This is a genomic window from Paenibacillus thiaminolyticus, from assembly GCF_003591545.1.
GTDB classification, from domain to species: Bacteria; Bacillota; Bacilli; order Paenibacillales; family Paenibacillaceae; genus Paenibacillus_B; species Paenibacillus_B thiaminolyticus_A.
On record NZ_QYZD01000005.1, the window covers coordinates 1 to 115343 of the forward strand.

91 protein-coding genes and 1 pseudogene (1 of these 92 running past the window's edge) are annotated in these 115343 nt (G+C 49.3%); 7 read left to right on the forward strand and 85 right to left on the reverse strand.

What is annotated here, in order from left to right; translation table 11 throughout:
- Window positions 1–424: 424 nt before the first annotated feature.
- The 33 genes and pseudogenes from DQX05_RS07850 to rfbA all read right to left on the reverse strand — a co-directional run bounded on the left by DQX05_RS07850 (window position 425) and on the right by rfbA (window position 39246).
- Window positions 425–1022 (reverse strand): annotated as a pseudogene (locus DQX05_RS07850) (ABC transporter ATP-binding protein).
- A gap of 133 nt (window positions 1023–1155) precedes the next feature.
- Window positions 1156–1335 carry an ABC transporter permease family protein gene (locus tag DQX05_RS07855; RefSeq protein WP_119792429.1) on the reverse strand — a complete coding sequence of 60 codons (180 nt, stop codon included), beginning with the start codon at window positions 1333–1335 and terminating at the stop codon, window positions 1156–1158.
- Window positions 1332–1502: a hypothetical protein gene (locus DQX05_RS30620; RefSeq protein ID WP_182914668.1), complete on the reverse strand. Its 171-nt coding sequence runs from the start codon at window positions 1500–1502 to the stop codon at window positions 1332–1334. The genes DQX05_RS07855 and DQX05_RS30620 overlap by 4 nt, the downstream gene beginning before the upstream one ends.
- 414 nt (window positions 1503–1916) lie before the next feature.
- Complete coding sequence (locus DQX05_RS07860; RefSeq protein ID WP_220483165.1) at window positions 1917–4007, reverse strand: alpha-amylase family glycosyl hydrolase; 2091 nt, start codon at window positions 4005–4007, stop codon at window positions 1917–1919.
- The gene (locus DQX05_RS31385) at window positions 3946–4182 is read right to left on the reverse strand and encodes a hypothetical protein (RefSeq protein ID WP_220483166.1); all 237 of its coding nucleotides are present in this window, start codon (window positions 4180–4182) and stop codon (window positions 3946–3948) included. The genes DQX05_RS07860 and DQX05_RS31385 overlap by 62 nt, the downstream gene beginning before the upstream one ends.
- Window positions 4183–4544: 362 nt before the next feature.
- Window positions 4545–6557 (reverse strand): NAD-dependent DNA ligase LigA, encoded by a 2013-nt coding sequence (ligA, locus tag DQX05_RS07865; protein WP_119792431.1) that lies wholly within the window; start codon window positions 6555–6557, stop codon window positions 4545–4547.
- A 102-nt stretch (window positions 6558–6659) separates the two neighbouring features.
- Complete coding sequence (gene pcrA, locus DQX05_RS07870) at window positions 6660–9026, reverse strand: DNA helicase PcrA (RefSeq protein WP_119792433.1); 2367 nt, start codon at window positions 9024–9026, stop codon at window positions 6660–6662.
- A gap of 155 nt (window positions 9027–9181) precedes the next feature.
- Window positions 9182–9886, reverse strand: coding sequence for a heptaprenylglyceryl phosphate synthase (pcrB, locus tag DQX05_RS07875; protein ID WP_259391856.1), 705 nt, complete (start codon window positions 9884–9886; stop codon window positions 9182–9184).
- A gap of 131 nt (window positions 9887–10017) precedes the next feature.
- Window positions 10018–11124 (reverse strand): RNA-guided endonuclease TnpB family protein, encoded by a 1107-nt coding sequence (locus DQX05_RS07880; RefSeq protein ID WP_119792437.1) that lies wholly within the window; start codon window positions 11122–11124, stop codon window positions 10018–10020.
- A 427-nt stretch (window positions 11125–11551) separates the two neighbouring features.
- Entirely contained in the window at window positions 11552–11683 is a 132-nt protein-coding gene (locus tag DQX05_RS31865; RefSeq protein ID WP_259391857.1) for a hypothetical protein, read from the reverse strand.
- A 138-nt stretch (window positions 11684–11821) separates the two neighbouring features.
- Window positions 11822–15166: a DEAD/DEAH box helicase gene (locus tag DQX05_RS07885; protein WP_119792439.1), complete on the reverse strand. Its 3345-nt coding sequence runs from the start codon at window positions 15164–15166 to the stop codon at window positions 11822–11824.
- An 86-nt stretch (window positions 15167–15252) separates the two neighbouring features.
- A complete protein-coding gene (locus DQX05_RS07890; RefSeq protein WP_119792440.1) occupies window positions 15253–15933 on the reverse strand; it encodes a UPF0158 family protein in 681 nt (226 codons plus the stop codon).
- 160 nt (window positions 15934–16093) lie between these two features.
- Window positions 16094–17500: an undecaprenyl-phosphate glucose phosphotransferase gene (locus DQX05_RS07895; RefSeq protein WP_119792442.1), complete on the reverse strand. Its 1407-nt coding sequence runs from the start codon at window positions 17498–17500 to the stop codon at window positions 16094–16096.
- A gap of 57 nt (window positions 17501–17557) precedes the next feature.
- Window positions 17558–18481, reverse strand: coding sequence for a glycosyltransferase family 2 protein (locus tag DQX05_RS07900; RefSeq protein WP_182914669.1), 924 nt, complete (start codon window positions 18479–18481; stop codon window positions 17558–17560).
- Window positions 18478–19422 (reverse strand): glycosyltransferase family 2 protein, encoded by a 945-nt coding sequence (locus tag DQX05_RS07905; RefSeq protein WP_119792444.1) that lies wholly within the window; start codon window positions 19420–19422, stop codon window positions 18478–18480. Before DQX05_RS07905 ends, DQX05_RS07900 begins: the two co-directional genes overlap by 4 nt.
- A 24-nt stretch (window positions 19423–19446) precedes the next feature.
- Window positions 19447–20280 carry a dTDP-4-dehydrorhamnose reductase gene (gene rfbD / locus DQX05_RS07910; protein ID WP_119792446.1) on the reverse strand — a complete coding sequence of 278 codons (834 nt, stop codon included), beginning with the start codon at window positions 20278–20280 and terminating at the stop codon, window positions 19447–19449.
- On the reverse strand, window positions 20277–21299 hold the full coding sequence (gene rfbB, locus DQX05_RS07915) for a dTDP-glucose 4,6-dehydratase (RefSeq protein ID WP_119792448.1): 1023 nt from the start codon (window positions 21297–21299) through the stop codon (window positions 20277–20279). The genes rfbD and rfbB overlap by 4 nt, the downstream gene beginning before the upstream one ends.
- Before the next feature lie 24 nt (window positions 21300–21323).
- Window positions 21324–22151 (reverse strand): glycosyltransferase family 2 protein, encoded by an 828-nt coding sequence (locus tag DQX05_RS07920; RefSeq protein ID WP_259391858.1) that lies wholly within the window; start codon window positions 22149–22151, stop codon window positions 21324–21326.
- Between the two features lie 14 nt (window positions 22152–22165).
- Window positions 22166–22975 (reverse strand): sugar phosphate isomerase/epimerase family protein, encoded by an 810-nt coding sequence (locus DQX05_RS07925; RefSeq protein WP_119792451.1) that lies wholly within the window; start codon window positions 22973–22975, stop codon window positions 22166–22168.
- Entirely contained in the window at window positions 22972–23748 is a 777-nt protein-coding gene (locus DQX05_RS07930) for an NAD-dependent epimerase/dehydratase family protein (RefSeq protein WP_119792453.1), read from the reverse strand. The genes DQX05_RS07925 and DQX05_RS07930 overlap by 4 nt, the downstream gene beginning before the upstream one ends.
- A gap of 20 nt (window positions 23749–23768) precedes the next feature.
- Window positions 23769–24740, reverse strand: coding sequence for a glycosyltransferase (locus tag DQX05_RS07935; protein WP_182914670.1), 972 nt, complete (start codon window positions 24738–24740; stop codon window positions 23769–23771).
- Window positions 24737–25849, reverse strand: a complete 1113-nt coding sequence (locus DQX05_RS07940) for an FAD-dependent oxidoreductase (protein WP_119792785.1) — start codon at window positions 25847–25849, stop codon at window positions 24737–24739. Before DQX05_RS07940 ends, DQX05_RS07935 begins: the two co-directional genes overlap by 4 nt.
- 16 nt (window positions 25850–25865) lie before the next feature.
- Complete coding sequence (locus DQX05_RS07945; protein WP_119792457.1) at window positions 25866–26213, reverse strand: DMT family transporter; 348 nt, start codon at window positions 26211–26213, stop codon at window positions 25866–25868.
- Between the two features lie 171 nt (window positions 26214–26384).
- Complete coding sequence (rfbC, locus tag DQX05_RS07950; protein ID WP_119792459.1) at window positions 26385–26948, reverse strand: dTDP-4-dehydrorhamnose 3,5-epimerase; 564 nt, start codon at window positions 26946–26948, stop codon at window positions 26385–26387.
- 123 nt (window positions 26949–27071) lie between these two features.
- A complete protein-coding gene (gene galE / locus DQX05_RS07955; RefSeq protein ID WP_119792461.1) occupies window positions 27072–28088 on the reverse strand; it encodes a UDP-glucose 4-epimerase GalE in 1017 nt (338 codons plus the stop codon).
- A gap of 24 nt (window positions 28089–28112) precedes the next feature.
- Window positions 28113–30185, reverse strand: a complete 2073-nt coding sequence (locus DQX05_RS07960; RefSeq protein ID WP_119792463.1) for a DUF6020 family protein — start codon at window positions 30183–30185, stop codon at window positions 28113–28115.
- The gene (locus tag DQX05_RS07965; RefSeq protein ID WP_119792465.1) at window positions 30178–31122 is read right to left on the reverse strand and encodes an NAD-dependent epimerase/dehydratase family protein; all 945 of its coding nucleotides are present in this window, start codon (window positions 31120–31122) and stop codon (window positions 30178–30180) included. Before DQX05_RS07965 ends, DQX05_RS07960 begins: the two co-directional genes overlap by 8 nt.
- A gap of 40 nt (window positions 31123–31162) precedes the next feature.
- Window positions 31163–33361, reverse strand: coding sequence for a glycosyltransferase (locus DQX05_RS07970; protein WP_119792467.1), 2199 nt, complete (start codon window positions 33359–33361; stop codon window positions 31163–31165).
- Window positions 33362–33366: 5 nt separating this feature from the next.
- Entirely contained in the window at window positions 33367–35100 is a 1734-nt protein-coding gene (locus tag DQX05_RS07975; RefSeq protein ID WP_119792469.1) for a glycosyltransferase family 4 protein, read from the reverse strand.
- Between the two features lie 3 nt (window positions 35101–35103).
- Window positions 35104–36216, reverse strand: a complete 1113-nt coding sequence (locus tag DQX05_RS30625) for a class I SAM-dependent methyltransferase (protein ID WP_182914671.1) — start codon at window positions 36214–36216, stop codon at window positions 35104–35106.
- Window positions 36217–36230: 14 nt separating this feature from the next.
- Window positions 36231–37553: an ABC transporter ATP-binding protein gene (locus DQX05_RS07985; protein WP_119792471.1), complete on the reverse strand. Its 1323-nt coding sequence runs from the start codon at window positions 37551–37553 to the stop codon at window positions 36231–36233.
- Window positions 37554–37573: 20 nt separating this feature from the next.
- The gene (locus tag DQX05_RS07990) at window positions 37574–38362 is read right to left on the reverse strand and encodes an ABC transporter permease (RefSeq protein WP_119792473.1); all 789 of its coding nucleotides are present in this window, start codon (window positions 38360–38362) and stop codon (window positions 37574–37576) included.
- Window positions 38359–39246, reverse strand: coding sequence for a glucose-1-phosphate thymidylyltransferase RfbA (gene rfbA, locus DQX05_RS07995; RefSeq protein ID WP_119792475.1), 888 nt, complete (start codon window positions 39244–39246; stop codon window positions 38359–38361). Before rfbA ends, DQX05_RS07990 begins: the two co-directional genes overlap by 4 nt.
- 249 nt (window positions 39247–39495) lie before the next feature.
- Between rfbA and DQX05_RS08000 the strand changes: the two genes are divergently transcribed.
- Window positions 39496–41961, forward strand: a complete 2466-nt coding sequence (locus DQX05_RS08000; protein ID WP_119792477.1) for an O-antigen ligase family protein — start codon at window positions 39496–39498, stop codon at window positions 41959–41961.
- Window positions 41962–42020: 59 nt separating this feature from the next.
- Here DQX05_RS08000 and galU read toward each other — a convergent pair whose 3' ends face one another.
- The 5 genes from galU to DQX05_RS08025 all read right to left on the reverse strand — a co-directional run bounded on the left by galU (window position 42021) and on the right by DQX05_RS08025 (window position 50215).
- Window positions 42021–42917, reverse strand: coding sequence for a UTP--glucose-1-phosphate uridylyltransferase GalU (galU, locus tag DQX05_RS08005; protein WP_119792479.1), 897 nt, complete (start codon window positions 42915–42917; stop codon window positions 42021–42023).
- A gap of 179 nt (window positions 42918–43096) precedes the next feature.
- Window positions 43097–45616 carry a U32 family peptidase gene (locus tag DQX05_RS08010; protein WP_119792787.1) on the reverse strand — a complete coding sequence of 840 codons (2520 nt, stop codon included), beginning with the start codon at window positions 45614–45616 and terminating at the stop codon, window positions 43097–43099.
- A 979-nt stretch (window positions 45617–46595) separates the two neighbouring features.
- A complete protein-coding gene (locus DQX05_RS08015; RefSeq protein ID WP_119792481.1) occupies window positions 46596–48650 on the reverse strand; it encodes a stalk domain-containing protein in 2055 nt (684 codons plus the stop codon).
- Window positions 48651–48730: 80 nt separating this feature from the next.
- Window positions 48731–49846: a S1C family serine protease gene (locus tag DQX05_RS08020; protein WP_119792483.1), complete on the reverse strand. Its 1116-nt coding sequence runs from the start codon at window positions 49844–49846 to the stop codon at window positions 48731–48733.
- 165 nt (window positions 49847–50011) lie between these two features.
- Window positions 50012–50215 carry a DUF2759 family protein gene (locus DQX05_RS08025; RefSeq protein WP_119792485.1) on the reverse strand — a complete coding sequence of 68 codons (204 nt, stop codon included), beginning with the start codon at window positions 50213–50215 and terminating at the stop codon, window positions 50012–50014.
- A gap of 332 nt (window positions 50216–50547) precedes the next feature.
- Between DQX05_RS08025 and DQX05_RS08030 the strand changes: the two genes are divergently transcribed.
- Window positions 50548–52176: a nitrite/sulfite reductase gene (locus DQX05_RS08030; RefSeq protein WP_119792486.1), complete on the forward strand. Its 1629-nt coding sequence runs from the start codon at window positions 50548–50550 to the stop codon at window positions 52174–52176.
- Window positions 52177–52397: 221 nt separating this feature from the next.
- Here the strand turns inward: DQX05_RS08030 and DQX05_RS33400 are convergent, their stop codons facing one another.
- From DQX05_RS33400 to uvrB, 12 genes are all read right to left on the reverse strand, one after another.
- A complete protein-coding gene (locus DQX05_RS33400; RefSeq protein WP_472924363.1) occupies window positions 52398–52451 on the reverse strand; it encodes a hypothetical protein in 54 nt (17 codons plus the stop codon).
- 73 nt (window positions 52452–52524) lie between these two features.
- Entirely contained in the window at window positions 52525–53337 is an 813-nt protein-coding gene (locus DQX05_RS08035; RefSeq protein ID WP_259391859.1) for an HAD family hydrolase, read from the reverse strand.
- A gap of 128 nt (window positions 53338–53465) precedes the next feature.
- Window positions 53466–54695 (reverse strand): thiamine pyridinylase, encoded by a 1230-nt coding sequence (bcmE, locus tag DQX05_RS08040; protein ID WP_119792488.1) that lies wholly within the window; start codon window positions 54693–54695, stop codon window positions 53466–53468.
- Between the two features lie 58 nt (window positions 54696–54753).
- On the reverse strand, window positions 54754–55995 hold the full coding sequence (locus DQX05_RS08045) for an HAD-IIA family hydrolase (protein ID WP_119792490.1): 1242 nt from the start codon (window positions 55993–55995) through the stop codon (window positions 54754–54756).
- Window positions 55996–56012: 17 nt separating this feature from the next.
- Window positions 56013–56774 (reverse strand): class I SAM-dependent methyltransferase, encoded by a 762-nt coding sequence (locus tag DQX05_RS08050; protein ID WP_119792491.1) that lies wholly within the window; start codon window positions 56772–56774, stop codon window positions 56013–56015.
- An 11-nt stretch (window positions 56775–56785) separates the two neighbouring features.
- Window positions 56786–57802 (reverse strand): thymidylate synthase, encoded by a 1017-nt coding sequence (locus tag DQX05_RS08055; protein WP_119792493.1) that lies wholly within the window; start codon window positions 57800–57802, stop codon window positions 56786–56788.
- Between the two features lie 18 nt (window positions 57803–57820).
- Entirely contained in the window at window positions 57821–58288 is a 468-nt protein-coding gene (locus tag DQX05_RS08060; RefSeq protein WP_119792495.1) for a nucleoside 2-deoxyribosyltransferase, read from the reverse strand.
- 64 nt (window positions 58289–58352) lie between these two features.
- Entirely contained in the window at window positions 58353–59045 is a 693-nt protein-coding gene (gene thiE / locus DQX05_RS08065; protein WP_119792496.1) for a thiamine phosphate synthase, read from the reverse strand.
- The gene (gene thiD, locus DQX05_RS08070) at window positions 59042–59854 is read right to left on the reverse strand and encodes a bifunctional hydroxymethylpyrimidine kinase/phosphomethylpyrimidine kinase (RefSeq protein ID WP_119792498.1); all 813 of its coding nucleotides are present in this window, start codon (window positions 59852–59854) and stop codon (window positions 59042–59044) included. The genes thiE and thiD overlap by 4 nt, the downstream gene beginning before the upstream one ends.
- The gene (gene thiM / locus DQX05_RS08075) at window positions 59851–60693 is read right to left on the reverse strand and encodes a hydroxyethylthiazole kinase (RefSeq protein WP_119792500.1); all 843 of its coding nucleotides are present in this window, start codon (window positions 60691–60693) and stop codon (window positions 59851–59853) included. Before thiM ends, thiD begins: the two co-directional genes overlap by 4 nt.
- 1528 nt (window positions 60694–62221) lie before the next feature.
- Window positions 62222–65098 carry an excinuclease ABC subunit UvrA gene (gene uvrA / locus DQX05_RS08080; RefSeq protein WP_119792502.1) on the reverse strand — a complete coding sequence of 959 codons (2877 nt, stop codon included), beginning with the start codon at window positions 65096–65098 and terminating at the stop codon, window positions 62222–62224.
- 52 nt (window positions 65099–65150) lie between these two features.
- Complete coding sequence (gene uvrB / locus DQX05_RS08085; RefSeq protein ID WP_119792504.1) at window positions 65151–67148, reverse strand: excinuclease ABC subunit UvrB; 1998 nt, start codon at window positions 67146–67148, stop codon at window positions 65151–65153.
- 461 nt (window positions 67149–67609) lie between these two features.
- Between uvrB and DQX05_RS08090 the strand changes: the two genes are divergently transcribed.
- From DQX05_RS08090 to DQX05_RS08100, 3 genes are all read left to right on the forward strand, one after another.
- Complete coding sequence (locus DQX05_RS08090; protein ID WP_119792505.1) at window positions 67610–68422, forward strand: flagellar motor protein; 813 nt, start codon at window positions 67610–67612, stop codon at window positions 68420–68422.
- Window positions 68406–69221, forward strand: a complete 816-nt coding sequence (locus DQX05_RS08095; RefSeq protein ID WP_119792507.1) for a flagellar motor protein MotB — start codon at window positions 68406–68408, stop codon at window positions 69219–69221. Before DQX05_RS08090 ends, DQX05_RS08095 begins: the two co-directional genes overlap by 17 nt.
- A gap of 1294 nt (window positions 69222–70515) precedes the next feature.
- Entirely contained in the window at window positions 70516–70842 is a 327-nt protein-coding gene (locus DQX05_RS08100; protein ID WP_119792509.1) for a hypothetical protein, read from the forward strand.
- A gap of 148 nt (window positions 70843–70990) precedes the next feature.
- Here DQX05_RS08100 and DQX05_RS08105 read toward each other — a convergent pair whose 3' ends face one another.
- The 5 genes from DQX05_RS08105 to ftsE all read right to left on the reverse strand — a co-directional run bounded on the left by DQX05_RS08105 (window position 70991) and on the right by ftsE (window position 77019).
- Window positions 70991–72427 carry a PDZ domain-containing protein gene (locus DQX05_RS08105; RefSeq protein ID WP_259391860.1) on the reverse strand — a complete coding sequence of 479 codons (1437 nt, stop codon included), beginning with the start codon at window positions 72425–72427 and terminating at the stop codon, window positions 70991–70993.
- A gap of 192 nt (window positions 72428–72619) precedes the next feature.
- Window positions 72620–74059: a S41 family peptidase gene (locus DQX05_RS08110; protein ID WP_119792511.1), complete on the reverse strand. Its 1440-nt coding sequence runs from the start codon at window positions 74057–74059 to the stop codon at window positions 72620–72622.
- A 72-nt stretch (window positions 74060–74131) separates the two neighbouring features.
- Entirely contained in the window at window positions 74132–75367 is a 1236-nt protein-coding gene (locus tag DQX05_RS08115) for a murein hydrolase activator EnvC family protein (RefSeq protein ID WP_182914672.1), read from the reverse strand.
- A 64-nt stretch (window positions 75368–75431) separates the two neighbouring features.
- Window positions 75432–76343 (reverse strand): permease-like cell division protein FtsX, encoded by a 912-nt coding sequence (gene ftsX, locus DQX05_RS08120; RefSeq protein WP_119792513.1) that lies wholly within the window; start codon window positions 76341–76343, stop codon window positions 75432–75434.
- Window positions 76333–77019 carry a cell division ATP-binding protein FtsE gene (gene ftsE, locus DQX05_RS08125; protein WP_119792515.1) on the reverse strand — a complete coding sequence of 229 codons (687 nt, stop codon included), beginning with the start codon at window positions 77017–77019 and terminating at the stop codon, window positions 76333–76335. Before ftsE ends, ftsX begins: the two co-directional genes overlap by 11 nt.
- A gap of 278 nt (window positions 77020–77297) precedes the next feature.
- Here ftsE and DQX05_RS08130 point away from each other — a divergent pair, with 278 nt between their 5' ends.
- Together DQX05_RS08130 and DQX05_RS08135 are read left to right on the forward strand one after the other, a co-directional pair.
- Complete coding sequence (locus tag DQX05_RS08130; protein ID WP_182914673.1) at window positions 77298–78323, forward strand: alpha/beta hydrolase; 1026 nt, start codon at window positions 77298–77300, stop codon at window positions 78321–78323.
- A gap of 104 nt (window positions 78324–78427) precedes the next feature.
- Window positions 78428–79864, forward strand: coding sequence for a VanW family protein (locus DQX05_RS08135; RefSeq protein WP_119792516.1), 1437 nt, complete (start codon window positions 78428–78430; stop codon window positions 79862–79864).
- Window positions 79865–80198: 334 nt separating this feature from the next.
- Here DQX05_RS08135 and DQX05_RS08140 read toward each other — a convergent pair whose 3' ends face one another.
- The 30 genes from DQX05_RS08140 to DQX05_RS08290 form a co-directional block, all read right to left on the reverse strand.
- On the reverse strand, window positions 80199–81374 hold the full coding sequence (locus tag DQX05_RS08140; protein ID WP_119792518.1) for a KamA family radical SAM protein: 1176 nt from the start codon (window positions 81372–81374) through the stop codon (window positions 80199–80201).
- 1087 nt (window positions 81375–82461) lie between these two features.
- Window positions 82462–83874, reverse strand: coding sequence for an argininosuccinate lyase (argH, locus tag DQX05_RS08150; RefSeq protein ID WP_119792522.1), 1413 nt, complete (start codon window positions 83872–83874; stop codon window positions 82462–82464).
- A gap of 99 nt (window positions 83875–83973) precedes the next feature.
- Window positions 83974–85230 (reverse strand): argininosuccinate synthase, encoded by a 1257-nt coding sequence (locus DQX05_RS08155; protein ID WP_119792524.1) that lies wholly within the window; start codon window positions 85228–85230, stop codon window positions 83974–83976.
- A 57-nt stretch (window positions 85231–85287) separates the two neighbouring features.
- The gene (gene argF / locus DQX05_RS08160) at window positions 85288–86238 is read right to left on the reverse strand and encodes an ornithine carbamoyltransferase (RefSeq protein ID WP_119792526.1); all 951 of its coding nucleotides are present in this window, start codon (window positions 86236–86238) and stop codon (window positions 85288–85290) included.
- Between the two features lie 122 nt (window positions 86239–86360).
- Window positions 86361–87563, reverse strand: coding sequence for an acetylornithine transaminase (locus DQX05_RS08165; RefSeq protein ID WP_119792527.1), 1203 nt, complete (start codon window positions 87561–87563; stop codon window positions 86361–86363).
- Window positions 87560–88417, reverse strand: a complete 858-nt coding sequence (argB, locus tag DQX05_RS08170; protein WP_119792529.1) for an acetylglutamate kinase — start codon at window positions 88415–88417, stop codon at window positions 87560–87562. Before argB ends, DQX05_RS08165 begins: the two co-directional genes overlap by 4 nt.
- Window positions 88418–88522: 105 nt before the next feature.
- Window positions 88523–89776, reverse strand: coding sequence for a bifunctional glutamate N-acetyltransferase/amino-acid acetyltransferase ArgJ (argJ, locus tag DQX05_RS08175; protein ID WP_119792531.1), 1254 nt, complete (start codon window positions 89774–89776; stop codon window positions 88523–88525).
- Window positions 89777–89815: 39 nt separating this feature from the next.
- On the reverse strand, window positions 89816–90877 hold the full coding sequence (argC, locus tag DQX05_RS08180; protein WP_119792533.1) for an N-acetyl-gamma-glutamyl-phosphate reductase: 1062 nt from the start codon (window positions 90875–90877) through the stop codon (window positions 89816–89818).
- Window positions 90878–91116: 239 nt separating this feature from the next.
- The gene (locus DQX05_RS08185; protein WP_087440198.1) at window positions 91117–92331 is read right to left on the reverse strand and encodes a cation:proton antiporter; all 1215 of its coding nucleotides are present in this window, start codon (window positions 92329–92331) and stop codon (window positions 91117–91119) included.
- 64 nt (window positions 92332–92395) lie between these two features.
- Complete coding sequence (locus tag DQX05_RS08190; RefSeq protein ID WP_119792535.1) at window positions 92396–92848, reverse strand: cation:proton antiporter regulatory subunit; 453 nt, start codon at window positions 92846–92848, stop codon at window positions 92396–92398.
- Window positions 92805–93314, reverse strand: coding sequence for a hypothetical protein (locus DQX05_RS08195; protein ID WP_119792536.1), 510 nt, complete (start codon window positions 93312–93314; stop codon window positions 92805–92807). The genes DQX05_RS08190 and DQX05_RS08195 overlap by 44 nt, the downstream gene beginning before the upstream one ends.
- A 300-nt stretch (window positions 93315–93614) precedes the next feature.
- Window positions 93615–94547 carry a YitT family protein gene (locus DQX05_RS08200; RefSeq protein ID WP_119792538.1) on the reverse strand — a complete coding sequence of 311 codons (933 nt, stop codon included), beginning with the start codon at window positions 94545–94547 and terminating at the stop codon, window positions 93615–93617.
- 202 nt (window positions 94548–94749) lie between these two features.
- A protein-coding gene (prfB, locus tag DQX05_RS08205; RefSeq protein WP_119792540.1) for a peptide chain release factor 2 occupies window positions 94750–95866 on the reverse strand; the annotation gives its coding sequence in 2 pieces (ribosomal slippage) (window positions 94750–95793 and window positions 95795–95866; 1116 coding nt in all).
- A gap of 194 nt (window positions 95867–96060) precedes the next feature.
- On the reverse strand, window positions 96061–98571 hold the full coding sequence (secA, locus tag DQX05_RS08210; RefSeq protein WP_119792542.1) for a preprotein translocase subunit SecA: 2511 nt from the start codon (window positions 98569–98571) through the stop codon (window positions 96061–96063).
- 382 nt (window positions 98572–98953) lie between these two features.
- Complete coding sequence (gene hpf, locus DQX05_RS08215; RefSeq protein WP_119792544.1) at window positions 98954–99496, reverse strand: ribosome hibernation-promoting factor, HPF/YfiA family; 543 nt, start codon at window positions 99494–99496, stop codon at window positions 98954–98956.
- 120 nt (window positions 99497–99616) lie between these two features.
- The gene (locus tag DQX05_RS08220; protein WP_119792546.1) at window positions 99617–100711 is read right to left on the reverse strand and encodes a GerAB/ArcD/ProY family transporter; all 1095 of its coding nucleotides are present in this window, start codon (window positions 100709–100711) and stop codon (window positions 99617–99619) included.
- 41 nt (window positions 100712–100752) lie between these two features.
- Window positions 100753–101946, reverse strand: coding sequence for a Ger(x)C family spore germination protein (locus tag DQX05_RS08225; protein WP_259391861.1), 1194 nt, complete (start codon window positions 101944–101946; stop codon window positions 100753–100755).
- Window positions 101947–101961: 15 nt separating this feature from the next.
- The gene (locus tag DQX05_RS08230; RefSeq protein ID WP_119792550.1) at window positions 101962–103473 is read right to left on the reverse strand and encodes a spore germination protein; all 1512 of its coding nucleotides are present in this window, start codon (window positions 103471–103473) and stop codon (window positions 101962–101964) included.
- Window positions 103474–103713: 240 nt separating this feature from the next.
- The gene (locus DQX05_RS08235) at window positions 103714–104652 is read right to left on the reverse strand and encodes a DUF2920 family protein (RefSeq protein WP_119792552.1); all 939 of its coding nucleotides are present in this window, start codon (window positions 104650–104652) and stop codon (window positions 103714–103716) included.
- Between the two features lie 107 nt (window positions 104653–104759).
- Window positions 104760–104957 carry a cold shock domain-containing protein gene (locus DQX05_RS08240; RefSeq protein ID WP_119792794.1) on the reverse strand — a complete coding sequence of 66 codons (198 nt, stop codon included), beginning with the start codon at window positions 104955–104957 and terminating at the stop codon, window positions 104760–104762.
- An 80-nt stretch (window positions 104958–105037) separates the two neighbouring features.
- Window positions 105038–106063, reverse strand: coding sequence for a hypothetical protein (locus DQX05_RS08245; RefSeq protein ID WP_119792554.1), 1026 nt, complete (start codon window positions 106061–106063; stop codon window positions 105038–105040).
- A complete protein-coding gene (locus DQX05_RS08250) occupies window positions 106060–107115 on the reverse strand; it encodes an N-acetylneuraminate synthase family protein (RefSeq protein ID WP_119792556.1) in 1056 nt (351 codons plus the stop codon). Before DQX05_RS08250 ends, DQX05_RS08245 begins: the two co-directional genes overlap by 4 nt.
- A gap of 10 nt (window positions 107116–107125) precedes the next feature.
- The gene (locus DQX05_RS08255; RefSeq protein WP_119792558.1) at window positions 107126–107803 is read right to left on the reverse strand and encodes a class I SAM-dependent methyltransferase; all 678 of its coding nucleotides are present in this window, start codon (window positions 107801–107803) and stop codon (window positions 107126–107128) included.
- A 4-nt stretch (window positions 107804–107807) separates the two neighbouring features.
- Window positions 107808–108980: an ATP-grasp domain-containing protein gene (locus DQX05_RS08260; RefSeq protein ID WP_182914675.1), complete on the reverse strand. Its 1173-nt coding sequence runs from the start codon at window positions 108978–108980 to the stop codon at window positions 107808–107810.
- 65 nt (window positions 108981–109045) lie between these two features.
- Window positions 109046–110236 carry a UDP-4-amino-4,6-dideoxy-N-acetyl-beta-L-altrosamine transaminase gene (pseC, locus tag DQX05_RS08265; protein ID WP_119792796.1) on the reverse strand — a complete coding sequence of 397 codons (1191 nt, stop codon included), beginning with the start codon at window positions 110234–110236 and terminating at the stop codon, window positions 109046–109048.
- A 25-nt stretch (window positions 110237–110261) separates the two neighbouring features.
- Window positions 110262–111209 carry a dTDP-glucose 4,6-dehydratase gene (locus DQX05_RS08270; RefSeq protein WP_119792562.1) on the reverse strand — a complete coding sequence of 316 codons (948 nt, stop codon included), beginning with the start codon at window positions 111207–111209 and terminating at the stop codon, window positions 110262–110264.
- 19 nt (window positions 111210–111228) lie between these two features.
- Window positions 111229–111954 carry a cytidylyltransferase domain-containing protein gene (locus DQX05_RS08275; protein ID WP_119792564.1) on the reverse strand — a complete coding sequence of 242 codons (726 nt, stop codon included), beginning with the start codon at window positions 111952–111954 and terminating at the stop codon, window positions 111229–111231.
- A gap of 17 nt (window positions 111955–111971) precedes the next feature.
- Window positions 111972–113021, reverse strand: coding sequence for a UDP-N-acetylglucosamine 4,6-dehydratase family protein (locus DQX05_RS08280; RefSeq protein ID WP_119792566.1), 1050 nt, complete (start codon window positions 113019–113021; stop codon window positions 111972–111974).
- Window positions 113022–113786: 765 nt separating this feature from the next.
- The gene (locus DQX05_RS33060; protein WP_119792568.1) at window positions 113787–113963 is read right to left on the reverse strand and encodes a glycosyltransferase family 2 protein; all 177 of its coding nucleotides are present in this window, start codon (window positions 113961–113963) and stop codon (window positions 113787–113789) included.
- 9 nt (window positions 113964–113972) lie between these two features.
- Window positions 113973–115343, reverse strand: the 3' portion of a protein-coding gene (locus DQX05_RS08290) for a motility associated factor glycosyltransferase family protein (protein ID WP_119792569.1). It continues 501 nt past the right edge of the window; the window shows 1371 of its 1872 coding nt (coding positions 502–1872); its start codon lies off the right edge, out of view — the gene reads right to left on this strand; the stop codon is at window positions 113973–113975.

A 115343-nucleotide genomic window follows, 5' to 3' on the forward strand; every position in this document is an offset into this window, starting at 1 on the left:
GGATCAAACTCTCCATAAAAGTTAAGTTTGACTTGCTCATTCTATTGCTGACGAGAACTCGAAGTTCTCATACGCTTCGTCATTTGTTCAGTTTTCAAGGAACTCACTTGCATTTTGTGACCGACGTTTTAAAAGCGTCAGTGCTTATTTATATTATCAAATCGACATTGTCTTGTCAACATCTTTTTTTCATCGAGATGTTTCATCAAGCTTCGCGTCGAATCGACAAGAAATAATGTACCACATCGGAAACGCCCTTTGCAACATGTATTATTTTCCAAATAAACACCGGAGGAACAAACGTATCTCCCTTTCCTCCCGCTACATGCTCATTTGTTAAGTTGGGGTCGATATCCCGCAGCATTAAGCGCTGGTCTGCTTCGCTTCAGACAACATGCCATCCTTAATGTAATGATGGATTGCATTAATCAAGCACACGCTCGTTGTGCGTGACCATGATAGCCGCTATGCGCCGGGAACGAACCTCAGAGGCAAAGTATCTCCACGACGGCTCTTCCGCGTCGAATCAAGACTGGCCGTCGGCTCGTCGGCCAGAATAACGCCGGGATCATCCATTAAAGCGCGGGCGATCGCGCCCGCCGGCGCTCCCCGCCGGAGAACTTGTCCGGATAATGATGAAGCCGATGCTCCAGCCCCACCTCGCTCAGAGCTGAACTGCCTTTTGTTCCGCTTCCCTTTTCCCCTGTCCATGATTGCCTATCAGCATCCAGCTCCGTCAAATACGGCACCAGTTTCGAGGATTGAAACACGAATCCGACATGCTCAAGGCGAACGTGATTCAGAAGACTGGCCGATATAGTGGCGATGTCGGAGCCGCTGATAAGGATGCGGACGCTCGTCGGAGTCAGCAACACTCCCGCGATCGACAAAAAGGTGCTCTTCCCTGAGCCGGACGGGCCGACGCCGGCGACAAATTCCCCTTCATTAACTTGCAGGGACACATTTTTCAAAGCCATTGCCGCCGTATCTCCTTCGCCATACTGTTTATTGATATTTTCCATGGCGTCGCCCTGCGCGATTCGCCGCAAGGATAACAAGGCTCCGAGTATCGACACAAGCACGCACAGCCCCGAGTACGTGGCCAGAACCCCGCCGTCGAGCTCGAACGGCATGCTGGCCGTACCAACATGTTTATCATCGCACCATATGCTTCATATCTATGTAGACGACAGGCGTATGACTGAATGTCTCCCCTTCCGCAAAGCCGACGACCTTCATGGTGGCCTTCGTATCTGTGATGGTCAATGAATCACCGAGCTTCACGCCATCTTCTTGCAGCGACCGGTCAAGCACTACTTCATGCGCATCGTTCACCGCCGGGGAGGCTCCTTCCATGATCGGGGCATCAGCATTCCCTTCGTATCGATGGCGAACAGCTGCAACATCGACTTCCGCTCCGATCCGTCCCGGGTCAGCGTCAGCATCGTCTGCGCCAGCGTCGTCGCTTCACGCACGCCGTCCTGCTCAGCGACTTGTGCCAATCGTTCTCCCGGCCAGGAAGGCCGTTCGCCAGACCGGATACGTTTAATGTTAGGGAGGCAATCCTGACCATAATGAACCCGATTAGCAAAAACCGGGCTCGGGCATGCTTCACTTCCCGCATCGCTATGTCGTTCCTCCTTCTTTTTCCACGGGCTGCCGGAAACGCCGCCTGTTCAAGCCCACCTGTCCCTCCCGCTTGTGTCAGGATAGAAAATGAACTCATCATAACAGAACGTTACAAAAAGGAAAGTGGACTAGATGCAGCCCAAAAAGCCTTGATATGTCCGGAGTGCTCCGAACGCACCAAGGCTGATGGATAGAGATTACGTCATGGAAACACACTACGATATATATGCCGCTGCCGGAAACCAAGGATTGAAGCCGCCCCAGCAATCATGGTTGCCAACCCGAGTCTAAGGCTGCCAGTTGTACACCGGAGTGTCGCTTGTTCCCGTCGGGTTCGATGTGGCGGTAAATGAACGGTTCACCCCGCCCTCCCAAGTGACATGCCCTGCCGCATCCTTGATGATAAATTTGAACTGGAAGGTCGCCCCGGCCGGTACGCTAACCGGCAAGAACCACTCCGGATAATTCGGATTCATGAAGGAATCGAGCGCTTTGTCCGGATCCCAGCCCCCTAGTTCAGCAATATCGCCGACGACATAGACATTCTGTCCCGGCTGCTCCGTCTTATTAACATGGAAAATGACCTGCACCTGATCCCCGCCTAGCACCTGATACCGGAACGGGTTGCTCGTCTTCCCGCCCTTCGTGACGGTAATCGCATAGTCGCCGGCCTGCACATTCGGGACAACGGCGGCGATCCGGTTATCCTGTGCGGATACGACCGCAGCCTGCTGAGAACCGAACGCGACCGCTGCCGCACCGTCCAAGCCGGTTCCATAAATATAGACGGTGTTGCCTGGCCGGCCCATCGTCGAGATGACGTCGCCGATATGCGGTTCCGTTGGATCGGCTGGCGGATTATGCGACCAGACGCTGACCTCGCCGCCAGCGAGCGTAAAGGCCGGAATCTGGAGTGCTCCGTTCTGATTGACGACGGACATTGTCCGACCATACAGCAAGCCGTCCAAGGCATCGGCATAGGTCCCGGCCGGAAGGGTCGTCGTCAAGGCCGGGACGGATACGGAACGATCCGGTTGCCGGTTCAAGGCGACAATGACCTGTTTGTCGAAGAACTGGCGTTTGTAGACGAGCGCATCGTCATTGCTGTACAAAATATCGGTCGTCCCGTATGCCAAGGCGTCATTGGACTGCCGGAGGGCCGACAGCTTGCCGATAAGGCGGTAGGCTACGGTCTGATCACTGAACGCCGGGGCCGCGGTCTGCAAGAACAAGCGGCCTGCATCCGCCCCGCCATGGCCCGGATTCACATATTGCTCCGTGCCATAATAGAGGTTCGGGATTCCGCGCGAGGTAAGCAGCACGGCCAGCGAAGCATGATAGGGCTTGTCATTCCGCTGGATATAGCGAAAGCGCGACACGTCATGATTGTCGATAAACGTGACGGCCTGATTCTCCACCGTATAGTCCGCGCTCGTCTTCATCAGCATTTGTCCGAAATCGGTCATGCTTCGGCTGAAATCGCCAAACGCTTGCCGATTCGCATTGTAATATTCGAAGTCCAAATTGTTGACGCCTGTCCGATCCGGGAACGTCCGGTATTCATCATATTTCGGATCAGGCCTGCCGATGAAAAATTCCCCGAAGTGGGTCACTGGACCGCCCGGGGCAGAATCGATCGCATCCTTGAATCCCTTCACAAACGCCGGGTTCATATGCAGCGTGGCATCATGGCGGAAGCCGTCAATGCCCTTCGCCTTCCAGAACTTGCCCGCCTTCTCCAAATGCTCGATGACGACGCCGTTCTCCTGGGAAAAGTCGGCGAGCGAGGCCAATTCCTTATGCCGGTACCCGAATTTGGATGTGTCGCTGTCCGGCCGGTTCCCTTCATGATGGAAAAAGCCGTTCGTATCGTTGAGGATGTCGGCGATTTGGTTCTCCACCTTGCCGTCACCGTTGTAATCGATTGGGTTGCCGTCCGGGTCGAACACATACTGGCCGGAGCTGTCGCGATCCGGTTCATACAGCACGCCGTCGCCGTCCGGCCGCGGACCAGAATGGTTGGTCACGAAATCGATAACCACCTTGATCCCGTTGTCATGGAGCGAATCGACCAGCGCCGTAAAGTCCTGCATTTTCCCGAAATGAGGGTTGGTAGCGAAGTAATTGCGCGCATGATAGCCATGATAGGACGCGTACATGCCGGCGATCAGGTTCTCCCGGTTCTCGTACGGGGCGGAGATCCATACGGCCGTAATGCCCATATTTTTGAGGTACGGGATTTTCTCCTGAATGCCTTTCCAATCGCCGCCTTGATATTTGTTCAGATCGTTTCCGTCGCCGCGTCCATCCCCGTTATCATCGTTGAACAGCTCCGGAGGCGTCCCCGGGGGAATATTGTTCGCGGGAATCTCCGTCATAGAAGCGATCCGTCAAGATCTGATAAATGACATCCTTCGATGTCACCGGGCCTAATGATTGTCCCGACGCCGCGGCGTCTGCGGGCTCGGGGTAGGCCGCCGTATAGCCAACGATCAGGGCTAGCGCCAAGAACATAGAGAATAGCTTCTTCATGAACCGATTCATTGTCATCACTATGTACACCTCTTCACCTGTAATGGACATCTGGCTTGCTCTCAGCGCGGTTCTTCCCTGTCTATCATGATTAAAAAGGTGAAGTTCCGCCTGGAGCGATTTCATGCGTGGTGCATCCGTTTCTTTTGTTTAAGCCGTGAAGTCGATTATGCCGTTCTAGGGTGATATGCCGCCTTAGCTGGCTGGTGCTGGAATGACCACCTCCGCTTCTGCATTGCCGTTGCATCCAGGAACAATCTTGATTCAATGGTTCCTTATCTCATGATTACATAAATCTGTTATTCGTGTAAATGCGTCTTTTCATATTAAAAAGCCCCTCTTCCTGAATGGAAAAGGGGCTTGCCGTATAGCTTGTGTCGTCGTTATTCCGCAGGCATTGCCTCTTGCAGGAGACGGACCAGCTCATTCTCGTCGGTAATGACGGGGATGCCCAACTGCTCGGCCTTGGCGAGCTTGCTGCCGGCCTTCTCGCCGGCGACGACGAGATCCGTCTTCTTGGACACGCTCCCGGTTACTTTGGCGCCGCACACTTCCAGCTTCGCCGTCGCTTCTTCCCGCGTCATGAGATGCAGCGTTCCGGTCAAGACGACTGTCTTGCCGTAGAAGAAGGAATCCGTACTGACCGGCCTCGGCTTCTCGATCGGCTGCGGGCGCACACCGAATTCAAGCAGGCGCTTCACGCTCGTCTTGTTCACTTCATCCTCGAAGAACGAGACGATGCTGTCCGCGACGATGTCTCCGACATCCGGAACGGAGATGAGCTCCTCCTGCGTGGCATTCATGACGCCCTCCAGCGTGCCGAAATGCTCCGCAAGCGCTCGGGTTGTCGTCTTCCCCGTATTCGGAATGCCGAGGGCGAACAGAAACGCAGACAGGTCGCGCGTCTTGCTCGCTTCGATCGCCTGGAGCAAATTATTGGCCTTTTTCTCTCCGAACCGGTTCAGGCCGACGAGTTGATCGAACGTCAACGTGTACAGATCCGACGGATCATGAACGTCCAGCTCATTGTAAATCTGCTCGGCCGTCATGATGCTGAACGTCTCGATGTCCATCGCATCCCGGGACGCGAAGTGGACGATCCGCCCGACAATCTGCGGCCTGCAGTTCAGCTTGTTGTTGCAGAACAGATGGGCCCCGCGCATCTCCAGCTCCGATCCGCAGGACGGGCAATGCGTTGGGTACACGATCTCTTCCCCATCCTGCTCCTCCGTCACTTTGCCGAGAATCTCGGGGATGACGTCGTTGGAACGGCGGATAAAGACGCGCGAGCCAAGGGCATACTTCAAATTTTTGCGCTCGATGTCCCCAACGTTGTTCAAGGTGCAGTTCTGGACGGTCACTCCGGCCAGCTCCACTGGCTCGACGCGCGCGACCGGAGTGATCTTCCCCGTGCGGCCGACTTCCCAGTTGACCTCTTCAAGCACGGTTGTTGTCTCCTCCGCCTCGAATTTGAAGGCGATGGCCCAGCGCGGGAACTTGTCGGTGTAGCCCAAAGCCTCCCGGGTACGCATATCGGTAATCTTGACGACCGCCCCGTCGATAAGGTAATCAAGCGTCAGGCGCCGTTCCTGGATTTGCTCCAGCTCGGCATGCACCGCTTCAATCGAATCGAAGTAGGAGATATACGGATTAACCTTGAAATGATTGTCCTTCAAGAACGCCATCATCTCCTGATGGGTCTGGAAGGCCAGTTGATCCGCGTAACCGATATTATAGAAGAACGCGTTCAGCTTCCGCTGCGCTGTGACTTGCGGATTCAGGTTGCGAAGCGCGCCGGCCGCGGCGTTGCGCGCATTTTTGAGCGGCTCGGCGGCGGTCTTGTTGTACGCCTCTAGCACGGACAGGTTCATAATCCCCTCGCCCTGTACCTCTATCGTCCCTTCCTTGTAAGGAATGGTCAACGGAATGGAACGGATTGTCTTGACTTGCGGCAGAATCGACTCGCCGACGGTGCCGTTGCCCCGCGTCGCCGCCTGGACCAGCTTGCCATCCGTATACGTCAGGTTGAGCGTCAGCCCGTCGTACTTCAACTCGACGACATAAGCGGGATCCGGCAGCGGCTCCCGATCCGGATTCTTGGTGTTGTAATCCTGAATCAGGCGCAGCACGCGTTGATGCCAGGTGTGGAGATCATCGGCCGACTGGGCCTTGTCCAGACTCCATAGCCGTGCCAGATGGCGATGCGGCGCGAAGCCCTTCAGCAGCTCCCCGCCCACGCGCTGGGTTGGCGAATCGGGAAGGATGGTGCCTGCTTCTTTTTCCAGTGCGGCCAATTCGTCATACAGGGCATCATATTCCTTGTCGCTGATCACCGGATTGTCGAGCGTATAGTAATGGTAATTGTACCGGTTCAATTCCGCCACGAGTTGTTCCATTCGAGATTGTGCGTTCGTCACGGAGGTACTCCTTTCTATCTCCTAATCGTTATGAGGTTGTTATAAAAGCAAGTTCTAACCGGGCAAGCGCCCGGTGTCTCGTTATACCTTGGTCACCGGGGCGAATGCGGCCAACAGGCGCTTGACGCCGACCGGAGCCGGGAAAGCGATCTGCAGCTCCATGTCCGTGCCTGTTCCTTTGACGGATACGATGACGCCGGTGCCCCACTTCGCGTGCGCGACCTTGTCTCCGGCCTGATAAGAGGACGAATCGCCATTCTGCTTCGCCTTGTCGAGCGCAGAGGTCACCGTCACTCCGCCCTGCTTGGACGAAGCCGCTGTTGTGCGCTGACCGCTCGCATCGCCTGTACGGCTGCCGAAGCCGCCTGTGGATGCGCCACTGGCAGGGCCGCTATAGCCGAGTCCGCGCCCGCCGTAGGAAGCCGCGGAATTGCTGCGGCCATAGCGCTCGTAGCGCTCGTAGCGCGCGCCTGACGGCGACACATCCTCCTTCAGCTCGTCCGGAATCTCCCGCAGGAACCGGGACGGCGGATTCGCATTCGTCCGTCCGAAGAGCGTGCGCGAACGGGCACAGGTCAAGTAGAGCTGCTCCTCGGCCCGCGTAATGCCGACATACGCCAGACGCCGCTCCTCTTCAAGCTCCTCGTTGTCGCTGAAGGCCCGGCTGTGCGGGAAGACGCCTTCCTCCATCCCGATGATGAATACGTACGGGAACTCCAACCCCTTGGCGCTGTGCATCGTCATGAGAATGACTGCATCGTCCTGCTCCTCCGGCTCGTCGTTCATCGAGTCGATATCCGCGATCAGCGCCAGGTCGGTCAAGAAGGAGACGAGCGACTTGTCTTCATTCCGCTGCTCGAACTCCTGGGTGACCGACAAGAACTCGTCGATGTTCTCGAGACGGGCTTTCGATTCCAATGTATTTTCCCGCTGCAGCTCAAGTCGGTATTGGGACAGCTCCAGCATCTTCTCGGTCAGTTCCGTCACCGACAAATAATCCACCATCCGGTTAAGGCTGTCGATCATGGCGTAGAACTCGCGCAGCGCGCCCTTCGTCTTCGCCGAGATGTCGAGCCCGTCCATATTGTCGAGCACCTTCATCATCGACGTCCCCCGCTCGGCCGCCGCTTCCGCCAGCTTGGCCATCGTCGTCGCGCCGATGCCCCGCTTCGGCACGTTAATAACGCGCTCCAAGCTGATATCGTCATCCGGATTCGAGATAAGGCGCAGGTAGCCTAGAATGTCTTTGATCTCTTTGCGGTCGTAGAACTTGATGCCGCCGACGATCTGATACGGAATATCGGATTTGATCAGAATTTCCTCAATTACCCGAGACTGCGCGTTCGTCCGGTATAAAATGGCATGTTTGCTGTAGGATTTCCCGTTCGCTTTATTCTTATTGATCTCGCCAGTGACGAAGTAGCCTTCGTCATGCTCCGAATCAGCCTGGTAGACCTTGATCGGCTGCCCTTCCCCTTGATCGGTCCACAGCTTTTTCGGTTTACGGCCGGTATTCTGGTTGATGACATTGTTCGCGGCATTCAAAATATTCGCCGTCGAACGGTAATTCTGCTCGAGGAAGATGACCGTCGCTTCCGGATAGTCCTCCTCGAAGTTCAAAATATTCGTAATGTCGGCGCCGCGCCAACGGTAAATCGACTGGTCGCTGTCCCCCACGACGCAAATATTATGATGCTTGTCCGCCAGCATGCGGCACAGCATGTATTGCGCCCGGTTCGTATCCTGGTACTCGTCGACATGAATATATTTGAATTTGTTCTGATAAAAATCGAGCACCTCAGGCTCTGCCTTGAACAGCTCGATCGTCGTCATGATGAGATCGTCGAAGTCAAGCGCGTTGTTGCTCTTGAGCCGCTGCTGGTATTTCGTATAAACCTTCGCCACCACGCCCTGGAAGTAGTCGCCGATGTTCTGCTCGAACCGCTTCGGCGAGAGCAGCTCGTTCTTCGCGCTGCTGATGGCGGCCTGGATAGCGCGGGGATCGAATTTTTTGGTATCGAGGTTCAAGTCCTTCATGCAGCCCCGGATGACCGAGAGCTGGTCAGTCGAGTCCAGGATGGTGAAGTTCGACGTGAAACCGATGCGCTCGATATCCCGGCGCAGAATGCGCACGCACATGGAGTGGAACGTCGATACCCAGATGTCGCGGCCCTCTGAGCCGACGAGCTTCGCGACCCGCTCCTGCATCTCGCGGGCCGCCTTGTTCGTGAACGTAATCGCGAGAATGGCCCAAGGCGGAGCTTTGCGCTGCGAGATGAGATAAGCGATGCGGTGCGTCAGCACCCGCGTCTTGCCGGATCCGGCGCCGGCCATAACGAGCAGCGGGCCGTCCATCGATTCGACGGCACGGCGCTGCTCCGGATTCAGTCTCGCTATCGATTCATGGAGATCTACTCCGGGGTGGGACGATTCTAGAAATTCAAACATGAGGAAGTGCTCCTTTCATCCTTACTGTCTAACCGCCTGCTAGGATTGCTTAGCGTTGGCGGCCGGATGCCGGTGCCCCTAAGCACCGGCTGTATATGCTGTCTATCATTACATGATGTCATTAGTAATGTGGGTTGGAAGGAAGGACGCTCGCCTTATGGTGTAAGCCGGACGGCCTCGACCGTCCGCAGCGCGGCTTCCATGTCTTCGTACACAATGTTGCCGACCACGACCGTATCCGCCGCTTCCGCAGCCTCACGGGCCTCCTCCTCCGTACGAATGCCGCCCCCGTAGAACAGTTGGGCGTGGCTTAGGCTTTTTCGCACATGATGAACCAATTCCATATCGCCATACATCCCGCTGTATTCCACATAGACAACCGGCAGCCGCATCAACTTGTCCGCCACCTGCGCATATGCCCCCGCTTCCGCCGCCGTTAGCCCAGTCTCCGCTTCCGTCAGCTTGGCCGCGGTCGCCTCGGGGTTCAATATAATGTAGCCTTCCGGGATGAGCAGCTCCCACGGAATCATATAGCCGTACTGCTGAATCGCACGCTGATGCTGGCCGATCATCCAGTCCGGATTCGGCGTGTTCAGCACCATTGGGATCAAATACGCATCGAATCCGGGCACGACGGAATCCAGATTCGACACCTCCAGCGCGGCCGGCAGCTCATAGCGCCGAATGCGCGACATCAGCTCCACCGTATTCTCGAACGTCACGCCGCTCGATCCGCCTACCACGATCGCGTCCGTTCCGGACAGGCAGATTCGGTCCAGATCGTCGTCGCTGATATCTTTGTCGGGGTCTAATTTGAACACGTGTCGCCACGCTTCGATTGCAATCACAGGGGTATGCACGATGTTGTCCTCCAAGCTTCGAGTGAACTACCCTCCACCTACGCTACGCTTGGAGGTGGGGGCTTCTAAGGTAGTCGTACCTGCTGGTACGAATTGACTTAGCTATTGAGCCTGTTCCATGCTCTATACGATTATGCTAACATTCGCAGTCCTTCGTTTTTGATGTTGATCGAAGCATTCCAGTCTCGATCGGCAACAAAGCCGCATGGACAGCAGAATGTACGTTCTGAAAGGGAAAGCGACTCCTTCACTTGACCGCAACGGGAACAAGTCTTGGAGGATGGAAACCACCGATCGATTTGGATCAGCTTCTTTCCTTGCTCATCCAGCTTGTACCGGAGGAATGCCGTGAACATGCCCCAGGCATTGTCAGCAACACTTTTGCCGAAATGGAGGGTTTGGGACATTCCCTTCATGTTGAGGTCTTCGATCACCACGCAATCATACCGTTTCGCCAATTGGTGCGATTTCTTGTGCAGAAAGTCTTTTCGCTGGTTGGCAATCCTTTCGTGCAGCTTCGCCACCTTCAAACGTTGCTTCTGCCAACGAGAGGAACCTTTTTTCCTGCGTGACAAAATGCGTTGTTCTTTGGCTACCTTTTCTAAGGTTTGATGATAGAAACGAGGGTAATTGGCTGTCTTACCTTCTTCGCTATCGACAAATAAGCCCTTCATCGAAAAATCCAAGCCTACGACTGTTTGCACTTCTTTTGGGGCAGGTTGATGCTCATATTCCGTGAGAATGGAAATGTCGTATTTTCCTGTTTTGGTTCGGGACACGGTACACGATTTGATGATATGATGCGATGGAATTACTCGATGCTGCTTTATTTTCACGAGCTTGAGTTTGGGTAATTGGATATAGCCATCCAAGAGCTTGATGTTTCCGTTCACTACATTGGTTGTATAGGACTGTCTTGCCTTACGGCTTTTGAATTTCGGAAACTCAGTGCGACCGGCGAAAAAGTTTTGGTATGCCTTTTGCAAGTTAAGCTGAGCATTGGCCAAGGCAAGGCTGTCTACTTCTTTGAGCCAAGGGAACTCATTTTTGTACTTTGCAGGAGTAGGAAGTTTTTGTTTCTTCAACGCTGCTTTGTTATCCTTGTATAGCTCATACGTTTCTTTGCGTTCAGCCAGCATTTGGTTGTAGACAAAACGAACACACCCGAAGGTTTTCGCAAGAAGCTGCTCTTGTTCTTTGGTTGGATACAGACGGAACTTGTATGCTTTGTTTGCCACATCCTTTCACCTCACTATCATTCCCTGAATTTCGACAAGAATATTAAATGATTATTGTTATCTAAATCATATTACATCAGCCTTTTTATCCAAGACTGATTATATCAAAGAGTTGAGGAAAGAAACTATTTTAGGCTTCGCCTACCGAAATCATCCCCACTTTCATCAAGCTTCGCAAGATTTTGAAGTGAGAGACTTCTTTCGGGAAATGTTAAACTGCTCTTCCTAGTGTATCAAATTCAGTCTACGAATGCAGTCAGGAGGTGTCAATGAGTAGAGATGCGGCTAAGTAGAATGTATGTTCTTATTTTACTATTGTAATCAAAATGAGGGGGGAAGTCACGGGTAAGTTGGCGGGGGCTGAGGGTGCGTGTCTGGGCACCCAGCGAGGCGGGACTTTGGAGACTGGATGTGTATGTTATGAGAATTAGCCGAACCATGCTTCGTATACGATACTAATGATGATAATCCATAGCGCCACGCCCAGCAGCAGTGCAATCACCCAACCGCGGCCGGTTGCCAGATCGTCGGCATCGTTGCTCTTGTCCCGATGGTTCATTTCGCCCACTCCTCCATATATTACGTATATCCTCATTGTGGACGGAACTTGCTGGGGGATATACGTAAAATACAAAAACTCGCCCCCTACAGGATCGGTCCGGCAGGAGACGAGGTGGATGCTGTTCCTTATTGTTAGTCACGTGACGCTCAGCAACTCGCGAATATCCTCTTCCGTCAAGGCGGACGAGGCGCTTCCTTCCGCGTCGATCACTTCGTCAATAAGATCGCGCTTGCGCTGCTGCAGCTCTAATATTTTCTCTTCAATCGTTCCTTCGGCCACCAGACGGATCACTTGAACGACTCGCTTCTGCCCCATGCGGTGTGCTCGTCCGATCGCTTGTTCCTCCACGGCGGGGTTCCACCACAGGTCATATAGGATGACCGTGTCCGCCCCCGTCAAGTTCAAACCGGAACCTCCCGCCTTCAGCGAGATCAGGAACAGCTCCGCTTCTCCCGCATTATAACGGTGGCACATATCCACGCGCTCTTGGGCCGGTGTCCGTCCATCCAGGTAGAAGAGAGTCCTTCCGGCGAACTCCAGCTGTTCCCGAATCAATTGAAGCATACTGGAATACTGGGAAAAGATCAGCACTCTCCGGCCGGACGCGGTTAATTCCTCAACTTGCTCCAGCAGATGCTGCAGCTTGCCCGAAGGACCGCTGTACCCTTCCACGAACAAAGCAGGATGACAGCACAGTTGGCGCAAGCGGGTAATGCCGGCTAATATTTTCATCCGGCTCTTCTGGAAGCCTTCCGCCTTCAGATCTTGGGCCGTCGTGTGCTGCAGCTTGGCCAGATAAGCAGCGTACAGCTTCTTCTGCTCCCTCGCCAGCTCCGGGTACTGCACCGATTCGATCTTGTCAGGCAATTCGGTCAAGACATCCTTCTTCAACCGGCGTAAAATAAACGGACGAACGATACGAGCGATCCGCTCCGCAGGCAGATCACGGAACGCCTTATGATTCGTAAACAGGCCGGGAAAGACCGCGTTGAAAATCGACCATAGCTCGTCCAGCGAATTCTCGATCGGCGTGCCTGTAAGCGCGAAGCGCCGTGAAGCGTTAATCTCGGATACCGCCTGCGCCGTCTGGGACGAAGCATTCTTAATCGCTTGCGCCTCGTCGAGAATCAGGGTGTGGAACGGCTGCTCCGCATAGAACTCGATATCCCTTCGGAGCAGCGGATAGGAGGTCACAATGACATCCGCCTCCTCCATCTCCGCCCATAGCGCGGCACGTTCTTTCTTCTGCCCTGCAACCACGAGTACGCGCAGCTGAGGAGCGAACCGGGCGCATTCCTGCGCCCAATTGTAGGTTAACGAAGAGGGCGACACGATGAGAACGGGCAGCTTCTCTTCTGCCTGTTCCTGTTCCCGTTCCGACAGGATATAAGCGATGCTTTGCACCGTTTTGCCAAGGCCCATATCGTCGGCCAGGATACCGCCGAACCGATAGGATGCGAGCATTTTGAGCCAGTGGAAGCCTTGTGCCTGATAATCTCGCAGCTGGGCCTGAAGCCCGTCCGGCACCTCATAATCAAGTTCATCCAAGTCATTGAACCGCTTCACGAATTGACGCAAATCACGGCCAAATCGAATGTTTCCGGATACGGCCGCACGCTCCGGCAGCTGTAGCGCTCGTACAGCGGGAAGCTGGATGCGGTTGCCGCGAAGGTCGGCCGCGCCCATGCCAAGGCTTTCCATCATTTCAGCGAAGCCTTGATACTCCTCCTCTTCCAGCGACAGGAAGGAGCCGTCGCGCAGCCGGAAATATTTCTTCTTCTCGACGATGCTCCGCATAATGTGCAGCAGCTCGCGCTCCTCGATTCGTTCCAGTTCGAAGGATATCTCCAACCAGTTCATATCCGCTGCCAGATCGGCGCGCACCTTCGGCTGACGCTTGCGATGGCGAACGATATTCTGCAGCGTCTGCGACAGATAGATCTCGGCTCCCTCTTCCTTTTCCAGTTCAGGCAGCAAATGATACAGCACTTCATACTGCTCATCCTCCGTCTCGGACAGCCACCGCTGCCCGTTAGGCCGGAGCCCAGCCGCCTCAAGCCGCTGCAGGACCTTCCCTTCGCGGGCAGCGTCACGAATCAGAATACAGTCTTGCTCCGCCGGGGCATCCTGTCGTTCCTCAAGCGGCTGAATCTCAATATCCCCGTACCGGAATAGTGCCCGGGCGGTCAAGATGCCGTCGGCATAATCCACATACAGTTGAATCTGCAGTTCCGGTTCCCGGATCCGTTCACGAAGCGGCTTGGCAATGTTCACCTGGCCCAGTTCGCGCAGCGGGGGCAGCACATGCTGTACGAAGCCGTTCAACTGATCCTCCGACATGTCCAGCTTGCCGTTTGACTGAATCACAGACATATGAGTCAACAGATCGTTAAGCTTGTGGATCTCTTGCGGATCAAGCGGGTACAACATGCCGTTCATCATCGCGCAACGATAAGACGGCAATACCGTTACATTCGCCAGCTCCCCTACGTCTAACTGATAGTTCGCCCCCTTCTTCCGGGTAATATGGAACTGGAGAGGAAGCTTGCCCTCCCCAAGTTCCATCCGGGTTCCCGATTCCCCCAATCCTTCCAGTCTCGCATCGATATCCGGCAGCAGCCGCAGCATGTCCGCCCATTGCCTCGGATCAACGAACATGTCTTTCCTATCCGTCACAGGCAAATACCCTGCCAGATCGGAATAATACTCCCGGTAGGCTTCATCATTATGCTTCATCTGAATAAGCAGATCCAGCATCGCCCGATCGTGCTCTCCGATCTCGTGCCGCATCGGATCATACGTGAACAGCGCCGTGAACGAATGAGGCTTGGCCAGTTCTACACTTTGCAGGAAGGATTTCACCTTCTGAACGACATACAGCCGCTTCACGCCGGTCCGCAATTCGATCATCACACTGGGATTTTTGAAAAATCGGTTGGTCACGACGCGGAATGTGTATTCGAACTTTAACCTCTCTAGGCCCTGTCCCATACTGGAGCTGTCGAGCGAACTCTCCCCCATGCCGATAGCCTGATTCATCTTGTAATGAGCAATGAGATCGCCAGCTGGCCGATACTTCACCGCTTCTTGCTCCGCCATCGTCAGCATCGGATCCCGGTTGTCCGCAGGGCGATGTGTGTTGAGCCAAGCCGGTCCTGTACTGCGGCTTCCTGCAACGTCCAGAGCTTCTCTACCGCTCTCCTGATCATGCATCGCGATAAGCACTGCCGCAATATGCTTGCAATCATTATCATAGGAATAGAAGGCGGGACAATCGCAATAGGTGCTGATCTCCCCGTCAGGCCATATCTCTACCTCAACCGAGTAGCTGCTGCTTCCCTTCACGCGCGCAGTATAGCTACATCCATCTGCAGACTTCTTCAAGCGTGACACCTTGCCCAGGCGGTAATAATCTTCCCCACGCTTATAGGAAGTAGAGCCGCAGAATGATTTCACATCTGTCAACGTAAATGCCGGCATTGCCATCTTCCCCCCATTCTCTCTTGCCTCGATCCTATCCGCCTCAACTCGCCCATCATCATAACATGCTCCAATCTCAATCTATGTCAACGAACGACAACTGCCCTCACTCCGATGGATTCAAGCCATTCCTGCACCCGTTCACGGCCGGCTGCTTCCACGAAAGCATAGTACCGTCCCAGCTCAGACTCATCCGTGGCCAGCGCATATTTGAACTTGCGCAATACCTTATGCTCTGCACTCAGGGCTTGCTCCAGCTTCGTCCGAAGCTTCCCGCTCGGTACCGTCAAGGTGAATTGGCACATCTGGTTATACCTTTCGTCCAAGTCGAGATGCGGAACACGGTAATAAATCTCATTGAACCCTTCAGCAATTTCTAGCCTAAGCTCCTCGTCTTCCTCCCGGGGATCATCATCCGATAACATCGCGATTTCGCCTGTCTCCACATTCAGGAAATATGACATCTCGTCCATTTGTATGTCGTGAGTCGCCACAAGTTCATCCCACTGCCGCTGCGTCACTCGCATCTCAATGATAGGTATCGGCCCTGCCTCTTCGTTACTAATTATATTATTCCGCTTGCGCGTCTCCTCAAGCTCCGCCTCATGTTCTTCCCATGTGATGCCGTAAGGCGCCCCGCCGGCGGTGTATCCGACGATGAGGTAAAAGTTCTCATCTTGATCAAGTTGCAACGGCTCGCATTCGGCCCATTTAATGCCGCGCTTTTTCCTGGATTTGTGTTTGCTGCGTGATTTCTTCCGTGACATATCTATTCTTTCTCCTCTATGCTGCATGACCACATTCATTGATCTCCAAATCATTACCCGAGCCAAAAAAAGGTCCTTCTATCCTCAGATAAAAAGACCTTTTCTACCAAGTTTACTATGTTTGCATACCTACATCATCACCCATATTTTGGAATGTGATTCAGTATGCATTTTTATTAACGAATCCGTTCCAAATCGTCTTCCAGATGATTTTAATATCGAATAATAAAGACCAGTTCTCGATGTAGAAGATATCATAACGGATGCGTTCCTCGATCGACGTGTCGCCGCGCAGGCCGTTGCTCTGCGCCCAGCCGGTAATGCCGGGACGGACATGATGCTTGACCATGTACCTCGGAATCTCTTCCTTGAATTGTTCCACGAAGAAGGGCCGTTCCGGACGCGGGCCGACGACACTCATATGGCCCAGCAGCACATTGAAAAATTGCGGCAGCTCATCGAGACTCGTCTTGCGCAGGAAACTCCCGAACTTCGTCTTCCGCGGATCATTTTCCGTCGTCCATACCATATCCGATACGGCATCCGTACTCACCTTCATCGAGCGGAACTTGTACATATGGAAGGTGCGGCGGTTCAGACCGACCCGCTCCTGCTTGAACAGAATCGGCCCCGGCGAAGTCAGCTTAATGACCAAGGCGATAAGCAGCATGACCGGCGAAGTAATGAGAATCGCGACAAGCGAGAACGCGATATCGAAGCCGCGCTTGAACACCCGGTTGCGAAGCACATCTAGCGGAATATCGCGAACGTTGATCATTGGCATACCCGCAAAGTTGTCGAAGTATGGCCGGGATGGCAGATAATCGAAGAAGTCCGGTATGATGAGCGTCCGCACCCCCGCCTTTTCACAAGCCGCGATGATGTCAGGGAACTTATGATGCGCGTCCAGCGGAAGCGCGATGATGACTTCGTCGACCAGTTTGTCATTGAGAAGCTGATCCAGGTCGTTGAGGGTGCCGAGGATGGGCTTATAGCGCTTTTTCTCCAGAGCATCCCACTCTGCCTGATCATCTAAGAAACCGATAACCTCATACCCCATATCCGGGTGATTTCGCAAATTTTCATAAAACCGCTTGCCTAAAGAGCCCGCTCCCAAAATAACGATAAACTGCTTGTTGTATCCCTTCTGCCGCAAGGAACGCAGCATCACCTTGACCGTGTACCGATAAATAACAGTTCCCATTGTGGCCGCCGTAATAAAGATGGCCAGAAATTCGCGTGATATGTGGACCTGCTTAAAAAAGAACAACAGGCCAAGCAATATAAATAAACTGATAGCATGCGTTTGGATAATGCGGAGAAGCTGATCAGCGAACCGCTTTTTCCGATGAAAATGATACAAGGAAGACATCGCGCCGACTAGAATCACAATCACCGCATAGATCCCGCCCCAAGCGACATATGTAGAATAGGGAAGAGCGCTGTCGTTTTCCAGCCATCCGCTTATAAACTTTATCCACCATGCCATCCCAAATGCTAACGCGATAATTAGGACGTCGAAAATCATGTACAACTTCGACAGAAAATTTTGATTTTTGCGGAGCATATGCAACCCTCTTTTTTCCTAGACCTAGCCCCATTATACTAGGATTCGGCAATAAGGTTAAGACGATATATCCTTTTTGTTGGAATAGGCTGGCTTGGTCGGCCGTAGAGACGCTCTTACACGAGCCAATACATTCATGAGCATCGCGAGACCCAGCTTTGTTCCTATCCCGGCATACATGAGCGCAGTCACCCAGAACGAATATTTTTTCTTAAAATGCTTATTGTAGAGTACGTAAATCGCCCTATGAAATTCATACGTAATCTTATACGGTTTATTCCGGCTGCTGGCTCGTTTGTAATGAATGATTTGGGTCTTAGGGTAGTAATAGTTCACCCACCCTGCCTGCTTGATCCGGTAGCACCAGTCGACATCTTCCCCATACATAAAAAACTGCTCGTCCAACATGCCGACCTGATCGATCGCTTCGCGTCTAACCATCATAAAAGCCCCAATCAAACAATCGATCGGATAGGCCTCATCGGGATCCAAATCTTCGCGATGATACGCATTGATTCTCGGACTCTTCGGGAACAGCTTCGACAAGCGGGACACATAGAAGAACGTGGCCGCCGGCGTAGGGAACCCCCTGCGGCATGCCTTATCAAGAGATCCGTCTGGCAGCACGACTTTACATCCCGACGCCCCGACTTCAGGATGTTCATCCATGAACCGAATCATCACATCGAGCGTAACCGGCTGGATCACCGTATCGGAATTAAGAAGCAGAACATAGCGGCCTTTAGCGATTCGAATGCCTTGATTATTAGCCTTTGAGAAACCAAGGTTGTGTTCGTTCGCAATAAGCTTGACTTGCGGGCATTGCTGCCGGAAGACTTGTACGGAGTCATCACGTGAAGCGTTGTCGATTAGGATGACTTCATACTGAAAGTCCGTTACCGATTGGTAGACGGATTCTATGCAGTTCAGCGTAAGCTGTTTGGTGTTGTAATTGACAATGATGATGGATAAATCAATCATTTTAGAATATCCCCTCTAATCATCATAAGACGAAAAACGAGATTGTCCAACTTCGATTGTCGGTAGAGCGGCGTTGTCAAAGCATAATGGGTTCGCCGTACCAGGGTCCGGCCTGATAGGAGGAAGTGCTGCAAGCCCTCTCTCAACTCTATTGGTAATAAATCTCCCCAGCAACGTTCAAACTCTTTCGCTTGAGTCCAATAGATTTTGGCCTCACAATGTTTCTGATAGTTTTTCCATTTCTTTTTAAACGTTTCTATAAGACCATTTTGCCCACCAACTACGTTTCTTTGATGCTGACGATAGTAGATGCTTGGTTTCTCATCATAAATGACTTTACCAAATGCAGACACAACCAAGTAGGCCCACCAATCGTGCATAATGATATGCCCCGAGTGAGGCACATGACGCTGCATCATTTCTAGGGCCGGGCGATTTATCATCATCGTAGCCCCAACCGCTATGTTCTCTATCAATGCATTAAAAAAAGATGGTCCTTTCCGTGGAGCTGGAGGCCAATAGTTAAGCGGCTGCAACATCTCGTTTACCATTTGTGTTGAGGTTATATGCATCATAGGCATATCGCCCGTATTCCCGCCTAACGCATGTATACCCCTCTCTAATTTATCCGGTATCCATACATCATCCTGATCACAGAAGCATACATAGTCCGTGTCCTGATGAACATGATAGGTAAGAAGCTCAAAAAAACTAGCAATGACTCCTACGTTTTTTTCATAAAACGCTTCTATTTTATAAGGGTAATGAGATACATATTCGCGACTGATTGCTGTTGTCCTATCAGATGAACCGTCATCACGTATGGTAATGAAGAAATGGGAGTGAGTCTGCTGCAAGAGACTATCAAGCTGCTCCGCCAAATACTTCTCCCCATTATAAGTAGAAACAAGAATCTGAACTTTGCCCCGCTGCTCTCCCATACTCATTCACTTCCAATTTCAATGTCAATGTAAGTAATCACGCAAGGCTTCTCGCCAGTGTCGAATCGGCGTGAAGCCATTCACTCGAATGGCCATCGGCTCCATAACTGAGTAACGAGGCCGGGGAGCCGGACGCGGGAATTGCTCTGTCGTACATGGGTCAACCCTGACAGTCATCTTGGCTTCTTCAAAAATAGCTTTGGCAAATTCATACCAGGTGCATATTCCCGTATTCGATGCGTGATAGATGCCATACTTTTCAGTCGCAATCAGTTCTTCCAAAAAGAACGACAAATCACACGTGTATGTCGGCGATCCCCATTGATCATTGACGACTTGTAAGGAATCGCGTTCTGCACCAAGCTTTAACATCGTTTTGACAAAATTACTGCCCGAAGCTCCATACACCCAAGACGTTCTTACAATAAACCAACGGGAACTTAAAGACTGAACCAATTGTTCCCCCGCTCGCTTCGATTTTCCGTACACGGTTAATGGATTGGTATTGTCATATTCATAATAGGGGCTTGAGCTATTGCCGTCAAATACGTAATCTGTGCTGATGTAACAGATTTTGGCTTTCACATGCTCTGCTGCTGCAGCAATATTTCTTGTGCCGATGGCGTTCACCAGATAGGCGTTATCTTGATCCGTTTCTGCATGATCGACCGCGGTATAAGCCGCACAATGAATGATAGCCTCTGGCCGCACTTCATTAATAATATCTTTGCATTGTTTCTCGTCCGTAATATCTAGTTGCGATCTACCCATACCAATTGTATGATGCCCTTTTTCAGCAAAAAGGCGGACTACGTCCGCCCCTAACTGCCCATTAGCGCCTGTTATGAGTACTTTCATACATACTCCCCCAGCCGTTTCCCGTATTGTTTTTCATAATATGTTTGGTATGCTCCTGACTGTATTCTTTCCCACCATGTTCGATTATTTAAATACCAGTCAATTGTTTCTTTAATTCCTGTCTCAAAGGTATGCTTGGGCTTCCAGCCGAGTTCAGTCGTTATTTTCGTCGCATCAATTCCATAACGGCGATCATGCCCTAAGCGGTCTTCCACATACTTGATTAATGAGTCCGGTTTTCCAAGCTGTTCGAGGATTGTTCGAACAATGTGAATGTTCGTCCGTTCATTGTTCCCGCCTATATTATATACTTCACCATCGCGGCCTTTATGAATAACCAAGTCAATGGCGCTGCAATGATCCTCGACGTATAACCAGTCACGAATGTTAAGTCCATCCCCATAAATCGGGAGCTCTTTATCATTCAAAGCATTCGCAATCATTAATGGGATAAGCTTCTCCGGGAATTGATAGGGTCCATAGTTATTCGAACAGCGTGTAATATTTACAGGAAGACCGAACGTTTCATGATACGCCCGTACCAGCAAATCTCCTCCAGCCTTACTAGCCGAATATGGGCTATTAGGTGTCAGGGGAGTCGTTTCAGAAAACAACCCCGTTTCCCCAAGGGAACCGTAAACTTCATCCGTCGATACTTGCACGAATTTTGTGACAGCGTGCTTTTTGGTAGCATCAAGAAGCACTTGTGTTCCTAATACGTTCGTCTTTACAAATATTTTAGGGTCAAGAATACTCCGATCGACGTGGGATTCTGCAGCAAAGTTGACAACTACGTCTACACCTTCGCTAAATAGCTTCTCCATCGCATGAGAATCTGCAATATCTGCTTTAACAAAGCTATAATTTGGGTTTTCTTGAATTTCGCTCAAGTTCTCAAGATTACCAGCGTAAGTTAACGCATCTACGTTAACTATTTTATAGTTAGGGTATTTGTTCAGCATGTATAAGACAAAGTTACTGCCGATGAATCCTGCTCCACCTGTTACGAGTAATTTCATAGAAATCCCTCCCCCTTAATCTAGCTAAACATCGCTCTTATAGTCGATCTTGCCACTATTAATCACGGTACTCTTAACGTTATACTTCCCTCTCATTAAATTGAATAAAATCTTAAGCAGAAGTATATTCCCTCTTAATGGGCCTATCTTTGTTGGTATCTTTCCAATAGGATATGTTCTAGTTACTGGAATTTCCTTAACCTTATATCCTAATTTAGGTGCTTGGACAGATAAATAAGCAAGCAATTCGTACGTATCAAAAATTGCTCGAAAAGGTTGCACATTTTCGGAACGCAAAAATGTAGCCGAGTGTCCTCTAAATCCATTTGTTGTATCTGAATATTTAAATCCCGATAATAGAGAAATGAAAGGGGCATGAATAAATTTAATCGCGAGTTTTCTTGATAGCGGCGTATTGATTTCTTTCCCCCCCGGAACATACCTAGAGCCTTGTATAAAATCATAACCTTGCTCTAATTTTTCTATAAATAATGGAATCGACTCTACACTATCCTTATTATTACCATCAATTGTTATTATACCTTCATATTGTTCTTGTAAAGCGTATGCAAAGCCCATTCGAAGCTGAGCACTTAACTTACCCTTGTCTTGTTTGACAAGCAATGCTCTAATACCTATTTGATTAAGAAATGATGGCTCTAAAGAATTATCGGTACTCCCTCCATCAAGAATTATAATGTCCACTTTTTCTACAAAAGGGGACATTCTTTCTAACTGTTTTTTGATTTTCTCACCTTCGTTTATGACAGGCACGCATATACAGTATTTATGAGTTTTTTCTGAAAATTCAGTGATACTGTAGTTAGGAATTTCCCAATCCTTTTCGATCACGTATACAATCTCCTTTAGTATATCTCTGATACGAATTGCAAAGCCCTTTTGACACTCTCAGCATTCGATTGTTTTAGGCCATTTTTCATCTCAATTGATACCCAATTATTATACCCCAAAGACTTCAATATCCTAGAGTAAAGATGGTGCTGTACTTGAGAGGAACCTATTAACTCTAAGTAAGGTTCACTAACATGAAAATGAGCCAAGTAGGGAAAGCTCTTTTCCAATGCGTTTGATATGTCTTCTTCAGCCAAAAACATGCCCGCAGCATCCAAATGCAACCGAAACCCTTTGCTTCCAACTTCTTGAACTAGCTCCAATCCTTCCGATGAATTTGTAACGAACTCACAGCCATAATGAACGGGATTTGGCTCGATACAAAATTGGACATTGTTTTCGATAGCATACTCACCTACTGCATGAAAGAAAGGAATAGCAATATTATACTGTTCTACTTTGGTCAAATCTCCTATCAATCTATTTTTAGGAGATCCAAACACAAGGGATTTTACCCCTAATTCTCCAGCAAGTTCAATAATACGGAATAAATAGTTTTTCATTTTTTGACGTGAATTCTCTTCGCGAAATAAATGCAAACTATTTTGACCAAAAAGTAGGGATTGCATGGCTACTATGATAATATTCTTCTCCAACCAATAGCATTTGTATTGATCCGCTTGTTGAGGACTGCAGTCAGTAGGGTTGCCCCACACTTTTGTCGGGGCAATTTCTATTCCTCTAACTTTATAATCTCTAAGGATGTTAATTATCTCCTTCTCCTCATGTAAATCCCATGCGAGATTTGATATTGAAATTTTCATACGAGTTTCAACTTCTCCTCTCGTATAAAATCACGAATATCATTTAAAATATCTTGTTTATTGGCTATATATTCACAACTTTGCCCACAAAAAAGATTAGCATATATACTTTTCATTCTGTAGTGAACTGGTTCCTTATCTGTAACGTTATTAAATTCTTCACCTAGGCAAAAGTTCGAGATTTCACTTGCCATTACTGGTTCAACAGCAAAATTAACCAGATTAAGATTGTTGTTAAGAGCCGTTTGAATATTACTCCAAATGTGTTCCATATTATAGAATTGGAAATAACTTTCACCATGAGTCAAATAAAGACAATTGTTGTGAATAAGATCATAAATGAAGTTTTTCTTCAATCCTTTTCCAAATAAGCCCGGTAATCTGACTACCAAAACATTTTCAAACTTCTCATTCACAAACTGTTCTAAGTAATACCGATGACGTCCGTATGGATCCGTCACACTAGGATTAATCGAGGTTGTTTCATCTACATCACATGGATATTGGTATACATCCACAGTTGATATTAAAACAAATCGTTTTGTTTTTACACTTCCTATATGTTTCATTAGCTTTTTGATATTGTCGAGATCCTCATCTGGAGCCTGGTTAGCCCGCCATTTAACAGCAGGCGCTCCTGCACATACGATTAAATCATATTCCATAGACTCGATCTCTTGTATATTTTTTGAGTTATATAAATCATCAAACTGAGTTTTTCGCATTAATGTGGAACCTACAAATCCTGTATAACCAATCAGACATGATTTCAATGCAAATCCCTCACCTTCATCTATTCCTTGGAAACTGCAACTTCATAAATGGCCAAATTTTTCTTTTCCTTATACATTTCAACAGATTTTGTACTATAAAATGGCCTGTTTTGAAGTTCAACTAGAATGCGTGAGATATACTCTCCGATTATACCTACAATAAAGAAAATGCCCGCAAAGCCAAAGGAGATCAAAATCATCAAAGTTGTCCATCCTTGAACAACTGATTTGTTAAACAAGTAGTTATAGAGTGCATAACTTCCCATAAAAACAGAAAACACAAAAAACAAGCTAGATAGTATATGAGACATTTTTAAACCAAAATTTGAGAATGAGACGAGCGCATCAAACGCTAGCGAGATGTTCTCTCTGTTTAGTTGTTTAGATTTAATACTGCGATTGGTTGTCGAATTATACTTTATCAACTTTTTTGAATATCCAGTGTACTCATACAAAGCTTTCCTATATCTAACTTTCTCTTTCAGACTCAGCATAGAATTTAACGCTCTTCTAGTAACCAAACGAACAATTTCTGTTGACAATGATAATTGTAGATATGACACTTTATTCAATAACATGTAGAACAATTTTGACTTCCATGAAGTTAAGCCAGACGAAGCAGCAACAATATCAAATCCACCTTTTGTGGCTGTCTTAAACATGTCCTGAATTAATACTATGGGGTAATCTATTACTGCAGACTCAATTTCATAAACGAAATCCCCCATTGACCGGTTCAAACCAGCCATCATGGCATGTTCTACACCATGCTTTCTAGAAAGGTTAATAATTGTAGTATCTCCATGCATCTGCTTAATTGCTTCTCTTGCTCTTATCAGCGTATTATCTTCACTACAATCATTAACAATAATTATCTCATAATTCTTAAATACTCTATTTACAGCCTGATCGAGGTTTATTAATGTCTCCTCAATAATCGTTTCATCATTGTACGTATATATCACTAGGGATATAAATACTTGTTCTTTCACAATACTTCCTCCAAATCATAAATAGTGTTGAACTTACCCGAGAAGACAGATATGAAAGAAGGCTGCTTAGAAAACTCTTTAATAATTGTTGGCCTAGAGTCATCTAGTTCTGAAGCGCTTATTAAGGCCTTTACCGCAAATAATGATTCTTTAAAAGTAACTTTTATCTCAGGAATTAAGTATTTCTTAGACAACTGGTGCATTCGATTCCAAGCGCTTTGCGGCCTAGATATGCAAGTATTGCAGTTAGCTAATTGGTTTGGTGTACAAAAGTCATTTCCAGCTTGGCAAGAAAAACTAGGTAATGAATCATAACAAGATTCATGAGGAGTATGACCAACAGATGTTAGTGAGTGTGAACCTGTTTCTCCAAATGGCATTATTGAAAAAAACGGTCCATCCATCACTGTAACTCCAATATTTTTAAAATTTTCCGAAACATCCATTAATATTACTTCACAAATTTCATATTTCGTTTTAAATAGTTCAAACTTGAACTTTTCCAAAATTTGATTAGTACTTGCATAAGTAGCATTTAGCACACTTGGAGCATGAATGATGACTCCGTTCATAAACGACAATATATATCCGTCATCTACCCTTTCTACTGTATCTAACTTCATATTATAGAAAATTTGTACATTTTTCTTTTTTTCAAATTGCGCTTTATACCAACTACGAATAATTGCTGCGTCGTAAGTGTATTCAACTGTCTCGAAAGTCGCTTCAACTGTTCCAGGATTAAAGTAGGTTTTACTGCTAACTTCATGAGCAGGTATGTTGACATATTCACAAAATCTCAAGAATTGTTCTGCATTAGTTAAAGAGTCATTGGAAGAAATGGCATAAATTTTTTTGAATCTGTCATTAATCGCAAAAGAAAAATCTCTGACAAATCGTTCGTAATAACTAGCTGATTTTTCTGCTGTTGAAACACTTCTCGGATAATGATATCCATTATGTACACGAGCTTGATTAATATAACTAGCACGCTGGATAGATTCAGAATCATATTCAACTATAGCTATTTTCATATCACGTTTAGCTAATGTATGAGCAGCATAAAGCCCGTAAATACCTGCCCCAAAAATTACGTAATCGAATCTCAATCGATACATATCCTCTCTATATAAAAATTACGATAGCTCCTATCACCAATATTAATACACCCACTAGTTTGGTTAATGTTAAAGGTTCACAGAACAAAAAAATTGAGCTCAAAAAGACCCCTATAATTGTTAATGCCTGTGCACCAGGTGCAACTCTACCCAATTCGCCTTTAGAAAGCGCAAAGAGATAAATAAAGAAGCTAAATACATAAAGTACAGCGCCAAACCAAATGTGTGCGGAAGATAATAAACGCCAAAAACTTTCTGTGGAAAAACCTTCTAACCTGATATCGTTTAACCCGTACTTAAGAGTAATTTGTGCAGCTATATTTAAAGCTACTGACAAAAGCATATAGGTAATCATTATTGCTTCTCCTAATTGGTAAATAGGAGGTAGATTTTCTCCCCCTATTTACCTTAATATATGAACCTAAATATTAATAATGAACTTAACCTCCTTACTAAGGAGATTACATTATAGATGATGATGTTTTTCTAATCATCATAAAGGCACAACCTTCTTCAAAAACTAAAATTATTCCTCCACGCTAAAAATAAAGTTGGTTTCTGATTTACCAAGTAAAGGTGCCAGTTGATCCTTTTCAGAGAGTATAGGTTCTTTTACAGGCCAATTAATTCCCAATGCGGGATCATTCCAATATATTCCCCGCTCATGTTCTGGTGAATATACTTCGTCAACTTTATAAACAACAACTGTATTGGGAGCTAAAGTACAATAACCATGAGCAAAACCTTTCGGTATTAGTAACTGTTTGTGATTTGTATCACTCAAAATAACTCCAACCCATTGACCATATGTCGGTGAATTTTTACGAATATCAACAGCAACGTCATATATCTCACCTGATACAACATACACTAGCTTCGTTTGGGCTTTAGGATTAAGTTGATAATGTAATCCTCGTACAACACCACCCTTAACAGACAGCGAACAATTATCTTGCACAAAACAGTAATCAATTTGGTGGTCGCTGAATTTCGCTGCACTGTAACTTTCTACAAATACTCCTCGATGATCCCGATAAACATCCTGCTCAATAATGCGAAGCCCTTTTAACTTTGTATCAATTACTTTCATCGTCATCCTCCAAAAAACTTACAGTTTAAATCATTCAACAAAGATGAAGTAGTCGAATAGTATCTACTGTATATGTTTGTTAAGAGTCTAGGTCCAGGGAAATTTTATGACTATTAAAATATTTTATATTGCCCCCACTCTACCTCTGCTTTTTAAAATATACCTCCAAGCATCCTTGCACATGTCGTCGATATTTTTTTTTGCTACCCATCCTAAATTTTTTTTTGCTTTACTCGTGTCCGCGTAACACTGAGCAATGTCACCAGGGCGTCTGCCAACAATTCGATATTTTATTTTTCTACCAGAAGCTTTTTCAAAAGCTCTAATTACTTCAATCACACTGTACCCTATTCCTGTACCAAGATTAATAATATCTACTCCAGTTGAAGTGATTACATTTTCAAGAGCCTTGACATGACCTAAACTTAAATCAACAACGTGCAAGTAATCACGAACCCCCGTTCCGTCACAAGTGTCATAATCACCGCCAAATACGTCCAGACATTCTAGCTCACCTATTGCTACTTTTGCGATATAAGGCAGCAAATTATTTGGGACTCCAACTGGATTTTCACCAATTAATCCGCTTGTGTGGGCTCCGATAGGATTAAAATATCTTAATATATTGATACTCCACCCGTGATCAGATTTAAATAAGTCTTGCAGGATATTTTCGGTAACCAATTTTGAGTATCCATATGGATTTGTAGTTGTCGTAGTAGAGTCCTCTGTTATCGGTAGCTTTTGTGGATCACCATATACTGTAGCTGAGGAACTAAACACTAGTTTTTTCACTCCAAACTCCCTCATTACCTCACACAATACAAGTGTGCTCCCCACATTGGTCCCATAATAACCTAAAGGATTATTTATTGATTCACCTACAGACTTTAATCCAGCAAAATGTATAACAGCTTCAAGTTTGTGTGTATCAAAAATCTTTTTAAGTAAGGATCTGTCTTCCAAATTCCCTTTATAAAAATAAAATTTTTTATTTGTAATTTCGCTGATTATATCAATAATTTCAGGTTTTGAATTACTAAAGTTATCAATAACTACAATCTCGTAGCCAGAATTAATTAATTCAACACAAGTATGACTTCCTATATATCCTGCTCCTCCTGTAACTAATATCGCCATAACATTTTGTCCTTCTTTCATATCTTAATTATTAGATTCTTTACGATGTTTGCCAATTAGATAAATACAACACAGTAAAATAATTGGAGCTATTAATATGTTACAGTATACGTACCGAAGATGCTGAGCTGGAGTCGTCAGCATTAATCCCGCAGTGTTTAATAAAGCTGGAAGAGTAGATAAAAATAATAAACTCTTCTTCCTATATAGAAAAACAATCATTCCAAAAACAATAATATATAACTGAATACCGCCTCTCCATAGTAACCAGTTAATTTTTCTATCTTCAGTAATCTCTAAAAATTTATTAACACTCTCTCTATATGATTGGGTACTCGTATTACTCTCTAGTCCCAAATCATTTGGATCTATGCCTCTCTGAGTCGTATAAGTAAACGAATCTATAGGCTGCACAATTTCCCATATAATTGATGTTAATTTAAACTGATGTTCTATAAGAATCATAGGATCCTGTCTCAAAACATGAAACCATATTTTCAATATGTCTCCTGTATGAAGTTGCAATTGTTCTTTATCAATGCCAGAATGATAAATTAAGGGGTCAGAACTGTATGGATAATAATGACTCTTCCATTCTTCAAGTGGATAAATATTATTTAGTATTCTTTTTTCATCCTCAGTAAAAGGAAAATCTGCTGAAATCGCTGCAGCTAATTGATGTACATTAGCAGAAATCTTAAACCAATCTTCTGTTGGCTTGACATTAAGAAGCGCATTTAGTGGATATGTCACAAAAAACATCCCTAAAGCAACCATAACAATAATATTGCGTACAATTTTTAAGTCCTTTCTATATAACCAGATGAAAACTAAGATAACACCTATCATCGGAAGTATCCCGTTATGTCGCAGTGTTCCTACTAAAACTAATATTAAACTCAAACAAAATTGCCATTTAAACTTATTAAGACTAATCATTTGAAAGGATGACCAGATTAAAAATATCGTGAGAAATAACAACGCCGTACTATAAGGTACATCCTTCCACAAACTAATAGGTATCATAGCATTTGAAGGAAGTAATGCAGTAACAACGCTAGCCAATAATATGTACCCCTTCTTCACTCCGATCCTTTCCAAAGTTGCCATGCCCAAACCTAATGCCGCCAATAAGAAAACAACCTGAAAAAGAACTACCATGGCGGGAGATAACCATATTCTCGTCACTAACCAATTGAAAAGTGTATGAATTACAGGATGATTATTATTGAAATTAAAACTTGTGAATTGTCCCCATTGATTGATTGAATCTGCACTCATTAGACCTGGGAAATAAACGATCCAATAAAAGCATATGGAAATCATACTGGGTAATGAATACAAAACAACTTTTTCAAACCAAACAAATTTTGGGGAACCGGACATTTGATACTGAATAAACACAAGAATTTTATAAAACAAATATAAAAGCATTATAAAAACCAGTGCTGCTTCTAGATTAAATACACTCACCCAACGTATTTTATTTTGTTCAGAAACTGAAACTGTAGTTTGATGTTCGTTGTAGAGATCAATCACTTGTTCAGTGTTATTTATACCTACTTTAACTTTTCCAGACCAATCATGGGATACAAATTGTATCCCAACCTCTCCAGATACATTCAAATTCCATTTTAATGCATCATCGATTTTACTTGAGTTATGGAGTAACATATTATTTTTAAAATGCCAATCCCCATTGTGATCCATACTTAATAGATCCAATTCTTTTCCGTCAACAGAAATTTTTTTCACCCATACTTCATTGGATTTAGAATTTATATTTTTTTCTGGCAATGGGGTAATCTCTACCGCAACATTTTTTGTCTCGTTAAGATTTTGTAGATGTGCAACACTAAATATACTTGTAAACAATAAAGATAAACAAATAGCCAGAAGTATTGTTGGAACTTTGAATTTTACTTTATAATCCACTGACACCCTAGAAATCAGAAATTCCGAGAAAACCGTTAGGGCTATTGTTATAAACAAAATACTTAATAGAGGTAACTTTAACAGCCCATGTAAATTAATCGCTATGATAAGACTAACAACAAAGTTAACTATCTTTAATAAAAACGTACGGTTCTTATTCATTTGCTCCAATTCTCCCTTGGGCATTAAATTTACTCGACAGTAGTATCTTGTGAATGCCCTCGTTCAGTGAAACTTTTGGTTTCCATAATAATTCTCTTTCTATCCTAGTGATATCCAAAACATTTCTTTTCACATCGATACTTCGGGCATCTGAATACTTAATGTGAGCCTTTTTCGTTGTTTCCTTTGATATGGCTTCAATAATATCTAATAGTGTATGACCTGTTCCTGAACCTAAGTTAAACACTTTCTGTTGTCCCGAATAGTGTAATAATTTACACAAAGCATCTACCACATCATCTATATATATATAATCTCGTGTATTCAAGCCATCTCCCCAAATTTGAATTTCTTCTTCTTTTAGGATTTTATTAAGAAATATAGGGATAACACCTTGTCCTTTTCTTCCGTCTTGTCCTCTACCATACGGATTCGATAACCGTACTATGCAATAATCCAATCCGTACTCATGATTATATAATTGCAAGTATTTCTCAATCGTTAATTTTTGAATGCCGTACGAACATATCGGATTCAATGTGTGTTCTTCGGGAATTACTTCGAGTTGCGTATCGCCATAAACTGTTCCACCAGAAGAGAGAAAAACGACCTTTATATGCCCTGTTTTGACAATATCCTCAAGTAATTGGATTGTAGGGCACACATTGGTTTTTATATCAAATATCTTATTTTCATTCGAAGTAGAGGGAATAGTAGTACTAATTAAATGAAAGACAAGATCAATCCCTTTAAGATAAGGTGTAAAATCTTCCGTTTGGACATAATCAATTTCTATGAAGTCTACATTTGACAAATAGTGAATGTTGTTATTTTTGATACTTCGATCTAAGATCCTTACATTGTGATTTTGCTTCAATAATTCTTGGCATAAATTCGAACCGATAAAACCATTTCCACCTAAAACAAGTACATTCATTTACAGTGCCCCTTATTATTCTTTTGTAAGTAAGGTTTCATCATTTGAACATTTTGTTTAATTTCAATTTCAAAAAGACTTTAATTAATCTACTACCCCACTTAGAATTGGCGACTCTCATTAGTTCATATTTAATTACGTTGTTTTGTTGAACATCACTTACCGATTGTTGGTTATTCGTATATTCAACTGGGGGATGCTCAAAAGTAGGGTTATTCCATAAGTATCCTGGTCCGTTTGCTACCAATAAATTATATATCTCCAAACCGTGCTCCCTGTATAATTTAGGGTGGTGCAGCGATAATTGATCCAATAGATATACAATCATATCTCGATTAAATTGTCTGGACATTGATTCTGGCCTAACTCGATACTGCACCAATGGTTCAGGTATACTTATACCAGAGCAGCCGTTTTCACACATCCCAATCCAGCCTTCGTAATCCTCTAGCCCATACTCCATAACCGTTCGATTTAATCCAAAGGTAATAAAATCTTGTCTTCTCACAACAACAAACGCCGTCAACATATTCATTCCCAAGAAATATGGGAATTCTGTATTGAATGTCGGCCAAATCCCTGTACGAGCACCGAAATATTCCACCCAACTGTATACGAAAGAAATGTTCGAGTAGGAATCCAATAAATCAATTGCCTTTTCGTAAAAAGTATGTTTTATTAGATCATCCGCATCCAGAAAAGCTATGTATTCTCCATTTGAGTGCATAGCTCCAACATTTCTTGCATTTGCTAATCCACCATTTTCAATATTCATTATTTTGATTTTTGGATTATTCATTTTTTCTATTTCATTTAGCACTTGTTTTGACTTCTCATCTGTCGATCCGTCATTCACAATGATAATCTCAAAATCTTCATAAGTGATTTTCAGAGCACTGTCCAAGGTTTCGAGGAGATAGTCACCAAGATTGTAGAAAGGAATAACAATAGATAGTAACCCTTTCTTACTTTCAACTTTCTTTACAGTCTCCGATTTTAATGGAATTGATTGACTAACAGGATACAGTTTTATATTTTCTTTTTCGAGCACTCGTGTATAGAATTCATGGCGCTTTTGATAGTTGGACTCAATATTGCATAATAATTTAATGCGCTCATATCCATGTTGTCCAATTATCTGTAGTTCTGCGTTTTCTTTCTCTAACAATTCTAATGCCTTTGATTCGAAGTCGTTGTTTACATCCCAATCAAAAATATAACCGTTCTTTCCATGCTCCGATACCATCTCCGCTTGTCCACCACTAATAGATACAAGTACCGGAGTTCCAGAATTCATGGAAATGATACAATTATACGGATAGTTCTCGTATAAAGATGGTATCACTGCTATTCTCGCATTTTTTAATTCTTCGTTTAATTGACTTGGCTTCACCGAATCCTTAAAGACTAACAGTCCATTTTGTATCCAACGTCCATACTTTTTCTTCAGCCATTCACCCAATTTAACTGCTCGTGGGGAAAAATAGGTGTCTCCGCCCAATAGTGTCAGCTTGTAATTCTTTCCCTGAAGCCATAAACGCTCCATCCCCTTCAATAACTGAACCACACCTTTACGATACTCGGTTCTTCCTAAATATAAGAGATCGGTCGTATGTTCATGTTCCGGTTTCCAAATCGGCTGAGAATCCGTGTTAAATGGAAGCGAAATAACCTCTATTTCTTTGAGTGGAGCATAAGGTTGAATTTTTTGTTTGAGAAATTCACTTTGCGTAACAACGGCATCAGCAGCATTTATGCAGAATTTCTCCATTTGACCAGTCCAGTGCGTTGGGAATTCGTATCTTGGTAATTGATTAATACGAGCTAATTCGAAGGTAGGTGTGTGAAGATGTACAACAATTTTAGTGTTTTCCAACCTAAGATCCTTCAAATACTTCCTCTGTAGTAAATAGTACCCAACAGCGTTGTAATCTTGCACTTCTATAATATCAGGCGAATTACCGTCTTTATCAATTAAATCTAATGTTTCTTCTGCATACTGGTACGACAATGCCGCCCAATAACCCAAACATTGATATTGTTCTCCTAACATGTGCTGGAAACGGTATATACGTAAGCTTTTATTTGGATATTCGATTGCATATTGATGTGAATCTCGTACAATAACCGTTACATCATGACCTTTTTTTGAAAATGACGTTGCCACTTGCTCGATATACATTGAAATTCCACCACCGAAGTCAGGTGGATACTCACTAGTTAAATACCATATCTTCATCTTAGTTAATATTCTCTCTTTCTTATCATTTGCTTAATGAGGAACTTTCTACTTTTTAGCATTTGTTTCAATTCTTCTATCTTTCGGTATTGTTGATCATTTTTATTTGTTAATTCTTGTATACTCTGATATTGTTCGGCATTCTTATTTGTTAGTTCTTCTATCAGGGTTTGTTTATTCACTAGAGTTAACTTAATATCCTCTAATTCCTGAAGATACTTAGTTATCTTTTCTCTCATGTCACCTATTTGAATTTCATACTCCCGTGCCGACTCCTTCTTTTGCAAAACGAGTTTTTCCCATTCATTTAATACTCGTATGTTTTCTTGCTCCATTTTTTTTATTTGTTCTCTTAATAACTCAATGTATTCCTTATTTTTCTCCCATTCTCCAATCAACCGCTTGTTTTCTTCATCTAGTTTCGTATAATCGATTATGTGTTGCCCGGTAACTCTCGAACCTTCTTTAAATAAATGGTTAATCCGATCTATACATTCCAGTATTACAATCTCTTGAATCCCTATCGAATGTGCTTTAGGCCCGCTCTTGAAGTCGTTAATGATTTTCTTATAATACTCTATTTGAGCAGGATACAAATGATCAATAGAAAAAAATTTCGACCGTTCTTTAGATAGTTTTGATAACTCATCTCTGTATTGTTCATTTTTCAACAACCAAATTAGTTTTTTAGCCAAATCCTTTGAGTCACCATTAATAAAAGATACACCGCACTTGTCCTCTATAATTTCCATTAAAGCAGTGTTAGTGCTTACAATGGCCGGGGATCCCATCCTCATTGCTTCAACACAGACATTACCAAACCCCTCAAATCTCGAAGGAAAGACACTAACATACGCGTGTCGATAATAGTTCATCAGTTCTTCCCGTGCCATGGGAGATTTCCATATAAAACGATGCCTCAGTTGACTTGGAATAAAGTCAAGCATTTCATCTCTCATCATTCTGTTACTTTTTTGATTTAGTATATCTCTACCAATAATCACAAAATTAACATCAGTATCACTCTTATTTATAACTTGAAGAGCAGATTTGATAAATATATCTATCCCCTTAAGCTCTTCTAGCCGACCAACAAATAAAACATACTTATTTTGAAATAGCAGTTCTTCACCTAATTCTATTGAGCTTGGTTCGGGCGTATCAATCATATTGTATACAATATCAATATCATTACGTTTTAAGCGGGCGGAAATTGTCTTTCTCATAAAATTACTTATAGAATATATATAATCAACGTTTTTAATCACGAAATCTTCTTGCAACGTTAAACGACTCTCTGGTATACACAATTGATTAGCTATATTACATTCATAAGTTGGGGCATGCAATTTTACAACAAAAGGAATATTCTCAAACTCTCCTCTAACACGCTTATAGAGCAAAGGGTAGAATCCTTCTCCAAAATAATCCGCAAATTCAACTAGACTAATTTCTTCTTCTTTCGTCAGCTTCTTCAAGTGATGATAGACACTCATTGAATAAGCTAAAATAAAATCATCTATAATCTGTGATCCTGTTTCTAAATCAATTCCTATAATATTAAGACTAGGGTCTTGATAATATTCACTTAAAGCACACTCAACTTGATTGCTTTTTGAGGTAATAATAAAAACTTTATTACCATTCTCAACCAATGATTTAGTTAGATTATGAACATAAACGCCAATGCCCGCCTTTTGGAATGGATATAATTCGCGGGAGACCAAGCAAATATTCATATATTAATCTACATCCTTTAAGTTAACTATAATATCAATTATTTTTTGATTTTTACTGTATAGATCTACTTTCAACACAGCATTATTATTTACAATAATTTCCACACAACCACTCCAAGGATGTGATAAACATTTTAAGTTCAGAGTATCCCCTATTATTTCGAATTCTATTTCCGCACCATGTTGGCTTGCAATCAAACAAGTTCCTGTTGTTGCATCGCGATCATTTCTTATCATCCAAGCTCCATCTTTTTTCACTTTTTTTAAATCCAATGCCGGAATCTCATTTGATGAAATATGGTATATCCAAACCTCGCTACCTTGCGTACTCCCATTTGAAGAATTACAAACTCTTATTTTAGTTAAATATCTTTCGCTATTTTTAGAGTTCAATATTTTCAGTTCCCCTTCAAAAAGGATAGATTCCAATTGACTCACGCTATCCCTTTTCTTATTTTCCAAAAATAGTAAATACTCATTCATCGAATCCAATTCATATTTTACGTGTTTAATTTCTTCATCTATATTGTGTTGATATAATAATAAATTATTTGGAATTCTCTTGCTTGACAACAAAACAGTAACAAAATCCCTGCCTATGAAGTCCTTGAATACTTTTTTTCTAACAATTGAATATTTATCAAAATCTTCTAATTCCCACTCACTTTTGTGCTCTTCATAATCATTTCCATACAAACAATCCTGTTCCCAATCCCCCCCAATAGGTATGTTAATCATTATGAAATCCGAAATTTTAAGGGCAGTATCTAATAGTTCATAACCTTCTTCTTTATAAAAATGTTCCAGTACATCCCCGAAAATTATCAGGTCATATTTTGTGCTGCATGATCTAAAAAAGTCCCTTGCGTCTTGTCCCCATATTTTTGAATAAAATTCTTTATGATAATTTTCGATATTTGAAGGAAAAGCCTCTATTCCCTCGACATGAATATTCCAACTCTCTTTTTCAACCTTCCCGTTCCAAACATCCAAAAACTCCCTAGAGATAATTCCCCATCTGCCAAAACCAACACCGACGTCTAATATTGAACTAGGACTAATTCTTCTTATCAAGTCGACACAAAATGATATATTTTGCCAATTTGATGTTCCCATTCCCCGTCTCCTTCCTAGTCAATTTTGTATTCAATGTCGTAATTCTGATAATACATATACCACACCGGTCTTTGCGGATTATAAACGCTCTTAAAAGAATAACCTAAATCTACGTGCTCCAAAATGGTTTGATCAGCAACATTCCTTGTATCATTAATAGTAACGCCCACACTAAAAGTCATGTCGTGCTTTAATATATTCGGGGATGTGAATTTTACAACCATACTTTGATTTTCTTCAAAGACAGGGAATTTTATTTGTTCCTCAAACGTAGTCGTCCCCGTGACATCTATACCATTTTTATCACGTATCCTAATACAACAATTTAAATTCTCAATAGTTTTAAATGCTTTAAGATGAATTTCTATTGTCATTAATTCCCCGAACTCAAAATGATTAGCTATATTACCATCTTTGTTTTTCATTGTTATTTTTTTGACGCGAACATCACCTGTACCGTAACGTAAGCTTTCAAAAGCAGAATCTTGTATTGATGATTCTAATTGTTGGTTTACTATTTCTTTACTAGTCTCAGTTGATTGCTCTTGAAGATTGCGAGATGCATTCGCATTTTTACTCGCAATTTCTTCCTCTTCTGATTTATAAATTTTTTTTCTCGTATCCATTAAATATAAATCTGTAACTTCAATGGCACTGCCATCTGCTTTTATGTTTCCGTTCTCAAGATAAATGCATCGGCTACATAAGCTCTTTATTGCGAAGGTATCGTGACTAACAAAAATAACTGTTGCGCCTTGTTCAATCAATTCCTTCATTTTATTCATACATTTATGCTGGAACCCCATATCTCCAACTGATAAGGCTTCATCGACAATTAAAATATCAGGATCAATATTTATCGCAACTGAGAATGCTAATCTGGCATACATACCGCTCGAATACGTCTTTACTGGTTGGTGTATAAACTCACCCAAGTCTGCAAATGAAATTATATCCCCAATTTTTGTCTCCATTTCTTTCTTGGATATTCCGACAATTAAGCCATAAGTATATATGTTTTCAATACCTGAATATTCAGGATTAAAACCAGAGCCCAGTTCTAAAATAGCAGAAACCCGTCCCAATACTTCGACATTCCCAGAACTTGGTTGGATAATTCCGGTGATTATTTTTAATAATGTTGATTTACCAGAACCATTTTTCCCAATAATACCGACATTTTCTCCTTTTGAAAGCGTAAAATTAATATTATTAAGTGCAAAAAAGTCTTGATGGTATACTTTCCCGCCTAGACTCAATGCTTCTTTCAGCCTATCTGTGGGCTGACTATACATTTTATATGTTTTTGATACATTATTGACTTTAATAATTTCCATTCTAGCAGCCACCCTCCCCTTTATAACACATCTGCAAAATGAGGCTTTAATCTACGGAACAAAACCTTGCCAACATAGAAGACAACCCCAATCGTAATCCAAAAGAAAAGAGTACTTAATGGTCTTTCCCAAAACCAAACTTTATATACTAGTGCATCACGATAGCCCTGAACAATATAAAAAGCAGGATTCAATTTAAAAATTGTAAGTAATTTAGGAGAAAGAATCTCGTAATTCCATACAACAGGTGTTAACCAAAATCCAAATTGTAAAACGATAGCTACAATTTGTCCAAAATCTTTAGAGAATGGTACCAATGATGAAGTTAGATAAGAAACGCCTAAAGAAAAAACAAATATACAAAACGAATAGTATAATATTTGTAGACTATATATGGATACCGGAAGAGATATAGAAAAACATACTACAAATAACAAAACTACAAAAAACAAATGTACAAATAAAGCAACCGTTAACCTAACTAATGGTAATATGTTGATATTAAACAGTACTTTTTTCACCAAGTAGTTATAGTCAACGATACTCATGGTTGCACCTAGTACAGCGTCTGATAAAAAGAACCAGGGGATAATGCCACAAATAAACCAGATAAGATAAGGGACATTTTCCACTGGTGTTGCTCTAAAACCCACCTCAAATACAAACCAGAATATAAGAATTGTTATTAAAGGTTGGATAAATGCCCATAAAGCCCCCAGGTATGAACCAGCATATCTATTTTTGAAATCGTTTTTCGCCAAGCTTATAATAGTACTCTTATACTGAAACATCTCTTTAATAAAGTTCATTGCCCCTCCAAAGTTTCAATCATCTGACTCACTCCGATTAAGTAACGCCCATAATTTGTTTTTAACAAAGGTTCGGCTAGTTTAAGCAATTTACCCTTAGTAATCCATCCGTTTCTAAATGCTATTTCTTCAATGCATGCAATAAAAGTACCCTGCCTTTTTTGGACGGCAGCGACAAAATTCGACGCATCCAGCATTGAATCATGTGTTCCTGTATCCAGCCACGCCATTCCTCTACCTAGTAGTTTTATATTTAATTTATTTTCTTCCATATAGAGTCTGTTTAAATCTGTAATTTCTAATTCGCCCCTTGCCGAAAACACTAGCTTTTTCGCTTTTTCAATAACGGAATTATCATAGAAATATAAACCTGGTATTGCATAATGGGATTTTGGAATTTTCGGTTTTTCTTCTAGAGAGACCACTTTTCCATGAGCATCAAATTCAACGACTCCATATGCAGATGGATCCTGTACATAATATCCAAAAATACAAGCACCGTTTTGCAAAGCTCCCGCTTCCTTTAAGCAACCAGAAAATCCTTGACCCCAAAAAATGTTATCCCCTAAAACCATTGCAACTTTATCGTCACCTATAAAACTCTCGCCAATAATAAACGCTTCTGCCAGCCCATTCGGCGCCTGTTGTACGGCATATTCGAAGTTCATACCCAAGTCGTTCCCGCTTCCAAGAAGCTCTTCAAAATGCGGTAAATCACGGGGAGTGGAAATGATTAATACATCTCGAATACCAGCTAACATCAATACTGAAAGTGGGTAGTAAATCATTGGCTTATCGTATATTGGCACCATTTGCTTTGATGTTGCCTTGGTGATTGGGTAAAGTCTGGTTCCTGAACCACCTGCTAGAATTATACCCTTCATTGTGGACACTCTCCCATTAATTTTCATTTTATTTATTGATATTACTAATAAACCGATGAAGACTAGATACTAAGTTCCCTTATAAACTTATCTATCATTGAAATTCCCCATCTGTTTTTCCAACATATCAGCATACCTGAGTTGGCCCAAATATAAGGCTAGTAACGCATATCATGATTGACAAAATAGAAGTTCTAGCCTACCTATGTTATTATTATGATCGTAATTTACTAGCAAAGGAGAATAACTTTGTCTACATATGGCTATGGGGCTTCAAAGCCCAAACAAAAAAACGACAAAAGTAACCATTTTTCTCTTATCCACTGGGGAGTGTTAGTTACTCTTATCTTAATCTTAATTTGGTCACCGTTTCAGTTCGGACTATTCAACGCACAAGACACATACTTTGAAAATCCAATTTATTGGTCCATTCTCATAGCTTCTATTCTAGCATTTTTGGCAATAGGAGTCCTGCTTCAATTGAAAAAAAGAAATCATGACCAGTCTGATGCGCTTACTCTCTTTGTATTTTTACTGCCTTTAACCTATGGAGTTTCGTCATTATTCGCGGCTTCCAGTTATTTAGCGGTAAATGCGATTTTTATTATGTTAACCTACGCCGTTTTCTTCGTCCTCACCAAACTAACAACAGGCGAAGAGAAAATCAATCGCATCATCCAGATCACGTTAACAGGTTCCGCCTATGCCGTGGTTTGGTTTGGATTGATGAACTGGCTGGGAAACGGGAAACCCGCTGCGGCATTCATTGGCTGGTTTTCTAGACTGAACCCGGACGGACTCTACCAGCAAGCAGTTTGGGTAGATGCAAATGGACCGCGTCTTGCCTCGGTGTTTCAGTATCCGAATACGTATGCGGCCTATTTGATGGCATTCTTGTTTGCAGCTGTGTTCTACTTAACGACAACTCGTAAGGCCGTTAGTCATGCGGTCCACAGTTTTATGCTGGTACCGATTATTTTATCTATTCTTCTTACCCTTTCCCGTAGCGGTCTGGTGTTATTGCCAGTTGTGTTTGTGTTGGTTCTCTTATTTGTAAAGCCGGCACGTCAGATTCTGTGGATTGTCCATCTGGCAATCAGCGGCGCGGCGACATTAGTTATTTTGAATACAGTATCGGCTATCGGCAATCAAGTACATCTGAACGGCTCAGGCAGTTCCTCCTTGAAAGGATGGCTTTATATTTTGGTTGCGTCCGCTGTATGCGCCGTATTATGTTGGATTGTACAACGATTCCTTGCACCATGGTTGGAACGCAAACTGGAAGGCTTCTCAATGAAGAAGTGGGCCAATGCTCTCCTTCCTGTAGGGGGAACCATCATTGCTGGAGTGCTGTTGATCTTTTTGCTAGGAACTGGCCTCAAGAATTTGTTGCCGGAAAGTATCTCTTCACGTCTAAGTTCAATCAACTTCCAGCAACACAGCGTGCTGGAGCGGATTACGTTCTACAAAGATTCGATGAAGCTAGTAGCTGACTATCCAGTCTTCGGGGCGGGCGGCGGCGCTTGGAGCGCATTGTATGAAAAGTACCAAAACAACCCGTATGAATCAGCCCAAGCTCACAGCTACTACATGCAGTATCTTGTAGAGACCGGATTTCTCGGCTTCATTATATTAGTTGCCTTTCTCGGAATAATTTACTGGAAGTACGTTCAATCCTTTCGTAACGCGGAAGAGACGAAGCGGAATAGCTATTTCATGTATTTCATTTTGGCGACAAGCATTTTGGTACATAGCGTGATGGATTTTAACATGAGCTATGTTTATATCGGGATTATCGTCTTTATTAGCTTGGGAGGAATGGCGGCATCAATTTCAACGGAGCCACTTAAGAAAATAAAGCCAAATACAATCAAAGCGGCTACGGCAAGTATTCTTGGCATCGCTGGAATAATAATGTTCATCACTTCTCTATTATTTATTCAGGCGTCAAGCTCGTTCGCCAAAGCGGATAAAACCCTAGTCGAAACCAAAAATTTTAATCAAACAATGGAATACTTGAATAAAGCATTGAAAATACGCCCAACCGTTCCAGAGTATGCCGCATTTAAAGCTGACCTGTTTAAACAAGTATATACTCAACAGGGAGACGAGGACTTTTTTGCTGAAGCGGAGCATACGTTGCGACAGGCGCTTGATAAACAACCAGGGAACCGAATATTGCTCTTACGTCTGATAGATCTTTATGAACAAAAGGGAATGGATTCGGAGTTGTACAAAGTACTCTCTGATAATGCTGAACGTTTTCCATGGAATATGACTTGGTATGATAAGTACATGGCTGTTACTTTACGCCAAGGGATTATCATTAATAACGAATCCCCAGAGAAGAAAAATGAATACATGGATGAGATTATTGCAGCATTGCGCCATGTCGAACAAGGTGTGGAACATCTCAAGACTTTGCCAGAAGGACAGCTTCAGGGGCGAGAGTTCAGAGTAACAATCACGATGGCCATGAATGCTGGCCGGGCGTATATTATGAGAGGCGAGCCCGGGCAGGGGGCTGAAGCAATGAATCCTTACCTGAACGAGGACCTTTCTAATGCGGATAATCGGGAGCTAGCCCGCTGGTATGTCGGAGCGACGATCCAGAACGGCCAAGTCGATCAGGGATGGTATGATAAGTTGATCAGTATGGACCCTGAAGAAAAAGAACGAATTGAACAAGTTGCTGGAATGCGATTTCTAAAGTAATTAATAAAGAGGGGTTGTCCCGTTGTCACCCTAGATGACTTTGGGCAACCCCCATTCTATTACCTGAGAACATTCAGTTCTTGTTCTTCATACTGCTTAATAATATTTCTTAAGTAACAAAGTAAATCATCTTTTAATTCTGGACGCTGTATAGCGTAGTGCAAATTCGTCTTAATGAACCCAAATTTCTCCCCCACATCATGACGATGTCCGTCAAAATGGTACGCTAGTACTTCCTCTTCTTTGCATAAGTCTGCAATGGCATCCGTAAGCTGAATCTCCCCGTTTACCCCTTCTTCCTGCTTTTCCAAGAGTTCAAATATTCGTGGAGATAATACATAACGCCCCATAATTGCCCAATTCGATGGAGCTTGTTCCCGAGATGGTTTTTCAACTAACTCTTCAGCTCTTAGTAATCGTCCATCTATCGGTTCTCCCGCAACGACTCCATAACGAGACACTTCTTCCCATGGAACTGGCTGTACTCCGACGATGGAAGATTCATGCTTTTCGTAAATATCTATCATTTGTTTCAGGCAAGGTGTATCAGCTTCAACAATATCATCTCCGAGCAGCACGGCAAAAGGCTCATCACCAATAAACTTTCGAGCACACCAAATAGCGTGACCTAATCCGCGGGGTTCCTTTTGTCTTATGTAATGGATGTCGGCTAACTCGGATGACTTCTGTACTTCATTCAACAATGTCAACTTAGCGCTTTCCCTCAACTTGTATTCTAGCTCAAAAACACTATCGAAATGATCCTCGATCGCCCTCTTACCTTTGCCAGTTACAATAATGATATCTTCAATACCGGATGCAACAGCTTCCTCGACAATATATTGGATTGTCGGCTTATCTACGATCGGAAGCATTTCTTTAGGCATCGCTTTTGTCGCCGGCAGGAAGCGAGTGCCTAGTCCTGCAGCGGGGATGATTGCCTTTCTGACTTTCATAGACGTATTCCTCTCCTTCAACGTTCTTTTCAATGGTTATCATTATTGATTATTATACAGGATAGAGGGACGATTTTCCGGAAATCAGGGAAATATGTCTAAAACATGCTCATAACGACACAAAAGGACAGGCATTTCACTTTTAATGAGAAAGGCCTGTCCTTTATTGCAAAATACTTTTACTTCACCAACTGCCCGCGCGTCACGCCGAGCTGGTTCGTCGCCTTCAAGGTGCGCCATACTTCGGTGCCGCTGATCTCGGCACGGAGAGCGCGGCCGTACAGGTCGATAACCTGATGAACCTGTTCCGACGTCTCCTCCAGGAATTCGACGCGGTAGCTAGCTACGCCCAAGTCTAGGAAATGTGTAATGTACTCGGCTCCGGATTGCTCAATGGCGTTGTAGACCGTGTTGCGGCAGCCTTCGTCTACCCGGACCGGGTGGGACATGCCGATGCGATCGCGCAGGGAGACGCGGTGCTCCTCGCACGGACGGCCGCAGTTCGTGTAATCTGTTCCTTCGCTAAGGAAGGTACAGTAGACGCAGTGCTCGGTATGGAACATCGGCAAATGCTGATGAATAACGATCTCCAGCAAAGAGGTGTCGCTATGTCGCAGCATATCGATCATTTGCTGAATGTTCAGGTCATAGGACGGCGTGATGCAGTCCAGGCCCGAGGCGGCGAACAATTCCACCGCCTTATGGTTGGCGACGTTCAATGAGAAGTCGCCAATAATCCGCGGGAAGGCTTCGCCCCGCTCGGCGGCTTCGGCCTTCGCCTGCATGTAGAACTGCAGCGCGCCGGTATTGCGGACAAGCACTGCGTCCGGCTTCAGCTTCAGGATGTTCCGGTGGTAGCCATTTTCGCCGGGCATATGGATGCGGGGCGTGACGAGCGCGATCGGCTTGCCGGCAGCGCGGCACGCCTCGATGGCGGCCGGGAACTGCTTGATGAACTCGAAGTCGGCGTAGATGAGTTCCGTCTCCGTGTTCACGGCCGCCTCCACTTGCGCGAGCGAGCGGCACAGCACCCTCAGCCGCGCTTGGCCCGGCCGCACCGCCGTATGCTCTCGCACCGCGCCGCCGTAGACGTCGACGTCGCGGTGCTCGTATACCGGCGGCTTCGGCCGCTCGCCCGCGAGCAGTTCCACCGCCCGGCGGCGGACCGCATTCAGCTCTCGCATTGGCACGATAACGTCGCCTTCCAAGGCGACATCCAGCCGCTCGAGCTGATACACCGTTCCGCCAAGGCGGCCGAACTGCTCCTCCAGAAGCGCCTGATCCATCGGGCGCTTCTGGGCCGCTTCCAGCGCCAGCTCCGAATCCACCTGTACCGTCGTGCCCTTCGGCACATCGGTCCACCAGGTGCGGAGCGGCTCGCCGGCGCGGCCTTCCACGCGCACATGCACGGGGAACACTCGATACGGCTTCTCCGTCTCGAACGTGGCCCGCATGCGCTTGTCCAGAGCCGGATCGCTCGTCTTCCAAATCCGGTCGCCGACCTTCACCCGCCGCAGGTCAACATCGTGTCGTCCCGGCACGATGTCGACCTGCCAGCCCTCCTGCGCCTCGCCGTCCAGCTTAACGCCTTTGCGGCGCAGGTCGTACACGCGGCCGCCCTCCTCCTTCTTCGTCGGATCGCCCGCGTCAAATCCAATCCCGTCGCCGCGCTTCAGCGGCGCCTCCAGCTTGCACACGACCCCGTCGCGCAGCACTTGCTCGACGCGGCCGAGATAGACGCCGCGGCTCTTCGGGAATGTGCCGTCAACGAGTTGCTTGTTGTTCGTCCCCTTCAGGAAGCCATGCGTGAAGCCGCGTGAGAAGCTCTGCTGCAGCTCGCGCACCTCTACCTTCGTCGGCCCGGTCCAGCGGCAATCGAAATAATCATCGATCGCCTTCCGGTACTTGCTGACCACATTCGCCACATATTCCGGCTGCTTCATGCGGCCTTCGATTTTGAACGATGTCACGCCCGCTTCAATCAGCTCCGGCACGAGATCGAGCGCCGCCAGATCCTTCGGCGACAGCAAATACGTCACATCGCCCATCGGCTGATGCTCGCCGTCGACCATCATGTCATACGGCAGACGGCACGCCTGCGCGCATTCCCCGCGGTTCGCGGAGCGCCCGCCCCACATTTCCGAGGTAAGGCATTGCCCGGAATACGACACGCACAAAGCGCCGTGCACGAACACCTCCATCGGAAGCTGCGCCTCGGCTCCGATCTTCTGAATCTGCTTCAGATTGTTCTCGCGACCAAGCACGACCCGCTCCAGCCCGTACGGCTTCGTGAACGAAGCCGCCTCCGGCGACGTAATCGTCATCTGCGTCGAGCCGTGAATCGGGAAATCCGGCGAAATCTCGCGAATCAGCTTCACCAATCCCAGATCCTGCACGATGACCGCATCGACCCCGGCCGTGACGCACGCATCGATTAACTCCTTCGCGTCTGCCAGCTCATTTTCAAATACAAGAATATTGAACGTCAAAAAACCCTTCACGCCATAGCTATGCAAAAACGCCATAATCTCCGGCAGCTCATCCATCTGGAAATTGTTCGCACGAGCACGCGCATTGAACTTCTCCACACCGAAAAAGATAGCATCCGCCCCGTTCGCCACCGCTGCCCGCATGCAATCCCAGTCGCCCGCAGGCGCCAGCAGCTCAATATCTTCACGCCGCAGATTCCGGGGCGCCATGCCTGCTTCCTGCATCGCAGCCTTCACGACATCTACAGCTTGTCTATCGTTATGTTGCTTGATCGTCGTCATTACGTTGACCCCCAACCTGAATTCTTCAATCCTGCCTACTACCAACAAGGCCAGACATCGAAGATGCCTTACATAGTATAGCGGTCTTTCGGCCAAAACTCCAGTAGCGGCGATATCTTCCTCCCCTGCGGTGACACCAAGCACAGCAACGGCTCCCAGCAGTTCTATCTGCTAACTGCCCCCATGCATTCACTCTCCCGCTCGCTCCCTCTAGAGGCATCACTCTTGCATACTCGCTTATTCGCAGGATTCAGACAAGCGGCGCGTCTCCCTCATAACAGATCCCGGACTACAGCTGTTTCTATGTCATCCGAGGCCTTCGTCCCTGCCACCGCATATAGTCAATAGGAAGGCTCTTCTCCTGCCGAGACCTACCAATGAACAAGCCAAAGGTTTTTTTCCCTGAGCGACTGGAAGATTGGCTCAAAGGACTCGAACACCTATACATCCTCCCCCTATATCCAGAAAATAAAGCAGCCAACCTCCTCTGCCCTGCCTGGAAAACTGCCGCTGCACTCCATTTCTGCCTTAAGCGCTGCACCTGTCCATCCCCGAAGCCTGTAACGCAAAAGCACTCATTCCCCACTGCCCCCTCTGAACCGATGGGATATTGATGCTAAGAGCACAGCAATCCCCCAAATCCCCAACAGCCAGCACCTATAGCTCGCCCCTCAAACCCGATCCATCCCTTCACTCCCCTCAGCCCATACCTATCCCGATTCCATCGGCTCTCCCGTACCATCCCGTACCAGGCAACGCTCCTCCCCAGTATCGAGGCCGTTACCCCACGACAACGCACCCCAAGGCAATCCCTGTCCCCACATACAAAAGAGACGCCATGCCATACGGCACAGCGTCATCGCTTCCTCAATTAAGGCTTAGTGTTAAGGTGTCTTAAGACGTTGCGTTACGGCGTAACGAAACGGAACGAACTCACGACCTTTTCGAACTGATCCAACATTTCTGGCGTGCGGGATACGTCGGGCATCGTGTAGAGCAACGTATATACGTACCCGTCCTTGGCGATCAGCAGCATATCCGTCGTATACGTGCTGTTCACGCCAGCCGTCAAGCCGGTGAACTGGACGCGCATCGCCGGTTGGCCCCGCCAGATCTTCTTCTCCTCCTTCACGAACCGGATCGACGGATCACTCTCGGTCAGGAGGGACTCTTTCCAAGAGGCCAACGCCTCCTCTACCGTATCCACATAATTCACATGCAGCATAAAATAACTGTTCGGCAAACTGTAGCTCGCGATGGTCCCAACTTCGCCCTCAGTCTCCAACTCTTCCTCAGCTCTGCCGGCCCGATAGCCGAGCCACCATTCCGGAATCTTCATCTGGAGTCCCCAGGTTTCCGATATGCGCTCCACGGTCTGCGTCCACGGAACCCACAGCTCGCTTCCGTCGCCCCAGGCCTCCGGGTGGTCAAGCTGCTCCTTGGCCATCCCGTCGACGCGAACCGAGCCCACAATTCGTTCGCCAAGCTGAACGGCATCGGCACAGTCTGGTCCGGAATATTGCAGGAAAAACTGGACGCCTTCATCGAGGACGATCAGCGTCTTGGAGAAGCGCCAGTCCGTCTCATTGTACCGATGCTTTGCCGTCAACAGCTTCGCTTGCTGTCCGCTCTTCAACGTCACATCCTGGACGCCCACGGTCTGACGATGCTCCGGACGGAACTGCTTCTTCATGAATTCCTCTTCCTGGCGCACAAGCGAATCCAGCGTTGCCTCCTTATCCGCCCGCAAGCTATGGTACTCCAGTTGAAGCAATCCCTGATCGGATAGCGCAGAGAGTTTGTTCCCATCCGGATTCCGCTCCCACGTCACCGGAATATCAACAATGAGTCCATCCTCCCACAATGCCATCGAACGGAAGCCGTCCTTCTCCGTGCTAATATCCTTCACCCCCGCACTGCGGTCCGGGAGATCATTCGGGCGGAAGGTATTCAGCAGCGGTTCATATTGGAGCAGCTGCTTCGGCGACGAAGCCGCTTCATCATACACTAACACCATGTAACGGTTGCCCCCGGCGCTGAACACACGGGTGAGCATGATGCCTTCGTCATTGATAATAGCCTGCGTATAAGCCTTGCCGTCAATCGTTCCTATACGGGACGACATTATCGTAACTTCATCGAACATCTCGGTCTTCATATGCTCAAGCAACTGCTTGCCTGTCGCTTCACCCGCGAACTGATCGGCCAGATGGGCAAGATCGATGGACTGCCACGAATTGATAGAAATCATCGCCCGGACTTGACCGGACGGGCTCTCCATCAGGACGGAATTTTCCTCCGGCGTCATGAACCGGTAGCTCCAGCCTTCCGGCAATACCATTGACCAGCGGTGCACATGATCGCCGATACGCACCGCCTTCGCGCTCACATCAATCGCTGCCTCCGCCAGCACATCGGCACGATTCCAGGTCAGCACGACGCTCTTATCCTTCGCCACCGTATAAGTGGCCCCAAACGCTTTCGCCAACGGCTCCAGCGGCGCCATGACCGTGCCGTTGACCATTTCCGGAGCGGTGGGCAGCATTATCGCCTTGCCGTTCGCCATCGCCTGCTTCTGCCCAAGGCGCATCCGCACCGTCGTCTTGCCGTTCCCTAACGTGACGACATCTCCCGTGCTCCAGTTCAGATCATCCCCGAATGCCTTCGTAAATACGGTCAGCGGCACCATCATAGCCCCTTGCTTCTTATACGGCTTGGCTATCGTCCATTCTTCTCCGTTCAGCGTCGCCTTGGCGCTGCCCGCCTTCAGACGCAACTCCTCCATCACCGCTGCCGCCTGGGTGTCTGCCTGTGCGGCCAAGGGCAAGAGCGCCGCCGCCCGCAGCGGGTCGCTTTCCACGGCCGAAGCTACCCCCAATGCCTGTCCTCCTGCCAACAGTGCGGCAGCCATCCCGATGCAAGCGATCCTCCCTAGCATCTTCCCTGTCTTTCTACACTTCATCCTGCGTTCTCCCCTCTTTATGCGTTCCTGTCCTCCATATCATCAGCATCCCTGCCCGACGGGGAAAGGAGCGACGAACCTTACCCTTCTACCAGCGTGATCGGCCTTTGCACGAGATCCCCGTCCGACTGCATCGTAAGCGACACACGTTGTCCGGGCAGCCGCAGCTTCAGCGCTTCATTCACATCCGTCATCGTCATCACCTGCCGCCCGTTGATGGCATACAAGACATCACCTTCGCGGATTCCGGCCTTCTTAGCCGCCGCGCTTCGCACCGCCATCACCTGAAGCGGTTCCGCTCCCGGCCGCCCATCAGAGGCAGCCCAGTGCTCCTCCAGCTCGAGGCCGAGATCCGCGCGCTTAATCTTGCCATAGTTCATGAAATGACGAATCGCCATCTCCACCGTATCCGCCGGAATGGCAAAGCCCATATTATCAACGCCCTCATCCGGCAATTTCAGCGTATTGATACCGATGACTTCCCCTTTCATATTAATAAGCGGCCCCCCGCTGTTACCGTGATTAATCGCCGCGTCCGTCTGAATCACCTTATAACCATAGCCGAGAAAGTCTACCGCCCGTTCGATTCCGCTCACGATACCTGCGGTCACGGAATTGCGCAGCAGCATCGAATTCGGCGTTCCCATAACAACGACCGGGTCTCCGACCTGCGGCGCCTCCTTCATGAACGCGAGCGGCTTCAGTCCGCTGGCCTTGATTTGCAGTATCGCCAGATCAATCGCCTCATCGGCATACCATTTTTTAACCGAATACACCGTTCCATCCGAGGTAACCACATGCGGGTCCAATGCTCCTTCAAGAACATGCGCATTTGTGACAATCCAGCCATCCTGGCGCAAGACGACGCCGGTCCCATGCGAAAGCGACCATTCCTCGCCGTCCTCCTTCTTTTCCATATGTACAATCGAGACGACCGACGGACTGACCTTTTGAATAACTGCGGCAACATCGTTCGGCGTGTAGCTATACGTTTGCGTCTTCGGATTGTACTTCCCCTCGCCGCCGAATCTGTTCTGGATCGCCTCTGCCTGAACATATACCTTGCCGTCGATGTTAACGGCCTTCATCGTAACCGGATCGGCCGCATGCGCCGCCGACGGCGTCGCCCCCCACAGGATCGCCAGGGCCAGCAACCCGCAGCACAGCCCCTTCATCGTGACATGATCTGCTCTCATCCTCTTCTCTCCCTCTTTTGCCAAAAGACCTCATCCTCCCCCGTCAAAACGGGAAAAAAAAGCCCTTTGATGATCTCCATCAAAGAGCCTGTCTATTGGCTGTTCATTTGTGTACGGTGCTCGGGACCCCCATTGAAACCGTCAACGTTATTATGTAGCTGTGTTTTACCAACCTGAAATCATCTTCACATCTGCAATCAAAAAGACAATCAAGCTGACAAGCGCAAACCCAATCGCAAATGTATTGCGCGGACGCTGCTTGATCTGACGGATTACCGCCCAAACCAAGATTAACGTAAACACGATCATAAAGACGTCAAAAAATTGAAACAGACTTTCGGTCTGCTCTGCTCCTTCGGCCAGAAACATGGTGCGACCTCCCTCTACACGCGCATTTTGCCTATCTTTCCCTATGTTATATTTACCCAGCAAGAGTTGCAATACTTCTTCTCTATATTTAACAGGATTGTCACGAATTTTTCAACTTTTTCGCCGCGAATGCCATTTACAGATGAACCATGTCATAGCTAGCATGCTTCTCCCGCCACTTATAACCGATTCAAATGGGATTCATTAGAAAAAGTAATTCCTGTTTTTTGCTGTTTTTATTGTCGCTTCCCAGGAAATGTGGTACGATGACATCAATTAATTCGCACTATTTATATCGGAATTATTAATTTTAGAGAGCGGGGGAGAACAAAATGACATACGAACCGGTATGGATGAAGGACCCTTCGAAGCTGAACAAGTTTGAATTTATTAAGATGGAAAAGGACGGGCTAGATGTCATCCGCGACATCATTGAGACCTATGCCGAGCAGGGCTATGAGTCCATACCGGAGGATGACAAAAATCGGTTTAAATGGGCCGGCGTCTACGAGCAAAAGCCGAAGGACGGCTATTTCATGATGCGCATCCGGATCAATTCGGGCATATTGCAGGCGGCGCAAGCGCGGGCCTTGGCGGACATCTCCAGGCTGTACGGACGCGGGCTCATCGATGTGACGACGCGACAGGCCGTGCAGTACCACTGGTTGCGCGTTGAGCATCTGCCGGACATTTTCAAGCGGTTGGAAGCCGTCGGCTTGTACTCCTATGAAGCTTGCGGCGACTGCCCCCGCACAATCGTCGGCAACCCGCTGGCAGGTATTGACCCGGATGAGCTAATGGACACGACCGAATTAGTTAATGAGGTGAATGATTTTTTCCTGCTGAACCGGGATTTTTCGAACCTGCCGCGCAAATACAAAATGTCCATTTCATCCAACATCTATAATAACGCGCATGCGGAAATTAACGACCTTGCCTTCACCCCGGCCACGAAGCAGATCGACGGACAGGATGTCATCGGTTTCCATGCCTGGGTCGGCGGCGGCTTGTCGGCGAAGCCGTATCTGGCGCAGCAACTCGACCTGTTCGTCCGCCCGGAAGAGGTGCTCAAGCTAGCCATCGGCGTCACGACTCTGTTCCGCGATTACGGGTTCCGGGAGAAGCGGCATCAAGCTCGCCTGAAGTTCCTGATCGCGGCTTGGGGAATCGAGAAATTCCAAGCTCATCTGGAGGAGCTGATCGGCAAGCTGCCTTCCCGGGGCGAAGACCGGATTGCCGGCTGGCAGGCTGCTTATTTCGATGGCGTCCACCCGCAGAAGCAGCGGGGGCTTCACTACATCGGCCTGAATGTCCCCGTCGGACGGCTTGACGCCGATGAGTTCGAGCAGCTGGCGGACGCTGCGGAACGATATGGCGACGGCACGCTGCGCACGACCATGTCGCAGAACATCATCCTGACCGGCATTCCGGAGCGGGCACTGGATGCGGTGCTGGCGCTGCCGGTGCTTGAGCGCCTAACTCCGTATCCGCGGCCGTTCCTGAGCCGCACCGTCTCCTGTACGGGCAACGAGTTCTGCAATCTCGCCATCGTCGAGACGAAGGAACGGGCGCGGCGCGTAGCCCAATACTTGGACGACCATGTCGGCGATTTGAACGAAAAGGTACGGATTCATTTCATCGGCTGCCCGAACTCCTGCGGCCAGAAGCATGTCGCCGACATCGGCCTGCAAGGCTCGCTCATCAAGACCGAGCAGGGCATGGTCGACGCCTTCGATATCGCGGTCGGCGGCATCCTCGGGCCGGGCGCCCGCTTCAACACGGCGCTCAAGGGCCGGGTCCGGGGCGACGACGTGCCTTACGTTCTGGAGCAGCTCCTCCGCTACTACAAGCAGGAGCGGAACGGGCAGGAATCGTTCCACGCCTTCTTCCTCCGCGTCGGCGCGGAAGCCTTCCAGGCGAAGCTAACGGAGGTGCTCGCTTCCCCCGCACTCACGTCGTAGGAGCCAAGCCCGGAGAAGGCGGCAATTGTTGCAGTCTAGCTTCCTATTTATTTTTATCTATGGTATTATTTTTATAGTGATATGTTTATTTGGAACAGCGCATGAATACACTAAAAAAGACCGCAGATGCTGGAACATCCACGGTCTTGCAATAGATTGCCTCTTAGGCAGTCGACCATGATTCAGAAAGTAGACCTCCAGGCCGACAAGCTCAGGGAGGTCTACTTCTTGTTAGAGAAGGACAGCAGCGCAATCACGAACAATCCGAATGCAATCTACATTACACAACAATCCCCCTCTTCCGTAATCCCGGAACGAGGGGGATATTCTTATCAATACATTCCTATTCTACTTCGTCTGCAACTCGATCTCATCATAAGCGCGAATCATCGCATCGGCGGCGGCCGGCGCATCGGCGAAGGCGCGCTCTTCATCGATGAAGATGTTCAGCGCCACGCCGGCGCTGCGTCCCATCTCCATGTCGCCGACCGAGTCGCCGATGACCGCGACTTCCTCGGGCTTCAAGCCGATCTCGCGGCAAGCCAACTCGACCATGTCCGGGAATGGCTTGCCCCGCTCGACACAATCATCACCGATGACCGCATCAAAATAATGCCGAATCCCCATTTTCTCCAGATGCTGCTCCGATGGTCCCTGGTCATCGGCCGTGACGACGGCCAATGTCAGCCCCAATGCCTTGCAGCGCTCCAGAAATGCGACGGTGCCGGTAATCGGCACGATAGTGGCTTGCTCGAGCACTTGCTCGTTCGCGTTCTCGAAGACGGCGGTAACGCGCCGCAATGCTTCATTCCACGGCACCCCCGTCCGATGCAGCAAATACGTCGCGATGCCGATCATTTGCGACGGAGAGCCCATCGCGAGTGCTCCCTGGCGGTCATGCCTCCGAATCGAACCATCCTCTTCGATGATAACCCCTAATATATATCCAGGCTGCTCCGGCAGGGATCCGCCCTCTTTTTTCAACTCCTGCTCCAGGTCGTGAAGCACCTTCTCAGCCCACCAGCCCCACAAGCTCATAAATTGCAGCAGCGTGCCGTCCTTGTCGAACAGAATGCCGCGGACCCGGGCGTTGCGATCTCCCGCGCTCAACTGAACCATCTGCATCAACCTCTCCTCTGTATTGACAACTACATTCGGCACCGGGCCCTCTTTTCCTCTTTTCACAGCTGCTTTTTCATGGCTTCGTCAAGCTGCAGCTTCCTTCCCGCCCTCGCACAACAACAATCCCCCTCTCCCGTACACGCCGGATGGAGGGGGATATGGAAGCTTTAGCTCGCCAAGCTCGAGACGTCCGTCAGGCCGAGCGCTTCGGGCAGCACTTGCTTGGCATCCTTCAGCCACGTGCGCACTTCAGGCCCAAGCCGGAACACTCGATTCGACGGCTGGTTCACGATACGCGACAATTCGGAATAAATCGGATAATCTTGCATCAAAGCTTCGTATACCTGATGCCGGGCAGGCAAGAGATATTGCGGATATTGACCGTCGGCCTGCGGGCGCAGAGCTTGCTCTACCGTATCCGCGGAAGCCATGATATTCGCCAGTTTTTGGGCTAGCTCCGGATAGGCCGTCTTGGAGTTCACACTCACGACATCACTGTAGAAAAGAGGGATATCCTGCCCCGCCGATGAAGAAATCGTCTTGAACTGGAACTGATCCGCATACTCGCCCATACGCATCATCGACTCGCTGTAGCCGATGAAGGCCCTTCCGCTGCCTTGCGCGAACCACGACGCTCTTATATAGGAGTCGCCATCCTCAGGAACATACTGCGACGGCTTCTCCCCTGCCATATCAAGCAGCAGCCGCAGGCCGCGAATGACTTTGTCATTCAGGGGGTCGAGCGGCGGAAGAAGGTCATATTCCGTATATTGGCCGGTCACATCGATAAGCGCCTCCAAATACATGCTCGCCTTGGTCGTCCCGCCAGCCATATTAATTAACAAGCCCTTATTTTTCGAAGGCGGAATCTGCTCGGAATGGTTGGTTCCTATTTTTTTGTACAGCTCATATATATTGTTGACTTGCCCTATCTTCAAATCACCTTTCCGGTAAAAAAGCAGGTTCGTGCATAAAATTTGCGGTAGGCCGTATACCTTGCCGTTGCGCTTCGCTCCTTGCAGCGCAAAAGGGATCACATCCTCCGCCTGATCGATATCTTGGCTGTCGAAGGGCAGCAGATACCCCGCATCGACAAAATGGCTTAAAAAAATGGAATCCTGCACGAACACATCCAAATCATCCGGCGGATCCTCGGAGTAGGAATCCCATTTCGTAAACTCCAGCCTGACGCCAGGCTCTTGCTGCTGCCACTGGTCAAGGACAGCTGCCTGGAAACGGGAAGGATCAGGCACATACGGATAGATTGCCACCTTCAACGTAATATCGGAAGAAACGTCGGAATGGGCCGCCCCGGCTCCGGCCGGACTGACAACCACAAGCAGCAATGCCAGCATAACCATGAATTGCTTATAAATGAAGCCTTTTATCTTTGACATTCCCTAATCACCGCCTCTATTAGAATGGAACTTGCTATCCTCACTTAATAGATTCGTTCTAACGAAAAATGCAAAGCGATTCCTCCGCCAAGGCATCCGTGATCCACCGGGGATGCATCGCTAGCATATTGTCCGGCAGTCGGTTCACTTCGAAATAGTTGACATCCAACGTCTCGTCCCCCGTTCTGACAAGCGCTCCTCCCACCGTTACACAGCGAAAGCATGCCGTCACGAATTGGCTGACCGCTCCGTTCGGGTAGGTAAACACTTGCGACTCGGGATCGGAATACAGGCCGACCAACCGCTTGACTTCCACCTGCAACCCGGTCTCTTCACGGATTTCCCGCACGATTGCCTCTTCTACGCTCTCCCCCCGCTCCACATGACCCGAAGGGATTCCCCAGCAGCCGTTGTCTGACCGCTTCATCAGGAGAACCCTGCCTCGTTCGTCCATGACGATGCCCGCCACTCCAGGCTTGATATCGTCCGGCCAAGGAAAAGCCGGGGGATCCCAACGCTCCAGGATCAGCTCTTCATCCCACAAGCTGCGCAGATCGGGGATAATCGCATCGGGCTTGCGGTAATCCCGGGCAGACGAATATCCGGTATACGGCCCGCTGGATATAAGAACCGCCGAGATGCCTATCCGGTGTGCGCCTACGATATCCGCATCGGGCGTGTCCCCGAACATGACGGCCCGCGACCAGTCCTCCACCTGCTGCAGCGCTTGCCGGAACATATAAGGATAAGGCTTGCCTACGATATAGGGCGCCTTGCCCGAAGCCATTTTGATAGCTTCCACGGCCGTCCCGACCGCCATCATGGGCCCATCAGGCCCCGGGAAGCTCCAATCGGCATTGGTGGCGAAGAACTGGGCGCCATTTGCGATACGCGTCACCGCGCTTTGGATGTCCCGCAGCGTTAAATCATCGTTCCAGCCGACCACGACGGCCTCGGCGTCGTTCACGCCCACAATGTCAAGGCCAGCCTCCCGGCACTCCCGCTCCAGATGCTCATCCCCGAGCACATACACCGAGCCCACCTGCCGTTCCCGCAGGCAGCATGCCGTTGCCCAGCTTGCGGAGATAACTTCATCCGTGATGGCCTCAATGCCAAGACGGTTCAGCCTGGCTGCGGTCTGCTCCCGCGTCATACAGGGATTATTGGTCAGGAATCGGATCGTCTTCCCTCCGGAGCGCAAACGTTGCAGCGCTTCGACTGCACCGGGCAGAGCTTCCGGCCCGACATAGATGACACCGTCCAAATCAAACAAAAACACATCAAATACATCGTATAACACGTCGTTCCTCCTTACATTCACGCCTCTTTGACTGCCCGGTAAATGAGGAAGGGCGGATAATCCTGTTCCATTTTCCATTGATCGAACCGACTCTCCTGCTCGATTCTTGTTAACTCATCCGGCGAAATATCGCGCAACGTCGGCTCCATACATTCGATATGCCGGAAGCCCGCGTCCTCCAAAAGCTCGCGGTACATCTCCTTGGGCCAGTGGTAGTCATGGAGAATCATATCCCCGCCGTTCGGAAGGTGGAGCCATTCTTGACGGGCTTCGCCATGCCCGTAGACTTTCCCCGGAACCCCGTTGCGGAACGTCGAGAAGTCAATCCCCGTCGAATCCGGATGTGTATCCAAAATGACGTAGGAAGCGCCCGGAGCCAGCACCCGATGAATCTCACCGATAATTCGTGCGATTCGCTCTTGACTGCTTGTATTAATGAACACATAGCAGGTCATGGCCCCATCTACCGAGTTGTCCTCCAGGAACGCTAACCGATCCTGCTCGATATGGCGGTAATCGATCCGGGGATGAAAGCGTTTCTGCATGGCGATATCGAGCATATGCCTCGACTCATCTGAGGCGATCACTTGCACATCGGCCGTTTCCACCAGGCGGTAAGCCACTTTGCCGGGGCCGCAGCCATAATCCAGCACCCGCTTGCCTGCGGGAACGGTCTTCAATAGATCGAACACGAAGCGGAACCCCAACGTCTGCTCCAAAATGTCGTTATACGCTTCGAACTGCTTCGCCACGTCCTCTTCCTTCCACGAAGTCTGCATCGTAATCCCCCTTATTTTTGCTGATGATGCTCGAGAAGCGATAGCGTCGCCTGCCGCGGCCATTTATGATGCAGCAGCCGCTGATAGAGCGGACACAACGCACGGAATACGGAAGCGTCCGCAGGCCTCCGGTAAGCGATAGACTGGTAGAAGCTGAACAGCAGCAGAACCTGCTGCCAGTACACAGGCAGATCCAGCGCTTCGATATCCGGACCCGACAAGACAACGCGGTCTTCTCTCAGCAGCGTTTCATATTCCAGGACCGTCTCCAGATGAGGCCACGGATTACCGGAAGGCATGACTGGAAATTCGCCCCCCTGCCCCTGCGTACCGGATGCAGCTTCGGCCAACACTCTCTCCACCGCCTCGTCATCCGGCTGATAGATATGTACCGAACCGACAACATGATAATAATCGCCCAGCTCCAGCCCCAATTCTCGCGCGAGCAGCTCCTGCATGAACGTGAACGAGAACACATCGCTGACCATCCCCCGGAACGCATCGTTCGCGCGCATGTTGGCGATCGCATACAGCTTCTGCTCCCGCACGAAAAATTGCAGCCCCAACGTGCAGGACACATCGATATTGGCGGAGCCGAGCTCCTCGTTGGCGTCGAAGATTTGAATGAAGGCCCGCTTGGAATCGGGATCATCCTGGCCCAGCAAATGCGCGATTCGCTGCCATTGATTCACCTGGCTGGTTCCGAAGCGGAATATTTTAGGCCCGTATGCCGTTCCGGTAAGCGTCTGGCCGTTCATCGAGTACTCTCTCATTTTTCGATTGTAGTAGCCGATAAAGTCCAGATCGTCCCTGGCAGACAAGTACCACAGCGCCTCGGCAAAATTGAATACGATATTCGTGCGGCGGCTCGCCAAATAAAAGATACGCTCTGCGGGATTCGCAAGAGCGAATTGATAATTGAGCCGCTCGCGGCTCTGATGGCCGCGCGGCGCATTGCGGAACTGCGGCTGGCTGCCGACGGCGTCCAGCGTAGCCAGATAAGCTTCGTGAAAACGGTCGAAGCGCACTCGCCCCTCCCCCTTCTATTATGAAATAGCGAACATACGCTCCAATTCGGATAGATAATCTTGCTCCTCCCGGTAATAGATGTATGTCACGTCAGCCACCTGGCCTAGCCCCCGAATGAGGAAGGCATACTCCTTCCCCTCCTCCAGAAGCAATACGATCGGCTTGCCAAAAGCGGAGGCCCAGCCAATCTCGATATGCGTCCCCGGAGAAGCCGGGCAGCCGGGAAAGGCGACGAACTGATCGCAGGCGCGAATTTCTTCGAAGTCGATGGCCGTGCACTGATCGGGCGTCATGAAATCTTTCCCCCAGCCCTCACGTTTATGGGCATTATGAACATCATAATTTCTCGCTTCAAAAAATGAGATGAGCTGAATCAGCTTGCGTTTTTCACTCTCCTGCATGCTGCCTGTTACCACATCTACCAAGCTCTTGAATGGCCCTGCCAAAAACAGCTTCTTCGTACCCGCTTCCTTCGCCACACTCATCCTGAATTCCACCTTCCCTAAAATTGAACGACTCAATGTAATACGCTCCCGCTCTGACCTTGTGCTATGCTTGCCGCGACCCGGCGACTCGCTTGCCCTGGTCCGATTCCGGCCCCAACCGGCGGAAGCTGGACGCGGCCGCCCGAATATCGTCAGCGCCGGTTAGCGCCGAGATGACAGCGATTCCATCCGCCCCCGCTTCCATGACCCCCCCGGCGTTCGCGAGCGTAATCCCGCCGATGCCGACAAGCGGCACATTGATGCCCGCCGCCCGGATGTTTCCGATGATAGAGGGACCCTGCGCTTCCAGGGCATCTTCCTTCGACTGGGTCGGGTAAATGGGACCGATGCCCAAATAATCCGCTCCCTGCTCTATTGCCAACTGCGCCTCCTCGACCGTATGTGCCGATACGCCAAGCATGAGGTCGCCAATACGGGAGCGCACGCGGTCGGCCCGCTCATCCTGCTGCCCGATATGGATGCCGTCGGCGCCAAGCTCCAGGGCCAGCTCCAGATCGTCGTTCACGATGAACGGAACGCCGTGCCGCTTGCACACCGCTTGCAGCTCGGCTCCCAGCCGCTTTTTATCGTCGCCGATTAATGCGCCTCTTCCCTTCTCGCGGTATTGCAGCACCGACACGCCGCCTGCCAGCGCTTCTTCGGCTACCTGAACCGGATCCATCCGGCAGTTCACGCTGCCCATGACCAGGTAAAGCCCAAGATGATCACGCATCTCTTCCGACCGGACTCTGCTCATGAACGCACCGCCATTCTGCGGCCGTAAGCCCAGTGGTTGGTCGGCCCATGGCCTTGGCCGATGCCGAGTGTCTCTTCCAGCGCCGCCTGGATGAACGCACGGGCGGTTCCGACGGCATCGGCGACAGACGAGCCTTTGGCCAGCTCCGCCGCCATGGCTGCGGAAAAAGTGCACCCGGTTCCATGCGTATGGCGGGTATGAACCCGCTTCCCGTGCAGCTCTTTAAAATGCACGCCGTCATAGAGCAGATCCGTCACATGCTCTTCCCCCTCGCTGTGTCCGCCCTTGATGACGACATATGCAGGGCCGCAATCGCTGAGCCGCTTGGCAGCCTCACGCCGGTCCTCCATCGTCCGGATCGGAATTCCGGTCAGCACCTCGGCCTCGGGGATATTGGGGGTCACGACGAGAGCATGCGGCAGCAGATGCTTCTTCAACGCTTCGACCGCCTCTTTTTGAAGCAGCTCCGATCCGCCCTTGGCGATCATCACCGGATCAACCACGACGGCCTTCCAGCCGAAACGCACGATGCGGTCCGCTACCGCCATAATAATCTCCTTGTTGAACAGCATGCCTGTCTTGACGGCATCCGGGGCGAGATCGGATCCGACCGCATCCATCTGTCCGATGACAGTCTCGGTCGGAATTGAATGCACCCCAGACACGCCCAACGTATTCTGAACCGTGATGGCCGCAATCGCCGACATCCCGAATACGCCGAGTTCCTGGAACGTCTTGATGTCAGCCTGAATCCCGGCTCCCCCGCCGCTGTCCGAGCCGGCAATCGTCAATGCCTTGTATATCGTCATCGCGCTTCACCTTCCTTTGCAAAGGAGGGCTCGAACGGACGCAAGTCCGTATGAGCCTTCAGCGAATCCCGGTTCAAGCGGAACAGCTCGTCCAGAAATGCAATCTGGAAGCTTCCCGGCCCTTCTGCTTCCGTCCGCGCCGCTGCTTCGTACGCAGCCGCAGCATAGAAGGCAAGCCCCGCAGCTCCGGCCAGCAGCATATCCCGCTCCACGGCGGCAAATGACCCCAGCACCGATGTCAGCAAGCAGCCCGTCCCCGTGACCTGTGCCAGCAGAGGATGCCCTCCCTTCACGATATATCCGGCTTGTCCGTCGGTAATGACATCCTCCGGTCCCGTAATGGCCACAACCGTCTGCAGGCTGCGGGCAGCCCGAACCGCCAGCTCCACTCGCTCGTCCTCTGCCGAGTCCCCCGCATCTACCCCTTTGATGACGCGCTGTTCGCCAATCAGATTCGCCAATTCTGAGGCGTTACCCCGGACCAGAGACACTTGCACCTCCCGCAGCACGCGCAGCGCCGACGCCGTCCGATAACGCGTCGCGCCTGCTCCGACCGGATCGAGCAGCACGGGTACGCCATGCGCATTGGCAGCCTGTCCGGCGACGATCATCGACTCTATGGTATCCTCGGAGAGAGTGCCCAGATTGAGCACCAACGCCCCGGCGATGGATGCCATGTCGGCTACTTCTTCGCGCGCATACGCCATCACAGGCGACGCCCCTAATGCGAGCAAGCCGTTCGCCGTAAAATTCGTCACCACCACATTCGTCATATTATGAATGAGCGGTCGAGCTTCCCGCAGCTTGTCAATCAGCGCGGACACTTGATGTACCATCATGATCCATCCAACCTTTCTCACGAGCGGGAGCTTGCCGAAGGCCGGTAGAATCGAGTCTTTACATAGATTGCTAGACTATTAGAACAAAACCATTGCAGGAAGGTTACATAGAACGGAACATAACGAGCACGAACATTCTTCTCGCTTCACGAGAACGAGCATTCTGCCCGATAGACATGAGGTATATGTAAGCAGTATCAAAAAGAAGACGTAAAGAATCATAATTAGCTAGACATTTGATAAAAAATAACATTTGAGAAAAAATGCATGGCCAAACCAATACATGTTCCCTCATGTTCGCTTCCTACGCTGGCATTACCCAACAGGTTCAATCGGTCAACAACAGACTAGTTGTACTCTCAGCTTGCTTCAGCAGGCTCCCGCTAGTTATTTTGTTAATTTTGTACTCTACTTATTATCACTTCCATATTATAGGTCAAAAATGTAAAAAGCAACGACAGATTTGTGAAGGTGTAAAAAACCGCCCTCTCTGACTTTCTATTCGCATGTAAATCGACATAGCTGAAGTGAGGATGCATCGGACCTATACTTCCCTATTATTCTCCTTACGACTACTCTCCCATCGCGTCAGGAAATCCACGGCTCTTATTGTTACTATCCCGTCGTAGCAGTAGCCATGGGCTCTTATTTTCACTATCCCGTCGCGTCAGGTGCCCCAGGCTCTTATTTTCACTATCCCATCGTGTCAGGTAGCCACGGTTTCTTATTTTCATTATCCCATCATGTCAGGTAGCCACGGTTTCTTATTTTCACTATCCCATCATGTCATGCAGCCCTGGATTCTTGTTTCACTATTCCGCCGTATCAGGTAGACCCGGACTCTTATTTTATTATCCCATCATGTAGGGACCCATGATCTTCTTCCATTCACTAATGGAATATAACCACCGGTTGGGAACTCCTCGGCCCCATCAGCTTCTCCTTCCATCCAAATGACGATATGTTGTACATCGAAGAAAGTCATAGGTTTTTGAAAAGAAATCGAGATAAATCGGGTGACTACAAGGGAATACCTACTAGGAGTTTAAAACCAATAGTTTGGGGGCCTGAGGTAAGGGGAGACTGTCCATAAGGCTTCAACAATAGCCACTTACCTGAACCTTGGGGAGATTGTCCATAAGGCTTCAACATACAGCCTCTACCTGAAGCTTGGGGAGATTGTCCATATGCCTTCAACATACAGCCCTTACCTGAAGCTTGGGGGACTGTCCATAAGGCTTCAACATACAGCCCTTTCCTAAAGCTTGGGGAGTTTGTCCATAAGGCATCAACATATAGCTACTTACCTGAAGCTTGGGGAGTTTGCCCATAGACCTTCCACATACAGCCCTTACCTGAACCTTGGGGAGTTTGTCTGTAAGACTTCAACGTATAGTCGCCAAGCAATATGATGCCCCTGTTGAACTTACTTCTGAACACTAAAAAAGCACAGCCCTCTCGGCTGTGCCTCTTCAATATATTCGGTAAGTTGTTCGTCGTATAGCATACACAGAACGATCCTTGGCGTTTATGCCTCCTGCGCTACGCTGCAGGCCGTCTCCAACTGCGCGGTCCGCTCCCGGTCCCGTTCCAGAATCGGCTTCAAGTAGCGGCCTGTATAGGAACCTGCCACCTTCACGACCTGTTCCGGCGTGCCGGTCGCCACAATCGCTCCGCCGCCGCTGCCGCCTTCGGGGCCGAGATCGACCAAGTAATCGGCCGTCTTGATGACGTCGAGGTTATGCTCGATCACGAGCACCGTCTCGCCGGAATCCACCAGGCGATGCAGCACCTGCAGCAGACGGTCGATATCCGCGACGTGAAGACCGGTCGTTGGCTCGTCGAGAATATAGAATGTCTTGCCAGTGCTGCGGCGATGCAGCTCCGCCGCGAGCTTCACCCGCTGAGCTTCGCCACCGGACAGCGTCGTCGCCGGCTGGCCAAGCTTCATGTAGCCGAGCCCGACATCGAGCAGCGTCTGGATTTTGCGGTGAATGCGCGGCACGTTCTGGAAGAACTCCGCCGCATCCTCGATCGTCAGCTCCAGCACGTCAGCGATGCTCTTGCCTTTATATTTCACTTCCAGCGTCTCCCGGTTGTACCGCTTGCCTTTGCACACTTCGCAAGGGACGTATACATCCGGCAGGAAGTGCATCTCGATCTTGATAATTCCGTCGCCCCGGCATGCTTCGCAGCGGCCGCCTTTGACGTTGAAGCTGAAGCGGCCCTTCTTGTAGCCGCGAATCTTCGCTTCATTCGTCGTCGAGAACAGATCGCGGATATCATCGAATACGCCGGTATAGGTCGCCGGGTTAGAGCGCGGCGTCCGTCCGATAGGCGATTGGTCGATATCGACGACCTTGTCGATATGATCGAGGCCGCGGATCTCCTTGTACTGGCCCGGACGCACCTTCGCCCGATTCAGATCCCTCGCCAACGTCTTATACAGAATCTCGTTCACGAGTGTCGATTTGCCCGAGCCGGAGACGCCGGTCACCGCCGTGAACACGCCAAGCGGGAACTTCACGTTCACGCTGCGCAGATTGTTCTCCTTGGCGCCGACGATTTCGAGCCATCGGCCGTCCGTCGCGCGGCGCTTCGACGGAACCGGAATGAACTTGCGCCCGCTCAAATATTGACCGGTAAGCGAATGCTTGTCCTTCATGATCTCTTCCGGCGTCCCTTCGGCGATAACCTGCCCGCCGTGAATTCCGGCGCCCGGACCGATATCGATAATATGGTCCGCCGCTAGCATCGTGTCCTCGTCATGCTCAACTACGATAAGCGTGTTGCCGAGATCGCGCATATGCTCCAGCGTCTGAATCAAGCGATCGTTGTCGCGTTGATGCAGCCCGATGCTCGGCTCGTCCAAAATATACAGCACGCCCATCAGGCTGGATCCGATCTGGGTCGCGAGCCGGATGCGCTGCGCTTCGCCGCCAGACAGCGTTCCTGCCGCGCGGCTCAGCGTCAAGTAATCCAGCCCGACATTCACCAGGAAGCCAAGCCGGGCGTTGATCTCTTTCAGGATGAGATGGGCGATCAGTTGCTCCTTCTCCGTTAGCTCCAGACCCGAGAAGAAACGCTGTGCCTCCCCGATAGAAAGCGCCGTGACATACGCCATATTTTGATCATTGATAGTCACGGCAAGACTTTCCTTGCGCAGCCGGTGCCCTTTGCAGGTGCCGCATGGCTTGGCGCTCATGAAGCCTTCAATATGCTCGCGGATGCCTTCCGATGCCGTATCGCGATAGCGCCGTTCCAGGTTATGAATAATCCCCTCGAACGCCACCTGCGCGTCCTTCTTGTGGCCGAAGTCATTCTCGTAGCGGAAGCGCACCTTCTCTCCTCCCGTGCCATGCAGCAGCTTCGTCATCTGCTCCGGCTCCAGCTGCGACACCGGCACGTCTGTCGGTATACCGTAATGCTCGCATACTGCCTGCAGGAACTGCGGGTAATAGTTCGATGTGCTGCCTGCCCACGCCTCGAACGCGCCGCCCTCGATCGCCTTCTGCGAGTCCGGAACGAGCAGCTCCGGATCGACGATCATCTTGACGCCGAGACCGTCGCAATCCGGGCAGGCGCCGAACGGACTGTTGAAGGAGAACATCCGCGGCGACAGCTCATCGATGCTGAAGCCGCACTCCGGACAAGCTAGATTCGAGCTGAAGACCAGCTCTTCTTCGCCGATGATATCGACGATAATCCGCCCGCCCGACATATGGAGCGCCGTCTCGATTGAATCGGCCAGCCGGGCCTGCACATCATCCTTCACGACAATCCGGTCGACGACCACTTCAATATTATGCTTCCGGTTCTTCTCCAGCTCGATCGTCTCCGACACATCGCGAATCTCGCCGTCTACGCGGACCCGGACGAAGCCTTGCTTCTGAATGTCGGCAAAAACGCCCTTATGCTCGCCCTTGCGCCCGGAGATAACCGGCGCCAGAATCTGTAGCCGGGTCCGCTCCGGATACGCCATAATGCGGTCTACCATTTGCTCGACCGTCTGCGACGTAATCTCGAGGCCGTGCACCGGACAATGGGGCCGCCCAATCCGCGCGTACAGCAGCCGCAAATAGTCGTAAATCTCCGTTACCGTTCCAACGGTGGAACGCGGGTTGCGGCTCGTCGTCTTCTGATCGATGGAGATGGCGGGCGACAGGCCGTCAATCGAATCTACGTCCGGCTTCTCCATCTGCCCGAGGAACTGGCGCGCATATGCGGAGAGCGACTCCACATAACGGCGTTGGCCTTCGGCATAAATCGTATCGAACGCCAGTGAGGATTTACCCGACCCGCTCAATCCGGTGAGCACGACGAACTTGTCACGCGGAATCGTTACATCAATATTTTTCAGGTTGTGGGCCCGCGCCCCTTTGATCACGATATGTTCACTCGCCAATGTTTTAACCTCCCGCTTCGGGTCCACTCGAACCTCGTCAAGCCTCTGAATTCTAGTCCATCGCCCGCAATTCCATCAAGGCGTCGCGCAGCTCGGCCGCGCGCTCGAACTGCAGGTTCTTGGCCGCATCCTTCATTTCCTTCTCCAGCCGCTGAATGACCGACTGGCGATCCTTCTTCGACATCTTATCCACTGACGCGGTGACATCATAGCCCGTCTTCGACTCTGCCGTCTTCGTCGCCTCGATGACTTCGCGGATTTTCTTGCGAATCGTCTGCGGCGTAATGCCGTGCTTCTCATTGTACGCCGTCTGAATGGTGCGGCGTCGCTCCGTCTCCTTAATCGCCTTATCCATGGATTCGGTCATTTTGTCCGCATACATGATGACGTGGCCGTCGGCATTCCGGGCCGCCCGCCCGATCGTCTGAATGAGCGAGCGCTCGGCGCGCAGGAAGCCTTCCTTATCCGCATCCAGTATGGCGACAAGCGACACTTCCGGCAGATCGAGCCCTTCTCTTAGCAGGTTAATCCCGATTAGCACATCATATACCCCAAGACGCAAATCGCGAAGCAGGATCATCCGCTCCAGCGTCTTGACGTCCGAGTGAAGATAGCGGACCTTGATTCCGATTTCCTTAAAATAATCGGTCAGATCCTCGGCCATTTTCTTCGTCAAGGTGGTGACCAGCACCCGTTCGTCCTTCTTCAGGCGCAGACGAATCTCTTCAAGCAGATCGTCAATCTGCCCCTTCGTCGGCCGCACCTCGACGACCGGATCAAGCAATCCGGTCGGCCGGATAATCTGCTGGATCATCGTCGGGCAATGCTCCAGCTCATAAGGTCCCGGCGTCGCCGAGACATAGATTGCCTGCGGCACCTTCGATTCGAATTCCTCGAAGCGAAGCGGCCGGTTGTCCAAGGCCGAAGGCAGCCGGAACCCGTGCTCCACGAGCACTTCCTTCCGCGCCCGGTCCCCGTTGTACATGCCGCGAATCTGCGGCAGCGTCACGTGCGACTCGTCGACGACGACGAGGAAATCATCCGGGAAGTAGTCCATCAGCGTATACGGCGTCGCCCCGGGCTCGCGGAACGTCAGCGGTCCGGAATAGTTCTCGATGCCGGAGCAGAAGCCCATCTCCTGCATCATCTCGATATCATACCGGGTGCGCTGCTCGAGCCGCTGCGCCTCCAGCAGCTTGCCCTGGCTCCGCAGCTCCTCAAGCCGCTCCTCCAGCTCGCGCTCGATATGTGTCAACGCTAGCTTCATCGTCTCCTCCGCCGTAACGAAGTGAGATGCCGGGAAGATGGCGACATGATCGCGCTCGCCGATAATCTCGCCCGTGAGCACGTCAATCTCGGTGATGCGCTCGATCTCATCCCCGAACAGCTCGACGCGGACGGCATGCTCGCTCTTCGAAGCCGGGAAGATCTCAATGACATCGCCGCGCACCCGAAACGTGCCCCGGATGAAGTTCAGATCGTTGCGCTGATACTGGATATCGACTAGCTTGGCCAGAATCGCATTGCGCGGCTTCTCCATCCCCGTCCGCAAGGACAAGACCAGATTCCCGTATTCCATTGGAGATCCCAAGCCATAGATGCATGACACGCTAGCAACGATAATGACGTCCCGCCGCTCGAACAGCGAGCTCGTCGCCGAGTGGCGCAGCTTGTCGATCTCTTCGTTGATGCTCGAATCCTTCTCAATATACGTATCGGAAGACGGAATGTACGCTTCCGGCTGATAGTAATCGTAATAGCTGACGAAGTAGGATACAGCGTTGTTCGGGAAAAATTCCTGAAACTCGCTGCACAACTGGGCCGCCAACGTCTTGTTGTGGGCAATGACCAGCGTCGGCTTGTTCAACTTGGCGATCGTCTGGGCAATCGTGAACGTCTTCCCCGTGCCCGTCGCTCCAAGCAGCGTCTGATGGCGCTTGCCCTCATGCACGCCTTCGACCAGCTTGTCGATCGCTCCCGGCTGATCCCCCTGTGGCGCAAATTCCGATACCAGCTCAAACGGCTTCGTCAAAACTTCCCATTCCGCCATAGCTTCACCGCACTTTCTTCCATATAATAATCAATATGCCCAACTCGTGAGCAAGAAGAGGCTTGCTGTCATGGGCTTCATGTTCGGAAGCTAACCGCTTCGTTCTCGGAATATGCCTTTCCGACCGGGACACATTTCCCCTCAGGCCCGTTTCCAGGGGTTGTGTAGGTCTCCCGAACCAAATAACAGGCCAAAATCCGCGTAAATTGGCGCTCCCTAAACTTTACCCGTTAATGACCCGATAATAGGATCAGACAAGCAAGTGGAAAGAAGCGGGGTTCCGACCATGAACGACCTTCTCGCCCCCGCGAACATCTATACGTGAAAGAGTACACAACTCGAAAACATCGCCAATCGGCTGCCATATACAGCCACAAATAAGAATGTTTGTTCCCTTTCGATTATACTCTTTTCATGGTATGGATGCAAATGGGAAATGTTAAATGGGAGAGGATTACAGTATGGATAAAACAACAGTCATCGGGATTATCGCTGGATTAGCCGCGCTCATCGGCGGTTTCTTGTGGGAGGGTGGAAGTATTGGTGGCTTATGGGAAAAAACGGCGGCACTCATCGTTATCGGCGGCACCATCGCCGCAGTCGTCGTCAGCTTCCCGGGCAAGCGGCTCCGCAGCATTCCCCAGGCACTGAAGATGGCCTTCGCGCACCGCGCACCGCAGCCTGAGAAGCTCATCGACGATATCGTGGCGTTGAGCACGGTAGCACGCCGCGAAGGAATGCTGTCCCTGGAAGACACGGTACAGCGGCACGAGAATGAATATTTGCGCAGCGGCATGATGATGGTCATCGACGGCACGGAACCGGAGCTGGTGAAGCAGATGCTTGAGCTTGAGATGGACGCGATCGCCGAGAGGCACGAAGGCTATGCCAAAATATTCGAAGCCGCCGGCGGCTTCGCTCCGACGATGGGGATTCTCGGTACGGTCATGGGACTGATTCACGTCCTCGGCAGCCTGAACGATCCTTCTATGCTCGGACCTGCGATTGCCGTCGCCTTCACGGCGACCCTGTATGGCGTAGCGACCGCCAACGTCATCTATCTGCCTATCGCGAGCAAGATTAAAGAGCGCAGCGCAGACGACATCCGCATCATGGAGATGATGGAGTACGGCATTCTCGCCGTTCAGGCAGGTGAGAACCCGCAGATCGTGCGCAAAAAGCTGAGCTCCTTCCTGCTTGCCGAGGATGCGTTCGAGTCGCTCAAGTCGGATCCGTTGATGAAGCGGGGGATGATCCATGAGACGCAGAAGTAGACAACGGGCCCAGGGAGCCGCCAATCATGAACGTTGGCTTATCACCTATGCCGATTTGATTACGCTGCTGCTCATTTTTTTCGTTATTATGTACGCTATGAGCCAGGTAGACGCCGTCAAGTACCAATCGCTGTCCGAGACGCTCCAACAATCGTTCAAGAGCGGCAACACCCCGATGGACCAAGGCGCGGGCATCCTGGACGGGGCCTATACGAAGCCTGGCCAGACAGGAGCGCTGAAGACCGCCGAGGACGGGGGCTCCGGAGAAGTCAAGGAAGAGAAACCGGTCGCCATCGGCGTGCTGACCGACAAGGACTTGGCGTTCCGCAAGCAGGAAGAACAGCTGAAGAGCTTCATGGGAGTCATTCAGGAGTACATCAACGACAACGATCTGGGCGGCCAGATCGAAGTGACGGATATCCCCAAAGGGATCTCAATTCGGCTCAGCGACCGGCTGCTGTTCGATTTGAGCCGTGCCGAGCTGAAGGACAAAGCCTTGCCGACCCTGGACAAGCTGGCTACCCTGCTGCCGCAGCTGGACACGATGGTCAGCATCGAAGGGCATACGGACAATCTGCCGTTCGCTTCCGGCGGACGCTACAAGGACAATTGGGAGCTGTCCGCAGCCCGGGCCCTGTCCGTCCTCCGCTTCTTCGTCGACGACAAGAAGCTGGACGCCGACCAGTTCCAGATCGCCGGCTATGGCGAGACGCGGCCGGTTGTGGATAATGACACGGAAGAGCACCGTCAACAGAACCGGCGGGTGGAGATTATCGTGCTGCGCAGCATGGTGCAGTAGACTATCCCCATTACCCACCGTTTATACACATCATGGAGGGGAGTTATCCCCTCCTTTTTTTATTTACCAACAAGTTATCCACATAAAAAGGCTATTAACCACAACACCTACTGTCGATGTCCACAAGTTATTAACAACGTGAAATGCATTCTGTGTACAGAGGGGAAAAATATTGTTTTTCACTTCCTCATCGGCCTTCATACAATAATATAGATAAAATAATTCGGATACTGGAAGTCTCTTTTTATTGATTAAACTGGTCATATCGTTCCAGTTTTGATATTATCAAGGTGAGTATTACAAAAATTTTCTAATGTAGGTAAATAGAATGAAACTATCAAAAAGTTTTACATTTTTGTCGGGGATGACGTTGTTACTTTCATGTGGTACATACACACACGCCTCAGCAATTGATTTCACCGATTTCTCTCCCCCCTCTGACGGTGTAGCGGTAAAAAAATTAAGTCAGGCAGAAGTTGATGCCCTTATGAAAAGAATCATTCTATATGAAGGTAACGCAAAAAGAGCGCTTCTACAATGACATACATTGCTCAATTGTCGAAACGACAAATTAGGTTAAAGGGCAGTTGCTGTATAGGATAAATGTGCATGAGGTTAAATAAAAAGACATCTCTTGCATGGTAACAATTAATCACTACGACATAAAAGAGGTGTCTTCTTTTTGCTAAGGACTGAGACAAAATAACCTTTCTATTTTCTACGAAAACAACCACGCAGCGCTAGCCTGCGTGGCTGCTTTCATAGAGCAGTTATTTTTCAAGCCCCTAGGTCCACAATGCTTCCTTTCACCAACTTCCGAAAGGAAGCTAATCCGCCTTTGTAGAACCGAATGTAGTAAACACTTGCGTGGCGCGGATTACCAAGAAGAATTGTGGCTTTTCATGCTGCTTTTTTTGGTAAGTATGCCGTCTGTCACTTCTTGAATCTTACCGGTTGCACGGCCATTATGTTGCCTTTGAGCGGCAAAAACCTTTCGATATCGAGTCCGTGACAACGGATACGGGTGACCGCGCTCATTTCAGTAATTCCATGCTTTGAACGAAATCAGCGGCCAAAGAACTGGCCCCCTTTAAGGCTAATGCGGCTGGACTGGTGCTTCCTACAAAGGATTCCGTATCTTGACTTTAGGCTACACTATGATCAACGTCCACACCAGCAGGCGGCTCAACGTTTTACTTAGTTCCATCAATGTTTATTTGCTAATCTCATGCTGCGAAGTGCGAAGGTAATACATTCCCTGAAATATTATTATAACAGAAGGTGGTGGCTCGTTATGAGAAAACCGTATCAAAAAGTACTGGCAGCTTTACTCATCGTTGCTCTGTTAGGAGTGGGAGGTGCTGCAATTTGGAATTTGAATACAAAATCGCACCAAAATAAAAATACAAACTCTTATGTGAGAAAGGCAACCCCTGAAGAAATTGAAGATGCCGAGTCTTTCCGGCATGTCAAAACCATTGGGACCAAGTACGGAAATTTTCGGCTTGTTGAATCAGAGAAAAAATTACCGGCTGATGGGATTGTCTATAGCACGAAGGATATTGATAAGCACACTAAAATGGTCATTATTAACGATCGGAAATACATTCGAGTGGATTAGAGCATAATTGCGGAAACATAAAAGCCTACACTCATTCAGAGCCCTATAGGCTCTAATCAGCCTTCGGACAAAACTCCTCTACGATAAGGATTACAAAAGGCAGCAAAAAAGACCCGCAATGTTTTTTTTGCTGCTCTTATTCCAAACGTCAACGGACAGACGAATCCGCCGATGCCGATGTACCCTTCCTCCGCGCGCCAAGACCAGCCGCGTCCGCAGATGCGGGACTCTCCGCTCCATTCGCCAAGCTGTCAGCAACACCTCCACCATCGTCCCCTTCTGTCGGAGTTCCTTGCGCGGCGTCCGCCTGCCCCCGCTGCGCCAGGGCGCCCATCTTCGTCCAAGGCATCCTCAGCAACGCGAACAGCGACGGCTGCCGCGTCACGGCGACGAAGGCGACGCGATCGTCCGGCGCGAGCAGGACGCCGAGCTGGTGATGCTCGCCGGCATAGAGCGCGCGCTGCAGGAAGCGCACCTCGCCGTCCCGGTTATACACCTCCAGCTTGCAGAACGCGGCATTGGCGCGCAGCCCCTGATGCAGCTGCTCCTTCGTGCGCACCGGGACGCCGTTCACCTTGGCGATGACTTCGCCAATCCGAATGCCGAGCGCTTCCGCCGGACTGCCCGGCAGCACCGCCAGCACACGCAGCCCGAGCGGATCATGCGTGAAGACCGGGCTGCGCTCGTTCTCCTCTCGGCGGCTGAGCCAGATGAGTGCTTCATGCAGCCCAAGCGCCCCGATCGCCGCCAGCGGGACAAGCGGCGGCCACCAAGAAGCCGCCAGCCCGAGCGCAAGCAGAATCGCCGCATAGGCGAACAAGCGCGAGGCGCTTACCGCGGCCTTCTCCTGCGGCAAACGGGTGTAGGTCAGCTCGGAGAAGCCGATGACGACTGGGAACGCGATCAACGTCCAGCCGTGCTCCCATCCCGTTCCCAGGAGCGGCGTCCACGGAAGCGGCGTTCCCGTCGTCACGGCCGGAAAGATCAGCAGTAGCGGAAGCGGCCACAGGCTCTGCATCTGATAGGCGCCGACAATCCGGCCCCGCTTGCTCTCCATGAACAACGGGCCGGCCATGCGCGCGGCCTGCTTGCGAATAAGCCAGGCCTCCGCCGCGTGCAGTAGCGCCACCAGGATGAGCAGCCCCGCTGCATCCATCTCCCGGATAGCCCCCACGAACGGCGCGAGGAAGCCTTCCGGCACCCAGGCCGGGGCGAGCGCATTCAGCGCGAAATGCGCCAGCGCGAGCACGCCCCCCGAATAAGCAAGACATAAGAACCGGACGCGGAATAATAAGAGCAGCAGCGTGACCGCCCAGAGCGCGATTATCGCTTCCGCCGTGAAGGAGATGCCCAGGCCAATCGCCGCGGCCGAGACGGCGAGACCCACCAGCAGCCCGCCCAGCCACGCATGCCACGTATGCTCGATCCAGCTATGCATCTTCACCGCGAACAGCCTTCGCTCAAGCAGCATCTGTCTGCGATAGATGAGTGCAATCAAGAGAATGGATACCCAATAAAAAGGCGACAGCAACCACTGAAGCAGCGCTTCCGCCAAATGAACGCCAATTTCCGTAAGGAGGTCCACTTTATTCGCCCCTTTCGAATTTGCGACTTGCCATATCACAAGCAGGGACGCGGTCCCGCTCCAAGCGAGAACAGCGTACTGCGGGGAAATCGAAGCCACATATAGCTCAAATCTCATACTTTTCCGTATAGCTGAAAAAAGGAAGGCCGGCAAGTTCAAGCTTGCGACCTTCCTTTCACTATTCGACGGCGCTTAGTGAATTTCCTGCTTCACCGTTTCTACCGCTTTTTTCAATTGCGCATCATTCTTCGGATCTCGCATCGCCTTCAAAATATCAGCTTCCAGCTTCTCCGCCGTCTTCGCGTCCACCTGGCCGGTCGCGCTCAATCCAGCGGCGCTCTGGAACGACTTCAGCGCGGCTTCGGTCTCCTTGGAGAAATAGCCGTCCGTACGGCCCGGCTTATAACCGAGACCATCCAGCATAAGCTGCATATTTTTCACATCCGAATCGTTCATATCGAACTTGAGCACTTTGTCCTTCGGAAGCGGCGCGGCGCTATAATAGTCCGGCTGATGAACGACAATATCCGGCTCGATGCCTTTTTCATGAATCCAATTGCCGTCCGGAGTGAGCCACTTCGCGATCGTAATCTTGATCAGCCCGCCATCGCTCGAATCATAACTCGTCTGCACCGTTCCTTTGCCGAAGGTATGCTCGCCGACCAGCTTCGCTCCGGCGGATTCCTTCAACGCGCTCGCCATAATCTCGGATGCGCTCGCGCTGCCCTTGTTGGTCAGCACCGCGATCGGATACGGCTTCACGGCGGTGGAAGTTCCCTGGGAGTTGTACTTGTCGCGCTCCTTATTGCGGTTCTCCACCTGCACGATCGTCTTGCCCTTCGGAACGAACTGCTCCGTCATCTTCTGCACGATATCGAGCACCCCGCCCGGGTTGCTCCGCACGTCGATGACAAGCCCCTTCATGCCCTGCTTCTCCAGCTTCTCGAGTTCTTCCTTGAAGCGGTCGAACGTGTTCATCGAGAACTGGCGCACCTCGATATATCCGATCTTGTCATCCAGCATCTTAGGATAGACTGTCTCGAAGTCCACCTCATCGCGGACGACCGTCAGCTCAATCGGATCGGATTGGCCTGCGCGCTTGATCGCGATTTTCGCCTTGGTGCCTTTCGGGCCGCGAATCTTTTCCACGGCTTCATTCAGCGTCTTGCCTGCCAGGCTCTCGCCGTTGACAGAGAGGAGCACATCCTTCGGCTTCACGCCCGCCTTCTCGGCAGGCGAGCCCTTGATCGGGGATACGACCGTGACCTCGCCGTTCTCCATCGTCACTTCCGCGCCGATGCCCGTAAAAGCGCCTTCGATGCTGTGATTGAATTGTTCGGCTTCCTCCGCCTCCATATAAGAGGAGTAAGGATCCTGCAGCGCCGAGATCATGCCATGTACAGCCCCGTTCACAATCTTCTCGCGTTCTACCGGGGTTACATACTTATTTTCAATAATGCCGAGAGCGGAATTGATCTTCTGCATCTCCTGTGGGGACAAGCCTTTGCCTGTGGCCGCCGCTTGTCCTCCGCTGGCCAGAGTGGGCAAATCCACCGCAGCCAGCGTCACCACGCTGCTCGCCAGCACTGCCGCCCCTACAAGTAAGGCGACCGTCCGTCCTTTGAACGACATTGAATCACCGCCTTTGTCTTGTCCATATGCGCATGCTTAGGTCTTTACTAGTATATGCCATTGCAGTGCATTTTATTTGAGATAAGCGTCCGGATTCACCTGTTCGCCATTCAGCCGCACCTCGAAATGAAGGTGGTTGCCCGTCGCGCGGCCGGTCTGGCCCACTTCCGCGATTTTGTCGCCACGCTTGACGATATCGCCCTTCTGAACCTTGATGCCGCCCGGGCGAATATGGCCATACAGCGTCCAGAGCCCGTTACCGTGATCAATTATAACACAATTACCATATCCCCCATACCACTCGGCTACGGTAACCGCTCCGTCCTCGGCCGCATAGATTGCCGTCCCGCCCGGGGTCGCCATGTCAATGCCGCTGTGGAACGCGCTTTTGGCGCCGGTAATCGGATCCGTGCGGTAACCGAACGGCGAAGAAATGTAGTAGTCAGCCTGAAGTGGCAGACCGAGCTTGCCTCCACTATACGTATATACTTTCTGCGGTGTTTGACCTGTCTTGCGCTGCTGACGCTGCGCATTCAGCTCATTCTTTTTGCGAATCAACTCGGCGCGCTGCTTGGCGAATTCCATCAGGAGACGCTCCTGCTCTTCGCTTATGCCGTGGTTGTCTTCCGCCTCTTTCTCGTAGCTGGCGATCATGACCTTCTTCTCTTTTTCCTTCAACTGCAAGTTCTTCTTCGCTTCATCCAGCTTGGCGTACAGCAGCTTGACCCGCTTCAGCTCCGTCTCGATTTCCTGCTTCTTGACGACAGCAAGCTCCTTGTCGTGCTTATGCTCGGTCAATATTTCCTTGTCCCGCGAAGCGATCGTCTGCATCGAATCGAGCCGATCGACGAAATCGGAGAAGCTCGTGGCGCTGAACAAGACATCGATATAAGAGACGGCGCCGTTCGTATACATCAGCTGCACGCGCGAATCGAGCAGCTTCTCCCGTTCGGCAATCCGGTGCTTGATATCCTCCAGTTCTTGGGCTGCCTCCTCCAGATTCGCCTCCGTCTTGTCGATTTCGAGCGTCAGATCGAGCATTTCCTTCGTCTTCTTCTCGATCTCGCCGACGACGTAATTCAGATCCTTGGTCGTTTTCGTAATCAACTTCTCGGCCTGCGCTTTCTGGGCATCGGCCTCCTGCTGCTTCTGCTCCGCTTCCTGCATCTGCCGCTGCAGGTCCTGAAGCTGCTTGTTCACTTTATCCAGCTCCGACGCTTCCCCAACCGTCGGCGGCACGAGTGTCAATAGAAGAGCGCCCCCTGCTATCAGGGCAATCCATTTCTTCTTCCATCCTTGCTTCGTCAACACGGTTCCTCCTTACCTGTCATCTGGTGCATCTGCGTCGAGTGTCCTATTTTGAAAAAAGGGATTAGACCTTCAAGAACTTCCGTATCGAAATCGTGCTCCCCCATACGCCGATGACGACGCCGAGGCCAAGCAGCGTTCCGCCCACGAGCAGCCAAATATCCGAAAGGGGAACCAGCTTAATAATCATCAGTCCGAACTCAAAATGCGTGGTCAGCTGCTGATACCCGTAGAATAGCAATGCGATGGTCACCACCGAGCCAATGATGCCGAGCAGGGCCCCTTCCACGAAGAACGGTCCGCGAATGAATGAATTCGTCGCGCCGACCAGCTTCATAATGCCGATCTCGCGCTGGCGCGCCATAATCGTCACCTTAATCGTATTGGAAATGAGGAACATGGCCGTAACGGCCAGCCCGGCAACGACAAGCAGCCCGAAGTTGCGGATGGTCGAGGTGACCTTGAACAGCGTCTCGACGGTGCCCTTGCCGTACTGCACCTTCCAGATCGGCTTGGCGCTGTTCGTCTCATTCAGCATTGAGATTTTTTTGGCGACGATCGGCACATGATCCGGCTCATACACATCAACCGTGAAGGAATCCGGCAGCGGATTGGTCTCGTCGTTATAGCCGGCGAGCAGTTCCTTGCCGTCTTCGCCCATTTGCTGCTCCAGCAGCTTCATTCCTTCCTTCTTCGAGATGAAGACGACCTTGCTGACCTCGGACATATTGCCGATATCGGTCTCCAGCAGCTTCGTCTCCTCCGGCGTCACATCCAGTTGAAGGAAGACCCGAATCTGCACTTGATTGTCAATATTGTTCGTAATCTCATTGAGGTTGATGGACAATACCATGAATACACCGAGAATGAACAGAGAGATCACGATCGAACTTACGGAGGCGAATGACATCCATCCGTTGCGGAACAAGCTCTTGCTGCCTTCTCTCAGATGGCGGGCCAACGTATTAAAAGTCATATCCGTATTCCCCCCGTACCTCATCCCGCACAATATGTCCGTGCTCAATCGCGATAACCCTCTGACGCATGGCGTTGACGATGTCCTTGTTGTGCGTCGCCATGACGATCGTCGTTCCGCGGTAATTAATTTCCTCCAGCAGCTTCATAATGCCCCAAGAGTTCTCGGGGTCGAGGTTGCCGGTCGGCTCGTCCGCGACGATGACCGAGGGATTGTTCACAATCGCCCGGGCGATCGCGATTCGCTGCTGCTCCCCGCCGGACAATTGGGCAGGCAGACTCGATGCCTTATGCTTCAAGCCGACTAGCTCGAGCACCTCCGGCACCCGGCGCTTAATGACCTTCGGCGGTGCCTCGATGACTTCCATCGCAAAGGCCACATTTTCATAGGCAGTCAGCTTGGGCAGCAGGCGGAAATCCTGGAACACGACGCCAATATTGCGCCGCACGAACGGAATCTTGCGGTGCTTCAGCTTCCCGATATTGAACCCGCTGACGACAATCTGTCCTTTCGTCGGAATTTCCTCTCTGTATATCAGCTTCATAAAGGTTGATTTCCCCGCTCCGGAAGGACCAACCACATAGACGAATTCATCCTTGTCAATTCGGACAGAGACCCCGCGCAATGCATGCGACCCGTCCTGGTATGTCTTCCACACATCCTGCATTTCTATCAAATCATCACACCCTACGTTATAAAAGATTAGCCTCTACATATTCGACACCCGCACGCGAATTCCTCTAAGAACAAGCGAAATTCAACATCTTTTTACGGCTTGCACGAGGTCCGACATGGTACATCATGCGGAAAGTGTCGATTCAAACTATAGGTCAATCCTGCAAAGGGAAAGGCCATTTTTCCTGGCCACCTTCCTTATGTTACAATCTCCATACTTGCATTAGCGGGTCAACTAGCCAAGCAAGCACGACAACGAGAAAGGAAGGGTTGATTCGAATGAAAACAAAGAAATCACGTCATCGAATAACACAACGGATACTTGGCGCGGCTATCGCGGCGATCTTGGTTATTCCTATACTGCTCATATATATCATCGGTCAGTTTACGCCCTCGCTTAACGCCCTGATCATTAAGCAGCTTTTCGAATGGAAGCCCTTTGCATCGCCCAGCAACATTGAGACAATCACTAAGCAAGTCCATATCGTAAAAGATGTTGTGTATGAGGAGCACGGACTGGAGAATAGCCTCCTCGATATTTACTATCCGAAAAAAGCTGACAAGGCTCTCCCCGTCATAATGTGGATACATGGAGGGGGATTCGTATCCGGGAATAAAGAGCAAACGCAAGAGTATGGAATGGCGCTCGCCAATGAAGGGTATGTCGTAGCCAATATCAACTACGCCCTTGCTCCGGGGCAAAAATATCCGGGGCCCGTCATTCAAGCCAACCAGGCGCTGAAATATTTGCAGGACCATATTGGGCAATACGGCGGCGATATGAGCCGATTATTTATTGGCGGCGATTCAGCGGGAGCCCAGATCGCCAGTCAAACCGCAGCTGTCATAACAAATGAAAACCTGGCAAATTCGATGGGGATACAGCCCTCCGTCGCGAAAAACCAGCTCAAAGGCGCCCTCTTATACTGTGGTCTTTACAATATGGATAGAATGACTCAGCCCCGGTCCTCTTTTATTCTGCGGCTTGGAGTGGAGTCGGTGTTTTGGTCCTATACGGGAGTCAAAGATTTCGCTACCTTCTCCCGGCTGGACGAGATGTCCACGATTAACCATATCACGCCGGATTACCCGCCTGTCTTTCTTACCGTGGGAGACGTCGATCCATTGGCGCCGCATTCCGCCGATCTCATCGACGTTCTCGTTCAGAACGGCGTCGAAGTGGATAGTGTATTATTTGAAGGCACCAATCCCGAGTTGGGCCATGAATATCAATTTGACTTTACTTCTCCTCATGCCGAAAAAACATTAGGGAGAACATTTGAATTTTTGAAAAATCATAGCTGAATGCCCAGTAACCGCCCCTGCGCTTTCCAAGTAAAGTTTGCCTCTTCCCGCGCATATAGTGAGAGAGACTGAATTTTACTTTCATCATGCAGGAGGCAATCGGTTTGAAAAAAATACATGCGCTATTCATCGTAGCCGCTTCGCTGCTGCTGGCCGTGACCGCCCTCTGGGGCTGGGCGAACAGCTATGCTTCGCAAGACCGCATTCCGCCGGATGTCCGGCTCTCTTCCTGGGAAGTGGGCGGGATGTCCTTTGCTGCCTTTCGCGAGGAACTGGATCAGCGGCTGCGGCAAGTGGAAGCGACGCCGGTGGAGGTCACCTTCGGCTCCAGCGGGGTAGCTCCGGTCAAGACGACCTTGGCCGCACTCGGGGTAACCTATGACGCGAAGTCGCTGTTGGCCGCGCTGAAGCCCTTGCAGGACGGGGCTCTCTGGGATCGGATAATGGCAAGAAGAAGCTTCAACAAGGAGTGGGAGCTGCAGTTTCATTGGAAAGCGAATGTGTGGAAGGAACGGTTTACGCCGGGCTGGGAGACGGCAAGCTTCGGAATGCCGGTCAATGCCTCGCGCGAGATTATGAAGGATGACCAGATTGCCTATACGCCGGAGCGGCAAGTATACCGCGTCGATCGGATGCAGCTGGAGCAGTTGATTCGGGCAGCCATTCCTCCGGTCTGGTATGAAGGAGGAGCCATCCGCATCGAAGCCCCCCTGGTGCTCACGGATCCGCCGGTAACGGTCGCCTCCCTGAAGGCGGAAGGGATCGAGCGGAAAATTATCGAGTTCTCGACCGGCTTCGCCAAGTCTGAGGACGGGCGCACGCATAATGTCGTAGCGGCCGCCCAAACGATCGACGACATGATATTGAAGCCAGGCGACATTTTCGATTATGACAAAGTGATCGCGGAGACAGAGAAGAAGTACGGCTTCAAGGAAGCTCCTGTCATTTATAACGGCAAATTGGTGCCCGGCATCGGCGGCGGCATCTGCCAAGTCTCGAGCACGCTCTACAATGCGGTGCTTAGGACTGGACTGGAAATCGTCGAACGGCGCAATCATTCCTTGCCCGTCTCGTACCTGCCTCTGGGGCTGGACGCGACCTTTTCCCAAGGGTATATCAATTTCAAGTTCAAAAACTCTACCGGCAAGCACCTCCTTATCCGGACCGAGACCGAAGATGGGCGCTTGACGATCAAATTTTTCGGTACGATGGATAAGAACCTCTCCTATAAAATGGAGACGAAAACCGTCAAGGTGCTGGATCCGCAAGTAAAGTACGTCAAAAACCCGAATCTGACTTCCGGCACGGAGCAGGTGCTGCAGCAGGGCAAAAAAGGATATGTCGTCGAGTCGTACCGCATTAAAATGGTGGACGGCAATGAGGTGGAGCGCGAGCGTATTGCGATGGATACCTACCAGCCTCAGCCGTCGCTGGTTGCCGTGAACAACGGCAGCGGGACCGTTCCTGCGAAGCCGAAGACGGAGAAGGAACCGATTCTGGAGGATGGAATCAATGGGCCTGATTTCAAGCCGAATACTTGATCGGATCCCGTGACGTGGGGAACGCCGCTTGGATACCTTGCAGACGTAGTGGGTGGCATACTAACAGCCTTGACCGTATGGGGCCAAGGCTGTTCCCTGTCCAATATGATGTTCTTATGGGTCGCCCTACCGTCATGCGGTGAGCGCCGCCTCTTCATAAGAATGAAGTTGGATCCGGATACAAGGCGATCAATTGCAGTTCGCCGCCATTCCCTGTAGTCGGTCGTCCGAGGTTGTTGGCCTTTCCACAGATGGACAGGCCAGGCTGTTCACTGGAACCGGGAGCGGTCAACTGAAACACCAAGTCGGACAATCGACAGGGCGGAACTTTGCATTACGCATCCCTCTTCGTTCGACGCTCCGGCATATCAGGCAGCGCATTGACGGACACGACGTCCTCGCTCTTCTTCACCGGCGGCGTCCAGAACTGCTCGTTCCCCGGCAGATCATCGAACCAAGCCGCGTCGTCCGGACAATCCAGTACCATGAAGCGCCCATATTGGTTGTCACGGGATTGATGATATTTCAGATACGCCTTGCCGTCTTCGATTGCGAGAATCTCGATCTTCCCTGACGTATGGCTCATCGAGAGGCGGACCCGCTTCCCTAAGCCGGAAGTCTTCGCCTTCGCTTCCTCTACCAGGCGGTATACATCCTTCAGCGGAAGCACGAACTCGCGATTCCCCGCTACCGGGCGGTTGACGAAGAAATAATAAGGCGTCACGCCTGCCCAGGACAGCTTGTCAAGCAGCTCGCCGAGCACATCGGCATTGTCATTGATGCCACGGAGAATAGGCGTCTGATTGACAACGATGGCGCCGGCCTGATGAAGCGCTTCGAAGCCCCGCTTCGCTTCCGCCGTAATCTCGCGCGGGTGGTTAATATGAGCCATCACATAGATGCGCTTGTCCGCCGAGGAGAATTCGCGGATCGTCTCCAGCAGTGCTTCGTCTTCATAGATTCGCATCGGATTGAAAACGGGCATTTTAGATCCCAAGCGAATAATTTGCACATGCGGGATGGCGCGAAGGCGTTCCAGAATCATTCTAAGCTTCGGTGTCGCGAGGATGAGGCTATCCCCGCCGGTTAACAGGACATTGTTGATTTCGGGGTGGTTGGCAATATAGGCCAAGCCGGGATTGACATCGGACATTGCTTCTTTGACATCGTTGCGGAAGAGACGCTTGCGGAAGCAGTATCGGCAATAAGCGCCGCATACCTCCGACACAATTAACAAGGCGGTGGTGCCATACTTGTGCTGGCAGCCGGGGACGACATAGTTGGTGTCCTCATCCGAGGCATCCCAACGGCCGTACTCCTGCAGTTCACCCGTGTTCGGAATCACTAGCTTCCGAATGGGGTCATCGGGGTCGTTCCAATCAATGAGGTTCAAATAATAGTCATTTACACGAAATACGAACTTTTCCGTGATCTGCTTCAGCCTTTTCCTTTCCGTCTCGGGTATCTGCGTGATCTTCTCGATGTCGGTAACGTACTTCGGCATAGGCATGGACATCCCTCCTGTAGAAAGTTGTATCAGCCAATGAAAGCGCCTTCTCTTTATTATACAACAAGTAACATATGGTGGCAAATGAAGGTCTTGTTAACATTTACGTTTAGGTTCCGCCAATTGGTACCATTTTCCTCTAGGAGGGCATGTCTCGGATGCTCTTTTGACCAGTCTCCCATCGAGTCAGGTACCCTTCGATTGCTCTTTTGGCCAATATCCCATCCGGTCAGGTACACCTCCGAATGCTCTTTTGACAATCTCCCACCCGGTCAGGTATACCTCCGGTTGCTCTTTTGGCCGGTATCCCATCCAGTCAGGAACTCCCTCGCTACGCAAGTCTTTTGAACGACCATCATTGCTACCTTTCTTACTTTTAGAGTACGACTTGGCCTGTTACCATCGGAGAGCACGGCAAGGAAAAAGAAGCAATGCTTGCAGGGGCTAGATTCTGAATAAAGGGGATTTGCCTATAAGGGGCCCGCCAGATATCATTTTGACCCTAGGAGAAAATATACATTAAGAGCCTTATATACAGAAACTATTCCTGAGGAAGTTGAAATCCTGTGAATAAGCGAGTATGCAAGAGAAATGTGCTGCCTCTAGAGGGAGCCACAGGGAGATCGTTCGCGAGGGATTCCGCATCTACCGGCTTCTGAGCTTAGGGGAGAATGCATGTAAGGAAGTGAGTACATACCTTACTCTGGTCGTAGAGTTGGTTGCATCTAAGGATCTGCATAGATACGCGTACGCATTCCTGAACGATGGGGAGAGTGGCTATAAGACGCTCCATCCACACGAAATTCCTGGACAGAAGAGGATTACGTAACAGGCACAGCACCAAAACCTACTTCTGAACGACGGGGAGAGGGTGCCTCCGGACTTTTCACAGCAAAGGACAGATAACAACCTAACAACAACGGCCTGTTGTCCCACTCGAAAAAAAGATCCCTGCCGCATCAGGCAGGGACCTCTAATATTGCCTTGGCATGCGTCAGCGCCTCACGGGACGCTATTAACGCATGCCTAGCGTTATAACGGAAAGGGTAAGGCCCATTTTCATGAACCGATGTACCCGATATTTAAACGGTTATGCATTCGGCAGCTTCTCCTGCACCCAGGCCGCCGTCTTCGCCGTTGCTTGCTCGGCTCGGGCGATCGCCGCCTGCACCTGACCGGTCGCGGTGCCGCCATATACGTTGCGGGCGTTGACCACGTTCTCCGGCTGCAGCACCGTATAGATGTGCTCGTCGAACAACGGGGAGAAGTACTGGAATTCTTCCAGGGTTAGATCGAGCAAGAACTTGTTCCGCTCGATGCAGTAGAGCACCGTCTTGCCGATCACTTCATGCGCCTGCCGGAACGGCAAGCCTTTGTTCACGAGGAAGTCGGCGATGTCGGTCGCGTTGGAGAAGTCCTGTCGAACCGCATCGGCCATCCGGCCGCGGTTGACCTTCATCGTGCCGATCATTGGCGCGAACAGGCGCAGCGCTCCATCGAGCGTGTCGACCGTATCGAACATGCCTTCCTTGTCTTCCTGCATGTCTTTGTTGTACGCGAGCGGCAGCGCCTTGAGCACAGTCAGCATGCCGACGAGATGCCCGTACACGCGTCCGGTTTTGCCCCGCACCAGCTCGGCCACATCCGGATTTTTCTTCTGCGGCATAATGCTGGAGCCCGTGCAGAACGCATCATCCAGCTCGATGAACTGGAACTCGGTACTTGACCAGAGCACCATCTCCTCGCACAGGCGGGACAAGTGCATCATAATGAGCGACGCGTTCGAGAGGAACTCGACGATGAAGTCGCGATCGCTCACCGCATCGAGGCTGTTCTCGTACACGCGGTCGAAGCCGAGCTGCTCAGCGACCAGATGCCGGTCAATGGCGAAGGTCGTCCCCGCCAAGGCGCCGGCGCCGAGCGGCAGAACATTGATCCGCTTGTAGCTGTCGATAAGGCGCTCGATATCGCGCTCGAACATGGATACGTACGCCATCAAATGATGGGCGAACAGGATCGGCTGCGCCCGCTGCAAATGTGTGTATCCCGGCACGATCGTGTCGATATTTTCCTTGGCCTGCTTGATAAGTGCGTTCTGCAGGTCAGCCAGCAGGCCGACGAAGGAGACGACATGCTTGCGCAAGTAGAGATGCATATCGGTTGCCACCTGATCGTTGCGGCTCCGTCCCGTATGCAGCTTCCCGCCGACCGGGCCGACGATTTCTATCAGCGCCTTTTCGATATTCATATGGATATCTTCATCAGATACGGAATATTCCATCTCGCCGTTCCGAATCCGGTTCAATACTTGATTCAATCCGTTCTTAATGGTCTCGACATCGTCCTGCGGTAGAATTCCGCAGCGGCCCAGCATCGTGACATGCGCGAGGCTGCCCTGAATGTCTTCTTCTGCCATCAATTTGTCAAATGAGATCGAGGCCGTATATTGTTCCACCAGCTCGTTCGTCTGCTTCGTGAACCGGCCGCCCCATAATTTGCTCACCCTGTAACCCCCTCCACCTTGCTTGAACCCGTGCCTGCGGCAAGCGGCGGCAGCTGCCGTGCGCAGCTCCCGAGCCTCCGCCTGCCTGTTCCGTGCCGTCTATTGTTCCAGCTTCGCTCCGTGCACGCTGGCGCCATGGATGCCGGATGCGACCTTCAGCCGCAGCGCGTTCAGATGAATGAAGCCGGTCGCATCATTCTGATCGTAAGCCTGGGTCGGATCGGCTTCCATCGTCGCGATATCCGGATTGTACAGGCTCAACGGGCTCTGCACCCCGGCGCCGAGGACATTGCCTTTGTACAGCTTCAGACGAACGGTGCCTGACACATGCTTCTGGCCCTCGTCCACGAGCGCTTGAATCGCAAGGCGTTCCGGTGCGAACCAGAAGCCGTTATACACGATCGAGCTATACTTCGGAATGAGCGAGTCACGCAGATGCATCACTTCGCGGTCCATCGTGAGCGACTCCATTTTCCGGTGTGCGGTGAACAGAATCGTGCCGCCCGGCGTCTCGTATACGCCCCGGCTCTTCATGCCGACGAAGCGGTTCTCGACCATGTCGACGCGGCCGATGCCGTGCTTGCCGCCAAGCTCATTGAGCTTGTTCATCACCTGCAGCGGCGTAAGACACTCCCCGTTGACCGCGACGCAATTCCCCTGCTCGAAGGTCAATTCGACGTACTCGGCTTCGTCTGGCGCGTCTTCCGGCGCCACGCTCAGCACGTACATTTCCTTGTTGCTGTCGGCAGCCGCGTCGAACCACGGGTCCTCCAGCATGCCGCTTTCGAAGCTGATATGAAGCAGGTTGCGGTCGGTCGAGTACGGCTTCGCCGCCGATGCCTGCACCGGAATGCCATGCTTCTCCGCATAAGCGATCATCTCGGCACGGCCCGGGAATTGGGCCCGGAACTCTTCGGAGCGCCATGGGGCGATCACTTCGATGTCCGGCGCCAGCGACGCGACAGCCAGCTCGAAGCGCACCTGATCATTGCCTTTGCCCGTCGCGCCATGCGCGATGAACTTGGCCCCTTCCTTGCGGGCGATCTCAACCATGCGCTTCGCAATCAGCGGCCGCGCGATACTCGTGCCGAGCAAATATTGGCCTTCGTACAGGGCGCCCGCCTGGAACATCGGATAGATGAAATCGCGAGCGAACTCCTCCTGGAGATCGTCGATATATACTTTGGATGCACCGGTAGCGATCGCCTTCGCTTCGAGGCCGTCCAGTTCTTCCTTCTGGCCCACATCTGCGGTGAACGCGATAATTTCGGCGTCATAGGTTTCTTTTAACCAGGTTAAAATGACCGACGTATCGAGGCCGCCCGAATACGCCAATACGATTTTGATCTTTTCCACTTCTATCTCCCCCGTTCCTCTTCATCCCGTTCCTGCAATAGTATTCCGGCTATCCCGTTATCCCATCAAAGCCGCCAAGATCGCCTTCTGTGCGTGCAAGCGATTCTCCGCCTCGTCGAAAATAACCGAATTGCCGCCGTCAATAACGCCCGCGCTTACCTCTTCGCCGCGATGCGCCGGCAGGCAATGCATGAAGATGTAATCCGGCTTCGCATAGCGCACGAGGTCCTCGTTCACCTGGAAGCTCTTGAACGCTTGCTCCCGTTCCTTCTGCTCTTCCTCGAAGCCCATGCTTGCCCACACATCCGTGTAAATGACATCCGCAGCCGCGGCCGCTTCGGCAGGATCCTGAGTGACAAGCAGTTCCGCTCCGGTCAGGCCGGCCTGCTCCTTGCATTGGGCAATCACATTTGCATCCGGCGCGTACCCTTCCGGCGAAGCGACAGCCATGTTGACACCCAGCTTCGCCGCGCCCATCATAAGCGAGTACGCCATATTGTTGCCGTCGCCGATATAAGCGACTTTCAAGCCGGCGAGACGGCCTTTATGCTCGAGAATCGTCTGGTAGTCGGCCAGCACCTGGCAAGGATGGCTCATATCCGTCAGTCCGTTGATGACCGGAATCGTCGCGCTACGAGCCAGATCAATGACCGTGCGATGGGCGAACGTTCGAATCATGATGCCGTCCAGATAGCGGGACATCACCTGCGCCGTATCCGAGATCGTCTCTCCACGCCCTAACTGCAGATCGTTTTTGCTCAAAAAAAGCGCATGGCCGCCCAACTGGTACATTCCCACCTCGAAGGAGACACGCGTCCGGGTGGACGACTTCTCGAAAATCATGCCGAGCGTCTTGCCCGCCAGCGGATGGTACACCTCGCCCGCCTTCTGCTTGCGCTTGAGTTCGATCGCCAAATCGATTAAGTATTCCAGCTCTTCCTTCGTATAATCAGCCAGCGCGATGAAATCGCGTCCGCGCAAATCAAACTTCGCCTCTGTCAATGTCATAAAAGCCACCTCCGTGATCTGTCTCGTCGCGGCGGTTCAACCGCGAATCTATTCCTGTTGCGCCTTCAATGAACGAAGCCCCAGGCCACAAGCGCCCGGCAGGCTCCGGCTGTGGTATTGATTTATACGAGCGCCTTCGCCAGCGAATGCTCCTCCAGCACTTGATGTAGAATCGAGACCGCCTCATCGATCTCCTCCGGCGTTACGAGCAGATTCGGCAGCAGCCGGACAACGTTCGGACCAGCCGTAATGACGAGCAGTCCGGCGGCGCGGGCGGCTTCCACGATGTCCGCGGCCGGCTCGCTGCATTCGATGCCGATAATGAGCCCCAAGCCGCGAACATCCTTCACCACCGGCACGTCGCTCAGCTTCACCTTCAGCGAGTTCAGCAGATACGCTCCGCGCTCCGCCGCCCGCTGGGCGACCTTCTCCTCGATCATCGTCTCCATCGTGCCGATGACCGCGGACATCGCGAGCGGATTGCCGCCGAAGGTCGAGCCGTGGCTGCCGGGGCCGAACGCTTCGCGCAGATGCTCTCTGGCGAGCATCGCGCCGACCGGGAAGCCGCTGCCCAGCCCCTTCGCTACGGTGAATATGTCGGGCTCGAGCCCGTAATGCTCATGCGCGAACAGCGCTCCCGTGCGGCCCATGCCCGTCTGCACCTCGTCGATGATAAGCAGCAGCCCATGCTCGGCGCATAACTTCGCCACTTCCTGGGCGAAGGCCGCCTTAATCGTATGCACGCCGCCTTCGGCCTGTACGATCTCCAGCATAATAGCGGCTGTCTTATCGTTCACGGCCGCCCGCAGGCTCTCGATATCGTTGAATGACACATAGCGGAAGCCTTCCGGTAACGGGTGAAAGCCTTCCTTCACCTTGTCCTGCCCCGTCGCTGTCAGCGTCGCCAGCGTCCGGCCGTGGAACGACTGCTGGAACGAAATGATCTCATATCGTTCGCTCTTCGCCACCTTGGCGTGATAGCGGCGGGCCAGCTTGATGGCGGCCTCGTTCGCCTCCGCTCCACTGTTGCAAAAGAAGACCGCATCCGCGCAGGTATGCTTCGTCAGCCATTCGGCCGCCTGCTCCTGCTGCGGAATGCGGAACAGGTTGGAGACATGCCAGAGCGTCTCCAGTTGCTCCTGCACGCGTGCCTTGACCCGCTCCGGCACATGCCCGAGATTCGCCACGGCGATGCCGCTCATGAAGTCGAGATACGAGTTATCCCGATCATCCCACAATCGGCTGCCGCTTCCTTTCACGAGTGTCATTGGATAGCGCGCATAGGTTGGCAATAATGATGATGTTACGTTGTCCGCCTGTGTCACTGTACTCCCTCCCTATCTTGTTCCTGCACGATTCGCGTGCCAATAATCTCACCGCTCATCAGGCGGCGCAATATTCCGGGCTCCGCCCCGTCGGCGATGACGACTTCCTTCACTCCTCCCGCCATGCACTGCATCGCGGCGCGAACCTTCGGAATCATCCCACCGTAAATCTCTCCGCTCGCGATCATCGACTCCATCGCCTCTGTCGTCACGACGGGAAGGACGGTGCGAACGCCGTCGTTCATCTTCATAATTCCCGGCACATCGGTAATGACGATAAGCCGCTCCACGCCGAGATGCGCAGCAACCGCGCCGGCCGCCGTATCCGCATTAATGTTGTAGCGCTGTCCGCCGCCGTCGAGTCCGATCGGCGCGATTACCGGCATATACTGTTGGCCGATCATCGCCTCAACTAACTCGGCATTTACCTGCGTTACATCGCCGACGAAGCCGACTTCCGCCTGATTGGCGACCGGCCGGGCCTGAATGAGCCCGCCGTCCGTTCCCGATAGGCCGACCGCACGCGCACCCGTCCCGGTCAAGCGCCGGACAATCTGCTTGTTGATCTGTCCGGCCAGCACCATTTCCACAACGTCCAGCACGGCCTCATCCGTCTTGCGCAGCCCGCCTACGAATTCGCTCTCGATGCCGAGCTTGTCGAGCATCGCCGAGATCGCCGGACCGCCGCCGTGCACGATGACCGGCATCGTGCCTTCCGCCTGCAGCTGCGTCAGCTGCTGATAGAATGTATCGGGCAGCGCCGCCAGAGTGCTGCCGCCGCATTTCATAACGAACCGTTCCGTCCGTACGAAGTGCAGCGTCTCGGTTCCCTGCTCCTGCTCCTGAGACAACATGTGCAAGGTCCATCCCCCTCTCCACCGGGAAGCTAATCTCTCTTTAAGCCTATCTATATTCTTAGCGGTATAAAAGATTCATCCTCTCCATTATCCAACGCCTATCTACGTCCGGTAGGCCGCATTGATGCGGACATAATCATAGGTTAGGTCGCAGCCCCATGCCGTCGCTGCGCCGGTGCCCATATGGAGGTCGACGTGGATATGAACCGTGTCACCCTTCAAATAATCCAGCGCCGCCTCTTCATCGAACGGGACCGGCGTCGATTGCTTCAGCACCTCGATCGGCCCGATATGAATATCGACGGTGTCAACGTTCACCGGCTGGCCCGAATAGCCAACCGCCGCGATAATCCGCCCCCAGTTCGCATCCGCGCCGAAAGCGGCGGACTTGACAAGGCTGGAGCCGATAATCGACTTCGCAATCGCCCGGGCCGCATCCTCGGTCACCGCGCCGGTGACGTTCACCTCGATGAGCTTCGTCGCCCCTTCGCCGTCGCGAGCTATCGCCTGCGCCAGCTGGCCGCAAATGTAGCGGAAGGCGGCGGCGAACGTCGCCCAATCCGGATGACCCTCGTGTAGCGGTTCATTGCCCGCCAGACCGCTGGCCATCGCGAGCAGCATATCGTTCGTGCTCGTGTCGCCATCCACCGTGATCATATTGAACGTCACGTCGGTCGTCTGCCGCAGCAGCCGCTCCAGTGCGGATCGCTCAATCGCCGCGTCAGTCGTCACGAAGCCGAGCATCGTCGCCATGTTCGGATGAATCATGCCTGAACCTTTGGCCGCGCCTGCAACAGTCACGCTCTTGCCGTTCACCGTTACCGCCGCGCAGGCTTCTTTCTTGACGAGATCCGTCGTCAGAATCGCTTGCGCGAACTGCTCGGCGCCATCCGCTTCCGCCGTCAGCCGGGCAGGCAAAGCCGCCATGCCCCGCTCGACGCACTCCATCTTCAGCGGCTCGCCGATAACGCCGGTCGAAGCGACCGCCACCTCATGCGGCGCGAAGCCCAACTGCGCGGCGAAGCCGCTGCGCATGCGGTCCGCATCCGCCTCGCCCTGCTTGCCGGTGCAGGCGTTGGCGTTGCCGCTGTTGACGAGCACGGCGCGCAGCGTGCCGGCTTCCGCCAGGCTGGCGCGGGTCACGGCCAGCGGGGCGGCCTGGAAGGCGTTCGTCGTGTAGACCGCCGCCGCCGTCGCCGCCACGTCGCATACGATGGCGCCGAGATCATTGCGATCGGTTTTTTTCAGTCCGCAATGGAGCCCCCCGGCCCGGAAGCCAAGCGGTGTCGTGACGGAACCGGGAATTATCTCATAGGGCGCCTCTGTGGCGGTAAGCAGATTCCCTCTATTTTTCATAAGGCATCGACCTTCTTCTTCTGAAATGGTAAGTTGCAGTTATGGGTAGACCGGAGCGAGCTGGAGTCCGCTACTCTCCTCCCAGCCCATCATCAGATTCAAATTTTGGATGGCCTGCCCGGCCGCTCCCTTGACGACGTTGTCGAGGACGGAAATGACCGTCACCCGCTTCGTTCGCACATCAACCGCGAAGCCGATATCGCAATAGTTGGAGCCGAATACTTCCTTCGTCGCCGGCAGCTCCCCTTGCGGGCGAATGCGGACGAAGCGCCGCCCCGCGTAGCTCTCCTGATAAAGCCGAATGAAGTCCTGCTCCGTATACTCCCCGGTCAGCGTGGCGTACATCGTGCACAGAATGCCGCGCGTCATCGGCGTCAGATGGGTCGTGAAGGTCACGGTCACTGGCGCTCCCGCGGCTTCGCCCAGCAGCTGCTCGATCTCCGGGATATGCTGGTGCTTATTCACCTTGTAAGCCTTGAAGTTCTCGTTCATCTCAGCGTAATGAACATTCAGGCTCACGCCCCGGCCTGCCCCGGACACGCCGGACTTGGCATCGATAATGATCGACGCCGGATCGATCCAGCCCGCCTGCACCGCAGGCGCAAGTCCCAGCAGCGCGGCCGTCGTGTAGCAGCCCGGATTGGAGATCAGCCTTCGTCCCTTCACCTGCTCCGCGCGGTCGCTCCACTCGCACAGGCCATAGACCGCTTCCTCCAACAGCTCGGCGGATGGCGCCTCATGCTTATACCATTTCGTATACTCGGCCCCGTCCCTCAAGCGGAAATCCCCGGATAAATCGATGACCTTGAGTCCCGCCTCCAGCAGCTGCGGCACGAGCTTGGCGCTGACGCCCGAAGGCGTCGCCGTAAATACAATCTCGGCCTTGCTCTTGATAAGCTCCGGGTCGACCCCATCTAGCGTGTCGGTCACGATCTCATGCAGATGCGGAAATCCGGCGGTTATCGGTGTCCCGGCGCTCGATGCCGAGATGACGGACGCAATATCCACATGCGGGTGATTCAGCAGCAGGCGAATCAACTCCACACCGCCATAGCCCGTCGATCCGACAATCGCCACCTTCAATGCCTGTTCCTTCCCCATATCTCCCTCTCTCCATTTCTCTGCCTCTCAGTAGAAAATACGTTCCGGCGCAATAATTTATGTATCATTATACATCTGGATTTATATAAATACAATCACTTTTCCAATTTTCCATGCTTGCCCCCTCTACAAAGGAAAAAGGCATGGGGAGCGAAGCCGTGGGCTTCTCCTCCTCATGCCTTTTTCATATAAGTGTATACACGCTTCCGCTACCCGCTCCAATCTATGCGGAGAACGGATTACATTCCCTTATGCTGCTGCTTCGGCTTTGGCTTCTGCCTCGGCTTGCCGAACAATCCGTATATTCGCTCTGACTCCTTGGTCAGCAGCGGGCCCAAGACAGCCAATATAAGCACATACAGTACGGCGAACGACTGAACGACTGGCAGCAGTCCGCCCATTTTCCCGATATTGGCCATAATGATTGAGAATTCGCCCCTGGATACGAGCGTAAAGCCGATGTTTATCGAGGCACGCCCGGAAATGCCGGCCACGCGTCCCGCGATATAGCCGGAGAGCATATTTCCGATAATCGTAAGCAGAACCCCCAGCAAAGCTACCCATACCGCCCCGAACAGCGAGGTCGGGTCAATCGTCAAGCCGAAGCTGAAGAAGAAGATCGCTCCGAACAAGTCGCGGAACGGCAGTATATAATGCTCAATCCGCTTCACATGGCTCGATTCCGCAAGCACCATCCCGACCATCAAGGCCCCGATTGCCTCCGCGACATGGAAGGTCTCCGAGAAGCCCGCTGTCAGGAACAGTGCCGAGATAATGACGAGCAGGAACAGCTCCGCCGACTTGATATTCAGCCCTTTGTCGATAAAAGGAATGAACCTTCGCCCGATGAACAGGAAGAGCAGAATGAAGATTAAGGCCGACAGTGAAGTCAGGAGCACGCTCCAGAATGAGCTGTCTCCGCTCAGCACAAGCCCGGACAAAATCGAAATATGCACGGCGATGAATAAATCATCGAACATAATCATGCCCATAATAATCTCGGTCTCGGGGTTGGCTGTCCGCTTCAGATCGACGAGCACCTTCGCCACGATGGCGGTGGACGAGCTCGTCATGATGCCGCAGATAACCATCGTCTCTTTGAGCGGGAAGCCCATCAGCCATCCGAGCAGCAGACCCGAGACAAAGTTGATCCCGATGTAGCACAGCCCGCCGACGACAATCGATTTGCCCGACTTCAGCAACCGTGTGACGGAGAACTCCAACCCGAGATAGAATAGCAGGAACAGCACGCCAATGCGTCCCATGAAATCAATAAATACTCCGCTCTCAATGAAGCGCAAGTCGATGACTCCGAAATGAGGAGCGTGCGGTCCGACGGCCATCCCAATCAAAATATAGAACGGGATGACCGAGAACCGGAGCTTGTTCGACACGAGTCCTACGATCGTAATTAAGGCTATCGCCAGTCCAATTTCAAAAATTAATGTATCCATATATCCCCCTTTGTACATAGGGATAGCAGCATATATCGATGCGGCTTAGCGCCGCGTCCCCTCATCAACTTTCATCGCATCCAGTAGACAAAAATGCTTTCAGCGCTTTCAGGTGCTGCCTTTCCCCGGTGACTACCAGCGTCGTATTCGGTGCAAATTGATAATCCGGACCCGGATTAATGTGCTTCGATTGGTTCTTCTCGACTACGGCGATGATGGTCGCGCCCGTTTGTTCGCGGATCTTCAATTCCCCGATGCGTTTGCCGATGCATTTTGCATGCGAATCCAGTTTGTACCATTCAATGACAAGATCGTTCAGTGCCATCTCTACCGTTTCCAGTGCTTTCGGTTGATAATTCATTCCGCCGATAATACCGGCGATCATGCGGGCCTCCTCATCCTCCAACGTTACCGTCGACAGAATAAGCTCGGGATCTTCCTCGTCGAAATGGTACATTTCCCGGCGCCCGTCGTCATGAATAATAATGACCAGCTTGTCTCCGCTCTCTGTCTCCATAGAATACTTCCGACCAATTCCCGGTAAATCCGATTGCCTGATATTCAATGTGATTCCCTCCACTATCGTAATGATTCAGCTTTTTGCTCCCGGCTTTGCCAGCAGTGCGCATGGCTTTGTCTACAAACGCCGAGGTGAATTTTACGGGCATGAGAAATAAACATTTGAGCGCAATCGCAATAAATGCCAAAAAATGAAAGATATGAGGTGTAATTTCAGATGGAGTGTTCCATTTTAGAATCGAGGGGGTCGTAATAATCGGGGGCGGGCCGACGAACTTCACCCTGACGTTCGGCCTCGTGATAACAATGGTATGCGTATACGGTTCAGCCACTTGCTTCGGCGACTCGTCCGTAACCGGATGAAAATCAACGTGCATCGGCATGATAATCGAGGTGACGAGAATAAGCACCACGATGAGAAGCGCGCACGGATTGCCACGGATTCGATTGTTCGTAACTGCCATTCATGCACCTCCCATAACTCAGTCATCAATCGGCCGGTTAGTTCATGCCGTGGTTCTGGCAGATGAATCTTATCCATCCCCTATCCATCGTATATATATGATGGAATCATTCATAGGAGTCGTCTACTTTTGTAAAAAGAGTTTCTTCCCATATGTAGGTAACAATTCTGTAATAATCGTACCATCGGCTGACTACCCAAGTCAAGAAAGTTTACATAAATTCATGTAGAAAAGAGTCTGAACATTCGTCAAATGTCCAGACCCTGCCTGATGAGGGATATATTGTGGTTGTTACTCCGCTTACGGCTTGTCGGGAGCCAGCTTGAACCCTTCTCCCAGCACTTCATTCGTGTCGCTAATAATGACGAAAGCTTGCCGATCGACAGAGCGGACCAGCTCCTTCAGCCTGATAATCTCCGTCTGGCCGACGACGACCATCAATACGGTTCTTCCTTCTCCCGTGAAGCCGCCTTCCCCGCGCAGCTTCGTCAACCCGCGATCGAGATCATGCAGGATAACCTCCGACATGCGCTCAGCCTCCTCGCTGATGATGAAGGCGACCTTCGTCGAGCCAAGGCCGACCTGGACGATATCGATTGTCTTGCTCGTAATGAATAGCGCGATGAGCGCATACATGGCGCTTTCGAACGAGAGCATGAAGCCAGCCAGCGCGATGATAACGCCGTCGCAGATTGCGACGGACAGCGAGAGGCTGATGCGTCCGTACCGGTGCAGCAGCTGCGCCGAGATGGCGTTGCCCCCTGTCGAGCCGCGCCCGCGGAAGACGATGCCGAGACCCAGGCCGATGCCGATGCCGCCGAATATGGACGCCAGCAGCGGGTTATCTGTCGCTGGCTCGATATGGCTCGTCAGAAAAATAAAGGTCGGCAGCGCCAGCGAGCCGACGAATGTCCGTACGCCGAACTGCTTGCCGAGCAGCAGAAGGCCGATAATGAATAACGGAATATTGAAGGCATACTGAGTGTAGGCCGGGTTCCAGCCGAATTGCTTTTCCAGCAGAATGGATAGACCTGAGATACCGCCGGAGGCAATGCGGTTCGGCAGCATCAGACTGTTGAACGTGAGCGCCATAATGAACGCGCCGACCAAAATCCAGCCATAATCAAGAACGACTCGGAGCGGATGATGATAGGGCAGCCGGGGCTCCCGGCGCCGCAGCTTGCGGGAAGATGCCGATGAGGCTTGTGCTTGAGATTGGGATTGAGTTGGCATTACGATTGCGTCTCTCCTTCGTCACCATAATTGCAGAGCATGGACCGCGTCCATGATAGTATTGCATTCCGGCCAACGCTCTAGTAAAGTGAAGCGTTGCCGTGCAGAAAAAAACCTGCCCCGATGTGAACATCGGCGCAGGTGGCAAGTCGGTCTATATTAGAGCGAGTTCAACAAGTCGGGTCGTTGTGAACAGCCTCTATTAAGATTCGGAAGCGGGTTGGATTAATGTGCGCAAATACGCTTCAATGAATTCGTCGATGTCGCCGTCCATGACGGCGCCGACGTTGCCCGTCTCCACCTGGGTGCGATGATCCTTGACCATGCTGTACGGGTGAAACACATACGAACGGATCTGGCTGCCCCACGCGATATCCATCTGATCGCCGCGGATCTCGGCAAGCTGCTTCTGCTGCTCTTCAATCTTGCGTTCGTACAATTTGGATCGCAGGAGGGTCATCGCCCGTTCGCGGTTTTTGATCTGGGAGCGTTCCGTCTGGCATGTCACGACGATGCCGGTCGGAATATGCGTAATCCGCACGGCCGAATCCGTCGTATTGATATGCTGACCGCCGGCGCCGCTGGCCCGGTACGTATCAATCTTCAAGTCCTCTGTCCGCACCTCGATGTCGACATCATCCGTAATCTCGGGAACGACGTCGCAGGAGACGAAGGACGTGTGGCGTCTGCCCGAAGAATCGAATGGAGAGATGCGCACCAGCCGGTGAACGCCTTTCTCCGCCTTCAAGTAGCCGTACGCGTTGTATCCTTTGATAAGCAGCGTCACGCTCTTGATGCCGGCTTCATCCCCTGGAAGGTAGTCCAGCACCTCGACCTTGAAGCCCCGCTGCTCGGCCCAGCGCGTATACATGCGCAGCAGCATTTGGCCCCAGTCCTGCGACTCAGTGCCGCCTGCGCCCGGATGAAGCTCCAGAATGGCATTCATCTTGTCGTACGGCTCGCTGAGCAGCAGTTGAAGCTCGAACTGCTCGACCCGCTCGTACAGCTGCTTGACGCTGTCTGTCAGCTCTTGGGCCAGGCCTTCGTCATTTTCCTCGTCGGCCAGCTCCAGCATCATCTGCGTGTCCTCGTGGTCCTGCTGCAGCTTGCTGTACTCCTCGACAATACCCTTGATGGCGTTAAGCTCGCTAATAATGCCTTGCGCCCGTTCATTGTCATCCCAGAAGTCCAGTGCCGACATCTTCTCTTCATAGTTCGATATCATCTCTTGCTTCAGATCGAAGTCAAAGAGACCCCCTAAGGTTGGTCAATTTGGCTGCGATATCCCGCAATTGATGGCGTACACTTGCATCAATCATTTGCTGTCACCTCGACCATAGTGTATGGGAAGGGAAGTCATTCCATTCCCTCCGATCCGAATAACGGGCGGCTCCCTAATCTGCCGCCCGTCCTTCTCATCGGCTTATTGCCACGCCGCCGCGCAGACAGTGTCTCCTGTGGTTGATCCTTGGTCACCGACTGAGGAGACTTACCTGTTAGGCAGTGCAATTCTTTAATCTTGCTTGCCGTGGCATTGCTTGTACTTCTTACCGCTGCCGCAAGGGCAAGGGTCGTTCCGGCCGATCGTCTCGCCCTTGGCAACCGGACGCTTGACAGCCGGCTCGGCGTTGGTCGACATTTTGCTCTCGTCCACCACGGCTTGACGTTCCACGTTCTGTTCTACACGAGCCTTCATAATATATTGGGACACTTCTTCCTGGATGGAAGCAACCATGCTGTTGAACATCTCGTAGCCCTCGAACTGATATTCACGCAGCGGATCGGTACCGCCGTACGCTCGCAAGTGAATGCCCTGGCGGAGATGATCCATCGCATCGATATGGTCCATCCATTTGGAGTCAACCGCGCGAAGCACAACGACCTTCTCGAACTCGCGCACGAGCTCCTCTCCAAGACGCTCTTCCCGCTCGGTATACTGTGCCACGACCTTGTCGAACAGGAACTCGACGATCTCGTCCTTCTCCTTGCCCCACAGGTCATCCTTCGTAATCGTATCTTCATCAAGCATCGTCCGATGCATATAATCGACGATCTCCTGCAGATCCCAGTTCTCAGGAATATCATCCTCGTTGCAGTGCGCGTCGACGGTGCGCTCGATGCAAGGCTTGATCATATCCATGACGATCTGGCGGATATTTTCCGCCTCCAGCACCTCGCGGCGCTGACGGTAAATAATCTCGCGCTGCTGGTTCATCACGTCGTCATATTGAAGGACAACTTTGCGCAAGTCGAAGTTATTGCCTTCGACCCGCTTCTGCGCCGATTCTACCGCACGCGTAATCAGCTTCGACTCGATAGGCTGATCTTCCTCGAAGCCGAGGCGCTCCATCATACCGAGCACGTTGTCCGCGCCGAAGCGGCGCATCAGCTCGTCTCCGAGCGACAAATAGAACTGTGTCGATCCCGGGTCGCCCTGACGTCCCGCACGGCCGCGAAGCTGGTTGTCGATCCGGCGGCTCTCATGGCGCTCCGTTCCGATAATATGCAGGCCGCCAAGCTCTGGCACACCTTCACCGAGAATAATATCTGTACCGCGCCCAGCCATATTGGTCGCGATTGTAACTTGACCCGGCTCGCCCGCACGGGAGATAATCTCAGCTTCCTCCCTATGGAACTTCGCGTTCAAGACCTGATGCTTGATGCCCTTCTTGCGAAGCTTATCCGATAGCAGCTCCGAGTTCTCAATTGATACCGTACCGACAAGCACCGGCTGCTGCTTCTGATGCCGCTCTACGATCTCTTCGACGACCGCGTTGTACTTCGCGTTCTCCGTCTTGTAGACGACATCCGCCCCGTCCTTCCGCTGGTTCGGCTTGTTCGTCGGAATCTGAATGACCTCGAGGCCGTAGATGCTCTTGAATTCTTCTTCCTCTGTCTTCGCCGTACCGGTCATGCCGGCCAGCTTGCGGTACATCCGGAAATAGTTCTGGAACGTGATCGTCGCGAGCGTCATGCTCTCGTTCTGCACTTCCAGCTTTTCCTTCGCTTCGATCGCCTGATGAAGGCCATCGCTGTAACGGCGTCCCGCCATCATGCGGCCCGTGAATTCATCGACGATGACGATCTCGCCATCATTCACCACATAGTCGACATCGCGGCGCATAATCGCATGCGCCTTGAGCGCCTGCAGTACATGGTGGTTCAACGTCACATTCTTCACATCGAACAGGTTCTCGACGCCGAGCACCTTCTCCGCCTTCGTCACCCCGGCTTCCGTCAGAGCGACCTGGCGCGTTTTAACGTCGATTGTGTAGTCCTCTTCCGGCTTCAATAGCGTAACGAACGTATCCGCAATGTGGTAGAGCTCCGTCGACTTGGCAGCTTGTCCGGATATAATCAGCGGCGTCCGCGCTTCGTCAACCAGAATCGAATCCACTTCATCAATAATGGCAAAGTTCAGCGGGCGTTGAACCATTTGTTCCTTATAGAGCACCATGTTATCACGCAAGTAATCGAAACCATACTCATTGTTCGTCCCGTACGTAATATCACAGCCATAGGCTTCCTTCTTCATTAGAGCATCCATGCCGGCCAGATTCAAGCCGACCGTCATGCCCAGGAACTGATAAATTTGCCCCATTTCTTCGCTGTCACGCGTTGCCAAATAATCATTGACCGTGACAACATGCACGCCTTTGCCGGCAAGAGCGTTCAGGTAGACGGGCAAAGTTCCGACCAACGTCTTCCCTTCCCCGGTCTTCATCTCGGCAATCTTGCCTTCATGAAGCACCATGCCGCCAAGCAGCTGTACATCATAGTGGCGCTTGTTAAGCACACGCTTGCCCGCTTCGCGGACGGTAGCGAACGCTTCAGGCAGCAATTGCTCCAGCGTGTCGCCCTTCTCTAGACGGGCGCGGAATTCCTCCGTCTTCCCACGCAACTGTTCATCCGTTAATTTCGCGAATTCCGGCTCCATGCCATTGATCTGTTCCACCGTCTTCATCAACCGTTTCACTTCGCGTTCGTTGGCATCACCGAATATCTTTTTCACAAGTCCTAGCATGCTAAACCCCTTTCACGCAAATCCGTTCGTGATTTCTTCGTCCATCCCACCCCCGCGGAGCGGGTGGATTCGGGAATGGCGGCGTTGACTCGTTTTGCAATAAATTGTAACAGTTTCAAAAGGCGCCCGCAACCTTGGCAGGGCAGGAATTCGCGCATTTCCGCCAATTCAGGCCTTCTTACCTTGCAGAATGAGTGAATGTCTCGCTTTCGCAAACACTATGAAACTTTTCAAGTCAAGTCACAGGTTGTATATATAAACATCCTTACTAGAATATATACGCGAAAAGAGCCCATTCCGTTGTGGAAATAGGCTCAGTCCAAATTTGGGTATTGGGTGCAGACTCTGACATCGCGATGCAGCAGAGCCGGCCAAGCCGTTATCAGCCTTGTTCAATCAAGCCGTAGCGCCCGTCATTGCGGCGGTAGACTACGTTCACTTCCTTCGTCTCTGCGTTCGAGAAGACGAAGAAGCTATGTCCAATCATATTCATCTGCAGAATCGCTTCCTCGACGTCCATCGGCTTCAGCGTGAACCGCTTCGTCCGTACGACTTCGAGTTGGTCTTCCTCATCCACCGGTAACGGTGTAGCCGCATCACTGAACAGATGCGCCTCGGTGCCCGTCTGACGGAACTTCCGGTTGACCTTCGTCTTGTGCTTGCGAATTTGCCGTTCCAGCTTATCCGTGACGGAATCGATGGAAGCATACATATCCTTGCTCCGATCTTCCGCTCGCAGAAGCAAGCCTGGCAAAGGAATCGTCACTTCAACGCTATGCTGGCCGCGTATTACGCTCAGCGTCACGTTGACATCTGACGTAGGGGGAGCTTCGAAATAGCGTTCCAGTCGCCCTAGCTTCTTCTCGACATAATCGAGCAAGGCGTCTGTCACTTCAATGTGTTGACCTCGAACTTTGTAATTCATAGGACACTCCTCCTTTGATGTCTACATTATACCATAACTGCCCAGCGGGAACCACGTTAAACGGTTACAATTCATTAACATTATGTACGAGCTATATACCCGGTTGAAGCGTGTTTGAATCTAATTTTTAAAGAATGATTTCAGCTTCACCCCAATGAGCAGAACGAGCGGAAAAGCAACCCACACCAGAAAAGCGCTAACTATCCAGCCGGTTGCATTGAATCGATTTTCAAAGGCAGAATTCGGGAAAATACGGATGGAAATAAGGACAAGCAGCAACACCAAAGGCAGCAGGATGGCACGATAGCTTGTCCTTCCGGCAATCCGAAGAAGGCCTGACTGGCCTGAATAAAAATAGACGGATACTTTGACAAAGGTCGTGATCAGCCACATGCCGGCTACAATCGCTTCAATCCGTTCTATGAACTTCCCGATGCTGACCTTCTGCGCTAACGTGTAGACTGGGTATTCTTGCAGCGAGGTTACGTTCGCGCCAAGCACAAAAATCGTTAATGCGAGAATGGCTGAAGAAAAGGTTCCGCCTATCAACACCGCCTTTAAAAGAGCGCCTGGTGCTTTCTCGGGGTCTCTCAATTCGAACGGCTGGAAGACGAGGAACACCGCTAGCGGCATGTAGGAAAGGCTGGCGACCATACATACCGACCACAGCAGTTTGCCCGGCTTCGCTTCCAGCAATGGCTGCACATTCCGTATATCAATTTCCGGCAGCAGCAAAAGAACCATCACTAAAAAGAGAACCACGAACCAGGGGAACAGTAATTCGATCATCCTCGCAAATGTGCCGAAGCCGCTTCCGAGTGCGTACATGAGCAGGACGCCAAACAATATATTAACAAACAGCATGGGCGTTTCCGGCATAATCACCGTAACAATGAATTTGCCCACATCATAAAACACCGTTGAAGCGGCGAAGAAGGAAAAAGCAACGAACAGGAGCGACAGCGCTTTGCCAAGCCAGACTCCAAATACCGCCTCACAGAGATCGGTAATCGCCATTCCGGGAGCGGCACGGCTGATCCCGTTGTACAGCAGCACGAGAAGCAGGCCCAGCCCCATGGCTGCAAGCGGAGCAAGCCAGGCATCTTGACCGACCTCAGCCGCTATTCCGGCAGGCGTAATCAGAATCGTTGTGCCGACAGTGAACAGTATGACCAGAATTTGATATTGGCGCAGAGTAATCTTTGAATGTTGCACCTCAAGTTCGCCCCCGTTGCTCTACACGATGTTAATTAAGCTTACTCTTTCATTTTTTCCAGAAAAGTCCCTCTCGTTTTGCTGCTGTGCTTCAGCTTCATATGAACCTGAATATTTATGGGGACGGAATCCATTCGCTCGGGCCAATGACGCTTCAGTTGGGCCCATGCTTCGGGAGCCGACCGATGAATGGCCGCCCCCAACCCGACGAAGTCCGTTTGTAACGACCTTGCTTTTTTCAGCGTCCCCTCAACACCTAATTTCACCTTTTTTCCCGCTCTGTTCTCCAGTTTCTGAATAACGTTCGGGTTGGTTAGATCAATTTTGCATTGCGATTCTCCAATATTGGAGACCACATTAATATCGATACTTACCTTCGGGGGATAGTTATGCCTATCGACTCGAATCCGGCTATTCATTCGAATTTGCTCAAACGATAAGTTGCCGTCTTCATGTGGGCACGGGAGGACACCCACCGTGCTTTTTACCTTTCCCCTGAAATAATTATAACCCTTGCTCTCATCTTCATTGAGCCATCCAATCAGCTTGTCGCTCCGGAATACAGCCATTCCTCTATATTTCAACCTGGCGGGCGGCTCCGTTACTTCCACATTCTTTTTCGTCATTCCTTCTTCGATATCTCCGATATGTCCGATACCTGTAATAACCGGGCTTTTGCCTTCCGCCATCAGATCCGTCACCAACTCATCCAATTTGACGGTCCCGGTCGCCGCCCAGGATTGGCTCGACATCTCCAGGGAAGAGAACATCTTGTTGGCAGGGAGTTTTTCGATCGTCGTGTAATTTTTCAAGATATTTTCCGCATTCATGTTTCGGGCAATGGCGATATAAAAATCGGTTCGAAATTCATGATCGCGAGAGAGAAATTCGATTACGTGGCCAATGCCGCCCCTGGCCGTCTCCTCCCCGATCAAGAACATTCTTAAGTGCGAAAAATAAATTTTTCTGGCCGACGTTGTTGTCATTCTTCTTACAGCCTCGAATATCGTCTTCCCTTTTTCCGTATATACCGTAGCCGGAGAACGTCCGCTCGCCTTTTTTGCCGTGATTTCTCCCGGATCGACCACCTGCACGGAGACAAGATATTCTTCTCCCACCCTGTCAACCCCCATCGCCACCGCGATAATTAAGTCATTCACTTCTCTTCGGCTCCAACATCCGGTCAGCACCGCCAGTATTAGCAATATGATCAGCATACGCGATATATAGGCCACTGACATCTCCTCCGATCATCGCTTGTTCTTCGTTCCAATCGATTGCACCCGTTCGGACAGGCCGATTTTGGGCAATCGGATGAGAGCGTCCTTCTGATCGAACCAATTATAGGGAGCAAAGGGAGCCATAAAAGGCACGCCAAATGATTTCAAGCCACACAAGTGAACAAGCATGAGCCCGATACCGATAAAAATCCCATATAAACCCGCCACCGCAGCTAAAGCCATAAGCGGGAACCTCAATATTCTAACAGCAATCCCCATGTTATAAGCAGGAAAAGAGAAATTGGAGATCGCCGTGATGGCAACGACAATGACCATCCCTGGCGATACTAGTCCTGCTTCTACGGCAGCCTGCCCAATCACAAGAGCGCCTACAATGGAGACCGCCTGCCCAATCGCTCGAGGCATCCGGACACCGGCTTCCCTTAAAATTTCGAAGGTCGTCTCCATAATCAAAGCTTCAAAAAATGCGGGGAAAGGCACCCCCTCCCGCCCAGCCGCTATGCTGATCATGAGCGCCGTAGGCAGCATTTCATGATGAAACGTCGTGATGGCGATATACAGAGACGGTCCGAGCAGCGCAATGAAAAAGGCAATCATCCGCAATAAGCGAATCAAGCCAAAATCAGTGCGCTGATAGTAATCTTCAGCTGCATGGAAATATTGAATGAATAACGCGGGCACGAGCAGGACGAAGGGTGTCCCATCGACCAGAATAGCCACCCGTCCTTCTATCAACCCCGCCGCGACCACATCAGGCCGTTCGGTGTTATACATGGTTGGAAACGGACTAAGCGTCCGGTCTTGGATAAGCTCTTCAATCATTCCGCTTTCCAATATTCCTGCGAGCTGAATCCCGTCCAGTCTTCGATGAACCTCTCCAACTACCTGATCATCGGCGGTTCCTTTGATGTACATCACGGCCACGTTTGTGTGCGAGACCGTTCCTATCGTTTTGGTCTCGACCCATAAGTTCGGGTTTTTGACTTTCCGGCGTACCAATGCGGTGTTCGTCCTTATATTCTCCGTGAACGCATCGCGCGGGCCTCTCACGACGGTCTGATCTTCCGGCGCATGCACCCCGCGTTCTTCCCCGCCTGCCGTTGCGGCCGCCAGCCCGCGGTCGCATCGATCCAGCAAAACAATTGTATCCCCGCTTAACAGACGATTGAGCAGTTCCTGACAATCGGTGATTTCTTTGAGATTGGATATGGAGAGCGTGTATTCTTTTAATGCGGTAAAATAATCAGTCTCCGCCGAGCTATCCTGCGTATCCTGGATGGTGTCATTGTCCGTAACTGCCCGCACAATAAAATCCTGCACCATTCTCGAATCGGTCAATCCATCCATGTACAGAATAGCGACCTTGCGATCCGAACGCCCTCCCGCCCATATTTCTCTCACGATCAGATCAGAACTGTGGCCAAGCGTTTCCTTCACCTTTTGCACATTCTTCTCCAAAGCCGCGGCTAACGGTTCGTTATCCGGTGCGGAGTACTCCAGGGTTTCATCCTTCCCGCTCATGTCCTGCCTCCTTTCGCGGTATATTGTATTTGGAGTATTCCCGGTTGGGTTGTTTTTTACAAACAAAAAACAAGCCCCGCGCCCTTTAGCAGCGCTGTGCTTGTCTTGTTAGTTAGAAGTTCCTTATCTGACTATGCTGGAAAACGGAACTATGATGACGTTAATTCAATGGCCTACAAAATTTGTAGTTCTATAATGAAGTACCTTTCTGCGGAAATAAAATTTTATCATTTATCGTTCTTACAGGATCAACGCAGAAAATTGAAGCCTGCCCCTATCATAGTTCAACTCAAATTGATGTTCACTCGTTCTGATTTGCAAGGTACATAAATCAAGTCTATTTCTAACTTCAAACTGCCCATATTTGTCCATTGTATATTCGAACAAACGTAAAAAATCCGCCCCTAAACCATGCTGTGTTGATTTAAACAACCCTCCATCTACCCGGTCCACTGAAACCAGTTCAAAATAAGATGGATGAATTCCACGGCAAAACTTTTCCTTTGATTCCTGCGGTACCATCAAATCGTGAGTACCGTTATAGCTAATTATTTTGCACTGATTTTCAAATTTGGAGTATAAGCTTGGTAAATAAAATATTTCATTTTCCTTCGGAAAATCGGATGCTAAATAATGAAAAGTAACTTGTCTATCAGGGTACTTCAAATTCCGTTCTGATACCAAGTACAGGGGATATAAATAAGAAGAATTATCTATTAACATCGTAAAAAGATTCGGAGAAAAAGCGTTGCAAACATAGGATAGATACGCTCCATGAGACTGTCCATATACAATAACTTTCCCATAATTAATACTAAAATTTTTCCTTTGAAGAGCCTCAATCACAAATAATACGGCATTGATATTATCAATCGCCTGCATGAAGGACATATCGTTAAAGTTCTCAACACTTTCCTCAAGTACCTCGTTCTGCATGAATTCTTGACCAAAATAATCACATTGGATACAAATGAGATTATAGTCATCCGCAAATGTTCTTCTCATTTTCCGGTATACGTTTGATTGAGAATGCCCACCATAACCAGGGATGAGTAGCAACAATCCTGTATCCTTATTTACCCCTTGTGAGGGTGTTGAAAAATAAACTTTATTGGTCCGAGGAGTGTTCGTGTAAACATTTGCATGGGCGGGAATTTCGTATTCAAATTGAGTTGCCATTTATATACCTCTCATGAACTTTATTGAATAAGAATAAACCCCTGGCTTTTAAACCAGGGGCGTCTAGCTAATCGGAATCATATATAATTCGACTCACGTCGGTATAATTACAGTTTGATTACGTTAGCTGCTTGTGGACCGCGAGCGCCTTCCACGATATCGAACTCAACTTCTTGGCCTTCTTCCAGAGTCTTGAAGCCGTCCGTTTGGATAGCGGAGAAGTGAACGAATACGTCGTTGCCTTCTGCAGTCTCGATAAAGCCATAGCCCTTCTCAGCGTTAAACCATTTTACTTTACCTTGCATGTCGATAACATTCCCTTCATCTTCAAATCCGTGAAGATTGTCCTTCACAATTCCGACTATATCACTGGCTGGAAGCGTTGTCAATGAAAATAAATTACGAGCTCTTGTTTGCTCGTCAAAGAATTAGCCGCCCGTCTGGCACCAAGTCCATCCAAAGTCCTCCACGCATAGTCAGTCTTTTTAAATAGACTTTTACTATTATTAATTATGTTTTTAAACGAGTCATATGCTTTGACTGGCGTTCCAAGATTTTCAATAAAGTTGTACTCATGCAGTTTTCTGACATACGGGGTCATATAAGACCATTCAAGTGCACAAACAGGTGTTCCAATATACATTGCTTCGTACGTAGTTAGACCGCCCAAAGTAACTACAAGATCATGATTTATGATTTCTTGTACTATATTAGGGCATTTGATAACCTGAACCCTATCACTTATTGAAGCAAACAGCCCTGTTCTGGATTCAGAAAAGGCAGGTCCAATACCGATAGTAAAGTGTATATGGTTAAATGAAGAATCTAGTGCAATGTTTTTATAAAACCATTCTGTATAAAATGCAGGATCAGCTCCGCCAAAGCAAACAAACACACTCTCTATTATCTGTTTGTCTAGCAATTCACTTTTCTTATGAACAAGTAAATCATCCCTGATGATGTGGTATTTAGCACCTGAAATAATTTCAATAGGAAAGTCATAAGAATATTTTTTAGGAAAGATATCAGTATCAATAAAAAAATGGGGTTGGAATGAATCTATGTTACTATCCGTAAGAGAAATAAACTTGCTTATTCCATATAAAGCAAGACGTTCTCTATCGATATATGACAAATCTGGCGCATCAACTATTAATAAACACTCTTTTTTTCGATGCTTCAGATATGAACGAATAAATTCAAAAGAATCATCCTTATCTTTCGTCATAGTTACTCTTGGTAAAAGATTAAGGTGAAACTGTTCTAGAATAGATCTCGAAGCCTCACATATAAAATAAATGTCTTGTGTACTTACTAAGTCATTTTTTAAAAATTCTTTATATAAGGATGAGGCGCGGCTCACATTTCCTATACCGACCTTTGAATTTCCAACAGAATAAATAATTATCACTTAAAATGCTCCCATGTCAATACAGTGTTTTTATCTAAGGAGCTAGTCACGCGCAAACCTAAGACCTTATCAACATCGAACGGTGATATTCCAGTTCCCGGGCGGACCATCTTCAGGTGGTCTTTACGGATCATTTCACCTTTCATTATTGACTTTGCAAGAACTAAGGAGCGTACGGATGTGTCCCGTTCTGATTTTTCGCAGGCGAGAATTTTCTTCCTTGGGTGCCCCATTGCAGCTTCTAAATTTCGAATTTCTTGAACAAGGGACTTCATATCATGTGGATCAATGCTAAACCAATGATCGGGACCACTCAGACTTTTATCTAGTGTAAAATGTTTTTCAATGACCCTTGCACCTAATGCGACGGCTCCTATCGCGGCGGTGATTCCTAATGAATGATCTGAAAATCCAACAACACACTCTGGATAGAGAGTTTTCAAACTTTCAATGACTTTCAGGTTCATTTCCTCCATGGGAGAAGGATACTGCGCTACGCAGTGCATAATTACCAAATCTTTCGCACCGTTTTCAAATAACATCTCGATCGCCATATCCGCTTCTGATAAAGTACATTTTCCAAGTGACAGCATCACTGGCTTACCTGTTTTTCCGACATTTTGCAACAAGTCTATATAATTTACATCAGAAGCAGCAATTTTAATGCAAGGAATATCCAATGTATCATTTAGAAAATGTAATCCCTCAACGCTAAAAGGCGTTGAAAATGCAATGAGGCCTTTTTCCTTTGCGTAAGCAAAGACTTCTTCATGCCACTCTCTCGGTAAAGATAACTTTCTGAACATTTCAGAAATTGGTTCTGTAACCTCTGAACCTTTAGGTCCCCAAGTAATAATTCGATTTACATCAGCTAGTAACTCTTCGGGAGTATAAGTCTGGAACTTGACCGCGTCTACTCCACAAACGGCGGCAGCATCAATTGTTTGTTTAATTAATCCCATATCCAGGTTATGATTTGCACCTATTTCAGCAACTATTAAACTTGAGCATAAGTTGCCAATTTCTCTGTCTCCAATCTTTATCGATTTCATTTTGTCCACCTCAGTCTTTTCTTACCGTAAAATTCCACCAACTGTGCTTTTCTTTTAGATTGTTTTTATAGTAATCTTCTCGCTCAATACTCTCAACTATAAATCCAGCTTCTTTAAGCATTTCTTGAGCATCTTCCAAATCTAAAAAAGTATACAAGAAATTATGATAAGAACCTGCTCTTTCATCTAATAGAAATGAATCACCTTCAACTTCTTTTCCTAATCCGTAAAACCAATTTTCTTTATTTCTAAAATTTATTAACATTTTCCCATTGTGGTTCATAATATTGTACATTTGTTTTAAATCTTCTAACATTCTTGCTTTTGTCTTAAGGAACACAACCCCAAAACAAACTACCGCATCCATTTTGACATCAAACATAGATTCTGACCATTCTGAGTATGTCAACTTAATAAGATTGGGGAAATCAGCCAAATTTCGTTTCGCAATTTCAAAGCATTCTTTACTGTAATCAATTCCGTAAGTACAAAATCCGTATTCCAACATTGTTTTTAGATGACGTCCAGATCCAAAACCAATATCAAGAGCATTTTTTTCTTTATTCTTCTCTAAATCACCGAAGTTTCTAGCTAGAAATGAAACTACTCTTTCACTGGGGTACAACATAACATTTTTTTTGATTTCTTCACTAGCACTTTCTTGGTTTAACTTATCAGTAATATTCACAATATCATCCTTTTTCTATATGAAATTTACTTATTATCGACTGGGCTCTATCACACATTTCATCAATAGTTTGACCTGTTATAGCAAAAAAACCTCTATCTATTAGATCAGACCCATCTTTTATCTGATCAAGATAATCTCCATTTTTTATATGGCAGTGGTAATCAAAAACATAATCGTTGTTTACAAATCTCTTTTTATCTGGCACATATGTTACATAACCGATTTTAGAAAAAGAAAAAAAACCTAAATACATCTTTTTGTAAACATCAAATGAATGAAGTACTATCTCTTCATTTTTTCCTATTAGATAGTTTATTTGTTGCTGAATATAATTTTCTCCAGTCACATTAGGAACCATGAAACTACTAATATGAAGACCTGACGGCCTACCTGAAAGCTCTATCCATTTAATCACATCATCTTCAATAATTATATCTGCATGCAACAAACAATCTGTTAATCCAATGGCGTTACAAACTTTTTGTGCACTTAATCTAATATTTTCTAATGTTTTATCAAAGATAGGAGCAGGAGCAATATACCCTATTTCTTGTCTAAATGGAAAATCGGTCAAAACTTTTTCTCTCACTAATATTAGGTGAAAGACACCATTTCTCACAATGCCATCTAGACCGTATTCTTTTCCCGTCATGAACTCCTCAACCAGAATACCTTCCTCATAATAGGAGAGCAATTCTTCAGAATTCCGAATAACTCTAACACCTTTACTGCCCGCTCCATATCTTGGTTTAAGTATAAAAGGATAGTAAAAATTTTCATTAATTTCCTCAATTGAAGTTCCTTTTCTTATTTTTATCTGTCTAGCGGTCTTTACACCATGTTCTATAAGAATTTCATGAGTCTTCATTTTATCTGTACAGTTAAACGCTGCCTTTTTACTTATCCCTTTTAACCCCAAATAATCATTTACCGCCCCGATAGTTGTTAAATACCGTCCAATTGGAGTCGGGAGAACTGCCACAATTTTTTCTTTTTCAGCAATTTTAATGACTTCTGTTTCATTACTAATATCCACAACGTAGCTCTTATCTGCATACTTAAATCCGGAGCTACCTTTGTTTCCATCAACCGCTATTACATGGAGCCCCATATCTTTAGCCTTTTTAATAACATAAGACTGCTCTTTCCCGGCACCAATCGCAAGAACCCTCATTTTTACCCCCTCTTCACTAGAGACATAAGATAGCATTACTAAGTGTTCATGTGTTACTAATGTTCTTAGCAAATATTAAATATATTGTAGGTTTTTTTAACAGCTTTAATTACATCAGATACATCTTCATCATTCATTTTTGGATATATCGGAAGTGAAATAGCAGTGCTATAAAACTCCTCAGCTTTTGTACATAACGAGCTGTATCCCAATTTTTTGTAGTATGGATGCTGGTACACTGGGATATAATGAACCTGCACACCGATCCCTTCGTTTCTCAATGCATCAAATATCGTTCTCCTATCAGCTCTAAAACACTCTGATAACCACCGAGTGACATATAAGTGCCATGCAGAATTAGAATAGAGTGCTTGGTGTGGTGTTATAAGTCCTTCCAACCCTGCAAATGCATCTGTGTATTTCTCTGCTATTTCTCTTCTTCTAGCTAAAAAGTGCTCTAATCGTTGCAATTGAGACAGTCCTAGAGCAGCTTGTATATCTGTCATTCTGTAATTATAGCCAAGATCATGCATCTCATAATGCCACGGTCCTTTAGTATCCTCAAGAAGTTCAGGATTTCTAGTTATTCCATGACTACGAAATAAGAGTAGCTTTTGATAATATTCTTCCGAATCAGTAACAATAACTCCCCCCTCTCCAGTTGTTATTGCTTTTACAGGATGAAAGCTGAACATTGTCATATCAGCCATTGAACCAACCTGGTTTCCTTTGTATGTAGCTCCAAGAGAATGTGCAGCATCTTGTATTAGGATCAGGTTATGTTTTTCAGCAATTTCTATAAAACGGTCCATTTCTACAGGTTGGCCTGCGAAATCAACAGGAATAATGGCCTTTGTTCGATTGGTGATTCTTCTCTCTAATACATCAGGGTCCAAGTTATATGAGGTTAAGTCTATATCTGAGAAAACTGGAATCCCTCGTTGATAAAGAACACAGTTGCTGCTTGCTGCAAATGTAATAGGAGATGTTATAACTTCATCACCCTCGGTAATTCCGGCAGCATAACACGCTCCATGTAATGCCGCAGTGCCGTTCGAGAATGTTACTGCATACTTTGCACTTGCTTTAGATGCAATAGACTGTTCAAATTCTGAGATTTTAGGCCCTTGCGTTATAAAATCACTCTTTAAAACGTCAATAACTGCTTGGATGTCTTCTTCATCTAACCACTGGCGACCGTATGGCAAAATATTGCTTCTAACTGGATTATTTTCAAAAAATCCATGTGAGTTCATGATTTTCTTCATCTCCTGCAGCACATCAAATCATTCTTGTTTGTTTAATCCATTCCTCTGTTCGCCCAATTCCCTCTTCTAGCATCACTAAAGGCTTCCAATTAAGAAGTGCTTCGGCCTTTTTGTTGTTACACAACAATTTTTTTATTTCACTCTGCGGATGGATATGAGGCACATGTTTAATACGGGAAGAATCTCCAACCACCAATAAAGCCAAATCATTAATCGATATGTCTCTTCCAAGCCCGGCATTAATGATATGACCATTTACATTATCACTATATCCGGCTTCAACTACAAATCGCGCGCAATCTTCCACATATAATAGATCTCTCGTTTGGGATCCTTCTCCGTATATACTCAAATCTTTTCCATCAAGTTTATTCTTGATGAAAATAGCGACAACTCCGCCCTCTCCGCCTGTTTTCTGGAACGGCCCATATGTATTAAACGGTCTGATAACAACAACGGGTAAACCGTATGCATAGTAATAGGAAAGGACCATGTTCTCAGCCGAAATTTTTGCTCCAGCATACGGAGATGCCGGTTTAGTACGATGTTCTTCCGTAATTCCAACATTATCCGCGCAGGCATCATACACCATGCACGTACTCATGAATACCACCTTCGTATTATTTTTTCTGCACTGCTCCAGCACATAAAATGTACCTACAGTATCGTTGTTAAATGTCGTCCTTGGATCATCGATTGAAGCCTGGACGTTAATAGAAGCCCCCAAATGGTAGCATAGTTGAAATTGGTGTTCTTCAAAAAGGGCACTTAATAAATGCTCATCCAATATCGTTCCTTCTACCAAGCCCATAAAATGTTCATGGTTTCGGAATTCATCTAAATTGCCTTCGCTTCCATTCGATAAGTCATCCAAAACCCATACGCGATGCCCATCTCCAAGAAGTTGTTTAGCAACCCATCTGCCAATAAAACCTGCTCCACCTGTTAATAAGATATTCATAATGTCCCCCTGTCATTAATCAGATGACTCTCTTTTGTTCAATGTGTGCATTAATTGCGGCTATCTCCGGATGTTCTAGCAAATAAGATATGACCTCACTTGAAGACACTAGTAAGTTTGACTTAAAATGTTGAGCTATCAATCTGCACAATTTGTAGTCTTCCGGAGTATCTACAGTAATTCTAAGCTCCGGGTGTTGAAGTTTTTCTCTTGCTCGAAAATATCCCATATTAAATTGTTCGGGATATTCATACGCATAATAGGTTACATGCTCCCGGTGCCGTGCTTCCAACCCATGCTTATTCATATACTCCAAAGTCTTGAACGAAAATAATTCTGCAACCAATCCTCTCGGTAAATGACCTTCCACTTTAATGATATCGTATGAGGACCGCTTCATCTCATTTACAATATCAGACGCCATTTCATAATCTACAAATGGACAATCGGAAGTCACTCGAAAAATATAATCAGCATCCCATTCTCTAGCGCATTTATGGTATCTTCCCAAAACATCATCTTGCGAGCCACGCGAGCAGGGAATGTGATATTCATCACACCACTGCTCTATTTTATCATCTGCTCGCTCCGTTGAAGTGGCTACTATAACTTCGTTTACTCCTTTGATCTGATGGCATCGGTTTACGACATAATCCAGGACTATTGTATCTCCCAATGGCAGCATTACCTTCCCTGGGAGTCTAGTTGATCCCATTCTTGCCTGTATAATAGTAACGAGTTTCACAAGGCATTGCCACCTTTTTATATACTTAATTGTTCCCTCTTTATCCTGCTAATCTCCGTATGTTCCTCGACAATTCCGCTCTGAGATAGTAATTGTTCAAGCTGTTTCACACTTAAAGGCTCAACATCTGCAGAACTATAACTTCTTACTTGTGCTGGTCTGGCTCCTTCATATTGATGTGGTTTCATGAAGGCGTTAGGAATAATGAACATATCTTCCGTTTCTAGAGCATATTTGGATTCCTCAACAGTCATAAGTTCCTCATACATTTTTTCCCCGGGGCGTAAGCCGATTTCTTCGATATGAACTGAGTCAGGAGAAATACCTTTGCGCACCTCTTGTTCAATGATTTGTCCAGCAAGATCCAGAAGACGAACAACCGGCATTTTAAGTACAAACACTTCACCGCCATTCGCCATCATCATTGCTTTTAATGTTAACTCGGTCGCCTGCTTTTGGGTCATCATAAAACGTGTCATTTCTTTGCATGTGACCGTTATAATGCGTTTCTCCGCAATTTGTTTTTTGAACAAAGGAATTACAGAACCCCTGGAGCCCATAACATTCCCAAAACGGACAGCAGCAAATACTGTTTTCTTCGTTCCAGATTGATATTGGGCCGCCGAAATTAGTCTCTCTGCCATAAGTTTAGAGGCACCATATGTATTCGCAGGCGAGATTGCTTTATCCGTACTTGTGAATATTACCTTTTCAACCCCACACTCAAGTGAGGCCTGAATAACATTTTGCGTCCCGATAATATTGGTCTGCACCGCCTCGAACGGATTATATTCACACGCCGGAACATGCTTCATCGCGGCGACATGGAACACGTAGTCGATCCCTTCCATAGCTCGCTTGATTCTCTCGTAATCCCGAACATCTCCAATCAAGTATCGGATATTTGTATAATCAAGATACTGTTGTTGCAGCTTGAATTGCTTATACTCATCCCTGCTCAATATACGGATGACGGACGGATTGTCACGCAGCACATGCTTCAGCAAGCTCTGCCCTATCGTCCCAGTGCCACCAATAATCAATATCTTTTTTCCAGAATAGTTCATTCAATTCGCCCTCTCATCAGCACGGAGTTGTACCATTCATATGCCTTATATGGACTAAGATCAGTTATCCCGCTCAGCATGCCGCCTACCTCGTTTATCTGGCCAAAATATTTGTTATGCCTATAGTCGGGGGAAATGTTCCTTCATATATTTACGCTTTCAAATACTTTAGTAAAGGACGGCCTGCTAAATCTCGCAAAAGCAAGATGCAAGGAGTTAATAAATTGAATGAAGCTGTATTCAATCGCATCTTTATATTGCTCATAGAAGCCTCTCTTCCTATACTCATCTAATTTCATCGTCTTTATACCAAACGCTCGAACTGATGCATACTCTTGTTATAGAAGCAACCGTCGAGTTGTCATTATAATAATAGTATTAGATAATAATTGCGGGCGTAGAGAAAAATCAATGCTCCCCACAAATTGTCCTCGTAAACTAATCGCTCCGGGAACCAAATGTCATGGTCATAGATCAAACTTTTTCCATAGATTTTACTAACGCCTCCTGGTAGAGCCCCGTTAACCACTATCTCTTCTCTCTTACCCGCATCCAGTGTCCCCGTAAATACCGACAGTCCCGTTGATAGAAGTTTAGAACCCGTAACATATCACAGCTGACCACATCCGCATCCTTCTCGATCGCAGTGGTATATAGCTGTTCATACATGTTGACATCTACCAGTCATCGCTATCTCAGAACGGGACGCCCGAATTCCCAAGTTCCTTGCGCCACCTTGCCTAACATTGACGTTGGAATCGATAACTATGATTTTATCCGGATAATATTTATCATAATTTCGAACCTTCGGTCTGGCGAGGCATCGTTGACTACAATAATCTCGAAAGCTTCCAGCGTCTGCATAACTAAAGAATCTAGACATCGGCGCAAGTACGCCTCAATATTATATACAGGTACAATTACGCTTACACTTACCCCCAACGTACATCCTTATAAATTCCCCGATTCTGCTTCTTCACTACTTTCTTGCGCCAACTCTCTTATAGTAGCTGTAAGGGTATCTTCAATAAAAGGGATAAACTGTATAATTTGCCTGCTTAATGTAGGAATGTACTTTTCAATTATGTTGAATTTGACATCAAGCCGTGATTGACGATTCAATTCCGATATGAATCTCTGATAGCTATTCATCAAAGAGCTTAATCCAAAATTAACATATACGCTATAAGTCTTATTGTGCGATATATCAGTCCACAGCTTACTGATACGATTCAATCCGTCTACCAAGAATTGATTCTGCCCCGGTCTTGTTTTGTTCTTCAACCGATTAATAAGCTTAAGCAATTGATGAAACGAGTTTTTTAACGCTACCAGTTCCCTAAGATCGCTACGCATTCGCATAATCACATCGTCAGTCATCTCAGTCCGTTGCTTTTGCTTGAATAGCTCTTTAACCCGGCCATGAACGGAACTCCCCAACCGATGATAGTCCAGTTTATCCATAGGCATAAAGGTTGTGCCTTTTATTCTGGCCCCATGCTGAGAAGTATTAATGAATTCAATATCCGTATACAAACAAATTAAATTTTCTATGTCCCGTAACGTAACAAACATGATATGGTTGGTATAATTCATTATTCCGTATACATTCTCAACTTCCATAGATGCCGATTCGGTGGTATTCCTAATGTAATCAGGGTCTGAGTGACGAATTCCGTCAGCATAATATTTCCTGCCCGGAAATGACAAGTCCTGACCTGTAAATACAATCGTACGACAGCCCATATATGCAGCTAACTGTATACATAATCCGGTAACACTGAAGTTTGAGGCAAAAATAGGAACTTCCGAAATATCACCGAGCAGATGAGGTGTTATAATCTCCAAATCCAAGATAAAATACGCACAAAATTGTCTGCTTTCATTCAATATACCCGGATTAATGAAGGTACCATAAATTAAGGGTATATGATCGGTATGCACAGACTGGAATGCTTTGCAATTCGACTGTCCCCCATCCATCGAGACCACAAGATCAGGTTCAATGTCAGCTTGCATCAAAGCTTGAATGCTCGTTCCGGCCGCAATAATAAGAGCCTTTCCTTTCAGCTGTCTTATCATATCTAAATCATAATGCAAGGAGGGACCTGAACCTACAACGACAGCAGGTACATCATAAAATTTATTTTTCAGAAAAGTAACTGGTGGCGACTTCACAATATGTTTCATATTTTGCAATACATTCGTTATCCATTCAGGACCAAACTGTAAAAAAGTAGCTAAGTTGCTTCTTTTCATCTTCGCTACTTGAACTGCCAGTTCATGAAATTCTTTAATATTTTCGTGATAAATCCGTTGATA

Excerpts from the sequence above, each read along its gene's own strand:
- DQX05_RS07925 (WP_119792451.1), bottom strand. The coding sequence starts at position 22,975 with ATGAAAATTTCAATATCAAATCTCGCATGGGATTTACATGAGGAGAAG.
- ftsX (WP_119792513.1), bottom strand. The coding sequence starts at position 76,343 with ATGACTTTTAATACGTTGGCCCGCCATCTGAGAGAAGGCAGCAAGAGC.
- hpf (WP_119792544.1), bottom strand. The coding sequence starts at position 99,496 with ATGAATTACAAAGTTCGAGGTCAACACATTGAAGTGACAGACGCCTTG.
- DQX05_RS08060 (WP_119792495.1), bottom strand. The coding sequence starts at position 58,288 with ATGAGTGTGGCGAAGGAAGCGGGTACGAAGAAGCTGTTTTTGGCAGGG.
- DQX05_RS08015 (WP_119792481.1), bottom strand. The coding sequence starts at position 48,650 with ATGAAGTGTAGAAAGACAGGGAAGATGCTAGGGAGGATCGCTTGCATC.
- rfbA (WP_119792475.1), bottom strand. The coding sequence starts at position 39,246 with ATGAAGGGTATAATTCTAGCAGGTGGTTCAGGAACCAGACTTTACCCA.
- rfbC (WP_119792459.1), bottom strand. The coding sequence starts at position 26,948 with ATGAAAGTAATTGATACAAAGTTAAAAGGGCTTCGCATTATTGAGCAG.
- DQX05_RS08195 (WP_119792536.1), bottom strand. The coding sequence starts at position 93,314 with ATGGCAGTTACGAACAATCGAATCCGTGGCAATCCGTGCGCGCTTCTC.
- argC (WP_119792533.1), bottom strand. The coding sequence starts at position 90,877 with ATGGGGAAGGAACAGGCATTGAAGGTGGCGATTGTCGGATCGACGGGC.
- DQX05_RS08100 (WP_119792509.1), top strand. The coding sequence starts at position 70,516 with ATGAGAAAACCGTATCAAAAAGTACTGGCAGCTTTACTCATCGTTGCT.
- DQX05_RS08260 (WP_182914675.1), bottom strand. The coding sequence starts at position 108,980 with ATGAGGGTTCTTGCGATTGGTGCCGGGAAAGAGCAGTCTTATGTTATT.
- thiM (WP_119792500.1), bottom strand. The coding sequence starts at position 60,693 with ATGATGGTACATCAAGTGTCCGCGCTGATTGACAAGCTGCGGGAAGCT.
- DQX05_RS08110 (WP_119792511.1), bottom strand. The coding sequence starts at position 74,059 with ATGTCGTTCAAAGGACGGACGGTCGCCTTACTTGTAGGGGCGGCAGTG.
- DQX05_RS30625 (WP_182914671.1), bottom strand. The coding sequence starts at position 36,216 with ATGGGAACATCAAATTGGCAAAATATATCATTTTGTGTCGACTTGATA.
- DQX05_RS07985 (WP_119792471.1), bottom strand. The coding sequence starts at position 37,553 with ATGGAAATTATTAAAGTCAATAATGTATCAAAAACATATAAAATGTAT.
- DQX05_RS08050 (WP_119792491.1), bottom strand. The coding sequence starts at position 56,774 with ATGCAGACTTCGTGGAAGGAAGAGGACGTGGCGAAGCAGTTCGAAGCG.
- DQX05_RS08270 (WP_119792562.1), bottom strand. The coding sequence starts at position 111,209 with ATGAATATCTTATTAACAGGTGGAGCAGGTTTTATTGGCAGATGGGTT.
- thiE (WP_119792496.1), bottom strand. The coding sequence starts at position 59,045 with ATGAGCAGAGTCCGGTCGGAAGAGATGCGTGATCATCTTGGGCTTTAC.
- argJ (WP_119792531.1), bottom strand. The coding sequence starts at position 89,776 with ATGAAAAATAGAGGGAATCTGCTTACCGCCACAGAGGCGCCCTATGAG.
- DQX05_RS07885 (WP_119792439.1), bottom strand. The coding sequence starts at position 15,166 with ATGCCGGCATTTACGTTGACAGATGTGAAATCATTCTGCGGCTCTACT.
- DQX05_RS31865 (WP_259391857.1), bottom strand. The coding sequence starts at position 11,683 with ATGAACCATCGGGACAAGAGCAACGATGCCGACGATCTGGCAACCGGC.
- galU (WP_119792479.1), bottom strand. The coding sequence starts at position 42,917 with ATGAAAGTCAGAAAGGCAATCATCCCCGCTGCAGGACTAGGCACTCGC.
- pseC (WP_119792796.1), bottom strand. The coding sequence starts at position 110,236 with ATGAACTCACATGGATTTTTTGAAAATAATCCAGTTAGAAGCAATATT.
- bcmE (WP_119792488.1), bottom strand. The coding sequence starts at position 54,695 with ATGTCAAAGATAAAAGGCTTCATTTATAAGCAATTCATGGTTATGCTG.
- DQX05_RS07945 (WP_119792457.1), bottom strand. The coding sequence starts at position 26,213 with ATGATTACCTATATGCTTTTGTCAGTAGCTTTAAATATAGCTGCACAA.
- uvrB (WP_119792504.1), bottom strand. The coding sequence starts at position 67,148 with ATGGCGGAATGGGAAGTTTTGACGAAGCCGTTTGAGCTGGTATCGGAA.
- argB (WP_119792529.1), bottom strand. The coding sequence starts at position 88,417 with ATGTTGTCTCAGGAGCAGGAGCAGGGAACCGAGACGCTGCACTTCGTA.
- DQX05_RS08130 (WP_182914673.1), top strand. The coding sequence starts at position 77,298 with ATGAAAACAAAGAAATCACGTCATCGAATAACACAACGGATACTTGGC.
- DQX05_RS08250 (WP_119792556.1), bottom strand. The coding sequence starts at position 107,115 with ATGAAATCGATAAAGATTGGAGACAGAGAAATTGGCAACTTATGCTCA.
- DQX05_RS07900 (WP_182914669.1), bottom strand. The coding sequence starts at position 18,481 with ATGATTGATTTATCCATCATCATTGTCAATTACAACACCAAACAGCTT.
- DQX05_RS08185 (WP_087440198.1), bottom strand. The coding sequence starts at position 92,331 with ATGGATACATTAATTTTTGAAATTGGACTGGCGATAGCCTTAATTACG.
- DQX05_RS07860 (WP_220483165.1), bottom strand. The coding sequence starts at position 4,007 with ATGACGGAGATTCCCGCGAACAATATTCCCCCGGGGACGCCTCCGGAG.
- DQX05_RS08235 (WP_119792552.1), bottom strand. The coding sequence starts at position 104,652 with ATGGCAACTCAATTTGAATACGAAATTCCCGCCCATGCAAATGTTTAC.
- DQX05_RS07975 (WP_119792469.1), bottom strand. The coding sequence starts at position 35,100 with ATGAATATTTGCTTGGTCTCCCGCGAATTATATCCATTCCAAAAGGCG.
- DQX05_RS08020 (WP_119792483.1), bottom strand. The coding sequence starts at position 49,846 with ATGAGAGCAGATCATGTCACGATGAAGGGGCTGTGCTGCGGGTTGCTG.
- DQX05_RS08140 (WP_119792518.1), bottom strand. The coding sequence starts at position 81,374 with ATGCCTATGCCGAAGTACGTTACCGACATCGAGAAGATCACGCAGATA.
- argF (WP_119792526.1), bottom strand. The coding sequence starts at position 86,238 with ATGACATTGACAGAGGCGAAGTTTGATTTGCGCGGACGCGATTTCATC.
- DQX05_RS08280 (WP_119792566.1), bottom strand. The coding sequence starts at position 113,021 with ATGAACTATTCTGGAAAAAAGATATTGATTATTGGTGGCACTGGGACG.
- DQX05_RS08030 (WP_119792486.1), top strand. The coding sequence starts at position 50,548 with ATGACATACGAACCGGTATGGATGAAGGACCCTTCGAAGCTGAACAAG.
- DQX05_RS08190 (WP_119792535.1), bottom strand. The coding sequence starts at position 92,848 with ATGGAGACAGAGAGCGGAGACAAGCTGGTCATTATTATTCATGACGAC.
- galE (WP_119792461.1), bottom strand. The coding sequence starts at position 28,088 with ATGGCGATATTAGTTACAGGAGGAGCAGGATATATAGGAAGTCATACT.
- DQX05_RS07970 (WP_119792467.1), bottom strand. The coding sequence starts at position 33,361 with ATGAAGATATGGTATTTAACTAGTGAGTATCCACCTGACTTCGGTGGT.
- DQX05_RS08240 (WP_119792794.1), bottom strand. The coding sequence starts at position 104,957 with ATGCAAGGTAAAGTAAAATGGTTTAACGCTGAGAAGGGCTATGGCTTT.
- DQX05_RS08010 (WP_119792787.1), bottom strand. The coding sequence starts at position 45,616 with ATGGCGCCCCGGAATCTGCGGCGTGAAGATATTGAGCTGCTGGCGCCT.
- DQX05_RS08200 (WP_119792538.1), bottom strand. The coding sequence starts at position 94,547 with ATGCCAACTCAATCCCAATCTCAAGCACAAGCCTCATCGGCATCTTCC.
- secA (WP_119792542.1), bottom strand. The coding sequence starts at position 98,571 with ATGCTAGGACTTGTGAAAAAGATATTCGGTGATGCCAACGAACGCGAA.
- DQX05_RS08090 (WP_119792505.1), top strand. The coding sequence starts at position 67,610 with ATGGATAAAACAACAGTCATCGGGATTATCGCTGGATTAGCCGCGCTC.
- DQX05_RS08025 (WP_119792485.1), bottom strand. The coding sequence starts at position 50,215 with ATGTTTCTGGCCGAAGGAGCAGAGCAGACCGAAAGTCTGTTTCAATTT.
- DQX05_RS07890 (WP_119792440.1), bottom strand. The coding sequence starts at position 15,933 with ATGTCACGGAAGAAATCACGCAGCAAACACAAATCCAGGAAAAAGCGC.
- rfbB (WP_119792448.1), bottom strand. The coding sequence starts at position 21,299 with ATGAAATTACTCGTAACAGGTGGAGCAGGATTCATCGGCAGTAACTTT.
- DQX05_RS08095 (WP_119792507.1), top strand. The coding sequence starts at position 68,406 with ATGAGACGCAGAAGTAGACAACGGGCCCAGGGAGCCGCCAATCATGAA.
- rfbD (WP_119792446.1), bottom strand. The coding sequence starts at position 20,280 with ATGAAAGTACTCATAACAGGCGCTAATGGGCAGTTAGGGGCGGACGTA.
- DQX05_RS07895 (WP_119792442.1), bottom strand. The coding sequence starts at position 17,500 with ATGCTCCGCAAAAATCAAAATTTTCTGTCGAAGTTGTACATGATTTTC.
- pcrA (WP_119792433.1), bottom strand. The coding sequence starts at position 9,026 with ATGTTTGAATTTCTAGAATCGTCCCACCCCGGAGTAGATCTCCATGAA.
- DQX05_RS07905 (WP_119792444.1), bottom strand. The coding sequence starts at position 19,422 with ATGGGAGAGCAGCGGGGCAAAGTTCAGATTCTTGTTTCTACTTATAAT.
- DQX05_RS07965 (WP_119792465.1), bottom strand. The coding sequence starts at position 31,122 with ATGAATGTACTTGTTTTAGGTGGAAATGGTTTTATCGGTTCGAATTTA.
- DQX05_RS07990 (WP_119792473.1), bottom strand. The coding sequence starts at position 38,362 with ATGAACTTTATTAAAGAGATGTTTCAGTATAAGAGTACTATTATAAGC.
- thiD (WP_119792498.1), bottom strand. The coding sequence starts at position 59,854 with ATGACGATATACAAGGCATTGACGATTGCCGGCTCGGACAGCGGCGGG.
- ligA (WP_119792431.1), bottom strand. The coding sequence starts at position 6,557 with ATGGAACAACTCGTGGCGGAATTGAACCGGTACAATTACCATTACTAT.
- DQX05_RS08230 (WP_119792550.1), bottom strand. The coding sequence starts at position 103,473 with ATGAGCGGGAAGGATGAAACCCTGGAGTACTCCGCACCGGATAACGAA.
- DQX05_RS07960 (WP_119792463.1), bottom strand. The coding sequence starts at position 30,185 with ATGAATAAGAACCGTACGTTTTTATTAAAGATAGTTAACTTTGTTGTT.